Source organism: Ancylobacter oerskovii (assembly GCF_018390555.1).
Classification (GTDB): Bacteria; Pseudomonadota; Alphaproteobacteria; order Rhizobiales; family Xanthobacteraceae; genus Ancylobacter; species Ancylobacter oerskovii.
The window spans coordinates 55347-169488 of the sequence record NZ_JAHBGB010000031.1; the positions used below are offsets into that span (position 1 = coordinate 55347).

Consider the following 114142-nt stretch of genomic DNA (forward strand, 5'->3'; position numbering starts at 1 on the left):
TGCGCGACCTCGATCGCACGGGCCACGGAGGCGACGTCGAAGGTGGGGGACTGCGCCACATAGGCGCGGTCGCCGAAGATCACCAGCCCGATCCGGTCGCCGCGCCGCGCCGCGACGAAGCGGGCGGCCACGCGCTTGACCGCCTCCACCCGCGACAGCGGCCGGCCGTCGAGAACGAAGTCCTCCTTCACCATGCTGCCGGAAAGATCCAGCGCCAGCACGATCTCGCGCCCGGACGCGGTGACGATGTCCTGCCGCGCGGCAAGCTGCGGCCCGGCGAGCGCCACCACCAGCGCCACCCAGGCCGCGACCATCAGCGCGGTGCCCAGCGGGTCCTCACGGCTCTCGGCCGCGGCGGCGGCGGAGAAGATTCCCGGCGCGACGGACAGGGACACCGCCGCAGAGGGGCGCCCGGCGAGAAGGCGCCGCACCAGCAGCGGCAACGGCAGCAGCAGGAACGCCAGGGGAAAGGCGAAGCTCATCGGCGTGCGCGCCTCGCGGCGAGCGCGACCTTCTCGATCGCCGCGGCATCGAGCGGTGCCGCGGCGCCATAGGCGGTGGCCCGCAACGCCTCGGGCAGGTAGCCGAGAATATGGGCGATGGCGAGAGACCGTTCCTGCGGCGGCAGCCCGCGGGTAGCACGGATGCGGGCACGCCGGGAGGGCTTGCGCTCGAGGAACGGCATCGCCAGTCCCGACAGCAAGGCGACCAGCAGCAGTCCGGCCCCGAAGAGCAGCAGGAAGTCGGCGGCGTGCGCCTGCATCAGATCGGGCGGCAGGCGCCCCGCCGGCAGGGCGGCGATCAGCTCAGCCTGCGTCATCGGCCAGCATCTCCAGACCAACATTCAACACCCGCAGCCGCTGCGACAGCAGGGCGGGATCGAGAGGGCGTAGCCGCGCGAACCGGCTGAGCGGCCCGGCATGGATCGGCAGCGCCCGCGAGGGAGGCGCGCGGTCGACCGGATCCAGCGCCAGCGCCACCCGTACCCGGCGACGGCGCGCCAGCCGTGCCAGCGCCGGCTCGTCCACCGCCTCGATGCCGTCCGGCCCGGTCGCGACGAGCACCTCGCCGCCCGGCGGCGCCAGCCGGGTGGCGCGGATCAGCGCCTCCGCGAGGGTGGGCGCCTCGCCCTGCACCGCCTGGGCCCTGTCGTGCAGGGCCTGGTCGCGCAGGGCCTGGTCGTGCCGGCCGGCCAGCATCTGGCTGATCCGGCTCATCTGCATCGCCCCCGCACCGGACGGGACCAGCGCGAGGCCGGTGGCGTCGACGCTGATCGCCGCCAGCGATGCGCCCCGGGCCGCCGCCTGCCAGCCCCGCTTCGCCAGCAGGCGGGCCGCGTGGACCGAGCGCAGCGCCGTCCCGGTTCCCCAGAGCATGGAGGGCCGGAAATCGGCGATCAGCAGCAGCGTATCGTCGCGGTCCTCGTGGAAGCTGCGTATGTGCGGCGCACCGGTGCGGGCAGTGGCGGCCGGGTCGATCCGGCGCGCATCGTCACCTTCCGCGAAGGCGCGGATCTCCCGCAGGTCCATGCCGGCGCCCGCCGGGCGGGCCGGCAGGGCACCGGGCCGGCGCGTGGCAGGACGATGCCGGCTTCTGGCCGGAATATCCTCCCGCAGCGCCAGGAGTTCCGCCGCCCGCAGGCGGATTCCCGGCCCGTCGAGCGCCGGCCTCACCATGGCTCCACCGCACGCAGGATGTCGGCGACCAGCGAGCGGCCGGTGCGTCCCTCGCCGATGGCCGCCCAGCTCGGGATCAGCCGATGCGCGAGCGCGTCCGGGGCGAGCGCCGTCACGTCCTCGGGCAGCGCATAGTCGCGCCCCTTCAGCCAGGCCCGCGCCTGCGCCGCCGCCGCCAGCGCGAGCGTACCGCGCGGCGAGACGGCATGCTCGACCCATTCGGCCACGGCGCCGCCCGGCCGGGAGGCCATCACCAGCCGGACGATGAAATCCTTCAGCGCCGGAGCCAGATGCACCTGCGCGACCTGCGCCCTCGCCTCCTTCAGCGTGGCGGCGGATAGCGGCACCGGCACAAAGGCGGGCGGGGCCACGCGCTCGGCGGCGACCAGGTCGAGAATGGCCCGCTCCTGCTCCGCCGGCGGCAGCCCCAGCGACAGATGCAGCAGGAAGCGATCCATCTGCGCCTCGGGCAGCGGAAAGGTGCCCTCGTGCTCGATGGGGTTCTGGGTGGCGACCACCATGAAGGGATCGGGCAGCGCGCGGCTCACGCCGGCAGTGGTCACCTGCCCCTCGGCCATCGCCTCCAGCAGGGCCGACTGCACCTTGGGCGGCGCCCGGTTGATCTCGTCCACCAGCACCAGCGCGTGGAAGAGCGGACCGGGCACGAAATCGAAGCCGCCGGTCTCGGGACGGAACACCTGCGTGCCGGTGAGATCGGAGGGCAGCAGGTCGGGCGTGCACTGGATGCGGGCGTGGCTGCCCGGCAGATAGCTGGCGAGGCGCTTGACGGCGCGGGTCTTGGCGATGCCCGGTGGCCCCTCGATCAGCACATGCCCACCGGCGAGGAGCGCGATCAGCAGCCGCTCGACCATCTCCTCATGGCCGATCAGCCCGGCGGCGACCTCGACGCCGAGCCGCGCGATCGGATGGCTCATGTCGTTCATGCGGCAAGCCTCCCTTGTATGGGCGCAGGATGCGCCTGTGCGGAGAGGAGGGCCAAGAGAGCTATTCCCGGTCCGGCCGGGAAGATCACCCGGGTCAGCGCGGCAGCTGGGCCGTGGCGAGCATGCCGCCCTCGACGGGGTTGAGCGAGAAGCTGCCGCCGAGGGCATCGACCCTCTCGCGGATGCCGAGCAGGCCGTAACCGTCGTCGATCGGCCCCTCGTGCCGGGGCGAGCCGTCGTCCCGCGCTGTCAGAGTGATGGCGTCGGCGACCTCGATCTTCAGCGCGACGGTCCTCGGCGCCCCGTGCCGGATGGCATTGGTCACGCATTCCTGGGCGATGCGGTAGAGGCTGAGCGCCAGTTCGTCCGGCACCGCGTCGATGTCGCCGGCGAAGTCGAGGCCGAACCGGACCGCCGGCACGCGGTTGCGCCAATCGGCGACCAGCCGCTCCAGCGCGGGACGGAGCCCGAGATCGTCGAGGTCCGGCGGCCGCAGCCGGGAGAGCTCGGCGCGCAGCCCGTCCATCATCTGGCCGGAGATCTCGGCGATGCGCGCGCCGTCATGCGCCGTGGATTCGCCGGATTGGGAAATGGCGGCGGCCAGGGCGCGCGTCGCCGTCAGGCATTGCCCGAACTCGTCGTGCAGCTCGCGCGCCAGCGCCCGCCGCTCGCTCTCCTGCACGGTGAACAGGCGGCGGGTGAGCTCGGTACGCAGCGCCTGCGCCTCCTGCAGGGTCGCGGCGGTGTCGTTCAGCGCCGTGCTCAGGCGATCGAACTCGGCGACGCGCAGCCGCGGCAGGCGCGTGCCGAATTCGCCGCGCTGCAAGCGCTCGATTCCGCGCAGCAGGGTGCGGAACGGTGCCATGAGACGCGCCATCAGCAAGCCGGTCAGAAGGGCGCCGCCGATCGCCATGCCCACCGCGATCCGCATCAGGTCCCCGGTGCGGGCCCAGGCGCGGGTGATGATCACGCCGGGATCGGCGATGGCGGTCACATAGGCATCGGAAACATACCGCGTGCGCACCGGCACGGCGACCGGCTCCGGCACCAGGCCGACATGCTGAGCCAGCCACACGAACCAGGCCGGCGGGGCGGCCGCCGCCAGATAGGGGCCGCATCGCCGCTGCACCGGCTGGTCCCGGGGTCCCAGCTCGACGCAGATTCCCGGCGCGATCAGGCTCCAGGCGGGAAATTGCTGCCAGTCCCGGAACACCGGCGTCGGGGCCACGCCGCCGAAGGCCAGGCCCTCGAAGCTCGGCCGCGCGGCGATGGCGTCGGAAACCAGCGTGGCGGTGGTGTGTGCATCCCGGCGGGCGGCATCGGCGGTGTCCCACAGCACCCAGCCAGCCGCGACCAGCACGGTGAGGAGCCCGGCCGCCAGCACCCGCAGCACCAGTTGGGGCAACAGCCCGCGCATCACAGTGCCTGTACGAGGCCGGCGCGCTGCGCCTTGAGCACGAGGTCGGCGTCGCCGGAAGCGCCCAGCTTGGCCCGGATCTGCGACAGGTTGTTCTGCACCGTCTTCGAGGACAGGCCGAGCCGCTGGGCGATGGAGCGCCCGTTCATGCCGCGCACCAGCAGCAGCAGGATGTCGCGCTCGCGCGGGGTCAGCCCGGCGAAGTCGTCATCCTCGATGGCGGTGCGGGCGAATTGCTGGGCCATGTCGGCGGAAAGCACGCGCCGGCCGGCCACCACCGTGGTGATGGCCCGGACCAGTTCGTCCGGCGGGCTGCTCTTGGAGACGAAGCCCCGCGCCCCCGCGGCCATCGCCTTCTGCGCGAAGATCGCCCCCTGGTGCATCGACACGACGATGATGCGGGCGTCGGGGACCTGCGCGAGGATCGCCTCCACCGCGGAAAAGCCCCCGCCTCCGGGCATCGACAGGTCCATCAGCACGATGTCGGGGCGGTGCCGGGCGAAGGAGGCCAGCGCTTCCTCGCCATCGCCGGCTTCCGCCACGACCGAAAGGCCGGGCTGACGGCCCAGCAGCCGCCGATAGCCCTCGCGCACGATCGGATGGTCGTCGACCAGGAGGATGCGGATCGGATCCATGGCGGCAGGATATCGCGCGACGGCGTCGGCACAAATGGCGACATGGCCGCACCCGGCATCACCTCCTCCCGGCGGCCCGGCGGTGCCTCCCCGGGCCCAGCACCCGCCTCGACGGGAGGCCGGCGGATGCGGGCTTCGCGGTGCTCCGCCAGCCCACCGGACGGCGTTCGGAAAGCTGGCTAGCGCGCGCCGATCCGCTCCGCATCCGGCAACTTCCAACTGCCGTCGAAGAGCGGCTTTTGCGGGCCGTAGAGGCGAAACAGCAATTCGAACTTGCCGTTCGGATGTGTCGGCACCCAGTTCGCCTCCCTCCCCTTCGGCGCCTTGGGACCGAAGAAGACGTCGACCGAGCCGTCCGGGTTGGTGCCGAGGCCGGCAGTGATCGAGGCGATGCTGGCGCGGGGCATGTCCTTGATCAGCGCGTGCGTCGCGCGGTCATAGGCCGTGACCGACCAATATTGCCTCACCGGCACGTTTGCCGGCACGGTCAGGCGATAGGTCTCCGATCCCTCGAAAGGATCGCCGTCGCTATCCTTGCTCGTCATCAGATAGAACTGGGCGGTGCCGATCCGCTTGATGCCGGTGAAGCCCAGCGTATAGGTCACGCCGCGGGCATCGACGGGGTAGGCGTCGATATCGGCATAGCCGTCCTGCACCGCCTCGATCACCTCGGTCTGTGCGGCGGGAAACCAGTGGATGCCGGGATTCATCACCGGGAAGCCCTTGTCGTACTGCTCCGACAGCCAGGCCTGCGCTTCCTTCCCTGCCTGGTTCAGCACCGCCTGCGCCGCCGGGCTGGGATTGTAGGCCTGTCCCTTCTCGATCCCCAGCGAACGCAACTGGTCGATCATGACCCGGTCGCGCGGCAGCCATGGCTCGGTCTGCACGACACGGTCGAGATTGCGGAAGAAACTGGCGTCATACTTGATGGTGGCGTCGAACAGGGTGTCGGACGCGTCCACGAAAAGGGTCGGGGGCGGATTGCCCGCAGCGGCAAGGGGATAGACCTTGATCTGCTTGCCATAGGCGACCGATTTGGCGATCTCGGCCTCGCCGTGGCCCGCAAGGTTCGAGCGCAGCAGCGCGAAACCCGTGAACGTATCCGAGGGCAGGACGATATAACCTTCCGGCGGCGTGCCTTCATAGCCCGGCGGCAGGATCAGATATTTGCCACCTTTTCCCTGGTCGGCTCCCTCCGGGCCCGCGTCTTCCAGCGGCATCTGCCAGGCATCGACGATATTGCCGGCGATCGAGCCCCCCTCCGCCGGCGGCACCTCGATCACGATGGGGCCGCCCCTCACGTCCCAGAAGCTCATGAAGTAGATCGAATCGGGGTTGGGCGTCAGCGTCTGGTTCTTCCAGTCGGCCGGCTTCGACCAGAAGACGACGTCGTTCGGCTTCGCCGTCGTCCGGGCCAGCATTTCCTGGCGCATGAGATCGGCATTCACCGCCGGCATGCCCCAGATCATCGCCTCGATGCCGCGCCTGTGCACCAGGCGTCGCGTCGCGGGATCCATTCCCTGCGCCTGCGCCGGCAGCGACAGGAGGGAACCGACGATAATGAGCGATATGATCGCGAGATTTCTCATGTCGTCCTGCTCTCCGGTCGCCACGCCCACACCCGGCTGGTGCGGGCCTCGGCTCTTCCCGAGCTAATCTGTGATGACGGGACCGCATGGCAAGGGGCGACCGGCGATCGACGCGTCGGCCATCGGCGAATCCTTCATAGGCGATGTGTGGTCGCGACGCCGCAATTCATGATCGAGCGAGCATAAGCGCCGCCCACTCATCTTAATTATAATCGATAAAAACTATGATCGTTGAACCAGATCGTTCGCACAGGTAACGTGCGCGCCGTCTTCCGCTCGATCTTCCACGCCACCCGCCAGAGCTATGGCCACAGAATTTCTTGGAATATCGGATCTGTATCTCAATGAACGCGAGAAACTCATCTCTCGCGTTCGTCGGCTGCTGCAAAATCACACGACGGCGGAAGATATAGTCCAGCAAGCCTTCGTCAATCTTCTGGGACGGGAGACGGGCGAGACGCCGAGCCCGGCCTATGTGACGCAGGCCGCGCGCAATCTCGCCCTCAATCACCTGCGCGACGCGCGACGGCGGGCCCAGGTCGTCGTCGCCGGGGAAGACCTGGAGCGTATCGCCGACCCCGCCCCCTCGCCCGAGATGGCGACCCTCCATCGCGGCGAGCTGCGGCGCCTGCTGGTCGCTCTCGCGGCGCTGCCGCCCCGGCGCCGGGAGGCCTTCGTGCTGAGCCGCATCGAAGGGCTCACCCATGACGAGGTCGCCGCGCGGATGGGCGTATCGCGCAACACGGCGATCACCCACATCGTTGCCGCCATGGCCGAACTCGACCGGCGCCTGTAGATTGTCCCCATCGCGCGATTGCGCGAACCGATGCCGTCCTTCCCCGGCGTGCCCCTCCCCGATGTACCCCGCGACGCCGATGAGCGACCGTTCGACCGACCCCGTCACCATGGAAGCGCTGGATTGGTTCGTCCGCATGCGGGACGACAAGGTCGGCGCCCAGGAACGGCGTGCCTTCGCCACCTGGCTGGCTGCCGATCCGGCGCACCCCGCCGCCTTCGAACGGGCGCAGTCGCTCTGGGACCGCTTCGACATCGTCGAGCCGGAATATCGCCGGCTGCGCCGGGCGGGACGCCTCGGGCGCCGGGACGTGCTGCTCGGCGGGCTGGCGACGCTCGTCGCGGCGCCGGTGGCCTATGTCGCGCTCAATCGCGACCGGCTGTTCGCCACCTACCGCACCGGCACGGCGGAACGGCGCAGCTTCATGCTGGGCGACGGCAGCCGGGTCGAGCTCGGCAGTTCCTCGGCCTTGGCGGTGGATTTCTCCGCCGATCGGCGGCGCGTGGTGCTCGTCGAGGGAGAAGGCTTCTTCCAGGTGGCCCCGGATGCCGCACGCCCCTTCGTCGTGGAGGCGGAAAACGGAAGCACCCGCGCGCTCGGCACCGCCTTCGACGTGAAGCTCCTCGACGATTCCGTCGCCGTCACGGTCGTCGAGCATGCCGTTTCGGTGACGGTGGGAGACGCCCTGCCGGTGACGCTGGAGGCCGGCTGGCAGGTGAGCTACGGCCCCGCCGGCCTCGCCCGGCCGGTCGAGGTCGACACCGCGGTGGTGCAGGCGTGGCGGCAGGACCGCATCGTGTTCGAGGATGTGCCGCTCGACACCGTGCTGCGCGAGCTCGAGCGCTACCGGCACGGACGCATCGTGCTGATGGACCGGAGCGTCGGCGCCATGCCGGTGACGGCGGTGTTCGAGACCACCAATGTCGACGCCGCCCTCGCCACCATCGCGGCGACCCTGCCGGTGAGGGTGATCGATGGCGGCCTCATCGCCGTCGTCTATGGCCGCTGAGCCGCGAGAAAATTTTTGCCCGCCGCTCATCGGATCGCCCGCCTCGGGTGTCTGACCCTGTGAAGGACGTGCGACGCGCCCTTCGCGGACGGGCGAGAACAGGGGCACGGTCGATGCGGCGAGGCGACATGAGGAGAACGGCAGACGGTTCGGCGGGCGTCGTGCGGGCCGGACGGCGGGCAAGGTCCGCGCTGCTGGTGTCGCTGATGATGAGCAGCGCGCTGATCGCCGTTCCGCTGACGGTGACGCCGGCTCGCGCCCAGGGAGCGGCAGTCGCCGCGCGGACGAATTTCGACATTCCCGCCCAGCCGCTGTCGCGGGCGCTGATCGCCTTCTCGCACGCCGCCGGCCTGCAGCTTTTCTTCGATGCCGGCCTGGTGCGCGGCAAGAACTCGCCGGGCGTCCGCGGCTCCCTCACCCATGCCGAGGCGCTGAACCAGCTGCTGGCCGGCTCGGGGCTCGCCTACCGCATCAGCGGCAACACGCTCACCATCACCGCCCCGGCGGCCGCGACCGGGTCCTCGCCGGACGGCGCCATCGAGCTCGGCACCATCCAGGTGGAAGGCCAGCAGAACCCGTTCGGCCCGGTGGACGGCTATCTCGCCACCACCACCTCCTCCGCCACCGGCGTCGCCACGCCGATCCTCGAGACGCCGCAGTCGATCAGCGTGGTGACGGCCGACCAGATCAAGGACCAGAACGCCACCTCGCTGACCGACACGCTGCTCTACACACCCGGCGTCGTCGCCCAGTCCGGCGCCTTCTCCCGCATGGTCGACGACCTGATGCTGCGCGGCTTCAACATCGCCGACGGCGCGAGCGGCATGCTGCGCGACGGCATGCAGTTCCAGTCCAACGTCTATGGCGGCGGCCAGGAACCCTACGGGCTGGAGCGCGTCGAGGTGCTGCGCGGCCCGGCCTCGATCCTCTACGGCCAGATGACCCCGGGCGGCGTGGTCAACGCCATTTCCAAGCGCCCCACCGAGGAGACCCTGCGCGAGGTCAATCTCGAATACGGCACCTATGACACCACGCAGGTCTCGGCGGATTTCGGCGGCAAGCTCAACGAGGACGGCACGCTGACCTACCGCCTCACCGGCCTTTATCGCGACGGCGAGAACTGGGTCGAGGACACGCCGGACGACAAGGTCTACATCGCGCCGGCCCTCACCTGGAAGCCGGACGAGGACACCTCGCTGACGCTGCTGGCGAGCTACCAGCACGTCAACACCCGCTTCGCCACCCCGCTGCAATATGACGATGTCAGCACCGGCAACATCCCCCGCAACGCCTTTCTCGGCATAGAGGGGTTCGATACCTACCAGGGCGACGTCTACACCACGGCGGCGCTGTTCGAGCACCGCTTCGACAACGGCATCGTCTTCCGCAGCAACAACCGCTACTACGCCGCCGACGTGAACTGGGACTACATGATCGGCAACCTCGCGCCGCTGGCCGCGACCGGCGGTCTGCTGGCACGCCTCGCCCAGGCCCGCGACGACAGCTCCTACGGCGTGACCTCGGCGAATTCGCTGGAGTTCACTTTCGACGCGCTCGGCGCCGGGCACACCGTGCTCGCCGGCTTCGACTATTATCTGCGCTCCTACGACACCCACCGCTACCGCGCCAGCTCCTACAGCCTGCTCGACCTCGATACCGGGGTCTCCATCGGCGGACCGAACGTCAACTATGCGATAGATCGCGGTTCCGACACGCTGGCCAGCCAGTACGGCGTCTTCATCCAGGACCAGATCAAGTTCGGCGATCACTGGGTGCTGCTGGTCGGCGGCCGCAACGACTGGGCGGACAGCAGCACCACCAGCTACCAGACCGGCGTCGAGACCACCCAGGACGACAGCGCCTTCACCGGCCGCGCCGGCCTCGTCTATCTCTTCGACAGCGGCCTCGCGCCCTATGTCAGCGTCAGCCAGTCCTTCCAGCCGCAGGCCGGGCTCAACTACGCCACCGGCGATGCGCTCGAACCCAGCAAGGGCCTGCAATACGAGGCGGGGGTGCGCTACCAGCCGGCCGGGCAGAACCTGCTGCTCAGCGCCGCCGTCTACGACATCAAGCAGACCAATGTCGTGACCTATGACGCGCTGGGCTATTCCTACCAGCAGGGCGAGGTGCATTCGCGCGGCTTCGAGTTCGAGGCCCGCGGCGAGGTCGGCCGGCTGGAGCTGATCGCCGCCTACAGCTACACCGACGCCACCGTCACCGAGAGCGCCGATCCCACCGAGATCGGCCAGCAGGTGGCGCTGGTGCCGCGCAACGCCGCCTCCTTCTGGGCCAATTACGCGCTCGACGATCTCGGCCTGCGCGGGGTGAAGATCGGCGCCGGCGTACGCTATATCGGCACCACCTACCTCACCGACAGCGACTTCGACGTGCCGGCCTATACGCTGGTCGACGCCATGGCGAGCGTCGATCTCGGCGCCTACAACCCGAAGCTCGCCGGCACCACGCTGAAGGTGAACGCCAACAACCTCTTCGACAAGCAGTACTACACCTGCGTCTCCACGGATGGCTGCCGCTATGGCGAGCCGGCGACGGTGATCGCCACGCTCACCTATAAATGGTGAGGCGGATGCCGGTGGCGGACGGTGCCATTGGCCGGCGCGCGCTGCTCGCCGCGGCGCTCGCCTCGCCGCTGCTGCTTGCCGGCGCGCCGGCGCGAGCGGGCGCCGCGCCGCGGTTCGTCAGCATGGATCTGCTGATCACCGAGCTCATGCTCACGCTCGGCGTCGTGCCGCTGGCCACGCCGAATGTCGCGCTCTACCGGCGGCTCGTCGCCGATCCGGTGCTGCCGGCGGAGGTGAAGGACCTCGGCCCGCTCGCCGAACCCAACCTCGAATATCTGCGGACCCTCGCCCCCGACCGCATCGTCGTCGCCGACTGGCAGGCGGCGGGGCTGGAGAACCTCGCCCGCATCGCGCCGCTGGCGCCGGTCCCGGTGCTGGCCGGCGGAAAGCCCGCCGTCGCGCATGGCGAGGAACTGCTGCGCGTCGTGGCGGCGCTGGTGGCGGCGCCGTCGCGCGCCGATGCCGCCATCGAGGCGTGCGAGGCGGCGCTGGCGACGGGGCGCAGCGCCCTCGGCGGCTATCCGCGCCCGGTCTATGTCTGCCGGTTCAATCGCGACGGCCGCAACCTCGCCCTGTTCGGCGGCAACGGCATGATCGGCGACACGCTGGCCCGCCTCGGCCTCGCCAATGCCTATGCCGGCCGCGTCAACGCCTTTGGTGTGACCAACGCCCCGCTCATGCGGCTTGCCGAGCGCCCGGAGGCGGTGATCGTGCATTTCGACCGCGGCCCGGAAACCGACGCCGCGCTCGCCCGGCTGGCGCAGAGCCCGGTGTGGCAGGCGCTGCCGGCGGTTCGGGCGGGCCGCGTGGTGCGTACCCCGGTGGTCTACCCCAATGGCGGCCCGCGCTCGGCCACCCGGCTCGCACTTGCGCTCACATCCAGCCTCGCGCCCCTCGACCATGGCTGACGGCGCGATGGCGGGAAGAGCGAGCGCGGCGACTGGCGCGGGCGTGGCGCGGGCAGCCCCGCGCCGCCCCGGCCTGCCGCTGGCGCTGCTGCTTCTCGCCGCGGGAGCCGCCCTGTTCGCCGTCAATCTGTCCCGCATCGGCGTCGAGCACTGGCCGTCCATCTGGCACGAACCGGACCTCGACGATCTGGCGACCGTCCGCATTCACTACACCCTGCTTCCCCGGCTGGTGGCGGCGCTGTGCGCCGGCCTGCTGCTCGGCCTGAGCGCGGTGCTGCTGCGCCAGGCGCTCAACAATCCGCTGGCGGAAGCCGGGACGCTCGGCGTCTTCGCGGCCGCCCGCGCCAGCAGCGCCGCGACGCTGGTCTGGCTGCCGGGCTTTGCCGCCGGCTTCTTCCTGCCGGCCCTGGCGGGCGCCGGCCTTGCCATCGGCATCACGCTGCTGCTCTCCGCCCGCGCGGGGCTGGCGCCGCTGCGGCTGGTCCTCAACGGCCTCGTGCTGTCGCTCTGCCTCGATGCCTTCACCAGCCTCGTCATCCTCGTGCATTTCGAGGAAATCGGCGAATTGCTGGTCTGGCAGGCCGGCTCGCTCACACAGGACAATTGGGCGGGTGCGCGCCTGTTGGCGCTCGCCGTGCTCGCCGCCGGCGCCGGCGCGCTGCTGTTGCGCCGGCCGTTGGCCCTGCTCGAGCTCGGCGACGAGGCGATGCGGGCTCTCGGCCTGTCGCCGGCCTTGTTGCGGCTCGCGGTGATCGCGCTGGCGCTGTTGCCGGCGGCGCTGGTCTGCGCCGAGCTCGGCATTCTCGGCTTCGTCGGCCTCGCCGGCGCGGCGCTGGCCGACCTGTCGGGCGCCCGGCGTCCGGGCCAGTACCTGCTCGCCGCCCCGCTGCTCTCGGCCGGGCTGCTGCTCGTCACCGACCAGACGACGCTGCTGCTGTCCGGCGCCATCGACATTCCCGCCGGGACGGTGACCGCCCTGCTCGGGGCGCCGCTGCTCGTCGTGCTGCTCGGCCGCCTGCCGCGCGCCACGGCCTCGCGCACGGCGCTACCGCCGACGGCGCATCGCCGCCGCCATGGCGGCCGCGTGCTGGTGCTGGCCGCCGTCGCGCTGGCGCTGGCAACGCTGCTTGGCCTCTCGGTCGGCCGGCTGCCGGAAGGTTTCACCCTCGCCACGGGCGCCGACTGGTGGGAGCTGCTCCCCTGGCGCTGGCCCCGCCTCGCCGCGGCAGGCGCCGCCGGGGGCATGCTCGCCGTGGCCGGTTGCCTGATGCAGCGGCTCACCGGCAATCCGCTGGCCAGCCCGGAGCTCACCGGCGTCTCCTCCGGTGCCGCGCTCATCATGATCCCGGCGGTCCTTTTGCTGCCACCGATGGGGCGCAACGAGGCGATGCTGCTCGCCGGTCTCGGCGCGCTCGCCATGATGGCGCTGTGCCTGCGCCTCGCCGGCCGCTCCGGCCTGGCGCCCGAGCGGCTGCTGCTCACCGGCGTCGCCGTGAGCGCGCTGGCCGGCTCGGTGCTGTCGGTCGCCATGGTGTTCGGCGATCCCCGGCTGGCGCGGCTGCTCGGCTGGCTGTCCGGCTCGACCTATGCCGTGCGCCCCGCCGATGCGCTCCTCGCCCTCGCAATGCTGGCGCTCGCCGCCGCGGCGCTGCCGCTGCTGCATCGCTGGCTCATGCTGCTGCCGCTCGGCGCGGCCACGGCCGGCGCGGCGGGGCTCGGCGTGGGCCGCGCCCGCTTTGTGCTGGTGGTGCTGACCGCGGCGCTGACCGCCGGCGCGACGCTCATCGTCGGACCCGTCAGCTTCATCGGCCTGCTGGCGCCGCACCTCGCCCGCCGCGCCGGCCTCGCGACGCCCCTTGCCGAAACCCTCGGCGCCCTGCTCGGCGGCGCCACGCTGATGATGCTTGCCGATCTCCTGGCCCGCACGCTGGCCTTTCCCTGGGACGCGCCGGCCGGGCTGGTCGTCACCGTGCTCGGCGCGCTCGGCTACGGGCTGATGATGGGGCGGCGATGATCCCGGAGCTGGCGCCTCTGTTCCGCGGGCCGCTGGAGGAGATCGGCGCGACGCTGTTCGTCGATGACGGCACGGCACCGCGCGACAGCCTCGCCGCCCTCCTCGCCGCCGATCGCCTCGCCGCCGAACTCGCCCGCTTCGCCGCGCGCTATGCCGAGCCGGAGCCGCGGGCGGTGGCCTCGCAATGGTCGAAACTGTATTTCACCCGGCTCGCGGTGCCGGCGATGGTGGCGGCGATCGCCGCCGACTGGCGGCTGCCGCTGGCGCCGGAGCGGCTCGGCGTCGTGCTGGACGGGCAAGGCGGAATCGCCGCCTTCTCGCTGCCGCACGCCGGTGCGGCGCAGCCGGCGGCACAGGCGAGGCAGCGCTTCGGCTTTCTCGTCGACGCGCATCTGCCGCTCGTCGTCGACAGTCTCGCGCGGGCCAGCGGGCTGAGCCGCCGGGTGCTGTGGAGCAATGCCGGCAACCTGATCGAGACGGTGGTCGAGCGCTGCGCAGAGCTTCTCGGCGACGAACATCCCGGCGTCAGGCATGGGCGGGAGTTGCTGGCCGGCCGGCGCTTCGCCGAGGGCGACGCCAATCCGCTGTTCGAGCCAGTCCGCTACATGGCGGACGGCACCCGGCTGCGCCGCGTCTGCTGCATCCGCTACCTCATCCCGGCGCTCGCCTATTGCAAGACCTGCCCGCTCGAGCGGTAGCGCAGCCGGCCCGACAACGAGGCGGAACCGGGCATGGGCAGCTCAGACGCCCTGGATCCCGGCGCGCGGGTCGGCCGGGCGCAGCAACGGGCGCAGCGCCGCCTGAATCCGCCGCATCGTCGGAAGATAGAGCCCGGGCATCTCCGCCGCCGCGACCTGCGCGGCCGAGGCGCCGATATTGAGCGCCGCCACCACGCGCCCGCTTATGTCGGCGAGCGGCACGGCGATGGAGCAAAGCCCCAGTTCGAGCTCCTGGTCGACGACGGCGTAGCCTTGCTCGCGCACGCGCCGGCATTCGGCCATGACGGCCTCCTCGGTGGTCAGCGTGAACGGGGTGAAAGGCTGCAGCTGCGAGCGTTGCAGCAGCGCATGCGCCTCCGCCTCCGGCAGCGAGGCCAGCAGCACCCGGCCCATGGAGGCGCACCAGGCCGGAAGCCGCGAACCGGGCGTCAAATTGATCGACATCACCCGCTTCTGCGCCGCGCGGGCGATATAGAGAATCTCGGTTCCCTCCAGCACGCTGGCCGAGGCGCTCTGGCGCACCTCCTCGGAAAGCGCGTCGAGATGCGGCTGGATCAGCCGCGGCAGCGGCGTCGCCGCCAGATAGGCATGCCCGAGCCGCAGGATCTTCGGTGTCAGCTCGAAATGCTTGCCGTCATGGCGGGCATAGCCCAGCTCGACCAGCGTGAGCAGGCAGCGCCGCGTGGTCGCCCTGTCGAGCCCGGTGGCCTCGGAGAGGCGGGTGATCGTCATCTGGGGAGACGCGGCGTCGAAGGCCTCGATGACCTGCAGCCCCTTGGCGAAGCCACCGACGAAATCAGTCTGCTTCATCGCCATCTCCATTGTGCGGTATATGAACAAATATCAAATAACGCACAAATATCTTGCTGTCGATCCCCGCGGCTTCTATCCCTTGCAGCAGGCGCCCCGGAACAATGAGGGCGCCGGCTCCAGGGAGCGACGTCGTGGATAAGCGGGTGCGAAGCCTCGCGGAGGCGGTGTCCGGCATCGAAAGCGGTGCCAGCGTGATGATCGGCGGCTTCGGCGGCTCCGGCGCGCCGATCGAGCTGATCCACGCGCTGATCGACCGCCGGCCGCGGGATCTCACCGTCATCAGCAACAATGCCGGCACCGGGCGGATCGGCCTCGCGGCGCTGATCGATGCCGGGCTGGTCGCCAGGATGATCTGCTCCTTCCCGCGCTCTTCCGATCCGCGTGCCTTCACGCAGAAATTTCTGGCGGGCGAGATCGCGCTCGAACTGGTGCCGCAGGGCACGCTCGCCGAGCGCATTCGCGCCGGCGGGGCCGGCATTCCCGCCTTCTACACCCCCACCGCCTACGGAACCGAGCTCGCCGACGGCAAGGCGATCGCCGAGTTCGACGGCCGCCCCTATGTCCGGGAACGCTGGCTCAAGGCCGATTTCGCGCTGGTGAAGGCACATCGCGGCGACCCCCTGGGCAACCTCACCTATGACAAGGCGGCGCGCAATTTCGGCCCGCTCATGTGCATGGCGGCGACCACCACCATCGTCCAGGTGTCGCATCTCGTCCCGGCCGGTGGCATCGATCCCGAGGCCGTCGTCACTCCCGGCATCTTCGTGGACCGGGTGGTCGAGGTCGCCGCTCCCCGTCAGGAGGAAGAGCTGGTCAGGGCCGAGGCACGCTACGCATGAGCATCGAGACCCAGCCGGATCGCAGGCTTTCCAACGCCCAGATCGCCTGGCGGGCGGCGCAGGACATCGCCGACGGCGCCTATGTGAACCTCGGCATCGGCTTCCCGGAAATGGTGGCGCGCTATCAGCCGCCCGGCCGCGAGGCGATCTTCCACACCGAGAACGGCATCCTCAATTTCGGCGCCCCTCCCGCGCCGGGCGCGGAGGACTGGAACCTGATCAATGCCGGCAAGAAGGCGGTGACGCTGAAGCCGGGCGCCGCCTTCTTCCACCACGCCGACAGCTTCGCCATGGTGCGCGGCGGCCATCTCGACGTCGCGATCCTCGGCGCCTACCAGGTGTCCGAGAATGGCGACCTCGCCAATTGGCGGGTCGGCGACAGCGGCGTGCCGGCGGTGGGCGGCGCGATGGACCTGGTGCATGGCGCCCGGCAGGTCTTCGTCGTCACCGAGCACCTGACGAGGACCGGCGAGCCGAAGCTCGTGGAGCGTTGCAGCTTTCCGCTCACCGGCGTCGCCTGCGTCACCCGCATCTATACCAGCCATGCCGTGGTCGACATCGCCGGAGGGCGCTTCGTCCTGCGCGAGAAGCACCCGGGCCTGTCCTTCGACGCGCTGCAGGCGATCACCGGCGCCCGGCTGCATGTCGACGGCCCGGTGGGCGATCTCGTCGTACCCGAGCTGTGAGGTAGCCGCGCATGGCCGAGGCCTTCATCTGCGATTATCTGCGCACCCCCATCGGCCGCTTCGGCGGCGCGCTCGCCTGCGTCCGCGCCGATGATCTCGGCGTCGTTCCGCTCCGAGCGCTGATGGCGAAGCACGCCACTCTCGATTGGGAGGCGGTGGACGACGTGGTCTTCGGCTGCGCCAACCAGGCCGGGGAGGACAATCGCAACGTCGCGCGCATGTCCGCCCTGCTCGCCGGGTTCCCGGCGAGCGTGCCCGGCACCACCATCAACCGGCTGTGCGGCTCGGGCATGGACGCCGTGCTCACCGCGGCGCGCGCGATCAAGGCCGGCGAGGCGGAACTCGTCGTCGCCGGCGGCGTCGAGAGCATGAGCCGCGCGCCCTTCGTACTGCCCAAGGCGGAGAGCGCCTTCCCGCGCAGCGCGGAGATCCACGACACCACCATCGGCTGGCGCTTCGTCAACCCGCTGATGAAGGCGCAATACGGCGTCAATTCCATGCCGGAGACCGGCGACAACGTCGCCATCGATTATGGCATCTCGCGCGAGGACCAGGACGCCTTCGCGCTGCGCAGCCAGCAAAGGGCGGAGGCGGCGCAGGCGAGCGGCCGGCTGGCGCGGGAGATCGCCCCGGTGGTGCTGCCGCCGAAAAAGGGCACCCCCCTCACGGTCGAGCGCGACGAGCATCCGCGCGCCACCAGCCTCGAGGCGCTGGCGACGCTGAAGCCGATCAATGCCGGAGCGGGCGCCACCGTCACCGCCGGCAACGCCTCCGGCGTCAATGACGGGGCGGCAGCGCTCATCCTCGCCTCGGAAGCAGCGGCCAGGGCGCACGGGCTCACGCCGATCGCCCGCGTCCTCGGCGGAGCGACCGCCGGCGTCGCGCCGCGCGTGATGGGCATCGGCCCGGCGCCGGCGAGTCGCAGGCTGCTGGACCGGCTCGGCCTGACGCCCGACCAGTTCGACGTCGTCGAGCTCAACGAGGCCTTCGCCGCGCAGGCCCTCGCCACGCTGCGCCTCCTCGGCCTCGCCGACGACGATCCGCGCGTGAACCGCAATGGCGGCGCCATCGCGCTCGGCCATCCGCTCGGCATGTCGGGCGCGCGCCTCGCCGGCACCGCGGCGCTGGAGCTCGGCCTTGCGGGAGGGCGCCTGGCGCTCGCCGCCATGTGCATCGGCGTCGGCCAGGGCATCGCGATGGCGCTGGAACGGATCTAGCGACGCACCAAACAGGGGAGACCAGGATGGAACGCCGCATCTACGTGTTGAACGGCCCGAACCTCAACCTCCTCGGCCAGCGCGAGCCGGCCATCTACGGCACCACGACCCTGGCGCAGATCGCGGAGCGCTGCGCCGCCAAGGCCGGCGCGCTGGGCTTCGAGGTCGAGTTCCGCCAGACCAATTTCGAGGGCGAGCTGGTCGAAAGCGTGCAGCAGGCACGCGGGGAAGCCTGCGGCATCGTCATCAATCCGGCGGGCTACACCTTCACCTCGGTGGCGCTCATGGACGCGCTGAAGATGTTCGACGGCCCCAAGATAGAGCTGCACATCTCCAACGTGCATGCGCGCGAGAGCGTCTACCACAAATCGCTGATCTCGCCGGTGGTGACGGGCATCGTCATCGGCTTCGGCGCCAAAGGCTACGAGCTGGCCATCGAGGCGATGGCCGGCATGGCGGGTTGAGCGCGCGATCCGGCGGGAGCGAGGTCAATGACGCAGCATCCGCATCACCGTGTCGATCGCCGTCTGCCGGCGTTGCGGCAGGATGTCCGGCGCCCCCATGTCGTGGCCGAAGACCTGGCGGATGCTCGCGCGGTTCGACACGTTGTAGAAGCTGAGCGCGCTGATGGTCAGGTGGATGTCGAGCGCCTCGAGGCCCGGCCGGAACAGGCCGGCGGCGACGCCGCCCTCGTAGATCTCCCGGATCACGTCGATGATCGACAGGTTGAGCGTGGCGATCTTGGTCGATGTGGCGAGATGGCGGGCATGGTGGATGTTCTCGATCATCACCATGCGCACGAAATCGGGATTGTCGGCGTGGTAGTCGAAGGTGAAGCCGGCGAGCTTCGCCATCGCCTCGTCCGGCGGCAGCGCGCCGAGGTCGAGGCCGCGCTCGAAACGGCGGATGCGGTCGTACATCTCCTCGATGACGGCGCGGTACAGCCCCTCCTTGTCGCCGAAGTAATAATAGATCATCCGCTTGCTGGTCGCCGTCTTGGCGGCGATCTCGTCGACCCGTGCCCCGCTCAGCCCGTGCTCGACGAACTCGATGCGCGCGGCCTCGAGGATGCTGCGCCGGACGCCTTCGGGATCCTGCGTCCAGGAAGGCGATTTCCGGTCGGGCCGCGGCGCCGTGTCTGTCTTTTCCATCGCAACACCAAGAGGAACGCGGGCAAGCGCGGCGGCCGGTCGAAATGTACCGTCCGGTCCATTCCGCTTGACCAAATGAACCAACTGGTACAATTTACCACCCGCCGAAAACATCGTGCAAGTCGCGCCGCCCCGTCGCGCGGTCCTGCGCGGCTCCGTGCCTGCCGAGCCGCCCGCAGAGGCGCCGGGACGATGAAAGCGGACCGACCCGCAGAAGGTCGGCTGTCGAGGAAACGCCATGAACTACGTGCTCGATTTCACCCCCGTCCTTGACGGGCTGCCGGATCTGCTTGTCGGCTGCCTCGGCACCCTGCTGCTGGCACTGGGCGGGATGGCGATCGCCATCGTCATCGGCATTGGCGGGGTGGTGCTGCGCGATTCCCGCTACAAGGCGGTGCGCTGGGCGGTGAAAGGCTTCGTCGAGCTGATCCGCAACACGCCGTTCCTGGTGCAGATCTACTTCATCTATTTCGCGCTGCCGCTGGCCGGCATGCGGCTCGACCCGACCCCGACCGCCATCCTCGCCCTCGGCATCAATGGCGGCGCCTACGCCATCGAGATCATCCGCGGCGGGGTGCAGTCGATCAGCCGCGGCCAGGTCGAGGCGGGCCTGGCGCTGGGGCTGCACAAGGGCCTGGTGTTCCGGCTGATCGTGCTGAAACCGGCGCTGCGGGCGGTTTTCCCCTCGCTGGCCAGCCAGTTCATCCTGCTCACCCTCACCACCAGCGTCGCCTCGGCGATCTCAGCCTTCGAGCTGACCTCGGTGGCGCAGCGCATCGAATCCGAGAGCTTCCGCAGCTTCGAGGTCTTCGGGACCATCACCCTGCTCTATCTCGGCATTTCCTGGCTGATGATGAGCTTCTTCTCGACGATCTCCGCCCGCTTCTTCAGCTATCCGGTCAAGTGAGGAGAAAATGGGCGTCGGCGAGTTCCTGTTCCTCCTCACCGGCCTGAAATGGACGCTCGCCTTGTCGGCGATCGGCTTCCTGTGCGGCTCGGCCGGCGGGCTGGCCATCGCGCTCATGCGGACATCGGGCGTCCGCGCGCTGGAGCGCCTGACCGGGGGATACATCGCCCTGTTCCAGGGCACGCCGCTGCTGATGCAGCTCTTCGTCGTCTATTACGGGCTGGCGCTGGGCGGCCTGCACTTGAGCGCCTGGGTGGCGGTCTCCATCGGCTTCACGCTGCATGCCAGCGCCTATCTCGGCGAGATCTGGCGCGGCTCCATCGAGGCGGTGCCGCGCGGCCAGACCGAGGCCGCCAGCGCCCTCAACCTCGGCTATGCGGCCCGCATGAAGGACGTGGTGCTGCCGCAGGCGATCCGCATCTCGCTGCCGGCGACCATCGGCTTCCTGGTGCAGCTCATAAAGGGCACCTCGCTCGCCTCCATCGTCGGTTTCACCGAGCTCGCACGGGCCGGCAACATCGTGTCGAACCAGATCTTCCAGCCGCTCCTCGTCTTCGGGGTCGTCGGCATCCTCTACTTCCTGATGTGCTGGCCGCTGTCGCTCTACGGCTCGCATCTGGAGCGTCGTTTCGCCGTCGCCACGCGCTGACGGCGCAATCCCGGAAGAAACGAAGAACGCCACCGATCAAAGGGAGAGAAACATGATCCGCATCACGCCCACCCGCCGCCTCGCTCTGGCGGCCCTCGTCGCGGCGCTGGCGCTGCCCGCGCTCGCCGGCCGTCCCGCCGCCGCCATCACCCCGGAGGAGATCAAGGCGCGGGGCAAGATCATCGTCGGCATCCAGGGCGACAACCCGCCCTGGGGCTTCGTGACCAGCGACGGCAAGCAGGACGGCTTCGACGCCGACATCGCCCGGCTCTACGCCAAGCAGCTGGGCGTGGAGGTGGAATTCATGCCGCTGGAGGTGAACAACCGCATCCCGGCCCTGACTTCCGGCCGCGTCGACGTGCTGTTCGCCACCATGGCGATGCTGCCGGAGCGCGCCAAGGCGGTGCAGTTCAGCAAGCCCTATGTCGCCAATGCCATCGTGCTGATCGCGCCGAAGTCGGTCGAGGTGAAGACCAATGCCGACATGGCCAAGCTCTCGATCGGCGTCGCCAAGGGAGCCGCCCAGGATACGCAGGTGACGAAGAACGCCCCCGCCGGCACCGTCATCCGCCGCTATGACGGCGACGCGCCGAGCATCCAGGCGCTGGCGTCGGGCCAGGTGCAGGCGCTGGGCGGCAACATCTTCTACCTGCAGCGCGTCGAGCAGGCGCGCCCGGGCGAGTTCGAGAACAAGCTGGAGTTCCAGAAGCTCTACAACGGCGCCTGCACCCGCCTCGGCGAGAAGGAGCTCAACGCCTCGATCAACGCCTTCATCGACAGGATCAAGGCCGATGGCGAGCTGCAGAAGCTCTACGACAAGTGGATGAAGGTGCCGGTGCACCAGTTCCCCGACAGCCTCGACGGCGTGCCGTTCTCGGCAAGCTGACGCGAGCGGGAGCCCGGGCCATGACGAAGCATGCAGTCCTCGCCGGCGCGGCCACGACGGAGCCCATGATCGTCATGGCCGCGGTCGAGAAATGGTATGGCGGGTTCAGGGCGCTGGCCGACATCAACCTCACGGTCCGGCGGGGCGAAAGGATCGTCCTGTGCGGGCCGTCGGGGTCCGGCAAGTCGACGCTGATCCGCTGCATCAACCATCTGGAGGCCTACCAGAAGGGAGAGATCCGCGTCGGCGGCACCCGCCTCGGCGACGACGGCCGCAGCATCGAGGCGGTACGCCGCGAGGTCGGCATGGTGTTCCAGCACTTCAACCTGTTCCCGCACATGACCGTGCTGGAAAACTGCATGCTGGCGCCGATGCGGGCACTGAAGCTGGGGCGCCGCGAGGCCGAGGCGACCGCGCGCGGCCTGCTCGAGCGCGTGCGGATCCTCGAGCAGGCCGACAAATATCCCGCGCAGCTCTCCGGCGGCCAGCAGCAGCGCGTCGCCATCGCCCGGGCCCTGTGCATGCGGCCGAGCGTGATGCTGTTCGACGAGCCGACCTCCGCCCTGGATCCCGAAATGGTCAAGGAGGTGCTGGACACCATGATCGCGCTGGCCGGGGAAGGGATGACGATGATCTGCGTCACCCACGAGATGGGCTTCGCGCGGCAGGTCGCCGACCGGGTCATCTTCATGGCCGAGGGCAGCATCGTCGAGGAGGCGCCGCCCGACACCTTCTTCACGCAGCCGCGCCACGAGCGCACGCGCAAGTTCCTTGGCGAGATCCTGCGCCCGCACTGAGGGGCGAAAGCGGAGTGACGACCATGCAGCCGCTGCGCATAGCCGTGATGGGGGCGGGACTGATCGGCCAGCGCCATATCGCGCAGGTGCGCGCCGCGCCGGAGACCCGGCTGTCGGCGGTCATCGACCCGGCGCCGGCGGGCCGGGAGGCGGCGGCACGGGCCGGCGTGCCCGGTTATCCGGCCTTCGCCGCCCTGCCGGCGGCGGAGCGGCCGGACGGCGTCATCGTCGCCACGCCGAACCGCCTGCATGTCGAGAATGCGCTGGAGCTGGTGGCCGCCGGCATCCCTGTGCTGGTGGAGAAGCCGATCGCCGACAGCGTCGCCGGCGCGCGACAGCTGGTGGAGGCGGCGGAGGCGGCGCGTGTGCCGCTGCTGGTGGGTCATCACCGGCGCCACAATCCGATCATCCGCAAGGCGCGGGAGGTGATCGAGAGCGGCCGTCTCGGCCGGCTGGTGATGCTGTCCGGCCAGTGCTGGCTGATCAAGCCGGACGCGTATTTCGACGTGGCATGGCGCCGCCAGGAGGGCGCCGGTCCGATCCTCGTCAATCTCATCCACGACATCGACCTGTTCCGCCATCTCGGCGGGGAGATCCTCGACGTGCAGGCGCGGATGTCGAACGCGGTGCGCGGCCATGCGGTCGAGGACAGCGCGGCGGTGCTGCTGCGTTTTGCCAATGGCGCCCTCGGCACGCTCAGCGTCTCGGATACGGCCGCGGCGCCGTGGAGCTGGGAGATGACGAGCGGCGAGAACCCGGCCTATCCGCGACAGGACGACGAGAGCTGCTGCCAGATCGCCGGCACGCACGGGTCCCTCAGCGTGCCGCAGCTCGATGTCTGGAGTTATCCCTCCCTGCGCAGCTGGTGGGAGCCGCTGGACCGCCAGCGGCTTCCCGTGGTGGCGGAGGATCCGCTGCGGCGGCAGGTCCGGCACTTCGCAGCCGTCATCCGCGGGGAGGAGACACCGCTGGTGTCCGGCCGCGAAGGGCTGGCGACGCTCAGGGTGATCGAGGCGATCGGGCATGCGACGCGCGGCGGCGGCACCGTCGCGCTCGCGGCCTGACGGGGAATCGAGACGCGACATGATCACCGGCACCACCAAGCTCATCGGCCATCTCGGTTTTCCGACCGAGAGCTTCAAGTCGCCGATGATCTACAATCCCTATTTCGAGCGCGAGGGCATCGATGCCCTCGTGGTGCCCATGGGCTGCCGAAGCGAGCACTACCCCGCCTTCCTCAAGCTGTTCTTCCAGCTGTCCAACGCGCTCGGCACGCTCGTCACCATGCCGCACAAGGTGATCACGCTGGCGCTGGTGGACGAGGCCTCGCCCACCGCCGCCATCGCCGGCGCCTGCAACGCGGTCCGGCGGGAGCGGGACGGCCGGCTCGTCGGCGACCTGTTCGACGGCGAGGGCTTCGTGCGCGGTCTGCGGCGCAAGGGCCGCGAGGCCGCCGGCGCCCGCGGGCTCGTCATCGGCGCCGGCGGCGTCGGCTCGGCCATCGCCGCCTCGCTCGCCAGGGCCGGCCTTGCCGAGATCGGCCTGTTCGACAGCGACGCGCAGGCGGCGGAAGGCCTCGGCCGGCGGCTGGTGCAGCACTATCCCGCTCTGCGGGTCGCCACCGGATCGAACGATCCCGCCGGCTACGACCTCGTCGTCAACGCCACCCCGCTCGGCATGCGGCCGGGCGATCCGCTGCCGGTCGACGTCACCCGCCTCTCGCCGTCCGCCTATGTCGGCGAGGTGGTGCTGGCGCAGGAGATCACGCCGTTCCTGGCGGCGGCGCGCGAGCGCGGCTGCGGCTTCCAGATCGGCACCGACATGCTGTTCGAGCAGATCCCCGCCTATCTCGAATTCTTCGGCTTGCCATCCACCACGTCGGACGACCTGCGCGCCGTCGCGCGCCTTGGCTGAAAGGAGCGTGACATGATCCCGTCCATCGCCACCGTCTGCCTGTCGGGCACCCTCGTGGAGAAGCTGGAGGCCATCGCGGCGGCCGGCTTCACCGCGGTGGAGATCTTCGAGAACGACCTGATCGCCTTTCCCGGCTCGCCCGCCGAGGTACGCCGGATCTGCGGCGATCTCGGCCTCGCCATCGTCACCTGCCAGCCCTTCCGCGATTTCGAGGGCATGCCGGAGGCACGACGGCAGCGGACCTTCGACCGGGCGGAGCGCAAGTTCGACCTTTTGCAGGAACTCGGGAGCGACCTGCTCTTCGTCTGCTCCAACGTCTCGCCCGAAGCCCGGAGCGGCATCGACCGGCTGGTCGCCGACTTCGTCGAGCTCGGCGAGCGGGCCGGCCGGCGCGGCCTGCGCGTCGGCTACGAGGCGCTGGCCTGGGGCCGGCATGTCTATGACTACCGCGACGCCTGGGAGATCGTCCGCCGGGCGGGTCGCCCCGAGGTGGGCCTCGTGCTCGACAGCTTCCACATCCTGGCGCGCCGGCTCGAGCTCTCGACCATCGGCACCATCCCGCGCGACCGCATCGCCATGGTGCAGATGGCGGATGCGCCCCTGCTCCAGCTCGACCCGCTGTCCTGGAGCCGGCACTGGCGCTGCCTGCCGGGACAGGGCGACCTCGATCTCGCCGGCTTCATGGATGTGCTGGCCACCACCGGCTATGACGGCGTCCTGTCGCTGGAGATCTTCAACGACCGCTTCCGTGCCGGTTCGGCCCGCTCGGTGGCGCTCGACGGGCACCGCTCGCTGATCTGGCTGCTCGACGAGACCGTGCGCCGGCTGGGCCGGCCGGTGCCCGGCGCAGTGCCGATGCCCTTGCCGCGGCCGGTCGAGGCGGTGGAATTCATCGAGTTCGCCGTCTCCGAGGCAGAGCGCCCGGGACTGGAGACGCTGCTGCGCGCCTTCGGCTTCGGCCGCATCGGCCGGCACCGGTCGAAGGATGTCGATCTCTGGAGCCAGGGCGACATCCGCCTCGTGCTCAACAGCGATGCGGAGGGCTTCGCCCACAGCTACCAGATCACCCACGGCACCTCGGTCTGCGCGCTCGCCCTGCGCGTGCCGGATGCCCGCGAGGCAGTGCAGCGCGCCCGCGCCCTGCTCGACGTGCCGCATGCCGGGGCCATCGGTCCCGGCGAACTCGACATTCCCGCCGTGCGCGGCGTCGGCGGCAGCCTCGTCTATTTCCTCGACCGCGCCTCGGCGCTCGGCCGCTGGGCCGTGGTGGATTTCGAGCCGACGGGGGAAGACGTCCTCGGCGCCGGGCTGCTCGGGGTCGATCACGTCTCGCAAAGCATGCAGTACGAGGAGATGCTCACCTGGCTGCTGTTCTATTCCTCGCTGTTCGACACCCGTAAGTCGCCGAGCCAGGCGGTGATGGACCCCGGCGGCGTGGTGCAGAGCCAGGTCGTCGAGAGCGGGCCGGTCGACGATGCCGGCCACGGGCTGCGCCTCATCCTCAACGGCTCGCAGAGCCACCGCACCCTCTCCGCCCGCTTCGTCAACGAGCTGTTCGGCTCCGGCGTCCAGCACATCGCCTTCGTGACGCACGACATCGCCGCCACCGTGCGGCGGCTGGTGGCGAACGGGATGGCGATGCTGCCCATCCCCGAGAACTATTACGACGACCTGGAGGCCCGCTCCGATCTCGCGGCGGCCCAGCTGGACGAGCTCAGGGCGCTGAACATCCTCTACGACCGCGACGCCACCGGCGAGTTCCGCCACGCCTACACCGCGCCGCTCGGCGGCGGCTTCTTCTTCGAGATCGTCCAGCGCGATCTCTATGCCGGCTATGGCGCCGTCAATGCCGCCATCCGGCTGACCGCGCAGGCCAACCTGCAGGCGCTCGCCGCGCCGGCCTTCGCCGGTCAGTGAGCCGATCCGTCCCATCCGTGGCCGCTTGATGGAGGTGGTGCCATGAGCCAAGTGAGCAGCCGACTGATCCTTCCCTATCGCCGCGAGGATGCGGGAGCGCCGCCGTCGCGGCATGCGGGCTACCGCTCCACCGTGCTGCGCAGCCCGCGCCTTCCTCCGCTCGCCATCCCCGCGACGCTGACGGAAGTCACCGGCCCCGAACAGGCCTGGGACCGGCTGATGGGCCCCGCCATGGCGGACCTCACCGCCCAGCATCGCGGCGCTCCCCAGGGCCAGCGCATCGTCGTCACCGGCCGCGTCCTCGACGAGGACGGGCGCCCGGTGCCGCATACGGTGGTCGAGATCTGGCAGGCCAATGCCGCCGGCCGCTACATCCATGCCCGGGACGACTGGCCGGCGCCGCTCGACCCCAATTTCACCGGCGTCGGCCGGGTGATCACCGATGCGGAGGGACGCTACCGCTTCGTCACCATCCGGCCCGGCGCCTATCCGTGGGGCAACCACAGGAATGCGTGGCGCCCGGCGCATATCCATCTGTCGCTGCTGGGGCCGGCCTTCGCCACCAGGCTGGTGACGCAGATGTATTTTCCCGACGACCCGCTGATCGAGATCGACCCGATCGCCAACGCCGTGCCGATGCCCTACCGCCAGCGCCTGGTGGCCCGCTTCGACATCGGCGTCACCGAGCCGAACTGGGCGCTCGGCTATCGTTTCGACATCGTGCTCAAGGGCCGCGACCAGACACCGTTCGAGGAGGATCACCATGACCACTGACCTCGACACCACTGACCTCGACGCCCTCAACGCGGCTGCCCGCGCCGACAACCAGGATCCGGCGCTGTTCGGGCAGACGCCGTCGCAGACGGTGGGGCCGTTCTTTCATTATGGCCTGCCCTGGAAGGGCGGCGCCGATCTCGTCGAGCGCTCGGAGATGGGCGCGCGGGCCGACCTGATGCCGCCGGAACATTTCCAGCTCGCCTCCTCCGGCGTCTCGGGGCGGCCGCTGGGCGAGGTGATCGAGATCGCCGGCGGCGTCTATGACGGCAGCGGGGCCCCGCTGAACGACGTCATGATCGAGATCTGGCACGCCAACGCCGCCGGCCGCTACGCCAGCGCCGAGGACGGCCGCGCGGAGGTGCCGCTCGATCCGCATTTCATCGGCTTCGGCCGCGCCGCCACCAGCCGGGAGGGCATCTGGCGCTTCCGCACCATCCGCCCCGGCCGGGTGCCCGGCCCCGGCAACACCCTGCAGGCGCCGCACATCGCGCTGTCAGTGCTTGGGCGCGGCCTGCTCAAGCGGCTGGCGACGCGCCTGTATTTCGAGGACGGGGAAGGCAATGCCGACGACCCCATCCTCGCACTGGTGCCGTCGGAGCGCCGGCAGACGCTCGTCGCCCGCCGCCGGCCGGATGGCGTCTGGTGGCTCGACATCGTGTTGCAGGGCGAGAACGAAACGGTGTTCTTCGACCTATGAGCCAGTTGCTGCGCACCCGCCCCGCCACCACCGATGCCATGCTGGCGATCTTCGACGACGCCGCGACGCTGCGCCATGCGCTGGCCTTCGAGGCGGCGCTGGCCGCGGCCGAGGCGGCCGAAGGGCTGCTCGCATCAGAGGACGCCGCCGCCATTGCCGATTTGTGCGCGTCGATCGTCCTCGATCCGGCAGCGCTCGCCGCCGAAGCCGGGCACGCCGGCACTTTGGCCATCCCGCTGGTCGCGCGGCTGCGCGCAGCGCTGCCCCGCCAGGCGACGGCCGTGCACAAGGGTACCACCAGCCAGGACCTCGCCGACACCGTGCTGTCCTGCCAGATCCGCGACGCCGCGGCCCTGCTGCGGAGCGACGTCGACGCTCTCGCGGCCGACCTTGCCCGGCTGGCGGAACGCCATGCCGCCACGCCCGCCCTCGGCCGCACCCTGCTGCAGGATGCCCGCCCCATCGGCTTCGGCCTGCGCATCGCGCACTGGCACGCCGGCATCCGCGGGGCCGCGCGCCGGCTCGAAGCGGAGGTGGCCCGCCATGCCGTGCTGCAATTCGGTGGCGCCGCCGGCACGCGCGAGGGGCTGGACGGCAAGGGGGCCGCGGTCGCCGCCCGGCTGGGACGGGCGCTCGGCCTCGCGGACGCCCCGCCCTGGCATGCCCGCCGCGACGGCATGGCGGGAATAGCCGCGGCGGTCGCCATCCTGATCGGGGCGCTCGGCAAGATGGCGCGCGACGTCTCGCTCCTGTCGCAGAATGCCGTCGAGGAAGCGCGCGAGCCGTCCATTCCCGGTCGCGGCGGCTCCTCGGCCATGGCGCACAAGCGCAACCCGACGGGATGCCAGATCGCGCTGGCGGCCGGCCATCGTGCCCCCGGCCTGGTCGCCGGCGTGCTGTTCGGGCTGCCCGCCGAGGGCGAGCGCGGCCTCGGCGGCTGGCAGGCGGAAGGGCCGGTGCTGGCGGAATTGTTCCTCCTCGCGGCAGGCAGCGCGGCGGCGATGGCCGAGGTGGCGCAGGGGCTCGCGATCGATCCTGTCGCCATCGCCCGGAATCTCGATGCCGCCGGGCTCGGCGAGGATATCGGCGAGAGCGCGGCCCTGGTCTCGCAACTCCTGTCCGATGGCGGGGAAGGATAGGCGCCATGCCGTTCGTCGACAGCGCCGGGGCGCGCATCTTCTGGCGGCTGGACGGCGCCGAGGCCAGCCCGGCGCTGGTTCTGCTCAACTCCATCGGCACCGACCTGTCGCTCTGGGACGCGGTCGTCCCGCATCTCCTCCCCGCCTTCCGCCTGCTGCGCATCGACATGCGCGGGCATGGGGCCTCGGAGGCGCCCGAGGGCGATTGCAGCCTGGCGATGCTGGCCGCGGACGTCGTCGCGGCAATGGAGGCGGCACGGGTCGATCGTGCCGCCCTCGCCGGCGTCTCGCTGGGCGGCATGGTGGCGATGGAACTGGCCCTGGGCTGGCCGGAGCGGGTGGCGGCGCTGGCGCTGATCTGCACCTCGCCGGCCATGGACCGGGCGGCGTGGAGCGATCGCGTCGCCCGTGTCAGGGCGGACGGCATGGCGGCGATCGCCGATCTCGCCATGGAGCGTTTCCTGTCCCCGGCCTTCGCGGCGCAAAAGCCCCACCTGGCCGCGAGCCTGCGACGCGGCCTGCTCGGCATGCCCGCCCGGAGCTATGCCGGCGCCGCCGCGGCGATCCGCGACATGCATCTCGTCGACCGCCTGCCGGCGCTCGCCGTGCCGACGCTCGTCATCACCGGCGACCGCGATGTCTCGACGCCCTGGGCCGGCCATGGCGAGCGCCTGGTGGCCGGCATCCCCGGCGCCGTCCACCATCGCCTCGACTGCGCCCATCTCGCACCGCTCGAGGCCCCGGCGAGCCTCGCGACCGCCTTGCGGGACTTCCTCGTCCCGCCCGCCGATCTGCGGCAGGCGGAGCAGAGTCTCTACGAGGCGGGTCTCGTCAACCGTCGCCGCGTGCTCGGGGATGCGTGGGTCGAGCGTTCCCTCGCCGCCCGCACGCCGTTCAATGCGGAGTTCCAGGCGATGATCACCCGGACGGCCTGGCAGGAGATCTGGGGACGGCCGGGGCTCGACGAGCGCACCCGGCGGCTGCTGGTGGTGGCGATCACCGCCAGCCTCGGCCGCTGGGAGGAATTCGGCCTGCATGTGCGCAGCGGCCTCGCGCGCGGCGGCTTCACGCGCGACGAGCTGAAGGAAGTGCTGATGCAGACCGCCGTCTATGCCGGCGTGCCCGCCGCGAACACCGCATTCGCCGAGGCCGGGCGGATCATCGACGCGCTGGAAGCCCAGCCGCCCAGCTGAGGAAAGATCCCGGCACGGAAGCCCCTGCCCGCGCCTCGGCGCCATTGCGTCCGGGGGCGCAGCCGGCCGGCGCTTGCCTCATGCGCCGGAAACCGCTTGCGTTCAGGCCGGCTCGCCGCATCTTCCCGACAGCACGCAATTTCCCGGTAGCACGCGATTCCTTATTTGCATTTTATATAATTTATTTCAATTTGAGGGAACGCGCGATGGCCCCGGCTTCGCCCGGCCGAGCGGGCGGGCCTTCACGAGCAGGAGCAGGGCAATGCCGAGGACGAGCCTTTCGCCGCAGGTGACGCTGAGGATCATCGAGCATATCCGCACGCATAATCTCAAGCGCGGCCACCACCTCGCGGCCCAGGCGCTCGCCGACAGCTTTCGCATCTCGCGCGGGCCGGTGAACGCCGCGCTGCGCGCCCTGGAGACGATGCAGATCGTCCGCTCGGAGCCGAACCGCGGCTATTTCCTCGCCAGGGACGCGGAGGAGCTGGGCGAGGCGGCCCTCGCCGCCGATGCCGGGATCGCCGGCCTGGAGGAAGAGCCGGAAGAGAAGGTCTATTTCGCCATCGCCGAGGATCGGCTGTCGGGAAAGCTGCCCGACCGGATGAGCGAAAGCGAGCTGATGCGCCTCTACGATGTCCCGCGCAGCCAGCTGCTGCGCATCCTGCATCGCATCATCGAGGAGGGATGGATCGAGCGCCTGCCCGGCAATGGTTGGGAATTCCGCCCGCTTCTGGCTTCCCGCGAGAGCTACGAGCAGGGCTACCAGTTCCGCGCCGCCGTCGAATCCCAGGCCCTGCTGCTGCCGAGCTTCCGCATCGACGCCGCCGCCTTCGAGGCCGCGCGCCAGGAACAGCAATGGCTGCTCGACGGCGGCTACCGTACCGCCTCGCGGACCGAGCTTTTCCGGGCCAATACCGGCTTCCACGAAATGCTGGCCGGCTGCTCCCGCAACGCCTTCTTCATCGATGCCGTCCGCCGCGTGAACCGGCTGCGCCGGCTGCTCGAATACCGCATCAGCCTCGACCGCACCCGCCTGCCGCAGCAGTGCCGCGAGCACCTCACCCTTCTCACCCTGATCGAGAAGGATTTGCGGCACGAGGCCGCCGATTTCCTGCGCGTCCACATCGAAGGCGCCAGCGCGATCAAGAGCCCGCATATTGGCGGCTCGAGTTAGATTGCATTTTATCACATATAATGTAGATTAGTGCGTGGGAGCCGACCAAACGCCACGCCTGTGACCGCCTGGAGCCTTGGCCCTCCCCATCCGAGGAAGCCGGAGCGAGTTCCATGGCATCTGCGAGCGACAGCGTTCTCGAAACGGCGGCGATCCCGCTGGCGACGCTCGTCTCCGGCCACACCCGCTACCGGACGGTGGACCTGCCGGCGGTGGCGGGAGCGGCGCTTCCGCGCCTGCCCCACATCCATCGTCTCCTGCTGGAGAACGTCGCCCGCACCGCCGGGGACGAGGCGCCCGCCGCCATGGCGGCGATCCTGGACTGGCAGGCCAGCGGCCGCAGCGAGGAGGAAATCCCCTTCCTGCCCGGCCGGGTGCTGATGCACGACACCACCTGCGGCCCGGCGCTGGTCGACATCGCGGCCATGCGCTCCGCCCTCGCCGAGGCGGGCGGCGATCCCGACCGGCTGCATCCGGTCCTGCCGGTGGACGTATCCACGGACCACTCCATCGCCGTGGACGTCTTCGGGCGCCCGGACGCCCTGCAGGCCAACATGGAGCGGGAGCTGCGCCGCAACGGCGAGCGCTACCGCTTCGTTAAATGGGCGACCCATGCCCTGCGCGGCCTCACCGTGCACCCGCCGGGCACCGGCATCATGCACACGCTCAACCTCGAGCGCCTCGCCACCGTCGTGGCGCGATCCGGCGAGGCGCCGGACGCATGGGCGGTGCCGGACACGCTGATCGGCACCGACAGCCACACCCCGATGATCAACGGCCTCGGCGTCCTCGCCTGGGGCGTGGGCGGGCTGGAGGCGGAAAGCGTCATCTTCGGCATGCCGGTGATGATGCGGGTGCCCGATGTGGTGGGGGTGCGCCTGACGGGAGCCCTGCGCCCCGGCGTGCTGGCCACCGACCTCGCGCTCACCGTCACCGAAAGGCTGCGGCGTATCGACCTCGCCGACCGTTTCGTGGAGTTCTTCGGGCCTGGCGTCTCCACCCTGTCGGCGGGCGAGCGGGCGGTGGTCGCCAACATGGCCCCCGAATTCGGCGCGAATACCGGCTATTTCCCCATCGACGCGCAGACCCTGCGCTATCTCGACCAGACCGGCCGTCCGTCGGAGCAGATCAGGCTCGTGGAGGATTACGCCCGGGCCCAGGGCCTGTGGTTCGATCCGCACGCCACGCCCCGCTACACCGATGTCGTCGAGCTGGACCTGTCCACGGTCGAGGTCAGCGTCGCCGGCCCGCGCCGGCCGCAGGACCGGCATCCGGCCGGCGCGACGCGGCAGGCCCTTGCGCCGCTGGTGCCCCGCGAAGCCCGCCCGACCACCGACAAGCGGCCGGGCGACGGCGCGGTCGCCATCGCCGCCATCACCAGTTGCACCAACACGTCCGAGCCGCGCCTGCTGGTCGCCGCCGGCCTCGTCGCCCGCAAGGCCCGGCGGCTCGGGCTGAAGCCGCCGGCCTGGGTCAAGACCTCGCTCGCGCCGGGCTCGCCCACGACCGAGCTCTATCTGCGGCGCGCCGGCCTGCTGGAAGATCTCGAGGCGCTCGGCTTCGGCATTGTCGGCTATGGCTGCACCACCTGCATCGGCAATTCCGGCGCCCTGACCGCCGGCATCGAAACGGCGATGGCCGAGGACGGCATCGTGCCGGCGGCCGTGCTGTCGGGAAATCGCAACTTTCCCGGCCGCGTGCACCCGCAGCTGGAGGCGGGCTTCCTCGCCTCGCCGCCGCTGGTGGTGTGCTTCGCCCTGGCCGGGGACGTCCAGCGCGATATCCTGCGCGATCCGCTTGCCACCGCGAAGGACGGCCGGGCCGTCCGCCTCGCGGACCTCTGGCCGAGCGGCGCGGAAATCGACGCCGCGCTGGCGGCCGCCCTCGATGCCGGGGATTACGACACCGCCTATCGGGGCGCCGAGGCCAGCGAGGCCTGGGAGCGGCTGGAGGCTCCGCGTTCGCCGCTGTTTCCCTGGGACGAGGCGTCCACCTATATCCGCCGGCCTCCCTTCGCCGACATCAAGGGCGGCACCCGCCTCGGCGCCTACCGCGCCCTGCCGCTGCTCGTGCTCGGCGACGACATCACCACCGATCACATCTCGCCGGCGGGTCAGGTCCCCCGGCAGAGCGAGGCGGCCGAATATCTGGTGGAGCGGGGAGAGAACCGCAACGACCTCAACGTGTTCGCGTCCCGCCGCGGCAATTGGGAGGTGATGGTGCGCGGCCTCTTCACCAACAAGTCGGTGAAGAACCTGCTCGCGCCCGGCATTCCGCCCGGCAGCACCATCCAGCCGATGAGCGGGGAGATCCTGCCCGTGTGGCGCGCCGCCCGGCAATATGCCGCGCTGCGACGGTCGGTGGTGATCGTCGCCGGCGAGCGCTACGGCATGGGCTCCTCGCGCGACTGGGCGGCGAAAGGACCGGCGCTGCTCGGCGTGCGGGCGGTGCTGGCGCTCGGCTTCGAGCGCATCCATCGCTCCAATCTCATCGGCATGGGCATCCTGCCCCTGCGGCTGCCCCCGCATCTGGGGCCGCAGGACCTCGCCCTCGCCCCCGGCGACATGATCGAGGTCGATGCCGCCGCGGCGAACATCCGGCCGCGGGCGCAGGTCGACGTCGCGATCATTCGCGGGGATGGGAGCCGCCAGGACTTCAAGGCGGCGGCGGCGATCGAGACCTCGCTGGAAGTCTCGATCCTCAAGGCCGGGGGCATTCTGCCGCTGATCCTGCAACGCGCGCTGGACCGGCCCTGATGCCGCCGGGCGCCGGGCAGGTGTCCCGGCGACCTCACGACGCTCGACGGGTATCGGGAGCGGCCCCGCCGCATCCCGGCCCCGAGACGAACGCCTGCCGGAAGGTCGCCCGCGGGCGGCCTGCCACAAGAGACCAAGAAACACGGAGGAAACGATGATCATTCTCAAGGCAAGCCTTCGCGCCGCGGGCCTCGCGGCAGCCCTCGCGCTGGGTGCCGCCCCCGCGGCGGCCGCACCGCTCGAACTGAAGATCATGGCGCCGGCGGGTGCCGGCGGCGGCTGGGATTCCGCCGCCCGCGCCATGCAGCAGGTGCTGATGGAGACCGGCGCCGCCAAGAGTGTTCAGGTGGTCAATGTCACCGGCGCCGGCGGCACGGTCGGCCTTGCCCAGTTCGTCAACGAGGCGCGGGGCAGCGGCAGCCAGCTCATGGTCGGCGGCATCACCATGGTCGGCGCGATCATCTCCAACAAGGCGCCGGTCAACCTCACGCAGGTGACGCCCATCGCCCGCCTCACCGGCGACCCGCTGGTGATCGTGGTGCCGAAGAATTCCCCGATCAGGACGGTGGCGGATCTCGCCGGGACGGTGAAGCAGGACACCGCGCGCACCATCTGGGCCGGCGGCTCGGCCGGCGGCGCCGATCACATCCTCGCGGCATTGTTCGCACAGGCCGCCGGCGCCGACGCCGCCAAGATCAACTACGTCGCCTTCTCCGGCGGCGGCGAGGCCCTCGCCGCCATGCTGGGCGGCCGGGTGACGGCCGGCATCTCCGGCTATGGCGAGTTCGAAAGCCAGATCAAGACCGGCGAGCTGCGGGCGCTGGCGCTGTCGTCGGGCAAGCGCCTGGAAGGCGTCGACGTGCCGACGCTGAAGGAACAGGGCGTCGACATCGAGCTCATCAATTGGCGCGGCGTCTTCGCCGGCCCCGATCTCTCCGCCGAGCAGAAGGCCGCCTTCGCCGGTGCGGTCGACACCATGGTGGCCTCCGAGCCCTGGGCCAAGGTGCTCAAGACGCGCGGCTGGGACAACGCCTTCCTTCCCGCCGAGGCGTTCAGGAGCTTCATCGCCGCCGAGAATGAGCGCGTCGGCACGGTGCTGAAGTCCATCGGCCTCGCCAAGTGATCCCCCAAGTGATCCACCTCCGCCGGGGGCGGCCGCCCCGCCTCCGGCCCTCAACGTCCTTCGGGAGGCCAGGATGAACATCTCACCCCTTCGGCGGATCGACGTCCCCGCCTTCGCCATCGGCACGGGTCTGATCGCCCTTGCCGGCGTGGTCGTCTGGGACACCGGCCGCATGACCATCGGCGCCACCTATGGCATCGGGCCGGAGGCCATGCCCTATGTGCTCGGGGCCTTCCTCGCGCTGCTCGGCGTCGCCCATCTCGTGAGCGCGCTGCGCGAGGCCCGGCCCGAGCCCGAGGAAACCGACCTCGGCGCCATCGGCTGGATCGGCGCGGCGCTGTTCGGGCTGCTGGCGGCGATAGGGCTCGGCGGCGGCTTCGTGCTCGGCACGGCGATCCTGTTCGCGTTCACCGCCCGCGCCTTCGGCCGGCGGGCGCTGCTGCTCGATCTCGGCATCGGCCTGGTGCTCGGCGTGCTGATCTTCCTGGTGTTCAACGACCTGCTGACCCTGACCCTGCCCCAGGGGCCGGTCGAGCGGCTGCTGTAAGCCGGGGAGGTCCTCTTGGATTCGCTGCTCTCCCTCGGCCACGGCTTTCTCGTCGCCTTCGAGCCCACCAACCTGCTCTTCGCCTCGATCGGCGTGCTGCTCGGCACCATGGTGGGCGTGCTGCCGGGCATCGGCCCCGCCCTGACGGTGGCGCTGCTGCTGCCGGTCACGTTCAAGCTCGATCCCGGCGGCTCGCTCATCATGTTCGCCGGCATCTATTACGGCGGCATGTATGGCGGCTCCACCACCGCCATCCTCATCAACACGCCCGGCGAGAGCGCCTCGGTCGCCACCGCCATCGAGGGCAACAAGATGGCGAAGGCCGGCCGCGGCGGGCCGGCGCTGGCCACCGCGGCCATCGGCTCCTTCGTGGCCGGCATCATCGCCACCATCGGCCTCGCCTTCCTCGCCCCCGTGCTGGTGAAGCTGGCGGTCGGCTTCGGCCCGTGGGACTATTTCGCGCTGATGGTGCTCGCCTTCGTCACCGTGGCTGCCACCTTCGGCTCCTCGCCGCTGCGCGGGCTCACCAGCCTCGCCGTCGGCATCCTGCTCGGCCTGGTCGGCATCGATCAGCTCACCGGCCAGGCGCGGCTGACCTTCGGGGTTCCCGAGCTTCTGGACGGCGTGGAAGTCACCACCCTCGCGGTCGGGCTGTTCGCCATCGGCGAGGCGCTGCACATCGCGGCCCGCCACCGGGCCAATCCCGAGAAGCCGATCCCCATCAAGGGGTCGCTCTGGATGACCCGGGAGGACTGGAAGCGCTCCTGGAAACCCTGGCTGCGCGGCGTCGCCTTCGGCTTTCCCATCGGCGCGCTGCCGGCCGGCGGCGCCGAGGTGCCGACCTTCCTCTCCTACACCACCGAGAAGCGTCTCTCCCGGCACCCCGAGGAGTTCGGCAACGGCGCCATCGAAGGCGTCGCCGGTCCCGAGGCCGCCAACAACGCCTCGGCGGCCGGCACGCTGGTCCCCCTGCTCACCCTCGGCCTGCCGACCTCGGCCACCGCGGCGATCATGCTGGCCGGCTTCCAGCAATACGGCCTGCATCCCGGGCCGCTGCTCTTCGCCCAGGAGCCGGATCTCGTCTGGGGGCTGGTGGCCAGCCTGTTCATCGCCAATGCGATGCTGCTGGTGCTGAACCTCCCGCTGATCGGCCTGTGGGTCCGGCTCCTCGCGATCCCCATGCCGTGGCTCTATGGCGGCATCCTGGTCTTCGCGGCCATGGGCACCATCGCCGCCAACCCGTCGGTGGTCGAGCTCGGCATGCTGATCGGCTTCGGCTTCCTCGGCCTGCTGATGCGCCGCTACGACTATCCGGTCGCCCCGGCCGTCGTCGGCCTCATCCTCGGCCCCATGGCCGACAGCCAGCTGCGGCGCGCGCTGCAGATGAGCCTCGGCGATCCGATGATCCTGCTGGAGAATCCGGGCTCGGCGACCCTGCTCGCCCTCGCCGCGCTGGCGCTGCTCGCCCCCTTCGTCATGAAGGGGCTGTCGCGCTACCGGATCGAGGAGGACTGACGCGACGGCGGAGCCGGTTCCGGCCGGCACCGCCGCGTCACAGCGCCGCCACGGGCCGGCCCGGCACGCCGTCCGCGACCGCGTGCCGCCAGGCGGCGGCATAGGCGGCCAGCGCCCCGTCGGCCGCCGGCGGGGCGGAGACACGCGCGACCGGCTGCGCCGGCGAGCCCGTCACCAGCAGCGCCGCGCCCAGCGAGGTGCCGGTCGAACCGGCGGGACTGCACCCCACCGGCCGCCCGGTCGCCGCCGCGATCATCTCCAGATAGTCCGCATTGCCGGCAAAGGGTCCCTCGACGATGACCGGGCCGGCGGCGCCGATCATCGACAGGCACTGCGCCGTCATCAGCGCCAGATACCACGACAGGGCGAGCATCCGCTCGCCATCCGTCTCCGGCGCGGCCGTCCATGCCGCCCGGCGCTCGGCGAAGGGTCCCGACCCGGCTTCGACCGAGGGCAGCAGCCGCACGCCCCGGCGCAGCACGGCGGCCCGGTCGGCCGCGCTCGGCCGCGCCTCGCATCCCGCCCGCACGATCTCGTATTCGCGCCCGCCCATGAAGCGCGCGGACGGCACCGGCTCGCCGCGCGCATCCACATTGATCAGCGTGTCGCGCGCGGGATCCAGCGCGACGGCCCCGGCGCCGACCGCCATGCACACCACCCAGGTGCCGGTCGACACCACCGCGAAGGGCGAGCTCCGTGCCAGCAGGTGGGGATAGAGCGAGGCATTGCTGTCGTGGATGCCGTTGGCGACCGGCGTATCCGGCGGCAGCCCGGCAAGATCGGCAACCTCCGGCCGCACCACGCCGAGCCGGTCCGTCGCCGGGCGCACCGGCGGCATGCGGTCGATCCATCCCATCCGTTCGACCAGCGAGGAGAAGCGCCCCTCGCGCGGCCGCCAGAGATCGGTATGGCAGCCGAGCGAGGTCGGCTCGGCCGCCGCCACCCCGGTCAGGCGCCAGGCCCAGTATTGCGGATAGGGGAGGATGTGCCGCACCTGCGCCGTCTCGGGAAAACGCCGGAACAGCCAGTGGAGCTGCGCCCCGAGGTTGAGGCCGTTGCCAAGCCGGGGCGACCCGGTCTCGTGGAAGGCCGGCCGGATCGCGTCATAGGCGGCGCGCATCTCCTCCGGGCCCGGATCTTCATAGTCGAGGATCGGCAGGACGAGCGCACCGGCCTCGTCGATCAGCGCCGCTGTCGCGCCATGGGTGGTAATCGAGATGGCGGCGATGCCGTGCGCCGCATTGAGGTCGCGCAGCGAGGCGATCAGGAAGTCCCAGTGCCCCTGCGTGTCGTAATGCGCGAAGGGCGGGCCCGCGCGCACCGTATTGGGAATCCGGCGCGCCGCGATCTCCGTCAGGCTGCCGGGCTCGACCAGCACCACCTTCACATTCGTCTTGCCGAAGTCGATGACGGCGATGTGGCTCACGCGCTCACTCCAGGTGGAAGACGGTCTCGAGCGGCACCGACACCGGGGAGCTGTCGGGCCGGGTCTCCATGATGTCGGCCATATGGCTCCACCAGCGCCGCATCACCGGATGCTCCGGCAGCGCGTCCATGCCGTGGTCGGCGCTCCGCCAGAGCGTCGCGAACAGCAGGCCGGTCTCGCGGTCTAGATGGATGGAATAGTCGCGGATGCCGGCGTCCTTCAGCAAGGCGCGCAGCTCCGGCCACAAGGCGTCGTGGCGGCGGCGATATTCCTCCGCCTGCCCCGGCAGCAGCTTCATCTTGAAGGCGATCTTCTCCATCGGCTCCCTCCCAGGAAAAGCTTAGGCAGCGCGATGACGGCGATCAGCAGCCCGCCGACGAAGATCGACATCACGATCCCCGGCACGTTCAGCAGGCCGAGGCCGAAGGTGACGAGGCCCATGATGAGCGCCGCCAGCACCACGCCGAGAATGCTGCCGGAGCCGCCGGTGATGGCGACGCCGCCCAGCACCACCATGGTGATCGCCTCCAGCTCCATCCCGGTGCCGATCGACGGGCGCGTCGAGCCGAGGCGCGAGGTGAGGCAGATGGAGGCGATGCCCGACATGAGGCCGGTGAGCAGGAACAGCGCCATCCGGGTGCGCTCGACACGGATGCCCGAGAAGGCGGCCGCGGTCGGGTTGTTGCCGATGGCGTAGAGCCGGCGCCCGAAATTGGTCAGGTGCAGCACGATGGCGTAGAGCGCCGCCAGCCCGGCGAACAGCACCAGCTCGAAGCTGAACACCCAGGCGACATAGCCTTGGCCGAACCAGGCGAAGCTCTCGGGATAGCCGTTGAAGGCGGTATCGCCGAGCACGATGTAGGCGATGCCGCGGAACAGGCTCATCGTGCCGATCGTCACCACGATCGAGGGCAGGCCCATGCGCGTCACCAGCAGGCCGTTGACCGCCCCGCAGGTCAGCCCCACCCCCAGCCCGATCGCCACCAGCAGCGGCGTATCCGCGCCGAACTGCAGCGCATAGCCCATGGCGGTGGACGCCAGCGCCACGATGGCGCCGACCGACAGGTCGATCTCGCCGGCGATCACCAGAAGCGCCATGGCGAGCGCGATCATCGCCTTCTCGGTGAAGTTGAAGGTGGCGTCGGAGAGGTTCCAGGGATCGAGGAAATAGGGCGAGGCGAACGAGTTGAAGGTGAAGATCGCCACCGCCACGGCGACCAGCAGCGTCTCCCAGCTGCGCAGCACTCGCGCCGCGGGGCCGGTGAGCCGGTCCGGGATCACCCGGCCGGGGGAGGTCTCGGTGGCGCTCATGCCGATGCTCCTGTGGCGGGGGCCGGCGCGGCATGGGCCTGCTCGGCGGATTTCAGGATGATGCGACCCTTGCGCTGCTCGGAACGGGCGTTGAAGGCCACCGCCAGCAGAATGGCGATGCCGGAGATCGCCATCTGCCAGAAGGGCGAGACGCCCGCCACCGGCAGCGCGTTCTTGATGACGCCGAGGAACAGCGCCCCCAGCACCGCCCCGCCCACCGTGCCGATGCCGCCGGCGATGGAGATGCCGCCGATCACGCAGGCCGCGATCACGTCGAGTTCGAAGCCTTGGGCCACCTCGGTATAGGCCACCGCATAGCGGCTCACCCACAGATAGCCGCACAGCCCCGCCAGCGCGCCGTTCAGCGTGAAGGCGACGAAGCGCGTGCCGCCCACCGAGATGCCGGCATAGATCGCGGCATGCTCGTTGCCGCCGACCGCATAGAAGGCCCGCCCCAGCGTGGTGCGCCCGATCATCAGCACGAACAGCGCGATGACCAGGATCGCCATCCAGGACAGCACGGGCAGGTCGAGCACGAGGCTGCGCGGCAGCGCCTTGAACGCCTCGCTCATCTGGTGGGAGTTGACCCACTCGCCGCCCGACAGGAGGAAGATCGCGCCGCGATACATCGTCATCGTGCCGAGGGTGACGACGATCGGCGGCAGCGCGAACCTCCACACCAGCAGGCCGTTGACCGCTCCCATGGCCGTCCCCAGCCCCACCGCGATCAGCAGCACCGCCCCGATCGGCAGGCCCGGCGCGGCGGCGTTGACGAGAGCGGCGACCATGCCGGTGAAGGCCAGCGTCGCGGCGACCGACAGGTCGATGCAGCGCGTGAGAATCACCGCCATCTGCCCGAGGGCGAGGATGATCAGCACCGCGCTGTCGTTGAAGATGGCGGCGAGGTTGCCGGGCCGGGCGAAGCCGGCGAAGCGGGTCTGCACCAGCGCGATCAGGGCGAGGATCGCCAGCGCCAGCATCGTCTCGCGCCGTTTGAGGATGGTGGCGATCATTCCCTTGCCTCCCCGATGCCGGCGGCCGCGCGGACCAGCGTCTCGGCGGTCAGGCCCTCGCGTGCGAACTCGCCGGCCATCCGCCCTTCGCGCATCACGATCACCCGGTCCGACATGCCGAGGATCTCCGGGATCTCCGAGCTGACCATGATCACCGACAGCCCCTCGGCGGCGAGCTCCGCCATGAACTCGTGCACCGCCGCCTTGGAGCCGACGTCGATGCCCTTGGTCGGCTCGTCGAGGATGATCACCCGCGGCCGGGTGGCGAGCCACTTGCCGATGATCACCTTCTGCTGGTTGCCGCCCGAGAGCAGGCCGAGCGGCTGGTCGAGGCTCGCCGCGCGCAGGTCGAGCCGCGCGGCATAGCGCCTCGCCAGCGCGAATTCCTCGGCCGCCCGCAGGAAGCCGGCCCGCGAGGTGCGGTGCAGCGAGGGCAGCGTCATGTTCTGGAAGATCGGCATCGCCCGCACCGCACCCTGCAGCCCGCGATCCTCCGGCACGTAGACGATGCCGGCGGCGATGGCGTCGCTGGGGCTGCGGATCGCCCGCTCCTGCCCGTCGATGCGGCAGCGGCCGCCGGAGGGTCGCGTCGCGCCGAACAGCGCCTGCATGAATTCCGAGCGGCCGGCCCCGACCAGGCCGTAGAAGCCGAGGATCTCGCCTTCGCGCAGCGTGAAGCCGATCGCCTCGAACTCGGTGGGATGGCAATAGCCCTCGACCCGCAGCACCTCCTTGCCGATGCGCGGCGCGCGCTCGGGGAAGATGCTGTGCAGGGTGCGGCCGACCATCATCTCCACCAGCCGCTTCTCGGAGACGTCGGCGATCAGGCCGGCATCCACCATCTGGCCGTCGCGGAACACCGTGTAGCGGTCGGCGATGCGGAAGATCTCATCGAATTTGTGGCTGATGAAAAGGATCGCCTTCCCTTCCGCCTTGAGGCGCTCGACGAGATCGTAGAGTTCCTCGATCTCCTTCTGCGACAGGGCGGCGGTCGGCTCGTCCATGATGACGACCCGCGCCTCGATCGACAGCGCCCGCGCGATCGCCACCAGGTGCTTGCTGGCGATGCCGAGGTCGCGCAGCACCGTGTCCGGGTCGAACGGCGCGCCGACATGCGCCAGGATGGCCCGCGCCTCGCGCCGCATGCGGCCCCAGTCGATCAGGCCGAAGCGGCCGCGCGGCGCATGGCCGAGGAAGATGTTCTCGGCGACGGTGAGGTCGTCGAACAGCACCGTCTCCTGGTGGATCGCCGTCACCCCCGCCCGTGCCGCCTCCTGGGCGGTGGCGAACCGGAGCGGGCGCCCCTCCAGGCTGATCGTCCCGGCATCCGGCTGGTTCACCCCGGTCAGGATCTTGACGAGGGTGGACTTGCCGGCGCCGTTCTCGCCGATCAGGGCCGTGACCTGGCCGGGAAAGAGGTCGAGATCGACGCCCTGCAGCGCCTTCACGCCGGGAAAGGATTTGGCGATGCCGCGCAGCGACAGCACCGGGCGGACGTCATGCGGGACGGGAGCGGCGCGCAGCGCGGCGATCCCCGGATGAGTGGACAGCATGGATCTTCCCCATTGGGGGCGGCCGGCCCGCGGCGGGCGCCGGGCCGGCCGGACCAGGCTCAGAACACCGACTTGAACTCGGCGATGTTCGACTTGTCGTATTTGAACGGCTCGGCCATCGCCGCCTCGCGGTTCTGGTCCAGCGTCGCGGTGCCCATGCGGCCCATCGGGATCTTGCCGCCGGGCGTCGCCTGCGCCTTCTTGGCGGCCAGCTCATAGGCGAGATAGGCCGCGGAATAGCCGAGGTCGACCGGGTTCCAGATCGCGAAGCTCTTCGAGGCGCCGCTCTCCACCGCCCCGGCCATCTCCGAGGGCAGGCCGAGCCCGGTGACGTTCACCTTGCCGATCTTGCCGGCGTCCGACACCGCCTGCGCCGCGGCGACGATGCCGACCGAGGTGGGAGCGATGATCGCCTTCAGATCGGGGTAGGTCTGGAGCAGGCCCTGGGTCTCGCGGTAGGACTTGTCGGCGAGGTCGTCGCCATAGACGGTGGTCACTACCTTGATGTTGGGATAGTTGCCCTTGACCTTGTTCATCTCGCCGATCCAGACGTTCTGGTTCGTCGAGGTCGAGGTCGCCGACAGCACCGCCACCTCGCCGCCTTCCGGCAGCTCGTCGGCGGCGAGCTTGATGATCGTCTGGCCGATCAGCGCGTTGGACGAGGGCGACAAGTGCATCTGCCGGCCTTCCGGCGCCACGCCGGAATCCCAGGAGATGACGGTGATGCCCCGCTGCATCGCCTTCTTCAGCGCCGGCACCACCGCATTGGGGTCGTTGGCGGAGATGGCGATGGCGTCCACCTTCTGCGCGATCAGGGCGTTGATGATCTCGATCTGCCCTTCGGCGGTGGTGGATGTCGGGCCGGTATAGATGATCTCGACATTGCCGAGCTCCTTCGCCGCCTGCTGGGCGCCGCGATTGGCCGCCTCGAAGAAGCCGTTGCCGAGCGATTTCACCAGCAGCGCGATCCGCACCGGCTGGTCGGCCATCGCCGCCGAGCCGATGAGCGAGACCGCGAGGATGGTGCAGCTTGCAAGGAATTTTCTCATTTGTTGTTCCTCCCGTGTTTATGTCAGTCCCAGGCGTCAGGCCGGTGAGCTGGTCGCGTCCACCCCCTCCTCGGCGCCCGCGCGCACCGGCGCGACGACGAGCGTCACCCCGGCATCGGCCAGCATGTTGGCGTAGCGGTCCTCGAGGCCGTCGTCGGTGACGACCGTGTGCACGCGCGACAGCGGGCACAGGATCAGCGACGAGCGCCGGGCGAATTTCGAGCTGTCCACCAGCAGCACCACCTCGTCGGCCTGGCCGATCAGCTTCTCCTCGGCCTGGATGATCAGCGGGTCGCTCTCCATCACCCCGAGCGGGCCCACGCCCTGGGCGCCCATGAACATCCGCCGGGCGTAGAAATTGCGCGTCACGTCGTTGTCGAACGGCGACAGGACGATCTGCTGCTCGCGATAGATCGTGCCGCCGGACAGCATCACCGTGTTTTTCGAATGGTTGAGCAGGTGCCCGGCGATGGGAAAGGAGTTGGTGAACACCTGCAGGCGGCGCGTGGCCAGCGGATGCACCATCTGGAAGGTGGTGGTGCCGCCATTGATGATGATGGCGTCGCCATCCGCGCACAGGTCGACCGCCGCCTTGGCGATTGCGCGTTTCTGAGCGATGTTGATCGAAACGTTGAGGGCGAACGGGCGGCCATTGAGCACGGTGACATGGGTCGGCGCCAGCGCCTCGGCGCCGCCGCGCACCCGGCGCAGCTTCTTGGCGAGATGCAGCTGGGCGATGTCGCGCCGGATCGTCGCCTCGGAACTGTCCGTCAGTTCCACCAGTTCGGCCACCGAGGCGAAGGGCTTCGCCTGGATGGTCGACAGGATCACGCGATGGCGCTCGGTTTCGTGCATGGTGCCTCCCCTTGTCACCGGACGTTATCGGGATTTTCGTCGCAGTCAATCAAAAACAATCAAGATAAGCTCGATTATGATCGAATATGATCATTTCTGATTGACACCCCGCCGGGACGGCGCCATGACTGCCCGCCGAGATCCCCGCGCCGGGGCAAGGGAGGACTTTCCGATGCTGAAGCCACTGTCGGGCAACCGGATTGAGAACGCCTGGGACGAGGAGAAGGCCCGGGCCCTGTCCGAGCCCGAGAAGCTGCTCTACCGCTCCAACCTTCTCGGCTCCGACAAGCGCGTCACCAATTACGGCGGCGGCAACACCTCGGCGAAGGTGATGCAGGCCGATCCGCTGTCCGACACCCCGGTCGAGGTGCTGTGGGTCAAGGGCTCGGGCGGCGACATCGGCTCGATGAAGCTCGACGGCTTCTCGACCCTCTACATGGACAAGCTGCAGGCGCTGAAGGGCAAGTATCGCGGCGTCGCCTTCGAGGACGAGATGGTCGGCTACCTGCCGCATTGCACCTTCAACCTCAACCCGCGCGCCGCCTCGATCGACACGCCCCTGCACGCCTATGTGCCGAGGAAGCATGTCGACCATGTCCATTCCGACGCCATCATCGCCATCGCCGCCTCGGTCGGTTCGAAGGAGCTGACCGCCGAGATCTTCGGCAGCGAGATCGGCTGGCTGCCGTGGAAGAAGCCCGGCTACGAGCTCGGCCTGTGGCTGGAGCGCTTCTGCCTCGAAAACCCGCAGGCGAAGGGCTGCGTGCTGGAATCGCACGGCCTGTTCACCTGGGCGGACGATGCGCGCGAATGCTACGAGACCACCATCGGCATCATCAACCAGGCCGCGGCCTGGCTGGACGAGCGCACCGCGCATGTCGCCGCCTTCGGCGGGCAGAAGGTGCCGACGCTGGCGGAGCCGGAGCGCCGCCGCGTCGCCGCGGCGCTGATGCCGGCGATCCGCGGGCTGATCTCGAAGGACCGGCACAAGGTGGGCCATTTCGACGACCAGGACGCCGTGCTGGAATTCGTCGGCTCGCAGCGCCTCGAGGAGCTCGCGGCGCTCGGCACGTCCTGCCCCGATCACTTCCTGCGCACCAAGATCCGGCCGCTGGTGATCGACTTCGATCCCGCCCATCCCGATCTCGACAAGACCCTCGCCGGGCTGGAAGCGGCCGTCTCCGCCTATCGCGAGGACTATGCGGCCTATTATCAGCGCTGCAGGAAGCCGGACTCGCCCGCCCTGCGCGACCCCAACGCGGTGGTCTACCTGGTGCCCGGCGTCGGCATGATCACCTTCGCGCTCGACAAGGCCACCGCCCGCATCTCCGGCGAGTTCTACGTCAACGCCATCAACGTCATGCGCGGCGCGTCCTCGGTCGGCACCTATCAGGGGTTGCCGGAGCAGGAGGCGTTCGACATCGAGTACTGGCTGCTGGAAGAGGCGAAGCTGCAGCGCATGCCCAAGCCGAAGAGCCTCGCCGGCCGGGTCGCCGTCATCACCGGCGGCGCCGGCGGCATCGGCGCCGCGACCGCCGTGCGCTATCTCGCGGAAGGCGCCTGCGTGATGCTGGCCGATATCGATGCCGGCGCGGTCGAGGAGGTGCGCGCCGGGCTCGCGGCGCGCTTCGGCGCCGATGTGGTGCGCGCGGTCGCGATGAACGTCACCGACGAGGCGGCTGTGGCGGGCGCCTATGACGCGCTGGCGATCGAGTTCGGCGGCGTCGACATCGTGGTGTCGAATGCCGGCATCGCTTCCTCGGCCCCGGTGGAGGACACCTCTCTGGAGCTGTGGAACCGCAACATGTCGATCCTGTCGACGGGCTATTTCCTCGTCTCGCGCGAGGCGTTCAAGCTCCTGAAGAAACAGAAGATCGGCGGCTCGATCGTCTTCGTCGCCTCGAAGAACGGGCTGGCGGCCTCGCCCGGCGCCTCGGCCTATTGCACGGCGAAGGCGTCGGAAATCCACCTGGCCCGCTGCCTCGCCCTGGAAGGGGCGCCCGAGGGCATCAGGGTGAACGTCGTCAATCCCGACGCGGTGCTGCGCGGCTCGCGCATCTGGTCGGGCGACTGGCTCGCCGAGCGCGCCGCGACCTATGGCAAGGACAAGGAGGGGCTGGAGGAGCACTACCGCCAGCGCAGCCTGCTCAAGCGCTCGGTGCTGCCCGAGGACATCGCCGAGGCGAACTATTTCTTCGCCGCCGACATCAGCGCCAAGTCCACCGGCAACATCCTCAACGTGGATGCCGGCAACGTGCAGTCGTTCACGCGGTGAGGCGTCGGGCGCCGTCGGGCGCCCGTCCCGCGAAGAGCGGCCCCAGGGAGAGAAACATGATCGACGCATCCCTCATTGCGGATGAGAACGCCGCGCGGCGGCCCGAGCTCGACCGCGACTACGAGACGCTCGGCGAGCGGCTGGCCCGGCGCGGCCTCGACATCGACACGCTCACCGCCCGCGCCATGGCGTTCGGCGTGGCGGTGCCCAGCTGGGGCGTCGGCACCGGCGGCACCCGCTTCGCCCGCTTCCCCGGGCCGGGCGAGCCGCGCAACGTCTTCGACAAGCTCGACGATTGCGGCGTGATCCACCAGCTCACCGCCGCCACGCCGACGGTGTCCCTGCACATACCCTGGGACCGGGCAAGCCCCGCCGACCTGAGCGCCAAGGCGGACCAGCTCGGCCTCGGCTTCGACGCGATGAACTCCAACACCTTCCAGGACAGCCCCGGCCAGCCGCTCAGCTACAAGTTCGGCTCGCTCTCCCACACCGACAGGGCGGTGCGCGAGCAGGCGGTGGCGCACAATATCGACTGCATCGAGATCGGCCGCGCCATCGGCTCGAAGGCCCTGACGATCTGGATCGGCGACGGCTCGAACTTCCCCGGCCAGTCGCATTTCGTCCGCCAGTTCGACCGCTATCTCGACAGCGCCAGGGCGATCTACGCCGCCCTGCCGGACGACTGGAAGCTCTTCACCGAGCACAAGATGTACGAGCCGGCCTTCTACTCGACGGTGGTGCAGGACTGGGGCACCAACTACCTGATCGCGCGGGAGCTGGGGGACAAGGCCCATTGCCTCGTCGACCTCGGCCATCACGCGCCGAACGTGAACATCGAGATGATCGTCGCCCGGCTGATCCGCTTCGGAAAGCTGGCGGGCTTCCACTTCAACGATTCGAAATATGGCGACGACGACCTCGACGCCGGCTCCATCGACCCCTACCGGCTGTTCCTCGTGTTCAACGAGCTGGTCGATGCGGAAGGCACGCCCGGCTTCGCCCCCGCCTACATGATCGATCAGAGCCACAACGTCACCGATCCGATCGAAAGCCTCATCGCTTCGGCGACCGAGGTTCAGCGCGCCTTCGTCCAGGCCCTGCTGGTGGACCGCGCCGCCCTGTCGGCGCATCAGGAGGCGAACGACGCGCTGATGGCCACCACCACGCTCAAGGTGGGGTTCCGCACCGACGTCGAACCCATCCTCGCCATGGCCAGGTTGCGCAAAAGTGCCGCGGTCGATCCCATCGCCGCCTATCGCCGGTCGGGCTACCGCACCCGGATCGCCACCGAACGCCCTGCCATCACCGGCACCGGCGGCGGAATAGTCTGATCGTACACCTCATCGTACCGGCCGGGGGCCTCTTCCGAAGCGCCCGGCCGTCAGCCGACCTCGTGCCGCCACGGCGGATTGGCGCCGACCCGGGTGACGGAAATCGCCGCCGCCCGGGTGGCGAAGGCAAGCACCTCCGCCAGCCTCTCCGCCGGCAGAGTGGAGAGGGTCTGAGGATCGAGCGCCCCCTGCTCGGCGAGCGCCGTCAACACCCCGGCATTGAAGGTATCCCCGGCTCCCACCGTGTCGGCGACGCTCACCACCGGCGCCGGCACCTCGACGTCGAGCCCCGCGCCGATGGCCCGCGCTCCCCGCGAGCCCCGGGTGATCAGCACCAGCGACGGCCCCATCGCCCGCACGTCCTGCGCCCGCGCCGCGAGATCGCCCGGGCCGGTCAGCCAGAACAGGTCCTCGTCCGACAGTTTCACCACATGGCTGAGCGCCATGAGCCGGCCGATCCGGGCCCGGTAGCCCGCCTCGTCGCGGATGAAACCCGGCCGCACATTGGGATCCAGCATGATGAGCCGGCCCTGCCCGTCGCCCGCAACCTTTGCCGCGATCGCTTCCATGGCACTGCCAACCGGCTCGTTGACGAGGCTGATGCCGCCCAGGAACAGCGCCCGGAGGCTCGCGGGCAGCTCCGGCACGTCCGCCGGGGCCAGCAGGCGGCCGGCGGTATTCTCGTCGAGGAAGAGGTAGCGCGCCTGTCCCTCGACCAGGGTGACGAAGGCGAGCGTCGTGGGCCGGTCCACTGGTTGGCACAACCGGGCATCGACGCCGGCGGCGGCGAGCGCGGCCCGCAACTGCTCCCCGAACAGGTCGGTCGACAATCCGTACCAGAAGGCCGTCGGCGCCCCGAGCCGGGCGCAGGCGATGGCGGTGTTGAACACCGCGCCGCCGGGTAGCGGCAGGAAGGCCTGCCCTTCCGGGGTCTGGCGCGGCACCATGTCGATCAGGGCCTCGCCGGCGCAGAGGATCACCGGCGAAGGGATGGCGGGAGCGGGCATCGATCCAGTCCTTGAGGCGGAGAGCTTGCGGCGACATCATTTTCCTATCGATCCGGCGCTCTCGCGGGATCGAAAAGGCCATGGGTCAACCGCCGATATACTCGGTCAGCACCGCGCGCGCACCCCTGGCCCACACGGCCTCGAGCGCCGCCGCGAAGGCCCCCGCGACCTCGGCATCCTCCCCGAGATCGCCATAGACGTCCCGCATGGCGAGCCACGCCGCCGGATCGGCCTTGGCCGCCTGCGCCCTCGCGGTCAGTTCGTCCCAATTGGGGTCGTTCGGGGCAATCACGGCCCCGCTGTCGGTCACGCCGGCGCAATAGCGGCACCATAGGGCCGAGGCGAGGATCAGCCCCTTCGGCAACCGGCCGGCGGCGCGGTTGTCGCGGATCGAGGGCACGATGAATTTCGGCTGGCGATTGGAGCCGTCGAGGCAGAGCCGCCGCACCGTGTCCGCCACCTCCGGGTTGGCGAAGCGCTCGCGGATGATGGCGTAATAGGCCTGAAGATCGGTATCGGGCACCGGCGGCACGATGGGGATGATCTCCTCGCGCTCCACCTTGTCGAGGAAGGCCGTGATCAGCGGCTCCTCCATCGCCTCGTGCACGAGGTCGATGTCCATCAGCCCGCCGGGATAGGCGATGATGGCATGGCCGCCATTGAGGATGCGGATCTTCATCGTCTCATAGGCATGGACATGCTCGGTGAAGATCACGCCCACCTTCTCCAGCGCCGGCCGGCCGGCGGGGAAACGGTCCTCCAGCACCCATTGCCGGAACGGCTCGCACGTCACCGGCACGGGGTCGTCCAGCCCGAACGCCGCCGCCATGGCGCGCTCTCGCTCGCCGGTCGCCGGCGTGATGCGGTCCACCATGCCGTTCGGAAAGGCAACATTCGCGTTCACCCAGTCGGCGAACCCGGGATCGAACAACCGCGCCAGGCCGACCACCACGTCGCGGGTGACGTCGCCATTGCCCGGGAGGTTGTCGCAGGACATGACGGTGAAAGGGATGATGCCGGCATCACGGCGCGCCTTCAGCGCCGCGAGGATGGCGCCGAAGGCGGTCTCCGGCGCGCCGGGATTGGCCGCATCGGCCCGAATCTCCGCCGCACCGGCATCGAGCCGACCGACGGAATCCATGAAATAGCCGCCTTCGGTCACCGTCAGGCTGACGATGCGGATCTCCGGCTTCGACATCGCCGCGATCAGCGCCGCATTGCCCGGCTCGACGGGAAGAAAGTCGATCATCGCGCCGATGCGGCGGGCGCTCTTGCCCGCGGGATCGAGCTCGACAACGGTGGAGAGGCAATCCTGCGCCATCAGCGCCTCGCGCATCCGGCCATCGGCCGGGCGCACGCCGGCACCGATGATCGCCCAGTCGTGCCCTTCCCCCAGCGCGAACAGGTCGTCGAGATAGACCGCCTGATGCGCGCGGTGAAAATTGCCCAGCCCGATATGGACGATGCCCGGCGTCAGCGCCGAGCGGTCATAGGCCGGAAGCGATAGGGCGGGCGTCGTCATCTCTGATATCATCCAGTTTGCCGCCGCCCCGCCGAAGCCCGGGCGGCGAATGAAGCCGGCTCGCGCGGTCGCGAGAAGCCCGGGCCGCAGCCCGGGAGGATCAGGCTGAAAGGGTGTGTCCCGCGGCATCGAAACGGTGCAGCTTGCCGGGCTGGGCAGCCAGGCTCACGGCGTCGCCGTAATGCAGTTCGACCTCGCCGCCGGCGCGCACCGTCAGCGGCCCCATGCCGTCCACCTGCACCTTGAGGAACGTGTCGGAACCGAGATGCTCGGAAATGCCGACCACTCCCTTCCAGGGACCGTCGGCGGCGATCGCGATGTGCTCGGGGCGTACGCCAAGCGTATGCGCGCCGTGCTTCGCCGCCTCGGCTCCCTCGATGAAGTTCATCTTCGGCGAACCGATGAAGCCGGCGACGAAGAGATTGGCCGGCGTCTTGTAGAGCTCCAGCGGCGAGCCGACCTGCTCGATGCGCCCGGCATTCAGCACCACGATCTTGTCGGCCATGGTCATGGCTTCCACCTGATCATGGGTGACGTAGATCATCGTGGTCTTGAGCGACTGGTGCAGCTCGGAGATCTCCTGCCGCATCGAGACGCGCAGCGCCGCGTCGAGGTTCGACAGCGGCTCGTCGAAGAGGAAGGCCGAGGGCTCGCGCACGATGGCCCGGCCGATGGCGACGCGCTGGCGCTGGCCGCCGGAGAGCTGGCTCGGCCGACGGTCGAGATAGGGCGTGAGGTTCAGCACCTTCGCCGCCGCCTCCACCTTGCGGTCCTGCTCGGCGGCGGGCATGCCGGCCATGCGCAGCGGGAAGGCGATGTTCTTGCGCACGCTCATATGCGGGTAGAGCGCGTAGCTCTGGAACACCATGGCGAGCCCGCGCCGGGCCGGCGGCAGCCTGGTCGCATCGCGGCCGTCGATGGCGATGATGCCGTCCGTGGTGTCCTCCAGCCCGGCGATCAGCCGCAGCAGGGTGGACTTGCCGCAACCGGACGGGCCGACGAACACGACGAATTCGCCGTCCTTTATGGTGAGGTCGATCCCCTGAATGATGGAGACGCCGCCGAATGACTTCCTGACGTCGGAAAGGACGATCTCGCCCATCGGTATCTCCTATTTCACGGCGCCGAAGGTGAGGCCGCGCACGAGTTGCTTCTGGCTGAACCAGCCGAGGATCAGGATCGGCGCGATGGCCATGGTGCTGGCGGCGGAAAGCTTGGCGTAAAAGAGCCCCTCGGGGCTCGAATAGCTGGCGATGAAGGCGGTCAGCGGCGCCGAGTTGGCGGCGGTGAGGTTCAGCGTCCAGAAGCTCTCGTTCCAGGCGAGGATGACGTTGAGCAGCAGCGTCGAGGCGATGCCCGGCACCGCCATCGGGGTCAGCACATAGAGGATCTCCGAGCCGAGCGAGGCGCCGTCCATGCGCGCCGCCTCGAGGATTTCGCCGGGGATTTCCTTGAAATAGGTGTAGAGCATCCAGACGATGATCGGCAGGTTGACCAGCGTCAGCACGATGACGAGGCCGAGCTTGGTGTCGAGCAGGCCAGTGTCGCGGGCCAGCAGGTAGATGGGCACCAGCACGCCGACCGCCGGCATCATCTTGGTGGACAGCATCCACATCAGCAGGTCCTTGGTCCGCTTGCCCGGCACGAAGGCCATGGACCAGGCGGCGGGGATGGCGATGAGGAGGCCGACCAGCGTCGAGCCCACCGCGATGACCACCGAATTCCAGAAATGACCGAGGTAGTCGGAGCGCTCGTTGACGGTGTGGTAGTTCTCCAGCGTCCAATCGAAGAACAGGAAGGACGGGTGCGAGTTGATCGCCTCGCCCTCGGTCTTGAACGAGGTCAGGATCGTCCAGAGGATCGGGAAGAAGATCAGCAGCCCGATCCCCCAGGCCAGAGCGGTGACGACGGCTTTACGGCTGTTCGAGACATGACGCGCCATCTCACGCCTCCAGATTCTTGCCGATCATCCGCATCAGGAAGATCGCGACGATGTTGGCGAGGATGACGGCGACGATGCCGCCGGCGGAGCCGAGGCCGACGTCGAATTGCAGCATCGACTGCATGTAGACGAGGAAGGTCAGCGTCGTGGACGCGGTGCCGGGCCCGCCATTGGTGGTCACCAGGATCTCGGCGAACACCGACAGCAGGAAGATGGTCTGGATCAGTACCACGACGGTGATGGCGCGGGTCAGGTGCGGTACGGTCAGGTGTACGAAGCGTCTGATCGGACCGGCGCCGTCCATCTCGGCGGCGTCCATCTGCTCGCGGTCGAGGCTCTGCAGCGCGGTGAGCAGGATCAGCGTCGCGAAGGGCAGCCATTGCCAGGCGACGATCACGATGATCGAGGCGAGCGGTGCCTCGGCGAAGAAGTCGATGGGCTCGAGGCCCAGGCCGCGGGCGATGGCGGCGAACAGCCCGTTCACCGGGTTCATCAGCATGTTCTTCCACACCAGCGCCGAGACGCTGGGCATGACGAAGAACGGGGCGATGACCAGGATGCGGACGATGCCCTGCCCCCAGACCGGCTGGTCGAGCAGCACTGCCAGCGCCACCCCGCCGACCACCGTGATGACCAGCACGCCGAGCACCAGGGTCAGCGTGTTGACCAGCGCCGGCCAGAAGGCCGGGTCGGTGAAGAAATAGAAGTAGTTCTCGAAGCCGGTGAACTCCTCCGTTCCCGGCATCAGCAGGTTGAAGCGCAGGAGCGAGAAATAGATGGTCATGCCGAGCGGCACGATCATCCACAGGAACAGGAGGACGACCGCCGGGGAGAGCATGAGCCGGCTTGCGGTGCGTGAGGCTTGCGTCGCCATGGATCGGTTCCCGGCTGGAGCAGGCCGCGGCACCAGCGCCGCGACACCACGTCTGGAGTGAAGGAGGACGGCGGCCGTCAGGCGGGCGCCGCGTCCTCCCGCGGACCGGAGCGCACGCCCCGGGCCGCGTCAGGGACCTGCCGGCAAGGCCGGCGCGGCGCTACTTCGGATAGCCGGCGCGGGTCATCTCGCGGGAGGTCAGCGCCTGCGAGGCGCTGAGCGCCTGCTCGGCGCTCGCCTTGCCGGCCAGTGCCGCGGAGAATTGCTGCCCGACCGCGGTGCCGATCGCCTGGAATTCCGGGATCGCCACGAACTGGCCGCCGGTATAGGGCACCTGCTGCTCGGAGGGCTTCTGGGTGTTGGCGGCCTCGATGGCCTTCAGCGTCATCGGCGCGAAGGGCGCGGCCTTCAGATACGCCTCGTTCTTGTAGAGTGAGGAGCGCGTGCCGGGCGGCACATTGGCGATGCCCTCCTTCTCCGCCACCAGCTTGGTGTAGGCCGGCGACGTCGCCCAGGCGACGAAGGTCTTGGCGGCCTCGGCCTTGGTGGTGCTGGCGGGGATGGCGAGGTTCCACGACCACAGCCAGTTGCCGTGGTTGGAGCCGCCCGCGCGGGTCGGCGCCGGCGCGAAGCCGACCTTGTCGGCGACCTTGGATTCCTTTGGATCGGAGATGAAGGAGGCGGCCACGGTGGCGTCGATCCACATGCCGCATTTGCCGGTCTGGAACAGCGCGAGGTTCTCGTTGAAGCCGTTGGAGGACGAGCCGGGCGGGCCGTAGCTCGACATCAGCTTCAGATAGGTGTCGAGGGTCTTCTTCCATTCCGGCTTGTCGAATTGCGGCTTCCACTGCATGTCGAACCAGGCGCCGCCCATGGAATTGTTCATGGAGGTGAGGAACGCCATGTTCTCGCCCCAACCGGCCTTGCCGCGCAGGCAGATGCCGTACACGCCGGCGCCCTTGTCGGTCATCTTCTCAGCCGCCTGGGCGATGAAGTCCCAATCCGGGTTTTCCGGCATCTTCAGCCCGGCCTTCTCCAGAAGATCGGTGCGGTACATCAGCATCGAGCTCTCGGCATAGAAGGGCACGGCGAAGAGCTTGCCGTTGAGGGTGAGGCCCTGCGCCACCTGCGGCAGCAGATCGGCCTGGTCGTAGTCGGCGCCGAGATTGTCGAGCGGCACCAGCCAGCTCTGCTTGGCCCAGATCGGCACCTCGTAATTGCCGATGGTCAGCACGTCGTACTGGCCGCCCTTGGAGGCGATGTCGGTGGTGACGCGCTGGCGCAGCACGTTCTCTTCCAGCGTCACCCAGTTGACCTTGATGTCGGGATGCTTGGCGTTGAAGTCCGGCGTGAGGCGCTGCATGCGAATCATGTCGCCATTGTTGACCGTGGCGACGGTGATGGTGGTCTGCGCCGAGGCGGCGCCCGTGACGGCAAGCAGCAGCGACGCGCTCATGAGGGCGCGGACGGTAACGGTCATGGCTTTCCTCCCTGGCGAATTGAGCAATTCATCGCCTTGTGGGCAAATATTCATTTGGAACGACGTGACGTCAATCCCCCCGCCATGCTGCGGTGCGAGAGGCACATGGGCGACACCGGCGCGGCGGCACCTTCGCGCGATGAACAACGCGCGCTGCGGATGCCGGTTGCCGCAACCGGTCTACACGTCGCAGTGATGGGTCGTTTGCGAGGCGCCCGGCCGCATAGGCCCGCACCGTCCGGGAGGAAATTGCCGGGCGCGCTCCTGAAGGATCGAACCCGGCAACAGCCGGGCGCGTTCTTGAAGGATCGAACCCGGCAACAGCCGGGCGCGCCTTTGAAGGATCGAACCCGGCAACAGCCGGGTTCGAGGCGCGTTCAGAGCGCCAGCACCCCGCGCGCTGTCGCCTCGTCGGTGACGAGGCCGTTGAGAATGCCCGAGCGCAGGGCCGCGGCAATGGCCGGGATCTTCGAGGGGCCGGCGGCGATGCCGATCACCGGACGGTCGGGACGGGTCGGCGGGGCCTGCATGCCGCCGAGGCGCCGGTTGATGGCGAGGTCGAGATAGCGCCCCTCGGCGTCGAAGATGCGGCCGGCCACCTCCCCGACGGCCCCCGCCCCCTGAACCTCCCTGAGCTCCGCCGGCTTCAGGAAGCCGTCGGTGAGAAGCGGCGCGTCGTCGCTCATCTGGCCGACGCCGACAAAGGTCACGTTGGCCGCGCGCGCCAGTTCGCGCACCTTGCGGATGGGCCCCAGCGACTGGAAGGTGGCGTTCTCCTCGGCTGTATCGCTGATCACCGGCACCGGCATCGGGTAATGCGGCGCGTGGACCTTTTCCGCCAGCCGCATGATCACGTCGAAATAGGAGGCGGAACCGTCCGGCGCGATGTTGCCGATCAGCGAGACCAGGCAATGCTGGGGAGCTTCGATCGAGCCGACGGCCTCCACCATGCCGCGCATCGCCCGCCCGGTGCCGAGCGCGATGACCAGCGCCTCCGGCTCGCGCAGCACCCGCTCCAGCTCCGCCGCCGCCGCCGGGGCGATGGCCCGCACGGGATCGCGGTCCGGCCCGAGGCCGGGCATGACCCGGCAGCGCACCAGATGGAAGCGTGTGCGCAGCGCGGTCTCCAGCTCCTGGCAACTCGCCAGGTGATGGTTGAGCCGGACATGGATCAGGCCGGCGGCGACCGCGCGGCTCACCAGGCGCTGGGCGCGCTGGCGCGACACCCCCATCTCGGCGGCGATCTGGTCCTGCGTCAGCCCCCCGACATAATAGAGCCACGCGGCGCGGGCCGCCTGATCGTCGATGGAGGGATCGAGTTCGACAGGGATGTTCATGCGGGATCGGCCAGGTCGGCGGGAGGTTGAAGCACGGGTTGGGGCGAGATCTGGAGCAAGGACTGGACCAAAGGCGGGGGTGAGCGGAACAGCTCCGGCCGTGCCGCCTGCAATTCGGCGAAGCCGGCGAAGCGCGCCTGCGGGCGCAGCGCGTCCGGCAGGACGATGTTCATATGCCCGAAATGGCTGCCGCCGGTGAAATGCCAGGTCTCCATGCCGGCCGCCGCGCCGGCCTGCAATCCCGCGACGCTGTCCTCCACCACGACGCACGCCGCCGGATCGGCCCCCATGCGGGCGGCGGCATGAAGGAAGAGATCGGGCGCCGGCTTTCCTCGCGCCACCTCGCTGGCGGTGAAGGCGCGGCCGACGAAGAACTGTTCGAGGCCGGAGATCCGCAGCGAGGCGGCGAGCCGCGGCGGGCTCGACGACGTGGCGACGCAGCAGGGAACGTCCAGCCGTTCGAGCATCTCCACGGCCCCCGGCATCGGCGACAGCCCGCGCTCGAAGCCGGCGATCAGCCGCGCCCGGTAATCCGTCTCGAAGCTCGCCGGCAACACCACGCCGAAGCGCTCGCGCACCTCTGCGAGGATCACCGGATAGGCGCGGCCGATGAAATGGCGCGCGACGAAATCGACGTCGACGGCGATGCCGTGACAGGCCAGTTCGTCGATGAGCGCACGGGCGCTGAGCACCTCGCTGTCGATCAGCACGCCGTCGCAATCGAAAATGATGAGGCCGGGACGCATGATGAGCGGTCTAATCCCCAACCGGCCCGAGGTCCAGTGACGGCCGCCGTTTTGGCGTGGCGGGCGGCCCCGACGCCCGCGCGCCTCGCTCTCCGGCGGCTATCGGAGCGATGGCCGGAGCGCACCCGCCTGCCGCCAGCCGCCTGCCGCGAGCCATGCCGGCGCGATGGTATTAAGCCCAAGACGATCGCGTATTCGCCGACCCATCCCAATGACGGATACTTGTGTTCATCTCATTGATTATAATTATTATGATGTAAATATAGACGAGCCGGCCAAACTGCATTGACGCCGCCCGATACGTCATGAAAAGTTGACTGCGACGCATTCCCGCAAGGAGGCGTCGGAGACGCAGCCTATCCCTCGAGCGCGGACGGTTTCGGGCATTGAGCTATCGGCATTCCATGACCTGCTACACAGAAGGCATCCGGCCGACCATGCCGGTCAGGTGGCGCGGTCTCGACGGCCTGATGAGCGTCTTCTGGGATGTCGAAAGCGAGGCGGGAGCCAGGGGCTATTATCTGTCCCCCGATCCGCGCCTCATGATCTTCTTCGACGACATCTCGCCCTATATCCGCATGTCGAACCGCGACGGGGCGTTCACGCAGCATTATCGCCCAATGACGCGGGCCATGTACGTGCCCGCCGGCGTGCCCATGTGGACCAGCATCACCGCCACGCACCGCTTCTCCCATCTGGACCTGCATGTGCACAAGGACCGGCTGCTGCGCTTCCTGTCGCCGTCGGTGGGGACATCGGCGGCGCTGACCGCCCTGCGCCGGCCGGTCGAGATCCAGGATGCCGGCGCCATCGAGACGCTGGCCGGGCTGCTCGTCGAGGAGGTGGCGACCCCCTCCCGGCACGCGGTCTTCGCGGAGAGCCTGGTCGGCAGCATCGTCACCGGTCTGCTCGAGATTCCCGAGCCGGGCGGGACGGCGGCTGCCACCACCAGCCGGCTCACGCCGTCGCAGATCGACAGGCTGGCCTCGCGCCTCGACGCCAGCCGCGACGGCCGGCTGACCGTCGCCGAGATGGCGGAGACGGTCGGCCTGTCGGAAAGCTGGTTCGCCAACGTCTTCAAGCAGACCGTGGGCCAGACGCCGCTGCAGTGGCAGCTCGGCAAGCGCATCGACCTCGCCAAGCGGTTGCTGCTGGAGGACGAGATCCCCCTCGCGGGGATCGCCGCCCAGCTCGGCTTTTCCGACCAGGCGCACCTGACGAAGGCCTTCCGCCGGATCGTCGGGGAAACGCCCGCGGCCTGGCGGCGCCTGCAGCAGCCGGCCCGGCTATAGAGGGCCGGCACGCGCCGCCCCGCCCGGTTTGGCGGGGCCTGTGCCCCTCGACCGTCACCAGGTACGGCGCAGGCTGACCAGGATTTCGCGGCCGGGATTGTACCAGTTGGCGCCGTAGCCGCCGTAAGCGACATATTTCTTGTCGAACAGGTTGGTGACGTTCAGCTGAAACGTCGTCTTCTCGACGATCTCATAGGTGAAGGCGGCATCGAACACGGTATAGCCGCCCGCTTCCATGGTGTTGGCGTCGTCGAAATAATAGGGCCCGGAATAGCGCGCCCCGAAGCCGAACGTCATGTCGCCGCGCTTGCCGTGCGCCGGCAGTTTGTAGTCCAGCCACAGCGAGGCGACATGCTCGGGGACGAACGCCAGGCGATTGCCGACATTGCCGCCGATCCCGTCCTCGACGATGCGGGAATCGAGATAGGAATAGGCGGCGATCAGGTTGAGGTTGTTCGGCAGTTCCGCCTTCGCTTCCAGGTCGAGACCCCTGACCCGCGCCTCGCCGATGGTCGATTCCAGCTGGGTGACCGGATCGGTGACGGTGACGTTGGTCTTGGTCAGGTCGTAGACGGAGGCCGTGAACAGGCCGGGAAAATCGGCGGGGCGGTACTTCACCCCGGCCTCGTACTGCTTGCCGCGCTCGGGCTCGATGCTCACGGTGGACGAGGTCGGGGCCGCGGATTCCGCATAATTGGCGAAAGCGGTGAGGTCCTCGGTCAGCCGGTAGGCGAGGCCGACGCGGGTGGTGAACTCGCTGAACGTGCCCTCGGCGACGGTATCGGACAGAAGATTGTTCTGGGTCACGTCGATCCAGTCGTTCCGCAGTCCGACCGAGAGGATCAGCTTGTCGAAGAATGTCAGCCCCTGCTGGCCATAGATGGAGCTCACCTGCTGGTCGGTCTGGGTGCTGCTGTAGAGGTACAGCGATTCCGGCGCGCCCGAATAGACCGGGTTCGACCAGTCGATGCTCGGCGCCAGATCGTACCAGGAATCGTTCCGCTGGTTGGAACGGTTGTATTCCACGCCGACCAGCGAGCGGCTTTCGACATTCTCGAAATCGACCTCGTATTTCAGATAGGAATCGATGACGAAATTGTCGTTCGCATTCTCGTTGGCGAAGAAATAGCGGTTGGAGACGGTATTTTCCGGCGGCGCCAGATCGAAGATATAGGCATAGCCGAAGCCGCCCGTCGTCTTGCTGAAGCGGGCATTGGTGTTGAAGCTCAGCCCGCTGCCGAAATCATGCGCGAACAGGGCGGTGATCGTGTTGCGGTTCGTGTTCAGATAATTGTAGTCCGGCTCGCCGAAGAAGCGGCTGCGGGCGAAATCCGTGCCCAGCGGCTGGCCGCCGCTGCCGGGCGTGCCGTCGATATCCAGATGATCGAAGATGACGGTCAGGGTCGTCATGTCGGTGGGCCGCCAGGTCAGCCCTCCCATGATCAGGTTCTCGTCATCCTGCGAGAAGTCGTATTCCTTCTCGGAATCCTTGATCTTGGCGGTGATGCGGTAGGACAGGGTGTCGTCGCCGGTGATGTTGTCGCCGAAATCCAGCCCGGCTTCCTTGTGGTCGAACGAGCCGCCGGTGACATAGGCCTCGCCGAAGCGCTCGCTCCGGGGACGCTTGGAGACGAGGTTGACCGCCCCGCCGGGATCGGACGGCCCGAACACGGTGGAATTGGCGCCCTTCAGCACCTCCACCCGCTCATAGGCATAGGGGTCTTCCCGCACGCCGCCGAACGGCCGGTAGAGCGGCAGCCCGTCGCGATACATGTAGGCGTCGAAGCCGCGGATCTTGAAATAGTCGAAGCGGTCGTCGGATCCGTAGAAATCCGTGGTCACGCCGGCGGTGTATTGCAGCACCTGCTCGATGCTCTGCGCGTCGCGCTGCTGGATTTCCCGCGCCGTGATCACCGATATCGAGGCTGGCGTATCCAGTATGTCCGTCGCCATCTTGCTGCCGGCGGTGGTCTGCGTCGCCACGATCGACCGGGCATCGTTATCGGCCTTGTCGCCGGCGATCGTCACGGTATCGAGCACGATGGTGCTTTCCGTGCCATCGGCGGCGCGGGCCGCCTCCTGCGCCGACAGGCCGCCCGGCGCCAGCACCACCAGCGCGGTGCCTCCCAGCAGCGCCGCCTTCAGATAACGGCGCCGAACCCGTCCACTCCTGCCGCCGGCTGTTCTTCCATGCATAGTCGCGTTCCAGAAAGTTGCGTGGCTCTTGTGGTCGACGGGCAGCACCGGCTGGCGGACGGCCGATCGCGAGACGCGCCCTCCCCGGCGGGAAGGACACGACACGGGAAGTGGCGGGCATCCCGACACCTCCTGCATCGCTCCTAACGTGGAGACGCCCGGCCGGTATTGTATATTTCCGTGGTTTTGTAGAAATCCATCGATCATCTCATGTCTTTTACAGGGACATCGCCCGAAGGCTTGACGATGGAGAGCGAACCTGAAACTGAAAGCTCGCCATAGACGTGGCGGAGAAGCAACCGATGCTGCGAGTTTTTCATTTTTCTAAATCTTTGATCGCAGCCTTCCTGTCGATCATTGCATTTGGCTGCGCATGGGCCGGGAAAGACACCGCTTATCCTGTTGTCATCAAGCATGCCCTGGGCACGACGACTATCGCCAGGAAGCCCGAGCGGGTGGCGACGGTCGCCTGGGCCAACCATGAGGTGCCGCTGGCGCTGGGAATCGTGCCGGTCGGCTTCGCCGCCGCCAATTTCGGCGACGACGACGGCGACGGCGTGCTGCCCTGGGTGGCGGAGAGGCTGGCAAAGCTCCACGCCGCCAAGCCGGTGCTTTTCGACGAGGGCGACGGCATCGATTTCGAAGCGGTCGCCGCCACCCGACCCGACGTGATCCTCGCCGCCTATTCCGGCCTCAGCCGATCCGACTACGAGACGCTGAGCCGGATCGCCCCGGTCGTCGCCTACCCGGAAGCGCCCTGGTCGACCGACTGGCGAGAGATGATCCGCCTCAACAGCGCCGGGCTCGGCATGCGCGCCGAGGGCGACGCGCTGATCGCCGAGATCGAGGCGGAGATCGCCCGGACGGTCGCCGGATTTCCCGACCTGCGGGGCAAATCGGCCATGTTCATCACCCATCTCGACGCGAGCGATCTGAGCATCATCAACTTCTACTCCTCCAACGACACGCGGGTGAAATTCTTCGGGGACCTCGGCCTGGCCTCGCCAAAAAGCGTGATCGCCGCCTCGACGAAGGGCCGCTTCTCCGGCGCGGTCAGCGCCGAACGCATCGATGCCTTCGACGATGTCGACCTCGTCGTGACCTATGGCGACCAGAAGCTGCTCGACGCGCTGAAGGCCAATCCGCTCACCTCGCACATGCCGGCCGTCGTCCGCGGCGCGGTGGTCATGCTGGGGCGCGATCCGCTCGGCACCGCCGCCAACCCCACGCCGCTGTCGATCCCCTGGGTGCTGAAGGACTACGTGGCCCTGCTCGCCGAAGCCGCCAAGAAGCCGCGATGAGCGCCGCACAGGCCCCTCGCGCCGCGGCGCCGGATCCGGCACCCCTTCCCGGACGCCCGAACCGCCTCCGGCCCTTCTGGCTCGCGGCGCTGGCCGCCGCCCTCGCCGCGCTGTGCGCCCTTTCCGTGGCGATCGGCACGCGCGAGGTGGCCCTGGCCGATATGATCGCGGCGCTGACCGGCCAGGTCGACACCATCGGCCAGGCGGCGGTAGCCGCGCGGATTCCGCGCACGCTGCTCGCGCTGCTCGCCGGGGCGGCGCTCGGGCTCGCCGGAGCGGTCATGCAGGGAGTGACGCGCAATCCGCTCGCCGATCCCGGCATTCTCGGCGTCAATATGGGGGCCTCGCTCGCCGTCGTCGTCGGGGTGGCCTGGTTCCACGTCACCTCGGCCCAGGCCTATATCTGGACGGCCATCCTCGGCGCGGGGTGTGCCGCGACCTTCGTCTACGCCATCGGCTCGCTCGGCCGCGGCGGGGCGACGCCGCTCAAGCTGGCGCTGGCCGGCGCCGCGACGTCGGTCGCCTTCTCCTCGATGGTGATCGCCGTGGTGCTGCCCCGCAGCGACATAGCCGGCGGCATCCGTTCCTGGCAGATCGGCGGCGTGGGCGGGGCCAGCTTCGAGCGCCTGTCCCCCGTGCTGCCCTTCCTCCTCGCCGGCTTCGCCATCAGCCTGCTGTCGGCGCGGAAGCTGAACGCGCTGGCCCTCGGCGACGAGCTGGCCGCCGGGCTGGGCGAACGGGTCGCCGCCGCCCGCGCCGTCGCCGCACTCGGCGCGATCCTGCTGTGCGGCGCCACCACGGCGATCTGCGGGCCGATCGGCTTCGTGGGGCTTGTGGTGCCGCATCTGTGCCGCCTGCTGACCGGGGTCGATCATCGCTGGCTGCTGCCGTTCTCCGCGCTGGGCGGCGCCGGCCTGCTGCTGGCCGCCGACATCGCCGGGCGCATCGTCGCCCGCCCGGCCGAACTCGACGTCGGCATCGTCACCGCCTTCGTCGGCGCGCCGTTCTTCATCTGGATCGTCCGGCGCCAGCGGGTGCGCGAGCTGTGACGCTGCCCGCCCCCGCCCTCGACGCCCTCATCGGCAACCGCCGGCGGCGCCTGAGCCGGCGCCGGCTGGTGATCGCCCTGCTCCTGTCCATCGTCGCGGCGCTGTTCGCCCTGACGCTGGTACTGGGGCAATCCTACACGTCGCCGGGCGACGTCATCCGGGTGCTGCTCGGCGAGGACGTGCCGGGCGCCGGCTTCACCGTGGGGCAGCTGCGGCTGCCGCGGGCGGTGCTGTCGGTCCTCGCCGGGCTGAGCTTCGGGCTCGGCGGCGCGGCCTTCCAGATCATGCTGCGCAACCCGCTCGCCAGCCCGGACATCATCGGCATCAGCTCCGGGGCGAGCGCCGCGGCCGTCTTTGCCATCGTCGTGCTGTCGCTGGACGGGCCGGCGGTGTCGGTGTTCGCGGTGGCCGCCGGCCTCGGCGTGGCGCTGCTGGTCTATGCGCTGTCGTCCCGCAACGGCGTCGCCGGGACACGGCTCATCCTCGTCGGCATCGGCGTCTCCGCCATGCTGGAGAGCTTCATCCTCTACGTGCTGTCGGGCGCCCCCGCCTGGACGCTGCAGGAGGCCCTGCGCTGGCTGACCGGCAGCGTCAACGGCGCGCAACTCGACCAGATGCTCCCGCTGCTGGTGGCGCTCGCGGGGTTCGGCGGCCTGCTGCTGAGCCGCACGCGCGACCTCGAGGCGCTGAGGCTGGGAGAGGACACCGCCGCCGCGCTGGGCGTGAGGATCGCCCGGACCCGCATCGTCGTCATCGTCGCGGCGGTGGGCATGATCGCCTTCGCGACCGCCATGGCCGGCCCCATCGCCTTCGTCGCCTTCCTGTCCGGGCCGATCGCCGCCCGCCTCCCCGGCAGCAACGGATCGCTACTGGTGCCGGCGGCGCTGACCGGGGCGATACTGGTGCTGGCGGGCGATTATTGCGGCCAGTTCCTGCTGCCGAGCCGCTACCCCGTCGGCGTGGTCACCGGCGCCCTGGGAGCCCCCTACCTGATCTTCCTGATCGTGCGCATCAACCGGAGCGGAGGCTCGCCATGACCCTTCATGCGCTCACCACCAGCGGGCTTTCCGCCGGCTATGGCGACGCCGTCATACTGGACGGGCTCGACCTCGCGGTGCTCCCCGGCAGGATCACGGTGATCGTCGGCGCCAATGCCTGCGGCAAGTCCACGCTGCTGCGGGCGATGTCGCGCCTCATCGCGCCGCGGCGCGGACAGGTGCTGCTCGACGGCAAGTCGATCCACCACATCCCGTCCCGCGAGCTCGCCCGGACATTGGGGCTGCTGCCGCAATCGCCGATCGCGCCGGAAGGCATCACCGTCGCCGATCTCGTCAGCCGCGGCAGGCATCCCCACCAGGGCGCGTTCGCGCGCTGGACCCGCGGGGACGACGAGGCCGTGGCCGCCGCGCTCGCCGCCACCCGGACCATCGAGCTCGCCGAACGGCCGATGGACGAGCTGTCCGGCGGGCAGCGCCAGCGCGCCTGGATCGCCATGGCCCTGGCGCAGCAGACTGAGGTCCTGCTGCTGGACGAGCCGACGACCTTCCTCGACATCAGCCACCAGATCGAGGTGCTGGACCTGCTGACCGACCTCAACCAGACGCGCGGAACCACCATCGTCATGGTGCTGCACGACCTCAATCTCGCGGCGCGCTATGCCGACGAGCTCGTCGCCATGGCGGGGGGACGCCTCTATGCCTGCGGCCGGCCGGAAGAGGTGCTGACCGAGCACAACGTCCGGCACGTCTTCGGCCTGGAAAGCCGCATCATCATCGACCCGACTTCGGGACGCCCGATCATGCTTCCGATCGGCCGGCACCGCATGGCGACCGACAGCAGGCCCGCCCGGAGCGGCCACCCGGACTAGCGGCCCCTGCCCGCGCGGCGCGCGCGGGCGGATGATGCGGGCCAGCTCCAGCTTCCAAATGTAGGCGAACCGACAAGCGGCGAAACACCGGCGTCATCGGGCGGACAGCACATCACAAGCCGACGGATGAACGACACGAACCGACAGACAACAGGCTGAACAGCCGAAAGGCACCCGCACATGCTGCCGATAACAGGACGCCTCATCTCGGCCGCCGTCATCGCCATTCTCGTTCTGGATGCCGGGGTGAACCTGCTCGCGCCGCACCTGATCCGGCAGGAAATGGCCGCCGTGCAGTTTCCCGCGAATCTGGCGCCCGTTCTCGGGGCGATCATGCTTGCCTGCGCCGTGCTCTATGCCCTGCCGGCGACCTCCTTTGTCGGGGCGATACTGGTGACCGGCTTCCTGGGCGGGGCGATCTGCCTTCACCTTCGCGCCGGCGAGGAACTGTCTCCGCCGCAACTGATCTCCCTGGCACTGGGGATCGCCACCTGGGCAGGGCTCTATTTCAGGGAGCCTCGCCTCCGGGACCTCGTCCTGCGCCGCGGCACCTAGAGCCTTTCCGGTGAACTCCGGTTCACCGGGAAAGCTCCAGCTTCCTGTTCGGACGCGTTTTCTTCACGCGAACCGGATCCCGCTTCGCTCGAAAACGGTCTGGCGCCGTCGCTCGCCCGACATCCGCCGCCGCGAAAGGCGAAGCTCTTGCGGCCATGCGCGAACGGCTCGCACGAGTGGCTCGCACGAGCGACTCGCCCCTGCCGGCGGGCGCCGACGTGCGTTCCAAACAGGCAGCCGGCGCGTTGTATCGCACTGTGTCGCTCCATCGCGGCACCTACACCCGCTTGCAAATCCGGCGGGGTGCCACACAGCCCGGACACAGGACGCCCCGCAACTAGGCACCCGACGGCCAAACGGGAAAGGCTTCACGGACATCGCGCCGAACCGCGGCCGACCGCCGGCCGCCGCCCTCGCCCGGCGCCGGCGGTCGGCGCCCCTGGCGCACCTCCCGTCGCCGACGATCACCGATGCGCAGATCGGCTGCGCCCTTGTATGGAGACACCCATGCTTCCGACCGACCCGACCGCGACCCGGCGCGACCTCCTGAAATCGGCCGCCCTGCTGGCAGCTCTCGGCACCGTGACCGGCATCGCCCAGGCGCAGGCGGCGTCGGGCGGCCCGGCTCCAGGCGCCGCCGTCCCGGATGAAGCGCTTCCCGAAGGCGTGCACCCCTTCAGGATCGCCATTCCCGAGCAGGACCTCGCCGAACTCAGGCAGCGGCTGGGCGCGACGCGCTGGCCGGAGCCGGAGACCGTCCCGGACGCCTCGCAGGGCGTGCAGGAAGCCAAGCTGCGGCCGCTGATGCGCTATTGGGAAAGCTCCTATGACTGGCGCAAGATCGAGGCGCGGCTGAACGCCCTGCCGATGTACACCACCCGGATCGACGGGCTCGACATTCACTTCATCCACATCCGCTCGCCGCATGACGACGCCATGCCGATGATCATGACGCATGGCTGGCCGGGCTCGATCCTCGAATTCATGAAGGTGATGGATCCCCTGACCAACCCGACGCGCCATGGCGGCAAGGCCGCGGACGCGTTCCATCTGGTCGTGCCGTCGATTCCCGGCTTCGGTTTTTCCGGCAAGCCGGACAAGGCGGGATGGGGATCCGATCATATCGGCCGCGCCTGGGCAGTGCTGATGGCCCGGCTGGGCTATCCCCGCTTCGTCTCCCAGGGCGGGGACTGCGGTTCGGTGATCTCGCACCGGATGGCGCTGCAGAAGGTGCCCGGGCTCATCGGCATCCACGTCAACATGCCCGGCACGGTTCCGGCGGAGATCGCGACGATCCTGACCGCCGGAGGCCCGCCGCCGGCGGATCTCACGCCGGCGGAACGCGAAGCCTTCACCGCGCTCGACCGCTTCTACCGCGACAGTTCCGGCTACGCGACCATGATGGTGACCCGGCCGCAGACCATCGGCTATTCGCTGGTGGATTCGCCGGTTGGCCTCGCCGCGTGGATCTACGAGAAGTTCCAGACCTGGACCTATAGCGGCGGCGAACCCGAGCGCGTGCTGACCAAGGACGAGATGCTGGACGACATCTCGCTCTACTGGCTCACGCGAACCGGCGCCTCGGCGGCCCGGATCTATTGGGAAGACCACTCCAATAATTTCAACGCCGTCGATATTCCCGACCTGCCGGTGGCCGTCACGGTCTTCCCCGGCGAGATCTACAAGGCGCCGAAAAGCTGGGCCGAACGCTGCTACCACAACCTCGTCTATTTCAACGAGGCGCCGAATGGCGGGCATTTCGCCGCCTGGGAGCAGCCGGAGCTGTTCGTGGAAGAAGTGCGGGCCGCCTTCCGCCCGCTGCGCTAGCCCCGCGCCCGCATATGTGGATGCCGCGCCTGCCGATGGCGCCGCGGCATCCACGCTCCCCGCCGCCGGGGTTGTATCAGCCGGCCGGTGGAGCGGCCGTCCGCAGAAACTCCTGCAGCAGCGCATTGTAGCGCTCCGGCGCATCCCAGAACGGGGCGTGGCCGGCGCCCTCGAGACGGTAGCAGGTGCCGTTCCAGAGATTGCCATAGGGAACCGTCTCGAAATAATCGAGATTGACGATGCGGTCCTCGGCGCCGTTGACGATCGCCGTCGGCACCCCGGTATCGATCAGGGCTTGCCTCTGGTCGATGCCGGCGCCCTTGCGCAGGCTCGCAAACAGCGCGGTGCGGAAATCCGGGTCCGTGCCCCGCACGATCTCGTAGAAATGCGACGCCTCGGGGCCGGTGAAGATCCCGTCGACGAACGCCTCCGCCTCGAAAGGAGCGCGGGCCTCTCCGGGCGCGGATCCGCCTGAGGGCGGGCGCCGAAAGCCTGCCGAGACATCGCGCCCGACCGGCGGGGCGCCGCTGAGAAACAGGCCGGCGATTTTCTCGCTGCGGGCCAGCATCTCCATCGCCACATGCCCGCCGAGGGACCAGCCGACCAGCACCGCCTTGTCGATCCCGAGTGCTTCCATGAGTTCCAGCGCGGCATCCGCGAGCCCGGGACGCGAATAGGTCGTCGCGGGCGCCGCGGCAGGGGACGAGCCGCCATGGCCGGGCAGGTCGAAGGCCACCAGACGGTGCCACCCGGCGAACGGCGTATCCAGCTGCTTTCGGAAGACCTGGCGGCTGAAGGAATTGCCGTGGATGAAAAGGACGGGAATGCCCGTCCCCTCGGTTTCCTCCACCGCGACGATCCCGTGCGAGGTGAAGACGTCATAGCTGTAGCGGCGGCTCATCCCGAGGCTCCGGTTTCGAGAGGCGGGCGTACCCAGCTCACAGGAACGGCGTGTTCGAGGGCAGCCCGAACATCACGCGGCCGGCCACCTCGAAGGCGGTCGCGGAGGAGAGCCCGGCATGCAGCGTGGCGGTGCGCAGATCGTGCCAGCCGATGTTCATCGGCTCGCCGGTGCGGGCGAAGCCTCCGCCCGAGGCGTCGGCCAGCTGGCCGACCGCCTCCCAGGCGAGACGGGCGGCGAAGGTGGCGTCCCGCCAGATCCGAGCGCGCTGCTCCCGCGACAGGGGGGCCACTGTGGCGGCCGCCTCGATCTCATGGATGGCGCGGCGGATGACGGCTTCGGCGGCATCGATCTTCGCGGCCGCTTCCGCGACCTGCAGATGCGTCACCGCCAGAGTGCTGCGATCGGCGTGAATGGTGAGCGCGACCGGACGCCCCGGCACCCGCGCCACGAATTGACGAAGCGCCTCGCGGGCGATCGCCAGGCACGGAAAGGCGAGCTTGACGGCCAGCATGGGCACCAGCGGGACCCGGAAATGCGGGCGATCCGCCAGATGCGCGGACGCATATTCCTCGGCCAGGATCCTGCCGATGGAGGCGAGCCGGGAATCCGGCACGAAGACGTCGCGCGCCGTCACGCTGACGCTGCCCGTGCCGCGCAGGCCGATCGTGTCCCAGTCGTCGAGAAGCGTCAGCTCGCCGACCGGCACCAGCGCGGCGGCCATGTCCACGACATTGCGGCCCTCATCCATCACCGGCACGTTCACCACGTCCCACCGCGCGTGATGGACGCCGCTGTTGAAGCTCCATCGCCCTTCCTCGATGACGAGGCCGCCCGGCACGCGCCGCGTGAGCGCGGTGGCGGGCGACATCACCGAAGCGGTGCGGACATTGACACCGCCGGCGAAAACCTCCTCGCTGACCTCCTGCGGGTAGAGCGCCGCCGCCATCCAGGTGCCGCCGGCGAGAATCGCATAGGTCCAGCCGACCGAGCCGTCCGCGGCGCCGATTTCCAGCGTCACGTCCAGCAGCGTCGAGAGCGACGCCTCGGCGCCGCCATACATGGCGGGAACCGTGAGCCGGAACAGCCCGGCCTCGTCCATGGCCTCGATCGTGGAGGCCGGCAGCCGCCGCAGCCGCCTCGCCTCGGCCGCCTGCTCGCGCAGGAAGGGAGCCAGCGCGCGGGCGGCTTTTACGGCTCCGCCCTCTTCCCGCGCCGGTGCGGCGATGTTGATCGCGTCCATGACGCACCTCCATGATGTGGGCGCACGCGGCCGAAGCCTCGTGACAGGACCGCCAGGATGGAGAGCGCCGGCTTCGCGCGCGTTATCCTTTTGCCGGCTCCGCTTACAATCGCAACACCCCGCCGGCCCGGCACCCGGGGAGAGCCGGAAGGCGGCCGCGTTTCAATGCGAACCGGCGGGCATCGTTCTGAAATCAAGGCGGAATCCGTTGCCGCCAGCCTCCGGCCATCCTCGAAAAGGAGTGGCCGGACATGCCTGCCCGCATCATCATCGTCGGCAACGGTTCCATCGACCCGAGCCTCGCCGCCTTTATCGACACCCACGACCTCGTCATCCGCTTCAACGGCTGCCGTTCCTTCGACCAGGCGCCCTCGCGGACCGACGTGGTCGCGGTCTGCAATACCGGCCGCCCCGCCTGCGAGATGCTCGGCGCCCCCGGCTGGTCCCGCCATCCCGCGATACGGGCCGCGACGGAGATCTGGAGCGTGCGGCCGCCCCGTTTCTTCGCGGCGGAGCGGGCGCGGATCGTGCGGGAACATCCCCAGCTCGCCGACCTGTGCGACGATTTCACCGACGGCTTCATCGCCTTCTGCGAGCGGACCGCCAAGCGCCACCGCGTGATCTCCGAGGCGATCCATCGACGCACCGCCAGGGCCCTGCTGCCGCATGCGCCCGCCCCCTACGTGACCCCGAGCAGCGGGCTGATCGTCATCGAGCACGCGCTCGCCCACTGGCCGGAGGCGCGCATCGCCGTCGCCGGCTTCGACCACACGGGATGGTGGGGGCATCCGTTCGACGCGGAGGCCCGGCTGGTCGAGCACTATGTCCGGCAGGGGCTGCTGCAACGCGGCCTGCCGGCCCGGCACATGCAGGAGCTCTAGAATGGCCGCCGATGACCGGGACGGGCGGGAACCGTTCCCATCGCTGCGCGCCGGGTGGACCTATCTGGTCGATTCGATGGGAATCGCCGGCGCCTCGCTCCACGCGCATGAAGAGGCGCTGGACTTCCTCGATCACCGGCAATGCCGCCGCGCGCACGCCGGGACGTCCCGGCCCGCCGTGGCGAGCTTTCTCGCCCGGTGCAGGATCGGGTGGGATCGCCTGCTTCGCGAACTGGCGAGGCGGCACACGATCGCCATACTGAAGCGGCTGGACGACGCGACGCTGAGGGATATCGGCTTCGAGAGCCGGGACATGATCGACCCGGCCTTGCGCGTGCAGGCCGACCGCCGGTTCTGACGGCGGCTCCCCGTTCACTCCAGTGCGGCCAGCCATTCGCGCAGCATGGCGCGCGCTGCCGCGCGCAGCGGCGCACCGAAAGCGACCGCGTCCGTCCGCAGCGGACGAGGATCGATGCCCGCGGCGGAGAGTTCGGCGGCATGGCCGACGAGCCACGCCTCGATGCCGGCCGAGATGTCGAATTCGGGATGGAACTGCAGCCCGAGCACATTGGGGCCGAGGGAAAAGGCCTGCGTCGCGCAGGCCGGTGTCGTGGCGAGGCACGACGCCCCGTCGGGAATGGCGAAAGCATCGCCGTGCCAGTGAAGGACGGGTGTGCCGGCGAGGTGGCGAAGCGGGCCGGATTGCCCTTCCGGCGTCAGTTCAAGGGGAGCGAAGCCGATTTCCTTGAGGCCGGTCGGCCGAACCGCAGCGCCCAGCGCCGCCGCCATCAGCTGGGCGCCGAGGCAGATGCCGAGCGTCGGCAGCCGCCGGGCGAGCCGCCGGCTCAATAGCAGGCCCTCTTCCCGCAGGAAGGGATAGCGGTCCGCCTCGTACACGCCGACCGGCCCGCCCAGCACCACGACGAGATCCGGCGCCACCGGATCCATGGTGGCGAGGTCACGGCGCCCGACATCGGCATAGTCGATCGCGTAGCCGGCTTCGCGCAGAACCGTCTCGAATGAGCCAAGATCCTCGAAAGGCACATGGCGAAGGACGAGCGCCGTTTGGGGCATGTTCTTTCCTTTCAGGGGTCCACCGCCCGGCTGCGGGCCTCAGCCGAGGCGAAGCTCGGCGGCGAGGCCGCCTTCGGGCCGGTTGCGCAGGGCAAGCCCGCCGCCGATCGCCTGCGCCAATTGCTGGGCGATGGCGAGGCCGAGGCCGGTGCCGCCGGTGTCGCGGTTGCGCGATTGTTCGAGCCGGTAGAACGGCTGCAGCACCGCCTCGATCTGATCCGGGGGAATGCCGGGCCCCTCATCCGCCACCGTGATGACGACGATACCCTCGGGGTTCCGACGCACCTCGATCTGCGCGGTGCCGGCGAATTTCAGCGCATTGTCGACGAGATTGGTCAGGATGCGCCGCAGCGCATGCGGACGGGTGGTCACCACCACCCCGGCGATCCCCTCGCAGGACACCGGCTTGCCGGTGTCCTGATAGTCGAAGGCCAGACTCTCCACGAAGGAGCCGATATCGACCCGCGCCGGCCTCTCCTGGTGCCCATGCGCACTGCGCGCATAGGCCACCCCTTCCCGCACCAGCCGCTCGATCTCGGACAGGTCGGCGATCAGCTTGTCCTTCTCCAGCCCGTCCTCCGACATCTCCGCCCGCAGCTTCATGCGGGTGATCGGCGTCTGCAGGTCGTGCGAGATCGCCGCGAGGATCTGCACCCGTTCCTGGAGATAATGGGCGATGCGGTCGCGCATGGTGTTGAAGGCCCGCGCGGCATGGGCGACCTCGTTCGGGCCGCCCTCCTCCAGCCGCCCGGAATCGCGTGCCGGGTCCAGCGTCTCGGCGGCATCCGCAAAACGCCGCAGCGGCCGGATGGCCAGACGCACCGCGAACCATGCACAGAGCAGCAGCACGGCCAGCTGGACCGCCAGCACATAGGGCAGCCATTCCGCCATCGGCATCAGCTGCGGCAGCATGTCGATCGTCACCACCGAGCCGTCGCCGAGGGTGACATGGGCCTGAAGATGCTCGCGCCCGCCGCCGGGGATCGTATCCACCCGGACCGGGAAGCGGTTGCCCGCCGCGGCGTTGATGGTGTCGGCGATCTCGGTGGCCCGCGCGCTCAGCTCCGGCACCCCTTGCAGGCCCGGCCCGAGTTCGTAGCGATAGTTCTTCCGCGCCAGCAGCGGCAGCCATTGCGCGCGCTCCGCCGCCGGCAGGCGGTCCAGCAGCGCGATGGAGGTGGCGACGTCATATTCCAGCGAGGTCAGCATCGTCGCCTTGGCGCTCATGGAGCGCTCGGCGAACAGCACGGCGAAGGAAAGCACATGCGCCGCCGCGAGGCCGGCGAACAGGATGAGGAACAGCCGCCAGCGCAGCGTGCGCGGCAGGTGCAGGACGGCGCGCAGGCGAGCGAGCGCGCTCATTGCCGCGCCGTGGTGATCTCGACCGGCATGGCGAGCACATAGCCTTCGCTGCGCACCGTCTTGATGTAGGCCGGCTCGCGCGCATCGTCGCGCAGGCGCTGGCGCACCCGGCTGACCAGAAGATCGATCGAACGCTCGAACAGCTCGGCCTCCCGGCCCTGCGTCAGATTGAGCAGCTGGTCGCGGGTGAGCACGCGCTGCGGATGATCGAGAAACACCTTGAGCAGGCGATACTCCGCCCCGCTCAGCGCCACGGCGGTTCCTTCCCGGTCCAGCAAATGGCGGGCGATGGTATCGAGCTGCCACTCACCGAAGCTCACCAGCTGCCCCGCCTCTGTCACCTGGAGATTGGGGGGAAGCATGCGGGTGCGCCGGAGCACCGCCTTGATGCGCGCCAGCAGTTCGCGTGCCGCGAAGGGCTTGGCGAGATAATCGTCGGCGCCCATCTCCAGCCCGACGATGCGGTCGGTCTCGTCGGTGCGGGCGGTGAGCATCAGGATCGGCGTCGCCTTGTGCTTGCCCGCCCGCAGCTCGCGGCACAGAACCAGCCCGTCGTCCCCCGGCATCATGATGTCCAGCACGACGAGGTCGACGCGGTCCGCCTCGAGGAAGGCGCGCATCTGGCGCCCGTCCGCCGCCACCGTCACCCGGAGCCCGTTCTTCTTCAGATAGCCGGACACCAGATCGCGGATCTCGCGGTCGTCGTCGACGATCAGTATGTGGTCGATATGGTCCATGGAGCGCCCGGTCCGTTTCGTTCTCTTCTACCCGATCACCGTGGCGGCAGCCGGGGAAGTTTGTACCGGCCTGTATCCGCCGCCGTGCCCGATACAGGCCCCGACAACATCGGCCGATGCCATGGGCCGCCCCGCCCGATCGCCACGACATCCGGTCCCTATCGGCATGCTCTAGTCCAGCCGGCGGACGTTTTCATGCGCGTCCGCACGCTCTTCGCCGGGGCGTGGCGGGAAAGGGCCTCCGGGGCGTCAGGGCAAGGCATAGGCGATGACGTAGTCGCCCCGCTGGTCGGAATCGCGCGCGCCACCCGCGGAGATCACGATGTACTGCTTGCCGTTCTCGGGCGACACATAGCTGATCGGCGTGCCCTGGCTGCCGACCGGCAGGCGGGCCTTCCACAGCTCCTTGCCGGTCCTGCGGTCGAAGGCGCGCAGATAGAAGTCCTGCGTCGCGGCGAAGAAGACCAGATCGCCCCGGGTGGCGAGCGAGCCGCCGATGGTGGGCATGCCGATGGGGATCGGCAGGCTCATGCGGATGCCGAACAGCCTGGTGTCCTCGACGGTGCCCAGCGGCACCTGCCAGCCGATCTTCTGCGTCTTCATGTCGATGGCCGTCAACGACCCGAAGGGCGGCTTCTGGCAGGGAATGCCGAGCGGCGAGAAGAAGCGGTTCTTGACCACCGAATAGGGCGTGCCCTTCAGCGGCACCGCCCCCATGCCGGCATTGACGGATTCGTTGCCGTCGGAGGCCTGCGCCCCGGCCGGCTGCGGCACCATGTGCACCCAGAGCCCGAGGCGCATGTCGTTGGCGAACAGCGTCGAGGTGGTCGGGTCATAGGACAGGCCGCCCCAGTTCATGCCGCCGAGCGAGCCGGGGAAGCTGAGCGAATAGTCCTCGCCGGGCGAGGTGAAGAGCCCATCATAGCGCATGCCGCGGAAGATGACCCGGCAGGCGAGCTGATCGAGGGCGGTCATCCCCCACATGTCGCTCTCGCGCAGCACCTCGGCGCCGATCTGCGGCATGCCGGTCGAGAGCGGCTGGGTCTCGGGATAGCGCTCGCCCTGAATGGGACCGGCCTTGACCGGAAGCTCGGTCACTTCGGTGAGCGGCTTGCCCGTCAGCCGGTCGAGCACGAAGAGCTGGCCCATCTTGGTGCCGATGACGAGGGCCGGAACCGTGGCGCCGTCCGCCCTCGCGAAGTCGAACAGGGTCGGCTGCATCGGCACGTCATAGTCCCACAGATCGTGACGTACCGTCTGGAAGCGCCATTTCTCGTTGCCGGTGGTGGCATCGAGCGCCAGCACCGTGGCGCCGTATTCCTCGTCGAACCGGGTGCGCGGCACGCCCCACAGATCGATGGCGGCGCTGCCCACCGGCATGAAAACCGTGTTCGAGGCGACATCATAGGTCATCGGCGCCCAGACATTCGGCGTCGAGCGCGTGAAGGTGCGGCCCTCCGCCGGCGTCTGGCGATCGTCGGGATTGCCGGGGTCGAAGGCCCATTTCATCGCGCCGGAGACCACGTCGAAGCCGCGGACCACGCCCCCCGGCATGTCGAGCGCGACATTGTCGGCCACGCGGCCGCCGACGACGACCGTCGTCCCCGCCAGGGTCGGGGCCGAGGTCATCTCGTAGAGCGGGCTCGGGGCGGCGCCGAGGCCGGCCTTCAGGTCGACCTGGCCCCTGGTGCCGAAATCTTCGCAGAGCTTGCCGGTGTCGGCATCGAGCGCCACCAGGACCGCATCGATCGTGTTCATGAAGAGACGACGCTGGCAGGCACCGCCGGCCGGCACGGAAACCGGCGTCACCGGCGTGCTGCCGGGCGCCGTGGGCTGGACCGGCGGCCGCGTCGCGTCGAAATAGGCGAGCCCCCGGCAGCGCACCCAGGTGGTGGTTTTGGTCGGGAAATCGTGCCGCCAGTTTTCCTTGCCCGTCGCCGCATTCACCGAAATGACCGTGTTGTGCGGCGTGCAGAGGAAGAGCGTGTTGCCGATCTGCAGCGGGGTCTGCTGGTCCTCGGCGCCGCCGCCGCCGGGGCTGAGCGGAACGTCGCCGGTGCGGAAGGTCCAGGCGACCTTGAGGTCCCGGACATTGGAGGCGTTGATCTGGTCCTGCGCCCCGAAACGTTGCGCGAGGCTGTTGCCGGCATAATCCGCCCAGTCCTCGCTCGCCGGCGCCGCCGGCCGGTCGGGGCGGGCTGCCGCCTCTACGCCGGAAAGGCCATGTGGGACGAACATGCCCCAGAGCCAGCCGAGATTGACGAGGAGGAGCGCCAGGAAAAGGCCGGCCGCGCGTCGTCCGCCGCCCGGCCGGCCCTCGGCCCGGCGCAGCAGCGGAATGAAGAGCGCCAGCACCATGGCCGCCATGGTGAAGATGAAGATGCGGGCCTCGAGCGCCCAGAAATCCAGCCCGACCTCCCACAGCGCCCAGAGGGCGGTGGCCGCGACGGCGAGGCCGTAGATCCAGAAGGCCCGGCTGCGGCCGCGCACGATCTCGACGCCGGACCACACCACCGCGAGCCCCATGAGCAGATAGTACCAGCTGCCGCCGCGGGCGATCAGCATGCCGCCGCCGCCGACGAAGACGAGCCCCACCAGCACGAACAGGAGGCCGAGCACGCCGAGCACCGCTCGCGCGCTTCGGGAAATGCCATCCGGCTTATCGGTCATCGCGCTTCCTCATGCGTTCAGTGGTACTGCGGGGCAGGAATCTAGCATCTCCCTCCGAAGCGAGCATGGGGCCGCGGATGCGCGCCGCTCGATCGGGAATTTCCGGGCAGGGCCGGTGGATGCCCCTCGCTCCGCGCCGGTGGCAGGCCGCGTCAAATCTCGCGGCCTCGCGCACGCAGCGCCTCGCTCGGCGCGATGCCGAACTGCCGCCGGAAGGCGGTGGCGAAATTGGCGGGGTTGGTGTAGCCGGCGATCAGGCTGGCCTCGTTGACGCTCGAGGCGCCGCGACGCAGGGCGGCATGCGCCTGCTCCAGCCGCAGCTTGCGCACATGCTCGAAAATGCTCACGCCCTCCGCCTGGCGGAACAGGCGCTGCAGGCCGCTGGCATTTATGCCGGCCTCGCGCGCGATCGTCTCCACCGTGAGCGCCGAGGCGATGTTGGCCGCGATGAACTCCTTGGCCCGCTGGAGGCGGGCCAGATCGCGGCCGGCCAGCACGGCGACGGCATCGGGACGCTCGCCCTGTGTCATGGCGGCAAGCGATTCCCCCATCAGCTCGACCGCGCGCCCCTCCAGATAGAGGTCGCGCAGCTCCGGCACGAGCACGGTGGGGTTGAAGAGCTGATGCACGATCTCGGTGAGCCGTGGCGTCAGCGTCCAGCGGAACGCCTTGAGCTGGTTCTCGAACAGACGCGAAACGCGCCCGGTGCCGCCGGCCGCTTGAAAGCCGTCGACATTGAGCCATTCCGGCGTGGCGGAAACCACGAGGTGCCGCAGCAGCTGCGGCGTCGGAGAGGTCCGCTCGAAGCTCTCGGGTCGCCCGGTCACGATCGCGGTGCCTGCCGCCAGCCCGCGCCGGCCGGGGCGGAAATCGAATTGGCGGTCGCCGATCCTGATGTCGACCTGGCCGGCGAGGAAGAAGATGCAGGAAATGCCCTCGCGTATCCGCGAGGTCGCCGTGAAGGCATGTTTCTCGCGCGCATTGCTGACATGCAGCAGCAGGCCGGGCCGCAGTTCCTTGTGGAGGAACTCGCCCTCGATCAGCGTGTCCTCCATGGAGAGCCGGTCGTCCGGGCTGTCGAGGCTCACCTCATCGCGCTCCAGGAAGTCCCGCACGCGCAGGCGCGTCCAGGCTTGCCGGTGTCCGGGCGTGGCATCACGCGGTGGCATGACCTGCCCTCCGACGCCACACCCGCCCCTGACGAGAAAGGCCGGCGCCCCGCAATTGCGCGCCGACATCCTGCGGTTTCACCGGATCGCAAAGACCTTTCATCGTCCCGCAAACGCCCTGCCGTTGCAATAAGACCGCCCCGACCGATAGTCGTATCACGAAATAGATGAATGCCTCAAATTTAGAGGCACACCAAATTGAACGGTACTGCCGATGTCGGAAACTATTCTGTCTTCCCGCAAGAGACATCATTTTGAATTCTTCGAAACTGGCGCTCGCCCTATCGATAAACACTCTATCGGCTACCGTTCCGGGCTCGCAGCTCTGCTGTGGGGCTCCACGTTCCTGTGCGGGCTCTGCCTCGCCGGCCTCTCTACCGCCTCGGCGCAGGAGGCGACGCCGGACGTGGTGCTGGACACCATCACCGTCGAAGGGGATTCGTCGAAGGGGCCCGACGACAGCCTCGTCGCCAGGCGCAGCGAGGCCGGCTCCAAGACCGATACCCCGCTGATCGAGATCCCGCAGGCGGTCAGCGTCGTCACCCGCAGGCAAATGGACGAGCAGGCCGCCAACACCATCTCCGAAGCGCTGCGCTACACGCCCGGGGTGCTGGCGGAATCCAACGGCTTCGACATTCGCTATGACTGGATCTGGATCCGCGGCTTCAATACCTACGGCACGATCTGGCTGGACGGGCTCACCTTGCCGGGGGATCCGAGCAACTACGCCACGCCGAGCATCAATCCCTACGCGCTCGAACGCATCGAGGTGATCAAGGGGCCGGCCTCGGTCCTGTATGGGCGCGCGGTGCCGGGCGGCCTGATCAACTATGTCAGCAAGCGGCCGCAGCCGACCGCCCACAATGAAATCGAGTTCACCACCACGTCCTGGGGCGGCATCCAGACCTCGGTCGACTTCACCGGGCCGCTCACCAAGGACGGAGAGTGGCTGTACCGCCTCGTCGGACAGGGACGCAATTTCGGCACGCAGATCGATTCCGAGCGGGACCGGCAGATCATGCTGGCGCCGAGCTTCACCTGGTCGCCGACCGACCAGACCTCGCTGACGCTCTATGGCTACTACCAGCGCGACGACCCCAAGAACTTCAATCCCCGCTTCTATCCGGCGGTCGGCACGCTGCTGCCGAACCCCTGGGGCCAGATCCCGCGCGACCTCAATCTCGGCGATCCGGCGGCCAGCCAGTTCAACCGCGAATTCTACGCGCTCGGCTATGAGTTCGAGCACGAGTTCAGCGAGACCTGGACCTTCCGGCAGAACCTGCGCTATGCGGAATCGAGCCAGGACATGTTCCTGGTGCTGGTGAACCCCGCCTTCGCCTACCGGCCCGACGGGCACACGCTCAACCGCGTCTCCGGGGCCTCCGACGACCAATTGTCGAGCTTCAACGTCGACAACCAGCTCGAGGCGCGGTTCGGGACCGGCGCCTTCGACCACACGGTGCTGATGGGCTTCGACTATATCCGCGCGACATCCGACCGCAATTTCGGCAATTCGGCGAACGGCGTGCCGACGCTCGACTATCTCGACCCGGTCTACGGCACCGCGACGATTCCCTATCCCGCCTACACCACCTCGGTGCTGCAGGAACAGGAGCAGGCCGGGTTCTACGTCCAGGACCAGATCCGCTACGACCGCTGGATGGGAACCTTCGGCCTGCGCTACGACATGTCCCGGATCGACACCACCAACCGCATCACCAACGCCGCCACCGTGTCGAACGAGGACAACAGGGTCACCGGCCGCGCCGGCCTCACCTATCTGTTCGACAACGGCCTGGCGCCCTATGCGAGCTACTCGACCTCCTTCCTTCCGCTGCTGGGCACGGACATCAACGGCCAGCCCTATCAGGCGCAGACGGCCGAGCAGTACGAGATCGGCGTGAAGTACGAGCCGCCCGGCATCCGCGGGCTGCTCACCTTCTCGCTGTTCAACATCAACATGGAGAACGCCCTCACCCCCGCCTATGTCTCCGGCACCCAGATCGGCTATGTGCAGACTGGGGAGCAGCGCGTGCGCGGCTTCGAGGTGGAAGGCAAGTTCGAGCTGACCCCCGAGATCGACCTCATGGCGGCCTATGCCTACACGCATTCGGAGGTCGTGAAGTCGAACAACCCGGTCGAGCTGGGCCAGGGGATGCTCCGCCTGCCCGAGCATCAGGCCAGCCTGTGGGTGAACTACGAGCCCACCGCCCTTCCCGGCCTCTCGCTCGGCGCCGGCGTGCGCGGCATCTCCTCCTACCAGACCGACGCCACCTATCTCGAGCAGTTGCGCATCCCCGGGCGTACGCTGGTGGATGTCGGCGTGGCCTATGATTTCGGCAAATGGCGCAAGGAGTTCGAGGGCACCACCGCGCGGCTCAACGTGTCCAACCTGTTTGACGAAGAATATGTCTCCCACTGCCTCAACCTGACCGGCGCGAGCTGCAATTACGGGGCGGGACGGGTCTTCACGGCGAGCCTGAAATATTCATGGTAGGCCTCATGACCACGGCCCGCGCCTGGTGGGGAGGCCTCGCCCTCCGTCTCCTCGCGACGCTTCTGCTCGCCGCGGCGCTCCCTGTGCCGACGCACGCGACGGACGCGTCCGGGGCCGGGGCCGGCATCGTCCTCGTCGATGCCGCCGGCCGCACCGTCCGGCTCGCCGCCCCGGCGCGGCGCATCGTCCTGAACGACAGCCTGCTGCTGCTGTCGCTGGCGCTCATCGACCCGGACCCGGTGGCGAGGATCGCCGGCTGGGCCGGGCCGCAGCGGCTCGATCCGGGGATGCGCGACGCGTTCCGCCGGCGCTTTCCCGCCATCGACGCCATTCCCGCGATCGGCGGGGTGTCGCCCGCCAATGCCTCGGCCGAAGGCATACTCGGCGTCCGGCCGGACCTCGTCGTCATCAAGTCCTGGCAGCCCGACTGGGACAGGCTGGCCGAGATTATGGAAGCGGCAGGCGTGCCGGTCCTCTTCCTCGAGGGCCCCGCCAGCGCGGCGCTGCCGCCCGCCGAGGCGACGGCGCTTTCCATGGACATCCTCGGCAAGGCGCTCGGCCGGCAGGCGCAGGCCGACGCCTTCAACGCTTTCGTCCGATCCCGCTACCGGACGGTGATCGACCGCCTGCCGGCGACCGTCCGGCGCCCGAGCGTCCTGGTCGACGCCTTCGCCGGCACCGACTGCTGCTCGACGCCGGGAGCCGACAATCGCCTGACGCAGCTGGTGGATCTCGCCGGGGGACGGAGCATCGGCGCGCATGTGCCGGGCTATGACGGGCGCCTCAGCCAGGAATATGTGCTCGCCGCCAATCCCGACGTCTATATCGGCACGGGAGGCGCGCATCTCGTCGCGCAGGGCGGGCTGATGCTGGGTGGGGGCATCGACAGGGAGCGCGCACAGGCCTCGCTCCGGGCGGTGCTGTCGCAGCCCATCCGCCGCGACCTCGCCGCCGTGAAGCAGGGGCGCGCCTACGGGGTGTCGCACCAGCTCTCCACCTCGGCGCTGAGCCTCCTCGTCTTCGAGTGCTTCGCCAAATGGCTGCATCCCGCGCGCCTCGCCGATCTCGACCCGGAAGCGACGCTGGCCGAGATCAACCGGCGCTTCCTCGCGGTTCCCTTCGAGGGAACCTTCTGGACCGCCGCCGACGCCGGCGCGGACGGCGGACGGCCCTGAGCCATGCCCTCCACCGACATCCCGGGCGCCGTGACGCACGCCCGTCTCCTCATCATCCTCGCGGAGCCGGCCGGCGAGCGCGGCAGGCGGAAGGGTCCGCCGACCGTGTGCCGGCCACCCGGAAACTCCGAAGAACAGGGACGCCCATCGCCATGAACGCCTTCGCCGCGCAGGCGCGCCTCACACTTTGCGAGCCGGAGAAGATCATCGCCCGGCTGTGCGAGCACATGATCGAGCACGATGCCCGGGTCGAATCCTCCGCGGAAGCCACCGTCCTGCATTATGCCGGATCGAGCGCCCGCTTCTCGCGCGAGGGGAGCGCCACCCTGGTCGACGTGTCGGCGCCGAACCTCGAGAGCCTGCATTTCGTCCGCATGGCCGTCGCCTCCCATGTGCTGGAGTTCGCCGGGTCGCCGGCGCCGGTCATCCGCTGGAGCGGCGACGGGACCGGGCTCGATCATCCGCCGAATTTCCGCATCCTGCAGGTGATCGGGGCGAGGAACCTGACGCCGCATATGCGGCGCCTCACCTTTTCCGGCGCCGATGTCGGCCGGTTCGCCCCGCTGGACGCCTTGCATGTCAACCTGCTCATGCAGCATCCCGATCTCGCGGAGCCGCAATGGCCACGCCTGGGAGCGGACGGGCTCATCGCATGGGCGGATCCCCAGCGACGCCCGGTCAATCGCAAATATACGGTGCGATCGGTGGACGTGGCCGCCGGCACGCTGGACATCGACTTCGTGCTGCACGAAGCGGCGGGACCGGGCTCCGCCTTTGCGCGCGACGCCAGGATCGGCGACCGGATCGGCGTCATCGGTCCCGGCGGCGGCGGGCTTTCCCCGGCGGACTGGTATCTGTTCGCCGGCGACGAGACCGCGCTGCCGGCGATCGCACGCATGCTGGAGCACCTGCCGGCGCAGGCCCGGGGCCGCGCCCTCATCGAGGTCGCCGACGCATCGGAGGTCCAGCCGCTCGCCTGCGCCGCCGCGATCGAGGTGGAATGGCTGTGCCGCGACGGCGTGCCCGCGGGCACGAGCCGACGCCTCGTCGACGCGGTGCAGGGAACCCCCATCCCCCAGGATGGTTCGCGGATCCATGTGTGGGCCGGCTGCGAATTTGCCGCGTTCACCGCGATCCGCGGCCATCTGCGTCGCGAGCGCAACCTCGGCAAGCACGAGCACCTCGTGGTGTCCTACTGGCGTCGCGGCCGCCGGGACGGGGAATGATCCCGGCCGCCGCCTCACCCGGCCGCACGCCCCGGACCGTGGCCGGCCCACACATCCTCGCCGATGCGCCAGAGCGGCGGCATGCGCTCGAAAGGCGGGATGGTATAGGCGATCACCGCTATGGCGAGGCGCCCATCGGCCCCGAGCTTGGCGTGGATGGCCTTGACGTGGGCCTTCACCGTGTCGACGCCGACGCCGAGAATGGTGGCAATGTCTTCGTTCGACTTGCCGTTGGCGATCCAGGAAGCGACTTCCAGCTGGCGCGGGGTCAGTTCCGGGAAGGCGATGCGCAGCCGGTCGGTCGGCGTCAGGGCCGCGAGCGTCCGCTGGCGCGCCTGCCGGTAGCTGCGAAGCACATGCGGGCGGTAGGCCTCCAGCCGGTCGCGCTGCGCGTCGCTGAACGGCTCCCGGCCGACGACGCGATGGCCGCCGACCGTCAGCACATAGTCCTCATGCTGCATGACGATCGACATCATGTGCCGCGAGCCGGAAGGCAGGAAGACCTCCCGCGCGATCGGCAGGGCGACATATTCCTCCTCGCTGAAGAAATCCGATTCGCGCAGCGCCCGGTCGCCGAAGAAGGCGGGATCGCCGAGCCAGAACGGATGGCTGTGCATGTGGCGGCCGAAGGCGGCCAGCGCCTGGTTGCGCCGCGAGGGATCGTCCTCCACCGACAGGACGGAGCGGAACTCGCCGCTCGAATGATGGAACTCCGAATAGGTGACGACGTCCGCATCGATCAGGCGGCCCACCCCGGCAAAGAGCGCCCTGGGCAGGGCGAGAAGATCGGGCTCGGCTTCATAGAGCCTGACGATCTCCTGCGCGAGCTCGCCCTCCCGCCCGCTACCCTTCGGGGTAATGGCGCGTGCCGCCGCCGGCATTGCATCATCATTCATCGATACGCACCATGCACAAGGGCGAAGTGGCAGGCCGGCGCGGGCGCGGCGACCTTGCTGCCGAGTTGTGCATGCATTGTGCGGCGGGAGCAATGTGGCCGCGGGTCGCCTTGAGCGCGAAAGACGCTCCGGGACGGCGGCGGTCGCTCAGCCGGCCGCCGGCAGGGCGACGATGCCGCTCCAGCCGTGCCAGCCGACATAGAGGCCGACCGCGATCAGCAGGAGCCCGGAAAGATAGGGCGCCCGGCGCGCGGCGGTGGAGAACCAGCTCCAGCGTCTGGTGGCGTGCTGCACGCTGAGCGCCGCCGCCGCGCCGACCGCCACCAGCGTGATGGCCAGGCCGATCGAGAAGCACAGCACGAGGCCGAAACCGAGGGTGAACTCCTTCAGCTGCAGACACAGCAACAGCACGGTGATCGCCGCCGGGCACGGGATGAGGCCGCCGGTCAGCCCGAACAGCACGATCTGCCAGGTGGTGACGTTCCGGTCGGCGAAGCGCCGGCGGATGTCGTTGGCATGGGCGAGTTCATGGGCGTCCTGATAGCCGTCGGTGCCGACCTCCAGCCCGCGCAGTTCCTCGTGCAGATGGTCGTGTCCCTCCGTGCCGCGCAGGAACGACACGTCGAAATCATGCGAATGGTTTCCATGGCCGAGCGCCAGCCGCACCATGAAGTCGAACGGTTCGGGAATGGCTTCGACGCTTTCGATATAGCCGTCGCGCTCGGCGAAGGCGAAGATCTGGACGCGCCCATCCGGCCGCTCGGTGGTCAGCTTCACCTCGCCGGCGGTCCAGGGCTTGCCGCGCTCGGGGCGAAAGCGCCAATGCGCGTCGCCATGCCCGTGATCGTGCAGCTCCAGCCTGTGCAGGCCGTGCCCGGTGTCGATCATCCGAATATCGGAGACGGGATGCACATGGTCGTCATGGCCGTGGTCGTGGGCGTGCCCATGGTGGCCGTGCCCATGGTGGCCATGGCCGTGCCCGGCTGCGGCCTTGGCCCGCCGCTGGTCCTCACAGGTGCGCCACAGCATCCACGCCGCCATGGCGACGATGATGACCGCCGAGACGAGCTGAAGATAAGGCTCGAAGGTCTCCGGCGCGACGCCCTGCCAGAGATACATGCCGCCAATGGCGATGGCCCAGACCACCAGCGTGTGCGACAGGGTCGCCGCCAGCCCGAGCAGCACGGCCTGGGTGACGGTTCCCCTCACCGCGACGATGAAGGCGGCCATCATCGTCTTGGAATGGCCCGGCTCCAATCCGTGGAGGGCGCCGAGCAGGATCGCGCTCGGAATGAACAGCCAGGCATGGGCGGCACTTTGCTGGATCAGCTCGGCGAAAGCGGGCATGGGGCTCGAACAACTGATGTGGTTATTGGATTTCGTCTCCCCCGCCCCTGCGCACACGCGGCCGGACGAGGGTCCTTCCGGTCAATCGACCAGGCCACACCATATCCCCCCATAGGGGATATATCAATCCCCTAGGGGAGGATCCGAAAGTCTCAGCTGGCACCGGCAATCACGACCGGCGAGCCGGATGCGAGCGTCATCGACGCAGCGGGCCGCCGAGCAAGCCCGGAAGTGCCGAAGCTCGGCGGGCCGGAAATATCAGGGTGGCGCGATGCAACGCCGCCGGACGGGGGCGGGGGCGGGGGCCGCCCGATCACCCCGCTGACGGGCTTGTCCTTGTGGGAGATCCCGCCGCGGTGCGTGCGGATGCGCGGTTCGCTCAGCCCTGCCGGGCCCGGACCGGTTCGAGAAGGGCGAGCGCCGGCGCCACCACGCCCGCCAGCAGCGCCGGTTCGGGACGGGTGCGCGCCAGCACGCGCACCCCCATGAGCACGCCCAGCAGGTGCCGGGCGAGATCCTCGGCGGCGAAGGCCGATGTGATCGTGCCGCTCGCCTGACCTTCCCTCAGGCTTTCGAGAAAGAACGTCTCCAGCCGCAGCAGCGCGCCGGTGACGGCGGCCCGGGAGGCCTCATCATCCGGCGCCGCCTCCAGAGCGGCGTTCACCAGCATGCACCCCTTGCGCTCGCCATCGTCCAGCGACCGCCGCAGGATCTCGTCAAAGAACGCCCTGATGGCCTGCAAAGGCTCCATCGCCTCGCAACGGCGGATCCGGTCGGCGGTTCCCGCCTCGACATAGTGATCGAGCGCCCGCCGATAGAGAGCCCGCTTGTCCCCGAACGCATTGTAGAGGCTGGCGCCGGTCAGGCCGGTCCTTTCGATCAGGTCGCGAACGGACGTGGCCTCGTAGCCCCGGCTCCAGAAACAATGGACGAGGGCGTCCAGCACGACTTGTTCGTCGAATTCCCGCGGCCTTGCCATCCGATTGCCCGTCAATATCGGCGCCGGCGGCATCTTGCCATCGGTGGTGCCTCGCGTCATTCTAGAACGATCGAACTAAAACTCAACGCGCGAATGCCGCAGCGGCACGCGTCGTCCCCGCACCTTTCCGCACCGATCCGCCGTGAGCCGAGGGAGCTTCGATGATCCGCTTCTATTTCCATCCGACACCGAACCCGGCGAAGGTCGCCCTGCTGCTGGAAGAGACCGGCCTGCCCTACGAACTCGTTCCCGTCGACACCAGCAAGGGCGAGCAGCACGCGCCGTCCTTCCGGGCGATCAACCCGAACGGCAAGGTGCCGGCCATCATCGACACCGAGGGTCCGGGCGGCCGTGAGGTGCGCCTTTTCGATTCGACGGCGATCCTGATCCATCTGGCGGAAAAGACGGGACAATTCCTCGGCTCGCCGGAGGATCGGCCGGAGCTACTCTCCTGGCTGCTCTTCCTCGCCTCCGGCCTCGGGCCGTTTTCGGGCCAGGCCGTGCATTTCCAATATGCCGCGCCCGAGGGCCTCGACTATGCGGTGAACCGCTATCGTCGTGAAGCGGAGCGCCACTACCAGGTGCTGAACGATCATCTGGCAGGCCGCACCTATATCGTCGGCGACGGCTACACCATCGCCGACATTTCCGCCTGGGGCTGGCTCGACCGGGCATCGCGGGTGCTGAAAGGTTCGGACGACCCGCTCGCGCCCTTCCCGCATCTGAAGCGGCTGTTCGAGACCGTCGATGCCCGGCCCGCCGTCGCCCGCGCCCGGCAGGTGGGCAAGGAGCATTCCTTCAAGCGGGTGAACGACGAGGAAACCAGGCGCGCGCTGTTCCCCTCCAACTACCCGCCGGCGGCGTGAAGCAACCCGGAGAACCTCCCGTGACCGACAGCACCGACTATATCCCGCCCAAGGTATGGACCTGGGACAAGGCCAGCGGCGGGCAATTCGCCAACATCAACCGGCCGATCGCCGGACCGACGCATGAAAAGGCCCTGCCGGTCGGCCGGCATCCGCTCCAGCTCTACTCGCTGGGCACGCCGAACGGCCAGAAGGTGACCGTCCTGCTCGAGGAATTGCTGGCCCTCGGCCATGCCGGTGCCGAATATGATGCGTGGCTGATCAGGATCGGTGACGGCGACCAGTTCGGCTCCGGCTTCGTCGAGATCAATCCCAACTCGAAGATCCCGGCGCTGCTGGACCGCAGCGGCCCGACGCCGATCCGCGTCTTCGAATCCGGCGCCATTCTCACCTATCTCGCCGAGAAGTTCGGCGCCTTCCTGCCGGTCACGCAGCCCGCCCGCGCCGAGACGCTGTCCTGGCTCTTCTGGCAGATGGGCTCGGCGCCCTTTCTCGGCGGCGGCTTCGGCCACTTCTATGCCTATGCGCCCGCCAAGCTCGACTATCCGATCAACCGCTACGCCATGGAGGTGAAGCGCCAGCTCGACGTGCTCGACCGGCACCTCGCCGACAATGAATATGTAGCCGGGCAGGACTATACCATCGCCGACATGGCGATCTGGCCCTGGTATGGCGGGCTGGTGAAGGGCTGGCTGTACGGGGCGGGCGAATTCCTCTCGGTGCAGGAATACGCCCATGTCCTGCGCTGGGCGGACCAGCTCTTTGCCCGCCCCGCCGTGCAGCGCGGCCGCATGGTCAACCGCATGAGCGGCAACCCCTCCGAACAGCTGCGCGAACGCCACGACGCCGGCGATTTCGATACCCGGACCGAGGACAAGCTCACGGCGGAGAAGCCGTGAGGGCACGCGAATCGTGAAATTCGCCAGCTAAGCTTCAGCACGGTTTACACGCACACTCCCCAGGACAGGCTTCACAGCCTGTCCTGGGGCAGAGCGCTTGCGGATTCATTGCCTGCCGATGATCGGCGCCACGCCGCCTGCAACCGGGCCGCGATCCACGCAGATGCATCGCTGGAAAAAAGCGGTGTCATATTACGGACATCCCGGGCACGCGCGTACCCTACTGGCGCCCGGCCCGCCTTGCATGGCCGCCCCTAGAATACCGTACGGACGCAGGTGATGGACGCCCCCTATCCGAGCAATGGCGGAGGGACATCCCGGGCCGTCGGAGGCCGCGTCCCATCTCTCCCGCCAAATTACTTAGCTCGGGAAACCGAAGCCCCTTCAATCGTCACCGATCTATTGCTACTTTTTTATGACAGCGACAGCCCCTATCGCTGGTCCGTGACGATGACCGGGACCTGTCCATCCACCGCAAAAGCGGGCGAAGGGCAGGCATGAGAAGGGACCGACGACATGCCGGAAGGCAGTGAAACCATGCCGCCCGACGCGCACGGGAAGGTGCCGCACGACAAGGTGCAGCACGTCAGGGTGCAGGAGCCCGACCATCGCGAGATCGAGCTCAAGCTGCTGACCGATCCCGCCACGCTCGCGCGGCTCGTCGACGCCCCGGTCATCGCGCGAAACGCCTCGTCCCGCGGCGTCGTGCGGCGGCTGGAAGCGACCTATTACGACACGCCGGATGCCGCCATCGCCCGGCAGGGCGCCTCGTTCCGCGTCCGGCGCAGCGGCAGGCAGCACATCCAGACATTGAAGCTGGCACCGCAGACCAATGTCCTGCAACGGCAGGAGCTGGAAGCGCCCGTGTCGGACATGGCTCCCCAGCCGGACGCCCTGCCCCTCACCGATCTCGGCCCGCCCTTCGAGGCGCTGCACGCGGCCGACCTCGTCGCGATCTTCACCACGAAGATCCGGCGCCACACCCGGACGATCCCGTTCGGCGGCGCCGTGATCGAGATCGCCTTCGACGAGGGGGAACTGATCGCCGGCGAGCGCACGGCCCCGGTGTGCGAAATCGAGATGGAGCTGAAATCGGGCGAGGCCGGCGCCCTCTACGAGCTCGCCTTGTCCCTGATGGAGCAGGGATCGTTCCGCATCGGGGTCCAGAGCAAGGCGGAGCGCGGCTATGCGCTCGCCCTCGGCGGGCATCCCCGCGCCGGGAAGGCCCCCTCTGCCGGCATCGAGGCCGCCGACACCTCCGACGAGGTCATCGCCAGGACCCTTGCGGCCTGCCAGCGGCATGTGGCGGCGAACCTGGTGGCCGCCCAGCACGGGCAGGACCCGGAGGGCGTTCACCAGTTGCGGGTGGCGCTGCGCCGCCTGCGGACGGCCATCTCGATGTTCGGCCGGGAGATTCCCGCCTCCGCGTTTCAGCCGCTGATGGCGGGGGCCAGGACGCTCGCCTCCGCCCTGGGGCCGGCCCGCAACTGGGACGTCTTCCTCACCGGCACGATCGGCGAGATCGAGAACGTAAAGCTGCCGGGCGTCGAGTTCGCCGGCATCAGGACCGCGGCCGCCCCGCTGCGTGATCACGGCTACGAAACCGCGCGCGCCGCCCTCGTCGATACCGAATGCACCCGCTTCCTGCTCGGCCTCGGCAAGATGATCGAGCGCCGCAGCTGGCGTAACGACATCGGCATCGAGGCGCTGGCCGTGCTGACGCAACCCGGCCGCGACTTTGCCGAGCGGACGCTGGCCCGCCTGCATCGCAAGGCGATGAAGCAGGGTCGCCATCTGCGCCGGCTCCAGCCGGAGGCCCGGCACGAGCTGCGGCTGACGCTCAAGAAGCTACGCTATGTCTGCGAGTTCTTCCTGCCGCTCTTCGATCAGGAAGCCACCGCCCGGAAATACCTGAAGAAGATGGCGACGCTGCAGGACATCCTCGGCGCCGACAACGATGCCACGACGACGCAAGCGCTGCTGCGGGAGATCGAGGCCAGCACGGCGAGCCCGCAGGCCCACCGCGCCATCGGGGCGATCACCGGATGGCAGGCCCGCGACCGTATCGAGGTCGCCAAGGCGCTGGGTCACAGCTGGCAGCTCTTCGCCGACGCGAAGCCGTTCTGGCACTGACGGCGCAACTGCAATTGGTTCGCAGTTGCGCTTCGGGTCGAAAACTGCCTAGGATGCTCTTGCAACTCATTCGCAGGAGAAGAGGGCATGCGCGACGCGACGAGGCGTACCGTTCTGGCCGGCATGATCGCCGTCGGCATCGCCGGCATGGCGGGCGTGTCCGACGCCGCGGCACAGGCGGCCGGCGGTTCCAGGTTCAAGGCGGTGACGACGTTCACCGTCATCGCCGACATGGCGCGCAACGTGGCGGGCGAGGCGGCGGTCGTGGAATCGATCACCCGGCCGGGTGCCGAGATCCACAATTACGCGCCCACCCCCGGCGACATACAGCGGGCGCAGGGCGCCCAGCTCATCCTGTGGAACGGCCTCAATCTCGAGCTGTGGTTCGAGAAGTTCTTCCAGAACCTCAAGGATGTGCCGAGCGCGGTGGTGTCGCAGGGCGTCGAGCCGATCGGCATCACGGAAGGCCCCTATAGCGGCAAGCCCAACCCGCATGCCTGGATGTCGCCGGCCAATGCGCTGATCTATGTCGACAACATCCGCGACGCCTTCGCGGCGCACGACCCGGCGAACGCCGCGACCTACCGCGCCAATGCCGAGGCCTACAAGGCGAAGATCCAGGCCGCGGTGGCACCGATCCGCGCGAAGCTCGACGCCATCCCCGCCGACAAGCGCTGGCTGGTATCGAGCGAGGGCGCCTTCTCCTATCTCGCCCGCGATTTCGGCCTGAAGGAGCTCTATCTCTGGCCGATCAACGCCGACCAGCAGGGAACGCCGCAGCAGGTCCGCAAGGTGATCGACGCGGTGCGCAAGAACGACATTCCCGCCGTGTTCAGCGAGAGCACCGTCTCCGACAAGCCGGCGCGGCAGGTGGCGCGCGAGACCGGCGCGCATTATGGCGGCGTGCTCTATGTCGACTCGCTCAGCGAAGCCGACGGCCCGGTGCCGACCTATGTCGACCTGCTCAGCGTGACCACCGGCACGCTGGCCAAGGGCCTCGCCGACGGGCTGTCGCAATGAGCCAGGGCCCTGCCACGGACGCTACCGGCCTCGCCGTCCGCGGCGTGACCGTCACCTATCGCAACGGGCATACTGCCCTGCGCGATGCCAGCTTCGCGATCCCGACCGGCACCATCACCGCGCTGGTCGGCGTCAACGGCTCCGGCAAGTCGACCTTGTTCAAGGCGCTGATGGGCTTCGTGCGCATCGCCGCCGGCAGCATCTCCATCCTCGGGCGCAATGTGGAGGAGGCGCTGCGGCGCAATCTCGTCGCCTATGTGCCGCAGAGCGAGGAGGTCGACTGGAGCTTTCCCGTGCTGGTCGAGGACGTGGTGATGATGGGCCGCTACGGCCATATGGGCATGATGCGCATTCCCCGCGCCGCCGACCGGCAGGCGGTGAGCGAGGCGCTGGCCCGTGTCGGCATGGGCGAGTTCCGCACCCGCCAGATCGGCGAATTGTCCGGCGGGCAGAAGAAGCGGGTCTTCCTCGCCCGCGCATTGGCGCAGGATGCGCGGGTGATCCTGCTCGACGAGCCGTTCACCGGAGTCGACGTCAAGACCGAGGACGCCATCATCGCCCTGCTCAAGGCGCTGCGCGAGGAGGGACGGGTGATGCTGGTCTCCACCCACAATCTCGGCAGCGTGCCGGAATTCTGCGACCGCACCGTGCTGGTGAAGGGCACCGTCCTCGCCCATGGCCCCACCGCCGAGATCTTCACCGAGGCCAATCTGGAGAAGACCTTCGGCGGCGTGCTCAGGCACTTCGTGCTGGGCGGCGCCGGCCTGCATGCCGATGACGATCGCCGCCAGCTCGCCTTGCTCACCGACGACGAACGCCCGCTGGTGCTCTATGGCGAGAAGGGCGCGATGCACGCCAAGACCACCGACGACGCGGCCCCCGCCGCCGATGCCGCGCCGGCCGGGGAGGTCGCCCTCGCGAAGCGTTCCTCCGGGGAGAAGGCGCCGTGATCGCCCTGCTGGCCGAGCCGTTCGGCTACGAATATATGCGCAACGCCATCTGGGTTTCGGCGCTGGTGGGAGCGGTCTGCGCCTTCCTGTCCTGCTACCTGATGCTCAAGGGCTGGTCGCTGATCGGCGACGCCCTCTCCCATGCCATCGTGCCCGGCGTCGCCGGCGCCTACATGCTCGGCCTGCCCTTCGCGGTCGGCGCCTTCTTCTCCGGCGGGCTGGCCGCTGCCGCCATGCTGTTCCTCAACCAGCGCACCCGGCTGAAGGAGGACGCCATCATCGGGCTGATCTTCTCCTCCTTCTTCGGGCTCGGCCTGTTCATGGTGTCGCTGTCGCCGACCTCGGTGAACATCCAGACCATCGTGCTCGGCAACATCCTCGCCATCACGCCCGAGGACACGCTGCAGCTCGCGGTGATAGGCGTGGTGTCGCTGGGGCTGCTGCTGGCGAAGTGGAAGGACCTGATGGCGGTGTTCTTCGACGAGGCGCATGCGCGCTCGATCGGGCTGCGGCCGACCGCCCTCAAGATCATGTTCTTCACGCTGCTGTCCGCCTCCACCGTCGCGGCGCTGCAGACGGTGGGCGCCTTCCTGGTGATCTGCCTGGTGGTGACGCCGGGCGCCACCGCCTATCTGCTCGCCGACCGCTTTCCGCGCCTGCTGACCATCGCCGTCGCCATCGGTGCGCTCACCAGCGCGCTGGGCGCCTATGCGAGCTATTTCCTCGACGGCGCCACCGGCGGCATCATCGTGGTGCTGCAGACGCTGATCTTCCTCGCCGCCTTCGTCTTCGCCCCCAAGCACGGCATGCTGGCGGCGCGGCGGCGGGCGGCGCAGGCCGTGACAAGCGAGTCGTGACCATGGCCGCCACCCTGCTCGCGCCGTTCCAGTTCGACTTCATGGTCAACGCCCTCGTCATCTCCGCCCTGGTGGCGGTGCCGATGGCGCTGCTCTCCTGCTTCCTGGTGCTGAAAGGCTGGTCGCTGATGGGCGACGCCATTTCCCACGCCGTGTTCCCCGGCGTGGTGCTGTCCTACATCCTCGGCCTGCCCTATGCGCTCGGCGCCTTCGCCGCCGGCATGTTCTGCGCGGTGGCGACGGGCTATCTGAAGGACAACAGCCGCATCAAGCAGGACACGGTGATGGGCATCGTGTTCTCCGGCATGTTCGGCGCCGGGCTGGTGCTCTACGTCAAGATCCAGTCGGAAGTGCATCTCGACCATATCCTGTTCGGCGACATGCTCGGGGTGAGCTGGCGGGACATCGCCGAGACCGCCCTCATCGCCCTCGTGGTCGCCGCCATCGTCGCGGTGAAATGGAAGGACCTGCTGCTGCACGCCTTCGATCCCGCCCAGGCGCGGGCGGTCGGGCTGCGCGTCGGCGTGCTGCATTACGGGCTGCTCTGCCTGATCTCGCTGGCCATCGTCGGCGCGCTGAAGGCGGTGGGGCTGATCCTCGCCATCGCCATGCTGATCGCCCCCGGCGCCATCGCCTTCCTCCTCACCCGGAGCTTCGGCGCCATGCTGCTGGCGGCGCTGGCGATCGCAGTCGGCGCGTCGCTGCTCGGCGTCTACCTGTCCTTCTTCCTCGACAGCGCCCCCGCCCCTACCATCGTGCTCGTCATGAGCCTCGTCTTCGTGGCAACCTTCATCCGCTCCTCGTTCGCCACGGCGAGGGTGACCTCCGGGGAAAACTGACGGCCCGGCGGAACGGTAATCCAGTTGTGGCTTTTCCGCGCTAAAGCCGTAAGTCCGAAGCGCCTTAAGGGATCGACAGGACCTTCTGGGTTCGAATGGGCGCGGCCGGGGACACGCGGTTCGATGGACATCACGGAGGAGAATATGCAGCTCGGCGTCGTCGGCCTCGGCCGGATGGGAGGCAATATCGCGCGGCGTCTCGCCCGCGCCGGTCATTCCTGCATCGTGTGGGACCGCAACGCCCCGGCGGTGGGTGCACTGGCGAGCGAGGGCATGACTGCCGCCGCCGACCTCGCCGATCTCGTCGCCAAGCTCGAGGCACCGCGCGCCGTGTGGGTGATGCTGCCCGCCGGCGCTCCCACCGAGGAAACGGTGCAGGCGCTCGCCGACCTGATGTCGCCGGGCGACATCGTCATCGACGGCGGCAACACCTTCTACAAGGACGACATCCGCCGCGCCGAGGCGCTGGAGCCGCGCGGCATCCACTATGTCGATGTCGGCACCTCCGGCGGCGTCTGGGGTCTGGAGCGCGGCTACTGCATGATGATCGGCGGCACCAGGGAAGCGGTCGACCACCTCGACCCCATCCTCGCCGCACTGGCGCCCGGCAAGGGCTCCATCCCGGAGACGCCCGGCCGCGAGGGCCGCGATCACCGCGCCGAGCAGGGCTATCTCCATACCGGGCCGGCCGGCTCCGGGCATTTCGTCAAGATGATCCACAACGGCATCGAATACGGCCTGATGCAGGCCTATGCCGAGGGCTTCGAGATCCTCAAGAACAAGAGCTCGCCCGCGCTACCGGAGAATGAGCGCTACACGCTGAACATGCCGGATATCGCCGAGGTGTGGCGGCGCGGCAGCGTGGTTTCCTCCTGGCTGCTGGACCTCACCGCCATCGCCCTCGCCAAGGACGAGCAGCTCGCCGAATTCCCCGGCGAGGTCGCCGATTCCGGCGAAGGCCGCTGGACGGTGATGGCGGCGGTGGAGGAGGCCGTGTCGGCCGAGGTGCTGACCGCCGCGCTCTATACCCGCTTCCGCTCGCGCCAGGACCACACCTTCGGCGAGAAGATGCTCTCGGCCATGCGCTTCCAGTTCGGCGGCCACACCGAATTCAAGGCGAAGTGACGCTGGAAGACGTGACGCTGGAAGACGTGGCCCTTCAGGACAGGTAATCGATCATGGCTGGCGAGACCGTCGTTCTCGGACAGAAGGTGCTGGCGCCGGATACGGCACCGGCACCCGCCTCCACCTTCTTCATCTTCGGCGCCTCGGGCGATCTCACCAAGCGCCTGCTGCTGCCCTCGCTCTACAACCTCGCGCATGAAGGCGTGCTGGCGGCCGACTTCGCCGTCATCGGCGTCGATCATGTCGAGCGCAGCGAGGAGGATTACCGCGCCTACCTCACCGATGCGACCAAGGAACTCCCCGGGGTCTGCGATGTCGGCGGCGAGACCTGGAACTGGCTGATGAGCCGCATCGGCTACGTCGCCGGCGATTTCGAGGACCCGGCCACCTATGGCCGCATCCGCGAGAAGCTGGAGGCACGGGCCGGCCAGACCGGCAATGCGGTGTTCTACCTCGCCGTGGCGCCGCGCTTCTTCGCGCCGATCTCCGAGCAGCTCGGCGCCGCCGGGCTGCTGAAGGAAACCGAGGGCAGCTTCCGCCATATCGTGGTGGAGAAGCCCTTCGGCACCGACCTGCCCTCCGCCCGCGCGCTCAACAAGCGGCTGCTGGCGGTGGCCGACGAGCGGCAGATCTACCGGATCGACCATTTCCTCGGCAAGGAAACCGTGCAGAACATGATGGCCCTGCGCTTCGGCAACGGCATCTTCGAGCCGATCTGGAGCAAGGAATATATCGACCATGTGCAGATCACCGCCGCCGAGACGGTGACGGTGGAGCAGCGCGGGCGCTTCTACGACGCCACCGGCGCGCTGCGCGACATGGTGCCGAACCACATGTTCCAGCTGCTCGCCATGACCGCCATGGAGCCGCCCAACTCCTTCGACGCCGACGCGGTGCGCACCGAGAAGACCAAGGTGATCGAGGCGATCCGCCACATGAAGCCGAGCGACGCCATCGGCGCGGCGGTGCGCGGCCAGTACCGCGCCGGCATCGTCAATGGCCAGCCGGTGAAGGATTACCGCGCCGAGAAGGACGTGGCCCCCGACAGCCGCACCGAGACCTATGTGGCGCTGAAGTGCTTCGTCGATTCGTGGCGCTGGAGCGGCGTGCCCTTCTATGTCCGCACCGGCAAGGCGCTCTCCGTGCGGCGCACCGAGATCGTCATCCAGTTCAAGCGGGCGCCGGGCGTGCTGTTCCGGCATTTGCCGACCGCGTTGAAGCCGAATGTGATGGTGATCCACGTGCAGCCGGACGAGGGCGTGTCGCTGCGCTTCGCCGCCAAGGTGCCCGGCCGCAAGGTGAAGCTGTCCGAGGTCGAGATGGACTTCAAATATGCCGATTACTTCAAGGCGGCGCCGTCCACCGGCTACGAGACGCTGATCTATGACTGCCTGTGCGGCGACCCGACGCTGTTCCAGCGCGCCGACACCATCGAGGCGGGCTGGGAAGCGGTGGAGCCGATCCTCGATGCCGTCGCCGGCGGCGACGACGAGGTGCAGTTCTATTCCGCCGGCTCCAGCGGCCCGGCCATGGCCGACGTCATGCTGGCGCAGGACGGCTTCCAGTGGCTGTCCTTCGACAAGGGACGCGCACCATGACCGCACCGCGCACGCCCTCCGGGCGCATCTCGCTCATGGTGTCCGACGTCGACGGCACGCTGGTCGACAAGCAGAAGGCGGTGACGCCCGGCACGGTCGCCGCCGTCAGGCGGCTACGCGACGCGGGGGTGCATTTCTGCGCCGTCTCCGCCCGCCCGCCGCGCGGCATGAAGATCCTGGTCGAGGCGCTCGGCCTCGACCTGTTCGGCGGCTTCAACGGCGGTTCGATCCTGCGCGGCGACTTTTCGGTGGTCGAGCAGCATTTCGTCGCCCGCGAGGCGGCCGAGACCGGCATCGCGATGATGGCCGGGCGCGGCGCCGGCATCTGGGTGTTCGCCGATAATGAGTGGTTCCTCACCGACCCCGACAACCAGTATGTCGCCGGCGAGATCCGCACCGTCGCCTTCCAGCCGACGGTGGTCAGCGCGTTCGGCGACCATGTCGCACGGGCCGGCAAGATCGTCGGCGCCTCCAGCGATTTCGCCATGCTGGAGCAATGCGAGGCCGAGCTGGCACCGCTCCTCGGCGAGGGCGCCACGGTGAAGCGCTCGCAGGCGAAATATCTCGACCTCACCCCGCCCGGCACCGACAAGGGCTTCGCGGTGCGCGAGTTCGCCCGGCATTTCGGCGTGCCGCTCGACGAGGTGGCCGTCATCGGCGACATGCACAACGACCTGCCGATGTTCGCCAATGCCGGCCTGCGCTTCGCCATGGGCAATGCCGCCGACGAGGTGAAGGCGCAGGCGGATGTCGTCACCACCGCCAATGATGCCGACGGCGTCGCCCAAGCCATCGAGCACTACGTCTTACCGCGCGCCGCCCGTGGGGGCTGAGCACGGCCCGCGTCAGGAGAGGCGCCCGGTCATGCCGCCCATCGGAGCGGCGCGGCCGGGCGCGTCGAGGCCTTACTGCCCCTTCGCCTTGGCGAGGAACGAGCCGTCGAAGGTCTTGGAGAGATCGATGGCCGCGGGGTCGATCGAGGGATCGGTCGTGGTGATCAGGCTCAGCGCGCTCTTCATGCTCGCCTCGTCGATGTTGCCGTCGGTCGAATAGGACTGCCGCGACGCCTCGACCGCCTTCATGTAGAGGGTCTTGTCGCCCAGCCAGTACTCTTCCGGCACATTGGCGGCGATCTGCTCGGGCGTCGCCTTCTCCAGCCACTTCAGCGTCTTGTAGAAGGCGTTGGTCAGCGCCTGCACCGTCTTCGGGTTGTCCTTGATGAAGCTCTCCTTGAAGTAGAGCACGGCGGCGGGATTCTGGCCGCCGAACACCTTCTCGGTGCCCTCGGTGGTGCGGGTGTCGACCAGCACGTTGATCAGGCCGAGATCCTCCAGCTTGGAGATCACCGGATCGAGATGCGAGATGGCGTCGATCTCGCCCTTCTGCATCGCCGCCACCGCCGAGGCGCCGCCGCCGACACCGATGAACGAGGCGTCGTCCTGCTTCAGCCCGGCCTTGGTCAGCAGGTACTGCACCATGATGTGGGTGGAGGAGCCCGGCGCGGTGACGCCGATGTTCTTGCCCTTGAGGTCGGCGACGGTCTTGATCTTGTCGGCCTCGGCCTTGCGCACCGCGATGACGATGCCGGGATAGCGGCCGAGATCGATGACGGCGCGGATGTCCTGCTTCTTCGGCTGCATGCGGATGGTGTGCTCATAGGCGCCGGTGACAGCGTCCACCGAGCCGCCGATCAGCGCCTGCAGCGACTTGGCGCCGCCGCCGAAATCGTTGATCTCGACGGTGAGGCCCTCATCCTTGAAGTAGCCGAGCTTCTCCGCCAGCGTCAGCGGCAGGTAGTAGAGCAGCGGCTTGCCGCCGACGCCGAGGGTGAGGCTCGGCTTCTCGACATCGGCCGCCTGCGCCGCGCCGAGCGCGGGGAACAGCAGGCTCGCGGCCATCAGCAGAGTACGCATCTTCATTGGGGTTTCCTCCTTTTGTCGTTGAGTAGCGGTCAGGCGATCACGGTCAGGCCTGCTCGCCGGCCGATTGCGGCCGCCACACCAGCAGCCGGTTCTCGACCCGGGTGACGCCCCAGTCGATGACCAGCACGAAGGCGGCGAGGATGAACATGCCGGCGAACACGCCGGTGACGTCGAACACCCCTTCGGCCTGATGGATGAGATAGCCGAGCCCGGCGGACGAGCCGAGATACTCGCCCACCACCGCGCCGACCAGCGCGAAGCCGACCGAGGTGTGCAGCGAGGAGAACATCCAGGACAGCGCCGAGGGCCAGTAGACGTTGCGGAACAGCTGGTGCTCGCTCATCCCCATCATGCGCGCATTGGCGAGCACGACCGGGCTCACTTCCTTCACGCCCTGATAGACATTGAAGAACACGATGAAGAACACCAGCGAGACGCCGAGCGCCACTTTCGACCAGATGCCGAGACCCAGCCACAGCATGAAGATCGGCGCCAGAACCACGCGCGGCAGGGCGTTGACCATCTTCACATAGGGGTCGAACACCGCCGCCAGGATCGGCTTGCGCGCGAACCAGAAGCCGATGGCGACGCCGCCGGCCGAGCCGATGACGAAGGCCAGCACCGTCTCGGTCAGGGTGATCCACAGATGCTTCCAGATGGTGCCGGAGACGAACAGCTGCACCACCCGCTTCGCCACGTCGAGCGGCGTCGAGAAGAAGAACTCCGGCAGCAGGTAGGTGCCGCCGATCGGCACGGTGGCGCCGAGCTGCCAGGCGCCGATGGCCACGACGGCGACCAGCACTTGCAGGAACAGGAGCTTGCCGGGATGGAATTTCACGGTGCGTCCTCCCCATAGGTCTTCACGACTTCGGCCTTCAGCTGGTTCCAGATCTCGCGATAGAGCTCGTGGAAGCGCGGGTCGAGGCGGATGTCGGCGGTGTCGCGCGGGCGGGCGAGGTCGATCGGGAAATCGCCGATGATCCGCGCCTCCGGGCCGGCCGACATGATCACCACCCGGTCGGACAGCGCGATGGCTTCCTCGAGGTCGTGGGTGACGAACAGTACCGCCTTGCGGTCCTGCGCCCACAGGTTGAGCAGCAGCGTACCCATGATCTGCCGGGTCTGGGCGTCGAGCGGGCCGAAGGGCTCGTCCATCAAGAGGATCTTCGGCCCCCGCACCAGCACCTGGGCGAGGCCGACGCGCTTCCTCTGGCCGCCGGACAGCTCGTGCGGGTAGCGATCGACGAAGCGCGCGAGGCCGACGCGTCTCAGCCAGTCCTGCGCCTGGGCCAGCGCGTCGGCGCGGCGGACGCCGCCGATCTCCAGCGCGATCGCCACATTGTCGAGCGCGGTCTTCCAGGGCATCAGCGCGTCCTGCTGGAAGAGATAGCCGGCCTTGGCATTGAGGCCGGCCAGCGGCTCGCCGAAGATCGTCACCCGCCCGCCCGCCGGCTTCAAAAGGCCGGCGGTGGCGTTGAGCAGGGTCGACTTGCCGCAGCCGGTGGGGCCGACAATGGCGACGAACTCGCCTTCCTTCACATGCAGCGAGGTCGGCGCCACCGCCTTGAACACCGGGCGGCCGGGAATGGCGAAGCTGATGGCGATGTCGTCGAGGGCCACCGCCAGCGGTGCGACGGTGGCCGGCGCCTCCCCGGCGGGCGGCCGCAACGTGGCGGTTTGCATGTCCTGTCCTCCCATGGCGGTGGTTCTCATAGCGCGGGCTGGCGCACGCCCGGCGGTACGGGATGCAGGTCGCCGCTGCGGCCGGCCTTCGCCACCTGCCCGGGTATGTCGTGGCCGAGCAGAACCGGCAAGCCGCGCGCAAGTTCCAGCAGGCGCGGCAGGTCGACGCCGGTGGGCACGCCCATCTCCTCCAGCATGTGGACGAGGTCCTCGGTCACGACGTTGCCGGTGGCGCCGGGCGCGAAGGGGCAGCCGCCGAGACCGCCCAGCGAGGCGTCGAAGCGGTCGGCGCCTTGCTCCAGCGCCGCGAGCGCATTGGCGAGCCCCATGCCGCGGGTATTGTGGAAATGCAGCGTCAGCGGCACCTCGCCGAAGCGGGCGCGAAAGCCGGCCACGAGACGCCCCACCTGACGCGGATTGGCCATGCCAGTGGTGTCGGCGAGCGTGATGGAATGCAGCCCGGCTTCCAGATAGCGCTCCGCCAGCGCCAGCACCTTGTCCTGCGGCTGCGCGCCCTCGAAGGGGCAGCCAAAGGCCGTGGCGATCGAGCCGTTCAGCCGCGCCGGGTTGCCCTTCGCCGCCTCGACGATGGCGCGGAAGCCGTCCAGCGACTGCTCGGGCGTCATGCGCATATTGGCGAGGTTGTGGGTCTCGCTCACGGACATGACAAGGTTGAGCTCATCCATCCCGGCGTCCAGCGCCGCCTGCGCGCCGCGCAGGTTCGGCACCAGCGCCACATAGGTTACCGCCGGGTTGCGGCGGATCCCCCGCGCGACCTCGGCGGCATCGGCGAGGTTCGGCACCGCCTTGGGCGAGACGAAGGACGTCACCTCGATCTTGGACACGCCGGTGTCGGACAGGGCGTCGATCAGCGCGATCTTCTGCCCGGTCGGCAGGAAGCGCGGCTCGATCTGCAGGCCGTCGCGCGTCACCACTTCCTGGATGTGGACGTACGCGGGAAATTCCGCCCGGCTCATGCCGCGTCCCCCGAGGCGGCATCTGCCTTGGCCACCGCGCCGCCGGCGACCAGCGCCTCGATCTCCTCGGCGGAATAGCCGAGCGAGGCCAGCACCGGCGCGGTGTGCTCGCCGAGCTTCGGCCCGAGCCAGCTCACGCCGCCCGGCGTATCGGAGAGCTTCGGCACGATACCCGGCATCTTCACCTGCGTGCCGTCGGGCAGCGTCGAGGGCAGGATCATGTCGCGGGAAAGGAACTGCGGATCGGCGACGATATCGGCCACCGAATAGATGCGCCCGTTCGGCACCTCCGCGGCATCGAGCGCGGCGGTCACCTCGTCGAGCGAGTGACGGCTCGTCCAGCCGGCGATGACGCCGTCGATCTCCTCCACATGCCGCACCCGCCCGTCATTGGAGGCGAGGCGCGGATCGTTGGCGAGGTCCTCGCGGCCGATCGCCGTCATCAGCCGCTTGAAGATGCCGTCGCCATTGCCGGCGACGATGACATAGCTGCCCTCGGCAGTGGGATAGGAATTGGACGGCGCGATGCCGGGCAGCGATCCGCCCGAGCGGGCGCGCACGAAATCGAACAGGTCGTATTCCGGGACCAGGCTCTCCATCATGTTGAACACGCTCTCATAGAGCGAGACGTCGACCACCTGCCCGGCGCCGCGCCCGGACTTGATGGCGAGCAGCGCCATCAGCGCCCCCATCACCGCATGCAGGGCGGCAAGCGAATCGCCGATGGAGATGCCGGTGCGCGCCGGCGGCCGATCCGGCTCGCCGGTGGTGAAGCGCATGCCGCCCATCGCCTCGCCCACCGCGCCGAAGCCGGGGCGCTCGCGATAGGGCCCGTCCTGGCCGAAGCCGGAGATGCGCACCATGACGAGGTTAGGATTGATCGCCTTCAGCGCCTCCCAGCCCAGCCCCCAGCGCTCCAGCGTGCCCGGTCGGAAATTCTCGATCAGCACGTCGGCATCGCGCACCAGGCGGCGCACCACCTCCTGCCCCTCGGGCAGGCGCATATTGACGGCGACCGACTTCTTGTTGCGCGACTGCAGGTACCACCACAGCGAGGTGCCCTCATGCAGCTTGCGCCATTTGCGCAGCGGGTCGCCCTCGCCGGGCGCCTCGACCTTGATCACCTCGGCGCCGAACTCCGCCATCAGCCGCGCGGCAAAGGGCGCGGCGATCAGATTGCCGAGCTCGATGACGCGGATTCCGGCCAGCGGACCCGCTGCGGGATGTTCCATGGGCGAGGCTCCTTCCCGATCGTTTTGCGTCTCTATGGGTCGAAAGTCGCCTTCCGTCCAATAGTCTTTGGCAGGGCCCTTTCACCGGCAAGGGGCGCTGCGACGCGCTCAATCCTCCCCGTCGACCGAGGCGAGGCAGGGATCGAGCATGACATGGTGGTCATCCACGCGGCTATAACCGCCGCCGAACACCACGACATCGCCGGGCACGCGCCCATTGGTGCCGTAGGTGACGCACATCACCTGCACCCCGGCAGGGTCGCACATCAGGAGATAGGCCATCACGCCGTCGAAATGCACGCCGGTGAGCGCGCCGTGGATGCCGAGGGTGATGCGGTCGTCGGTCTGCGGCGCACGGTCCGCCCAGTGCCGCAGCGTCTCGCAGGTGGCGAGCGTGTCGGGATAGGCCTCGCCGGGACGGAACGGGCTGGCGGGATCGCAGCAGGCCTCGTCGGTCATCGCGGCGGGCGGGGCCTCGAACAGCAGGGCCGCGGCGAGCGAAAGCGCGCGAGGCGCCGTCGAATATCCCCTGCCCTTCGCCACCTTGTTCCCCCTGCGCCGCCCGACGACGGGAAGGCGTAGACATGCCGGGCGGCGAAACTGCGGCCGGGGGATCCTGCCGGTCGGCGGCCTATCCCGCGGGCCGGCGAAGATCCGCGGCCCGCACTTCCGACGGGGTCAGGCCGTAGCGCGCCTTGAAGCGGCGATAGAAGGTCGAGGGTTCCACCAGCCCCAGCCCGAAGGCGATGTCGGCGATCGGCTGGCCCGCGAAGCGCGGATCGCCGAGGCGGCCATGGATCAGCGCCAGCCGCCGGTCGGTGACATAGTCGGACAGGCTGCCGCCGGTCTCGGCGAACAGGCGGCGGACATAGCGGGGGCTCATGCCCAGGTGCCGCCCGACCATCTCCGCCGACAGGCGGGCATTGGCCACGTTCTCCTCGATATATTGCTTGATCGCCCGCAAGCGGGCGGCCCGCACGCCGCGCCCGGCGACGATCTCCTCCACCTCCCGCGTGGTGCCCAGCGCTGCCGCCAGCAGGTCGGCGATATGCTGCGAGACCAGCGGCGCCAGCCGCGGCGTCAGCGGCGTGCGGCTGACCGCCTGGAGATAGTCGAACAGCAGTCGCGTCTCCGGTGCGTCGGGCCGAAGGGCATCGGGCGCGACATCCTCGACATGCCGGACCAGCGGCTCCAGCAGCCGCCGCGAGAGCTGGACGCACACCGTCCATTCGCCCTGGCGCGCCTCGGCACGCCAGGCCCGGTCGAGCGGCATGATGCACGGGGCGCCGGGCACGGTCTCGAGAGCGTGCGCCCGCCGGCTCTCGAAACGCCAGCCCCCGGCGATCCAGGAAACCGCCAGGTCGTCGTTTCCGTCGGCCATCAGCGCTTGCGTGCGCTCCCACGCCATCGGCGCCACCGCTCCTCGCGTCACGCTCATGCCCGGCAGCAGCGTGGTGACGGAATTGAAGCGCATCTCGTTGCCGTCGACCGGCACAAGATCCAGCCGCATGCAGATACGACCATAGTAATCGCGGATCAATTCTTCCCGATCTCGTCCGCCCAGCGCATCCGTCGACAATTCGACACGCTCGCCACTGGCCGTCATGGCCGACATCCCGCAAAACCGCCGCCCTCACCGGTTATCGCATGGAAATGGTTGCTTGATAAGCGGGCCTGTGCCGTCCACGCGACATGATTGTTCCGCCTGCATGACACGCGGGAACGGACATCGAGGCATTCTCGCCGCCGCGAATAGCCTTAATTTTCAACGCATCATTACAAAATTCGGAGGAAAAAATGCATAAAATTCGCACATTGACGCTGGTGACTGCGGGCCTGTGCCTGTCGATACTTGTACCGACCCAGTCATTCGCCGCCTATACCTGCATGAATCCCGCCATCTGCCGGGCGGTCTGCGGCGCACCCACCTGCGGCCAGATCACCGCGCGGGATGCCGACATTCGTGCCCTCGACGCGCCGGCGGCCAAGCTCGCCGCGACACCGGGCCAGCCGGCGGCCGGCAAGACATACACCTGCATGAACCCGGCGATCTGCCGCGCGGTCTGCGGCAGCCCCACCTGCGGCAAGCCCTGAGCCTCAAGGCGTGTAGAACCGCCCGCCGCACGCCGGCGGGCGGCTTCCGGCTTGAACGACCGCCACGACCGGGCAAAGCCTCTCGCACCCACCGCCTCTTGCCGCTGCCGGATCCGGTCGCTCATCGAGGTGGGCGGCAGGCCAACCCGCTGCGCCAGCTCGTTATGGGTGATGCGCCCCTCGACCTGCAGGATGGACAGAACCTTGCGGTCGATCGCATCGAGCGCGTGGTGCGTCAACGGCTTTCTGGCCATGTCGGAATCCCGGAGGCGCGACGTCCTCCCCATGCAGGCCGGACTTAGCCCCCCCGCCGGGAGAGATCAACTCCTTGTGCCCATTGCGCACGCGGTTTCGCGACATGCCCGCGCGATGCGCCGCCCCCCTTGCGCGGCGACGCGGCGTGCTTTAGCAAGCCCGCCCTTTCCGCGTTCCGCATCATGCAAGGAGGTGTCATGACCGCCTGCGGCCTCGATTTCGGCACCTCGAACACCACGCTCGGCCTCGATGGCGGCGGCGAACCCCGGCTCGCCGCGCTGGAAGGGACGGCCGACACGCTGCCGAGCGCCATCTTCTTCCCGCGCTCGGGGTCCGCGCTGGTGGGCCGTGCCGCCATGGCCGCCTATGTGGAGGGCCAGCAGGGGCGGCTGATGCGCTCGCTGAAATCGGTGCTCGGCACCTCGCTGGTCGACGAGACCACGCCGGTGGGCCGCCAGCGGCTCGGCTTCAAGGCGGTGATCGGCGCCTTCCTCGCCGAGGTGAAGGCGCGCGGCGAGGCGGCGGCCGGCGGGACGCTGCGCGAGGTGGTGCTCGGCCGGCCGGTGCATTTCGTCGATGGCGACGCGGCGGGGGACGCGCGGGCGCAGGACGTGCTCGGCAGCATCGCCCGCGACATCGGCTTTGCCGAAATCTCGTTCCAGTTCGAGCCCATCGCGGCGAGCCTCGATTATGAGCGCCGGGTAACGGGCGAGGAATTGGCGCTGATCGCCGATATCGGCGGCGGCACCTCGGACTTCTCCATCGTGCGGATCGCCCGCAGCCATGCCGGCCGCGCGGACCGGGCCACCGATATCCTGGCCAATGAAGGCGTGCGCGTCGGCGGCACCGATTTCGACCGCCAGCTGTCGCTGTCCATGGTCATGCCGGCGCTCGGCCATGGCAGCGCCCTGAAGCGCAAGGGCCTGTCGATGCCGGTGGGGATCTATCAGGACCTCGCCACCTGGTCCTCGATCAACCGCCTCTATGACGGCCGTACCGCCCGCACCATCCGCGAGTTGGAGCGCGAGGCGGCCCGGCCGGACCTCGTGGCCCGCCTCGCGCGGGCGGTGGAGGACGAGCGCGGCCACGGCCTCGCCCTCGACGTCGAGGCCGCCAAGATCCGCGTGGCGGAGACGGGCGAGACGGTGCTCGACCTCGCGGTGCTGGAGGCCGGTCTGTCGGTCGGCATCGCCCATGCGGACCTCGTGCGGCACACCGGCCTGCTGGCGGAGCGCATCGCCGGCAAGATCGCCGCCTGCCTCGCCGCCGCCGGCCTTGTGGCCGACGAGATCGACGCACTGTTCCTGACCGGCGGCTCGACCCGGCTGGCGCATGTGCGCAACGCGATCCGCGCCTGCGTGCCGGCGGCACGGGTGATCGAGGGCGACACGTTCGGCTCGGTCGGCACCGGCCTCGCCATCGAGGCCGGCCGCCGCTACGGCTAGACCGATCTTCGACAGGCCCGGCGACTTCCCGGCCGGCGCGATGGCCGCCGGAACGTGGCGTTTGCCGGCGCGGCTGACTATGGTCGCGCCTCCCGAAGCGATTCCGTGAGCCGCATGACAGCCGACATCACCTCCCTCGCCGCCCGCATCGCCACCGAGATCGGCGCGCGCCCGCAGCAGGCGGCCGCGGCGATCGCGCTGCTCGACGAGGGCGCGACCGTTCCCTTCATCGCGCGCTACCGCAAGGAGGTCACCGGCGGGCTCGACGACACCCAGCTGCGCCGGCTCGACGAGCGCCTCGCCTATCTGCGCGAGCTGGAAGCCCGCCGCACCGCCATCACCGAGTCCATCCGCCAGCAGGAGAAGCTCACCCCGGAGCTGCAGGCCGCTCTCGCCGGCGCCGCCACCAAGGCGGAGCTGGAGGACATCTACCTCCCCTACAAGCCCAAGCGCCGCAACCGCGCCGACATCGCCCGCGAGCGCGGCCTCGGCCCGCTCGCCGATGCCATCCTCGTTGACCGCGCCGCCGTGCCGGCCGAGCTCGCCACGGCCTATGTCGCCGGCGAGGTGGCGGATGTGAAGGGCGCGCTGGAAGGCGCGCGCGACATCCTCTCGGAAGCCTTCGCGCAGAATGCCGAGATCGTCGGCCGCCTTCGCGCCTATCTCAAGGGCAAGGCCGACCTGCGGGCCAAGGTGATCGACGGCAAGCAGGAGGCCGGCGCCAAGTTCTCCGACTATTTCGACCATGTCGAACGCTGGGCGAATGTGCCGAGCCACCGGGCGCTCGCCATGCTGCGCGGGCGCAACGAGGAGGTGCTCGATCTCGCCATCGAGGTCGATGCGGAGGATCCCCGCCCGGTGAAGCCGGTGGTGGCGATGATCGCGGAAGGCTATTCCATCGGCGACCGGCTGCCCGGCGACGCCTGGCTGATGGAGGTCGCCGGCTGGACCTGGCGGGTCAAGCTGTCGCTGCATCTCTCGCTCGACCTGATGACCGAGCTGCGGGCCCGGGCGGAGACCGAGGCCATCGAGGTGTTCGCCCGCAACCTGAAGGACCTGCTGCTGGCCGCCCCCGCGGGCACCCGCGCCACCATGGGCCTCGATCCCGGCATCCGCACCGGCGTCAAGGTGGCGGTGGTGGACGCCACCGGCAAGCTCACCGCCACCAGCACCGTCTATCCCTTCCCGCCGAAGAACGACGTGCGCGGCACCCAGGCCGAGCTCGCCGCCCTCATCCGCAAGCACGGCGTCGAACTGATCGCCATCGGCAACGGCACCGGCAGCCGCGAAACCGAGAAGCTGGTCGCCGACATGCTGGCCGATCTGCCGGCGCCCAAGCCGCTCAAGGTGGTGGTGTCGGAAGCCGGCGCCTCCGTCTATTCCGCCTCGGAACTCGCCGCCGCCGAGTTCCCGGCCCTCGACGTGTCGCTGCGCGGCGCCGTCTCCATCGCCCGGCGGCTGCAGGACCCGCTGGCCGAATTGGTGAAGATCGAGCCGAAGTCGATCGGCGTCGGCCAGTACCAGCACGATGTCGACCAGTACCATCTCGCCCGCGCCCTCGACGCGGTAGTGGAGGACGCGGTGAACGCGGTCGGCGTCGACCTCAACACCGCCTCCGCCTCGCTGTTGGCGCGGGTGTCCGGCCTCGGCACCTCGCTCGCCGAGGCGGTGGTCGCCCATCGCGACGCCAACGGCGCCTTCGCCAGCCGCCGGCAGCTACTGGACGTGGCGCGCCTCGGCCCCCGCACCTTCGAGCAATGCGCCGGCTTCCTGCGCATCCGCGACGGCAAGGAACCGCTCGACGCCTCCGCCGTCCACCCGGAGGCCTATGGCGTCGCCCGCAAGATCGTCGCCGCCTGCGGGCGCGACCTGCGCACGCTGATGGGCGACAGCGCGGCGCTGTCCGCCCTCGATCCCCGCAGCTTCGTCGACGAGCGCTTCGGCCTGCCGACGGTGCGCGACATCATCGCCGAGCTCGACAAGCCCGGCCGCGACCCGCGACCCGCCTTCCGCACCGCGACCTTTGCGGAGGGCGTCGACGAGATGAAGGATCTCCGGCCCGGCATGGAGCTGGAGGGAACGGTGACGAACGTCGCCGCCTTCGGCGCCTTCGTCGACATCGGCGTCCACCAGGACGGGCTGGTGCACGTCTCGCAGCTTGCCGACCGCTTCGTGAAGGACGCGCATGAGGTGGCGAAGGTCGGCGACGTGGTGAAGGTGCGGGTGCTGGAGATCGACCTCAAGCGCAAGCGCATCTCGCTGTCGATGCGCAAGGACGTTGCCGGGGCGGGCAAGCCGGCGGACAAGGCGCAGCCGGAGCGCGGCCTGCGCGACAACCGGGACCAGCGCGACAAGGGCGGCGCCAATCGCGGAGCGTCGGCGAAGCCCTCCCGCCCGGAACCCACCGGCGCGCTGGGCGCCGCGCTGCTGGACGCGCTGAAGCGGAAGTGAGGCCCAGCCGGGCAGCTGTCGCGACCACCTGAACCCCGGTGGGGTTCACCCTCGCGGGTCCGGCGGCCGATGTCCAATGACGGGTGGATCGGCGGCAGGGGCGGAAAGTCGAAGCGCGCCCTGCTCCCTCTCCCCGTCGGGGAGAGGGTTGGGGTAAGGGGTCTTCGACGGTGAGAGGCCTTCAGCGGGCGAGCGGCTTTGGCGCGTCCCGAGCTCCCCCCGCCCCCCGTCACACCCTGTATTCGTAGAGCAGCCGCGCCCGGATGGTGCCTTCCAGCGCGCGGATGTCGGCGAGCACCGCCTGGCTGTCGACGCCGGAAGCGTCGGCATCCAGCACCACATAGCCGACATCGGCGCTGGTCTCGTAATATTGCGCGGCGATGTTGACGTGGTGGCGCGCCAGCACCTCGTTGAGCCGGCCGAGCATGCCCGGCAGGTTGCGCTGCACCTGGATGAAGCGGGTGCCCAGCGGGCGCGCCGGCAGCTGCACCTGCGGGAAATTCACCGCGCCCATGGTGGAGCCGGTGTCGCTGTACTCGACCAGCTTGCGCGCCACCTCGGCGCCGATGCGCTCCTGCGCCTCCTCGGTCGAGCCGCCGACATGCGGGGTCAGGATGACGTTGTCGAGCCCCTGCAGCGGCGAGACGAACCGCTCATTGTTGGAGCCCGGCTCGACCGGGAACACGTCGACCGCCGCACCGCGCAGCTTGCCGCCGCGCAGCGCATCGGCCAGCGCGCCGAGATCGACCACCGTGCCGCGGCTGTTGTTGATGAGGTAGGCGCCGGTCTTCATGGCCGCGATCTCGTCGCGGCCGATCATGCCGTGGGTCGCCGGCGTCTCCGGCACGTGCAGGCTGACGACGTCGCTCTGCGAGAGCAGCTCGTGCAGGCTGCCCACCGGCTCGGTGTTGCCATGGCGCAGCTTGTCGGTGTGGTCGAAATAGATCACCCGCATGCCCATCGCCTCGGCGAGGTTGGACAGCTGCGAGCCGATATTGCCGTAGCCGACGATACCCAGCGTCTTGCCGCGCACCTCGTGGCTGTTGCTGGCCGACTTGTCCCACTTGCCCTCATGGGCGGCGCGCGAGCGCTCGGGAATGCGCCGCAGCAGCATGACGATCTCGCCGATCACCAGTTCGGCAACGCTGCGGGTGTTGGAGAAGGGCGCGTTGAACACCGGGATGCCCTGCAGCCGGGTGGCGTCGAGATCGACCTGGTTGGTACCGACGCTGAAGCAGCCGATGCCGATCAGCCGGTCCGCCGCCTCCAGCACCTCGGCGGTGATGTTGGTGCGCGAGCGGATGCCGAGCAGGTGCACGCCCTTCAGCGCCTCCCGCAGCGCCTCGCCATCCAGCGCCTTGGTCAGCCGCGTGAGGTTGGAATAGCCCGCGGACTTCATGATCTGCACGGCGCTGTCGTTCACGCCCTCGAGCAGCAGCACCCGGATCTTGTCCTTGGAGAGCGACAGATGCGGCGAGTGGGAGAGATGATCGGGCACGATCTCGGTCCTTCGGCGATGAATGGGCAGGAGAAGGAGAGCCGCGCCGGAATCCCGCGCCGCCGTCCTTCGCCGCGGAGCGGACGATCCGCGGGCGCGGGAACTTACCGCTTTTGCCGCCGCCGTCTAGGCGGCCAGGCGCGCGGGGCAGCCCTGCACCCTCGGCAGGTCTCGCCTGGCCGCCGCCGGTGCAGCCTTCACGGCCGGCGCAAATCGCGCTAGCAGCGTGTAGCGGGAGGCGACAGACGACATGACCTTCGAGACGGCGGCAACTCCCGAGGCGGCGATAGACCGGCTCGAAATTCTCTACGGTGCCGCGCGCGAGGCGCTCCGGCACGACCTGCACCGCTTCTTCGAGACCGGCCGCGCGCCGGATGCCGAGGAGCGCGCCCGCTACCGCTACCCGCTGCTGCGCGTGACCTACGAGCCCTCGCGCACCCTGCGGGCCCGCACCCAGCGCGGCTATGCGAAATTCGCCGTGCCCGGCGTCCACCAGACCACCGTGACGCAGCCGGGCGAGTTCCGCGCCTATCTCGTCGACCAGTTGACGCCGCTGGTGGAGGAGTTCGGCGCCACCATCGAGACCGGCGTCAGCCACCAGGAGATCCCCTACCCCTACGCTCTGGAGGGGGGCGACGAGCTCGGGCGGGGCAAGGTCACCGCCTCCGAGCTGGCGCGGTATTTCCCCACGCCGCTGCTGTCGCTGGTCGGCGACGAGATCGCCGACGGCACCTTCGATCTGGTGGAGGGCGAGCCGCGCCCGCTGGCGCTGTTCGACGCCGTGCGCACCGATTATTCGCTGCGCCGGCTCGTCCACTACACCGGCACCGACTGGCGGGCCTTCCAGCCCTGGATCCTGCTGACCAACTATCACCGCTATGTCGACCAGTTCGTCCGCCTCGGCCTCGCCGAGATCGAGGCCGGCACCGCCGAGGCGCTGGTGACGCCGGGCGGCATCCGCATCGACGCCGAGAATTTCGACGTCGCCGCGGTGGAGCGGGTGATGGCGGCGCCGTGGCACCGCTTCCAGATGCCGGCCTATCATTTGATCCGGCGCGGCGGCGCCGGCGTCACGCTGGTGAATATCGGCGTCGGCCCCTCCAACGCCAAGACCATCACCGACCATCTGGCGGTGCTGCGGCCGCATTGCTGGCTGATGGTCGGCCATTGCGGCGGGCTGCGGCTCACCCAGATCATCGGCGACTACGTGCTCGCCCATGCCTATCTGCGCCAGGACGGCATTCTCGACGAGCTGGTGCCGCCGGACATCCCGATCCCGGCGCTGGCCGAGGTGCAGGTGGCGCTGCAGCAGGCGGCGGCGGAGGTCACCGGCGAGCAGGGCGACCAGCTCAAGCGGCGGCTGCGCACCGGCACCGTCGTCACCCAGGACGACCGCAACTGGGAACTGCGCTGGGCCAAGGAGCGCCGACGTATCAACCTGTCGCGCGCCATCGCCGTCGACATGGAATCCGGCACCGTCGCCGCGCAGGGCTACCGGCTGCGGGTACCCTACGGCACGCTGCTCTGCGTCTCCGACAAGCCGCTGCATGGCGAGATCAAGCTGCCGGGCGCCGCCAACGCCTTCTACGAGCGCGCGGTGAGCGAGCATTTGAAGATCGGCCTCGCGGCGCTGGACAAGCTCCGGCAGGCCGGCGCCAGCATCCATTCGCGCAAGCTGCGCTCCTTCGACGAGCCGGCCTTCCGCTGACGCGCGCGGGTGCGGGCGCGTCTACCCCGCCTCCGGCACCTTCTCGATCACCGCCTCGTCGGGACCGATGGCGCGCCCGTCCTCGGCCGTTATGTCGAGCCGGAGCGGCCGGCCGGCGGCGCGATCGACGAGGCGCGAGCGCGGCTCCTGCGGCGCGAAGAGGTGGCGCTCGCCGAACTGCCGCAGCGCCACCATCACCGGGAACAGGTCCTTGCCCATGGCGGTGAGCCGATATTCCATCCGCGCACGCCCCTCCGCGGTCGGCACCGCGACCAGGATTCCGCGCTCCACCAGCGTGCGCAGGCGCTCGGCGAGGATGTTGCGGGCGATGCCGAGGCTCTTCTGGAATTCGCTGAAGCGCGTCATGCCGTCAAAGGCGTCGCGCACGATCATCAGCGACCACCAGTCGCCGATCACGTCCAGCGCGCGGGCGCTCGGGCAATAGTCCCCCTTCAGGCTCTTGCGCGCCACCATCCGTTCAGCTCCGGGCCCTGGTCAGCCAGTGGCCGATATTAGGTTGCATTATTAAACCTAACTCATTATCCCTGACATTGGTTTCATCATAGAACCAAAAACACGCGGAGCCGACAAATGGATAGGGGTGGAGACGTGGCGCCGGCCGGTGCCGCGAACGGCCTCGCGCCGCCGAGGGGCGCGCCGATGCCGTCCGCCGACGACAGGGCGACGCCTGCGCACGCCGCCCCGCTCGGCCGGCCGGCACTTTTCCTGTTTGCCCTCGCCGGCGGCCTCGCGGTCGCCAATGCCTATTTCGCCCATCCGCTGCTCGACGTGATGGCCGACGACCTCGGCCTCTCCCGCGCCGCCGCCGGCCTCGTGGTGGCGGCGACGCAGATCGGCTACGGGCTCGGCCTCGTGCTGCTGGTACCGCTCGGCGATCTCCTCGACCGCCGGCGGCTGATCATCGGCCAGTTTCTCCTCTCGGCCCTCGCGCTTGTCGCGGTGGCGTTCTCGAACTCGGCGGCGATGCTGCTCGCCTCCATGGCGGCGGTCGGGCTGATGGCGGTGGTGACGCAGGCGCTGGTCGCCCATGCCGCCGGGCTGGCGCGCCCCACCGAGCGCGGCCATGTCGTCGGCGTGGTCACCGGCGGCATCGTGCTCGGCATCCTCCTGGCGCGCAGCGTCGCCGGCGCGCTCACCGACCTGTCCGGCTGGCGCACGGTCTATCTCGTCTCGGCCCTGACGACCCTGCTCATGGCCGGCCTGCTGTGGCGCGCCCTGCCGCCGCAGCCGCGCCGCCACGCGCCGCCGCCCTCCTATCCGCGCCTCATCGTCTCGCTGGTCACGCTGTTCCTCGAGGAGCCGGCGCTGCGCATCCGCGCCATCCTCGCCATGCTGATCTTCGCCGACATCACCACGCTGCTGGCGCCGCTGGTGCTGCCGCTCGGCGCCCCGCCCTTCTCGCTGTCGCACACGCAGGTCGGGCTGTTCGGCCTCGCCGGCGCCGCCGGCGCGCTGGGCGCCATCCGGGCCGGGCGCTGGACCGATCGCGGCCACGGCCAGCGCGTCACCGGCATCGCCCTCGGGCTGATGCTGCTGGCCTGGCTGCCGATTGCCCTGCTGCCCCACTCCATCCTGTGGCTGGTGCTGGGCGTGATCGTCATCGACTTCGGGCTGCAGGCGACGCATGTCGCCAATCAGGGCCTGATCTACCGCGTGCGGCCGGAGGCGCAGAGCCGGCTGACCGCCGCCTATATGGTGTTCTATTCCATCGGCAGCGCGCTCGGCTCGTCGCTGTCGACGCTGGTCTATGCCCAGGCCGGCTGGCCCGGCGTCTCGCTCATGGGCGCCGGCATCGCCCTCGCCGCGCTCGTCTTCTGGGCCCGGACCCTGCGCGCCATGCCCGCCTGACCGGCAAGAAAAATCCCGGGCCGGCAGCGCCGACCCGGGATCCATCTCCGTACGACGAACGGCGCCGGCCGCTCAGAAGCTCGCTTCCGTCACCTGGTCCGGGGTGGCCATCTCCGTACCGAACCACTTCTTCTGGAGGGCGGCGAGGCGCCCGTCATGCTTCATCTTGACCAGCACGGCGTCGACCGCGTCCATCAGCGACTTGGCATCCTCGCCCTTCGAGCCGATGAAGCCGAAATAGACCGGCTTGCCGAAGGGCGGCTCCACCACCTCGAACACGTTCGGCTTGGTCTTGGCGAGATAGGCGATGTTCGGCAGCGAATTGGCCACCGCCACGATGCGCCCGGCGCCGAGATCGGCATAGGACTGGCTGAAGTCGACATATTCCTGCACCACCGGCGGCGTCGGCAGCGTCTTGCCGAATTCCTGAAGCTGCGCCAGCTGGGCGGTCGCCTTGGCGCTGCCCACCTTCTTGCCGGCGATGTCCTCCGGCTTGGTGATCGAGGCGTCGCCCTTCTTCTTCAGGATCGCCACCGTCGCGTTGGCGATCGGCGAGGTGAAGCGGTAGCGCTCCATGCGGGCCTTGGTGATGGTGGCGGGGCCGGCCACCATGTCGAACTTGCCGGCCTCGAGGCCCGGCAGCACGCTCGGCCAAGGCAGATCGAGGAAGGACACCTTGACGCCGAGCTCCTTGCCGATCTCGGCGAAGATCTCCTTGTTCATGCCGCTCTGCTTGCCGTCCTCGACGAAGTCGAACGGCGCGAACTGAAATTCGGTGCCGACCGTGAGCTCGCCCTTGGCCTTGACCTTGGCGAGCAGGTCCTCGGCCCGCGCAAGGCCCGTGAAGGCCAGCGAGGCGACGGCGCCGAGCGCCGCGAGGCGCAGGGCGCGGCTGACGGCGGAACGCCGGGTGAGATGGGTCATCGGTTTCTCCTGTTCCCCCGGAAGCTGCGGACGGCCGCGTGCCGCCGGTCTTCCTTATGGATAAAGTATAGACATGTCGCTTTGCGCCCCGCAACGCGCCGGTTGGCCGGGCGTCACGACGCGGCGTCCTCGCCGCCTTGCCAGAACACGTTACGCTCGAAGTAGTTCTGCAGGAACTGCCGCAGCCGCGGGTTCTCGTCCTTGCGGAACACCTGCTGCGGCGAGCCGGAGGCGGCGATCACCCCGTGGTCGATGAACACCACCGTGTCGGCCACCTGGGCGGCGAAGCCCATTTCGTGCGTCACCACCGCCATGGTCATGCCCTCGGCCGCGAGGTCGCGCATCACCTGCAAAACCTCGCCGACCAGCTCAGGGTCGAGCGCCGAGGTCGGCTCGTCGAACAGCATGATGTGCGGTTCCATGGCGAGGGCGCGGGCGATGCCGACGCGCTGCTGCTGGCCGCCGGAGAGCTGGCTGGGATAGGCCCCGGCGCGGTGGCCGAGCCCCACCTTCTCCAGCATGCGCCGGGCACGTTTTTCCGCGTCTTCCCGCGCGATCCCCCGCGCCAGCTTCAGGGGCATGGCGACGTTTTCCAGCGCCGTCATGTGCGGCCACAGATTGAACTGCTGGAACACGAAGCCGACATTGCGCCGCACCCGCGCCACCTCGGCGTCGGAGACCCGCCGCCGCTTGCCGCCTTCCAGCGCGAAGCCGAGCAGTTCGCCCTCGATATAGATCTCGCCCTCGCTGTATTCCTCCAGGAAGGCGATGCAGCGCAGCAGCGTCGACTTGCCGGAGCCGGACGGCCCGATGATGCAGGTCACTTCCGATTTGCGGATGGCGAGG

The 114142-nt window shown here is 69.2% G+C and carries 101 protein-coding genes (2 of these 101 only partly in view); 54 read left to right on the forward strand and 47 right to left on the reverse strand.

What is annotated here, in order from left to right; genetic code table 11:
* From KHC19_RS13540 to KHC19_RS13570, 7 genes are all read right to left on the reverse strand, one after another.
* Positions 1-482, reverse strand: the 5' portion of a protein-coding gene (locus tag KHC19_RS13540) for a VWA domain-containing protein (RefSeq protein WP_213352902.1). 460 nt of this gene lie to the left of the window's left edge; 482 of the gene's 942 nt are visible here — the first part of the coding sequence; it begins with the start codon at positions 480-482; the stop codon falls past the left edge of the window.
* A complete protein-coding gene (locus KHC19_RS13545) occupies positions 479-820 on the reverse strand; it encodes a hypothetical protein (RefSeq protein ID WP_213352903.1) in 342 nt (113 codons plus the stop codon). Before KHC19_RS13545 ends, KHC19_RS13540 begins: the two co-directional genes overlap by 4 nt.
* Positions 807-1676 carry a DUF58 domain-containing protein gene (locus KHC19_RS13550; RefSeq protein WP_213352904.1) on the reverse strand — a complete coding sequence of 290 codons (870 nt, stop codon included), beginning with the start codon at positions 1674-1676 and terminating at the stop codon, positions 807-809. Before KHC19_RS13550 ends, KHC19_RS13545 begins: the two co-directional genes overlap by 14 nt.
* A complete protein-coding gene (locus tag KHC19_RS13555) occupies positions 1670-2620 on the reverse strand; it encodes an AAA family ATPase (RefSeq protein ID WP_213352905.1) in 951 nt (316 codons plus the stop codon). The genes KHC19_RS13550 and KHC19_RS13555 overlap by 7 nt, the downstream gene beginning before the upstream one ends.
* A 94-nt stretch (positions 2621-2714) precedes the next feature.
* Complete coding sequence (locus KHC19_RS13560) at positions 2715-4037, reverse strand: histidine kinase (RefSeq protein ID WP_213352906.1); 1323 nt, start codon at positions 4035-4037, stop codon at positions 2715-2717.
* Positions 4037-4672 carry a response regulator gene (locus KHC19_RS13565; protein WP_213352907.1) on the reverse strand — a complete coding sequence of 212 codons (636 nt, stop codon included), beginning with the start codon at positions 4670-4672 and terminating at the stop codon, positions 4037-4039. Before KHC19_RS13565 ends, KHC19_RS13560 begins: the two co-directional genes overlap by 1 nt.
* A 179-nt stretch (positions 4673-4851) precedes the next feature.
* The gene (locus KHC19_RS13570) at positions 4852-6261 is read right to left on the reverse strand and encodes a DUF1254 domain-containing protein (RefSeq protein ID WP_213352908.1); all 1410 of its coding nucleotides are present in this window, start codon (positions 6259-6261) and stop codon (positions 4852-4854) included.
* Between the two features lie 304 nt (positions 6262-6565).
* Between KHC19_RS13570 and KHC19_RS13575 the strand changes: the two genes are divergently transcribed.
* The 6 genes from KHC19_RS13575 to fhuF all read left to right on the forward strand — a co-directional run bounded on the left by KHC19_RS13575 (position 6566) and on the right by fhuF (position 14268).
* On the forward strand, positions 6566-7057 hold the full coding sequence (locus KHC19_RS13575; RefSeq protein WP_213352909.1) for an RNA polymerase sigma factor: 492 nt from the start codon (positions 6566-6568) through the stop codon (positions 7055-7057).
* A gap of 79 nt (positions 7058-7136) precedes the next feature.
* Complete coding sequence (locus tag KHC19_RS13580; protein ID WP_213352910.1) at positions 7137-8066, forward strand: FecR family protein; 930 nt, start codon at positions 7137-7139, stop codon at positions 8064-8066.
* Positions 8067-8194: 128 nt separating this feature from the next.
* Positions 8195-10648: a TonB-dependent siderophore receptor gene (locus tag KHC19_RS13585; RefSeq protein WP_213352911.1), complete on the forward strand. Its 2454-nt coding sequence runs from the start codon at positions 8195-8197 to the stop codon at positions 10646-10648.
* 5 nt (positions 10649-10653) lie between these two features.
* Positions 10654-11556: an ABC transporter substrate-binding protein gene (locus KHC19_RS13590; protein WP_213352912.1), complete on the forward strand. Its 903-nt coding sequence runs from the start codon at positions 10654-10656 to the stop codon at positions 11554-11556.
* A gap of 43 nt (positions 11557-11599) precedes the next feature.
* Positions 11600-13570 (forward strand): Fe(3+)-hydroxamate ABC transporter permease FhuB, encoded by a 1971-nt coding sequence (gene fhuB / locus KHC19_RS13595; protein ID WP_213352913.1) that lies wholly within the window; start codon positions 11600-11602, stop codon positions 13568-13570.
* Positions 13567-14268 (forward strand): siderophore-iron reductase FhuF, encoded by a 702-nt coding sequence (gene fhuF, locus KHC19_RS13600; protein WP_213352914.1) that lies wholly within the window; start codon positions 13567-13569, stop codon positions 14266-14268. The genes fhuB and fhuF overlap by 4 nt, the downstream gene beginning before the upstream one ends.
* 42 nt (positions 14269-14310) lie before the next feature.
* Here fhuF and KHC19_RS13605 read toward each other — a convergent pair whose 3' ends face one another.
* The gene (locus KHC19_RS13605) at positions 14311-15099 is read right to left on the reverse strand and encodes an IclR family transcriptional regulator domain-containing protein (protein WP_213352915.1); all 789 of its coding nucleotides are present in this window, start codon (positions 15097-15099) and stop codon (positions 14311-14313) included.
* A 134-nt stretch (positions 15100-15233) separates the two neighbouring features.
* Between KHC19_RS13605 and KHC19_RS13610 the strand changes: the two genes are divergently transcribed.
* Genes KHC19_RS13610 through aroQ form a run of 4 tightly spaced genes read left to right on the forward strand, consistent with a single transcriptional unit; the run spans position 15234 to position 18308 of the window.
* Positions 15234-15941, forward strand: coding sequence for a 3-oxoacid CoA-transferase subunit A (locus tag KHC19_RS13610; protein ID WP_213352916.1), 708 nt, complete (start codon positions 15234-15236; stop codon positions 15939-15941).
* Positions 15938-16627 (forward strand): 3-oxoacid CoA-transferase subunit B, encoded by a 690-nt coding sequence (locus KHC19_RS13615; protein ID WP_213352918.1) that lies wholly within the window; start codon positions 15938-15940, stop codon positions 16625-16627. The genes KHC19_RS13610 and KHC19_RS13615 overlap by 4 nt, the downstream gene beginning before the upstream one ends.
* 11 nt (positions 16628-16638) lie before the next feature.
* Positions 16639-17844 (forward strand): 3-oxoadipyl-CoA thiolase, encoded by a 1206-nt coding sequence (gene pcaF / locus KHC19_RS13620; protein WP_213352919.1) that lies wholly within the window; start codon positions 16639-16641, stop codon positions 17842-17844.
* A 26-nt stretch (positions 17845-17870) separates the two neighbouring features.
* A complete protein-coding gene (gene aroQ / locus KHC19_RS13625; RefSeq protein WP_213352920.1) occupies positions 17871-18308 on the forward strand; it encodes a type II 3-dehydroquinate dehydratase in 438 nt (145 codons plus the stop codon).
* A gap of 24 nt (positions 18309-18332) precedes the next feature.
* Here aroQ and KHC19_RS13630 read toward each other — a convergent pair whose 3' ends face one another.
* Complete coding sequence (locus KHC19_RS13630; protein WP_213352921.1) at positions 18333-18995, reverse strand: TetR/AcrR family transcriptional regulator; 663 nt, start codon at positions 18993-18995, stop codon at positions 18333-18335.
* A 238-nt stretch (positions 18996-19233) separates the two neighbouring features.
* On the opposite strand from KHC19_RS13630, the gene KHC19_RS13635 reads away from it, so the two are divergent.
* The 16 genes from KHC19_RS13635 (at position 19234) to KHC19_RS13710 (ending at position 36986) form a co-directional block, all read left to right on the forward strand.
* Complete coding sequence (locus KHC19_RS13635; protein WP_213352922.1) at positions 19234-19902, forward strand: amino acid ABC transporter permease; 669 nt, start codon at positions 19234-19236, stop codon at positions 19900-19902.
* A gap of 7 nt (positions 19903-19909) precedes the next feature.
* Positions 19910-20551: an amino acid ABC transporter permease gene (locus KHC19_RS13640; RefSeq protein WP_213352923.1), complete on the forward strand. Its 642-nt coding sequence runs from the start codon at positions 19910-19912 to the stop codon at positions 20549-20551.
* A 52-nt stretch (positions 20552-20603) separates the two neighbouring features.
* Positions 20604-21437, forward strand: coding sequence for a transporter substrate-binding domain-containing protein (locus tag KHC19_RS13645; RefSeq protein WP_213352924.1), 834 nt, complete (start codon positions 20604-20606; stop codon positions 21435-21437).
* A gap of 65 nt (positions 21438-21502) precedes the next feature.
* Entirely contained in the window at positions 21503-22234 is a 732-nt protein-coding gene (locus KHC19_RS13650) for an amino acid ABC transporter ATP-binding protein (protein WP_213353071.1), read from the forward strand.
* A gap of 23 nt (positions 22235-22257) precedes the next feature.
* Positions 22258-23298, forward strand: a complete 1041-nt coding sequence (locus KHC19_RS13655) for a Gfo/Idh/MocA family protein (protein ID WP_213352925.1) — start codon at positions 22258-22260, stop codon at positions 23296-23298.
* A gap of 19 nt (positions 23299-23317) precedes the next feature.
* Positions 23318-24148 carry a shikimate dehydrogenase family protein gene (locus KHC19_RS13660; RefSeq protein ID WP_213352927.1) on the forward strand — a complete coding sequence of 277 codons (831 nt, stop codon included), beginning with the start codon at positions 23318-23320 and terminating at the stop codon, positions 24146-24148.
* Positions 24149-24160: 12 nt separating this feature from the next.
* Positions 24161-26065 (forward strand): bifunctional sugar phosphate isomerase/epimerase/4-hydroxyphenylpyruvate dioxygenase family protein, encoded by a 1905-nt coding sequence (locus KHC19_RS13665; protein ID WP_213352928.1) that lies wholly within the window; start codon positions 24161-24163, stop codon positions 26063-26065.
* A 42-nt stretch (positions 26066-26107) separates the two neighbouring features.
* Positions 26108-26839 carry a protocatechuate 3,4-dioxygenase subunit beta gene (gene pcaH, locus KHC19_RS13670; protein ID WP_213352929.1) on the forward strand — a complete coding sequence of 244 codons (732 nt, stop codon included), beginning with the start codon at positions 26108-26110 and terminating at the stop codon, positions 26837-26839.
* Entirely contained in the window at positions 26829-27539 is a 711-nt protein-coding gene (pcaG, locus tag KHC19_RS13675) for a protocatechuate 3,4-dioxygenase subunit alpha (RefSeq protein ID WP_213352930.1), read from the forward strand. The genes pcaH and pcaG overlap by 11 nt, the downstream gene beginning before the upstream one ends.
* Positions 27536-28678: a lyase family protein gene (locus KHC19_RS13680; RefSeq protein WP_213352931.1), complete on the forward strand. Its 1143-nt coding sequence runs from the start codon at positions 27536-27538 to the stop codon at positions 28676-28678. Before pcaG ends, KHC19_RS13680 begins: the two co-directional genes overlap by 4 nt.
* Before the next feature lie 5 nt (positions 28679-28683).
* A complete protein-coding gene (gene pcaDC / locus KHC19_RS26355; RefSeq protein ID WP_213352932.1) occupies positions 28684-29871 on the forward strand; it encodes a bifunctional 3-oxoadipate enol-lactonase/4-carboxymuconolactone decarboxylase PcaDC in 1188 nt (395 codons plus the stop codon).
* A gap of 262 nt (positions 29872-30133) precedes the next feature.
* Positions 30134-31045: a GntR family transcriptional regulator gene (locus tag KHC19_RS13690; protein ID WP_213352933.1), complete on the forward strand. Its 912-nt coding sequence runs from the start codon at positions 30134-30136 to the stop codon at positions 31043-31045.
* Between the two features lie 113 nt (positions 31046-31158).
* Positions 31159-33801 (forward strand): aconitate hydratase AcnA, encoded by a 2643-nt coding sequence (gene acnA / locus KHC19_RS13695; RefSeq protein WP_213352934.1) that lies wholly within the window; start codon positions 31159-31161, stop codon positions 33799-33801.
* Positions 33802-33955: 154 nt separating this feature from the next.
* A complete protein-coding gene (locus tag KHC19_RS13700) occupies positions 33956-34924 on the forward strand; it encodes a Bug family tripartite tricarboxylate transporter substrate binding protein (protein WP_213352935.1) in 969 nt (322 codons plus the stop codon).
* Between the two features lie 73 nt (positions 34925-34997).
* The gene (locus KHC19_RS13705; RefSeq protein WP_213352936.1) at positions 34998-35471 is read left to right on the forward strand and encodes a tripartite tricarboxylate transporter TctB family protein; all 474 of its coding nucleotides are present in this window, start codon (positions 34998-35000) and stop codon (positions 35469-35471) included.
* Between the two features lie 15 nt (positions 35472-35486).
* On the forward strand, positions 35487-36986 hold the full coding sequence (locus KHC19_RS13710) for a tripartite tricarboxylate transporter permease (RefSeq protein WP_213352937.1): 1500 nt from the start codon (positions 35487-35489) through the stop codon (positions 36984-36986).
* Positions 36987-37023: 37 nt separating this feature from the next.
* Here the strand turns inward: KHC19_RS13710 and KHC19_RS13715 are convergent, their stop codons facing one another.
* Genes KHC19_RS13715 through KHC19_RS13745 form a run of 7 tightly spaced genes read right to left on the reverse strand, consistent with a single transcriptional unit; the run spans position 37024 to position 44193 of the window.
* Positions 37024-38412, reverse strand: a complete 1389-nt coding sequence (locus KHC19_RS13715) for an FGGY-family carbohydrate kinase (RefSeq protein WP_213352938.1) — start codon at positions 38410-38412, stop codon at positions 37024-37026.
* Positions 38413-38416: 4 nt separating this feature from the next.
* On the reverse strand, positions 38417-38731 hold the full coding sequence (rhaM, locus tag KHC19_RS13720; protein WP_213352939.1) for an L-rhamnose mutarotase: 315 nt from the start codon (positions 38729-38731) through the stop codon (positions 38417-38419).
* The gene (locus tag KHC19_RS13725; RefSeq protein ID WP_213352940.1) at positions 38707-39723 is read right to left on the reverse strand and encodes an ABC transporter permease; all 1017 of its coding nucleotides are present in this window, start codon (positions 39721-39723) and stop codon (positions 38707-38709) included. Before KHC19_RS13725 ends, rhaM begins: the two co-directional genes overlap by 25 nt.
* The gene (locus KHC19_RS13730; protein WP_213352941.1) at positions 39720-40736 is read right to left on the reverse strand and encodes an ABC transporter permease; all 1017 of its coding nucleotides are present in this window, start codon (positions 40734-40736) and stop codon (positions 39720-39722) included. The genes KHC19_RS13725 and KHC19_RS13730 overlap by 4 nt, the downstream gene beginning before the upstream one ends.
* Positions 40733-42289 carry a sugar ABC transporter ATP-binding protein gene (locus tag KHC19_RS13735; protein WP_213352942.1) on the reverse strand — a complete coding sequence of 519 codons (1557 nt, stop codon included), beginning with the start codon at positions 42287-42289 and terminating at the stop codon, positions 40733-40735. Before KHC19_RS13735 ends, KHC19_RS13730 begins: the two co-directional genes overlap by 4 nt.
* Before the next feature lie 59 nt (positions 42290-42348).
* Positions 42349-43338 (reverse strand): rhamnose ABC transporter substrate-binding protein, encoded by a 990-nt coding sequence (gene rhaS / locus KHC19_RS13740; protein ID WP_213352943.1) that lies wholly within the window; start codon positions 43336-43338, stop codon positions 42349-42351.
* A gap of 36 nt (positions 43339-43374) precedes the next feature.
* Positions 43375-44193 carry a DeoR/GlpR family DNA-binding transcription regulator gene (locus KHC19_RS13745; RefSeq protein ID WP_213352944.1) on the reverse strand — a complete coding sequence of 273 codons (819 nt, stop codon included), beginning with the start codon at positions 44191-44193 and terminating at the stop codon, positions 43375-43377.
* A gap of 172 nt (positions 44194-44365) precedes the next feature.
* Here KHC19_RS13745 and KHC19_RS13750 point away from each other — a divergent pair, with 172 nt between their 5' ends.
* Positions 44366-46468, forward strand: a complete 2103-nt coding sequence (locus tag KHC19_RS13750; protein ID WP_213352945.1) for a bifunctional rhamnulose-1-phosphate aldolase/short-chain dehydrogenase — start codon at positions 44366-44368, stop codon at positions 46466-46468.
* Positions 46469-46524: 56 nt separating this feature from the next.
* A complete protein-coding gene (gene rhaI / locus KHC19_RS13755) occupies positions 46525-47799 on the forward strand; it encodes an L-rhamnose catabolism isomerase (protein ID WP_213352946.1) in 1275 nt (424 codons plus the stop codon).
* Between the two features lie 50 nt (positions 47800-47849).
* On the opposite strand, the gene KHC19_RS13760 is transcribed toward rhaI, so the two are convergent.
* The 8 genes from KHC19_RS13760 to KHC19_RS13795 all read right to left on the reverse strand — a co-directional run bounded on the left by KHC19_RS13760 (position 47850) and on the right by KHC19_RS13795 (position 56707).
* Positions 47850-48806, reverse strand: coding sequence for a carbohydrate kinase family protein (locus KHC19_RS13760; RefSeq protein ID WP_246548858.1), 957 nt, complete (start codon positions 48804-48806; stop codon positions 47850-47852).
* 85 nt (positions 48807-48891) lie between these two features.
* Positions 48892-50328, reverse strand: coding sequence for a mannitol dehydrogenase family protein (locus KHC19_RS13765; RefSeq protein ID WP_378296021.1), 1437 nt, complete (start codon positions 50326-50328; stop codon positions 48892-48894).
* Positions 50329-50428: 100 nt separating this feature from the next.
* Positions 50429-51430, reverse strand: a complete 1002-nt coding sequence (locus KHC19_RS13770) for an ABC transporter ATP-binding protein (RefSeq protein ID WP_213352948.1) — start codon at positions 51428-51430, stop codon at positions 50429-50431.
* A 9-nt stretch (positions 51431-51439) separates the two neighbouring features.
* On the reverse strand, positions 51440-52270 hold the full coding sequence (locus KHC19_RS13775; protein ID WP_213352949.1) for a carbohydrate ABC transporter permease: 831 nt from the start codon (positions 52268-52270) through the stop codon (positions 51440-51442).
* Position 52271: 1 nt separating this feature from the next.
* The gene (locus KHC19_RS13780) at positions 52272-53144 is read right to left on the reverse strand and encodes a carbohydrate ABC transporter permease (protein WP_213352950.1); all 873 of its coding nucleotides are present in this window, start codon (positions 53142-53144) and stop codon (positions 52272-52274) included.
* Positions 53145-53304: 160 nt separating this feature from the next.
* Positions 53305-54624 carry an ABC transporter substrate-binding protein gene (locus KHC19_RS13785; RefSeq protein ID WP_213352951.1) on the reverse strand — a complete coding sequence of 440 codons (1320 nt, stop codon included), beginning with the start codon at positions 54622-54624 and terminating at the stop codon, positions 53305-53307.
* Positions 54625-55001: 377 nt separating this feature from the next.
* Positions 55002-55961, reverse strand: coding sequence for a sugar-binding transcriptional regulator (locus KHC19_RS13790; RefSeq protein WP_213352952.1), 960 nt, complete (start codon positions 55959-55961; stop codon positions 55002-55004).
* A complete protein-coding gene (locus KHC19_RS13795) occupies positions 55958-56707 on the reverse strand; it encodes an HAD family hydrolase (protein WP_213352953.1) in 750 nt (249 codons plus the stop codon). The genes KHC19_RS13790 and KHC19_RS13795 overlap by 4 nt, the downstream gene beginning before the upstream one ends.
* Before the next feature lie 386 nt (positions 56708-57093).
* Between KHC19_RS13795 and KHC19_RS13800 the strand changes: the two genes are divergently transcribed.
* Entirely contained in the window at positions 57094-57999 is a 906-nt protein-coding gene (locus KHC19_RS13800) for a helix-turn-helix domain-containing protein (protein WP_213352954.1), read from the forward strand.
* A 54-nt stretch (positions 58000-58053) separates the two neighbouring features.
* Here KHC19_RS13800 and KHC19_RS13805 read toward each other — a convergent pair whose 3' ends face one another.
* The gene (locus KHC19_RS13805; protein WP_213352955.1) at positions 58054-60195 is read right to left on the reverse strand and encodes a TonB-dependent siderophore receptor; all 2142 of its coding nucleotides are present in this window, start codon (positions 60193-60195) and stop codon (positions 58054-58056) included.
* A 302-nt stretch (positions 60196-60497) separates the two neighbouring features.
* Here KHC19_RS13805 and KHC19_RS13810 point away from each other — a divergent pair, with 302 nt between their 5' ends.
* The 6 genes from KHC19_RS13810 (at position 60498) to KHC19_RS13835 (ending at position 66794) form a co-directional block, all read left to right on the forward strand.
* Positions 60498-61496 (forward strand): iron-siderophore ABC transporter substrate-binding protein, encoded by a 999-nt coding sequence (locus tag KHC19_RS13810; protein ID WP_213352956.1) that lies wholly within the window; start codon positions 60498-60500, stop codon positions 61494-61496.
* Positions 61493-62545 (forward strand): FecCD family ABC transporter permease, encoded by a 1053-nt coding sequence (locus tag KHC19_RS13815; RefSeq protein WP_213352957.1) that lies wholly within the window; start codon positions 61493-61495, stop codon positions 62543-62545. The genes KHC19_RS13810 and KHC19_RS13815 overlap by 4 nt, the downstream gene beginning before the upstream one ends.
* Positions 62546-62547: 2 nt before the next feature.
* On the forward strand, positions 62548-63582 hold the full coding sequence (locus KHC19_RS13820; protein ID WP_213353073.1) for a FecCD family ABC transporter permease: 1035 nt from the start codon (positions 62548-62550) through the stop codon (positions 63580-63582).
* Positions 63579-64412: an ABC transporter ATP-binding protein gene (locus KHC19_RS13825; protein WP_213352958.1), complete on the forward strand. Its 834-nt coding sequence runs from the start codon at positions 63579-63581 to the stop codon at positions 64410-64412. Before KHC19_RS13820 ends, KHC19_RS13825 begins: the two co-directional genes overlap by 4 nt.
* A 180-nt stretch (positions 64413-64592) precedes the next feature.
* Positions 64593-64967 (forward strand): DoxX family protein, encoded by a 375-nt coding sequence (locus tag KHC19_RS13830; protein WP_213352959.1) that lies wholly within the window; start codon positions 64593-64595, stop codon positions 64965-64967.
* A 507-nt stretch (positions 64968-65474) separates the two neighbouring features.
* Positions 65475-66794, forward strand: a complete 1320-nt coding sequence (locus tag KHC19_RS13835; RefSeq protein WP_213352960.1) for an epoxide hydrolase family protein — start codon at positions 65475-65477, stop codon at positions 66792-66794.
* A 76-nt stretch (positions 66795-66870) separates the two neighbouring features.
* Here KHC19_RS13835 and KHC19_RS13840 read toward each other — a convergent pair whose 3' ends face one another.
* Both KHC19_RS13840 and KHC19_RS13845 read right to left on the reverse strand, forming a co-directional pair.
* Complete coding sequence (locus tag KHC19_RS13840) at positions 66871-67695, reverse strand: alpha/beta fold hydrolase (RefSeq protein WP_213352961.1); 825 nt, start codon at positions 67693-67695, stop codon at positions 66871-66873.
* 37 nt (positions 67696-67732) lie between these two features.
* Positions 67733-68938, reverse strand: a complete 1206-nt coding sequence (locus KHC19_RS13845; protein WP_213352962.1) for an acyl-CoA dehydrogenase family protein — start codon at positions 68936-68938, stop codon at positions 67733-67735.
* A gap of 251 nt (positions 68939-69189) precedes the next feature.
* Here KHC19_RS13845 and KHC19_RS13850 point away from each other — a divergent pair, with 251 nt between their 5' ends.
* Positions 69190-69819 (forward strand): glycosyltransferase family 29 protein, encoded by a 630-nt coding sequence (locus KHC19_RS13850; protein WP_213352963.1) that lies wholly within the window; start codon positions 69190-69192, stop codon positions 69817-69819.
* Position 69820: 1 nt separating this feature from the next.
* Positions 69821-70177 (forward strand): YjiS-like domain-containing protein, encoded by a 357-nt coding sequence (locus KHC19_RS13855; RefSeq protein WP_213352964.1) that lies wholly within the window; start codon positions 69821-69823, stop codon positions 70175-70177.
* Between the two features lie 14 nt (positions 70178-70191).
* Here KHC19_RS13855 and KHC19_RS13860 read toward each other — a convergent pair whose 3' ends face one another.
* The 5 genes from KHC19_RS13860 to KHC19_RS13880 form a co-directional block, all read right to left on the reverse strand.
* The gene (locus KHC19_RS13860) at positions 70192-70893 is read right to left on the reverse strand and encodes a glutamine amidotransferase (protein ID WP_213352965.1); all 702 of its coding nucleotides are present in this window, start codon (positions 70891-70893) and stop codon (positions 70192-70194) included.
* Between the two features lie 39 nt (positions 70894-70932).
* On the reverse strand, positions 70933-72255 hold the full coding sequence (locus KHC19_RS13865) for an ATP-binding protein (RefSeq protein ID WP_213352966.1): 1323 nt from the start codon (positions 72253-72255) through the stop codon (positions 70933-70935).
* Positions 72252-72992: a response regulator gene (locus KHC19_RS13870; RefSeq protein ID WP_213352967.1), complete on the reverse strand. Its 741-nt coding sequence runs from the start codon at positions 72990-72992 to the stop codon at positions 72252-72254. Before KHC19_RS13870 ends, KHC19_RS13865 begins: the two co-directional genes overlap by 4 nt.
* A gap of 249 nt (positions 72993-73241) precedes the next feature.
* Positions 73242-75662 (reverse strand): membrane-bound PQQ-dependent dehydrogenase, glucose/quinate/shikimate family, encoded by a 2421-nt coding sequence (locus KHC19_RS13875; protein WP_213352968.1) that lies wholly within the window; start codon positions 75660-75662, stop codon positions 73242-73244.
* A 152-nt stretch (positions 75663-75814) separates the two neighbouring features.
* Positions 75815-76831 (reverse strand): helix-turn-helix transcriptional regulator, encoded by a 1017-nt coding sequence (locus KHC19_RS13880; RefSeq protein ID WP_213352969.1) that lies wholly within the window; start codon positions 76829-76831, stop codon positions 75815-75817.
* A 406-nt stretch (positions 76832-77237) separates the two neighbouring features.
* Between KHC19_RS13880 and KHC19_RS13885 the strand changes: the two genes are divergently transcribed.
* From KHC19_RS13885 to KHC19_RS13895, 3 genes are all read left to right on the forward strand, one after another.
* Entirely contained in the window at positions 77238-79328 is a 2091-nt protein-coding gene (locus KHC19_RS13885) for a TonB-dependent siderophore receptor (RefSeq protein ID WP_343207716.1), read from the forward strand.
* Entirely contained in the window at positions 79322-80503 is a 1182-nt protein-coding gene (locus KHC19_RS13890; RefSeq protein ID WP_246548865.1) for an ABC transporter substrate-binding protein, read from the forward strand. Before KHC19_RS13885 ends, KHC19_RS13890 begins: the two co-directional genes overlap by 7 nt.
* A 152-nt stretch (positions 80504-80655) precedes the next feature.
* The gene (locus tag KHC19_RS13895; protein WP_213352971.1) at positions 80656-81729 is read left to right on the forward strand and encodes a siderophore-interacting protein; all 1074 of its coding nucleotides are present in this window, start codon (positions 80656-80658) and stop codon (positions 81727-81729) included.
* A gap of 14 nt (positions 81730-81743) precedes the next feature.
* Here KHC19_RS13895 and KHC19_RS13900 read toward each other — a convergent pair whose 3' ends face one another.
* From KHC19_RS13900 to KHC19_RS13910, 3 genes are all read right to left on the reverse strand, one after another.
* The gene (locus KHC19_RS13900; RefSeq protein WP_246548873.1) at positions 81744-82625 is read right to left on the reverse strand and encodes a helix-turn-helix transcriptional regulator; all 882 of its coding nucleotides are present in this window, start codon (positions 82623-82625) and stop codon (positions 81744-81746) included.
* A 147-nt stretch (positions 82626-82772) separates the two neighbouring features.
* A complete protein-coding gene (locus KHC19_RS13905; RefSeq protein WP_213352972.1) occupies positions 82773-83972 on the reverse strand; it encodes a nickel/cobalt efflux transporter in 1200 nt (399 codons plus the stop codon).
* Between the two features lie 379 nt (positions 83973-84351).
* A complete protein-coding gene (locus KHC19_RS13910) occupies positions 84352-84984 on the reverse strand; it encodes a TetR/AcrR family transcriptional regulator (RefSeq protein WP_343207717.1) in 633 nt (210 codons plus the stop codon).
* Positions 84985-85112: 128 nt separating this feature from the next.
* Here KHC19_RS13910 and KHC19_RS13915 point away from each other — a divergent pair, with 128 nt between their 5' ends.
* From KHC19_RS13915 to KHC19_RS13960, 10 genes are all read left to right on the forward strand, one after another.
* On the forward strand, positions 85113-85817 hold the full coding sequence (locus tag KHC19_RS13915) for a glutathione S-transferase family protein (protein WP_213352973.1): 705 nt from the start codon (positions 85113-85115) through the stop codon (positions 85815-85817).
* 20 nt (positions 85818-85837) lie between these two features.
* Positions 85838-86716 carry a glutathione-dependent disulfide-bond oxidoreductase gene (yghU, locus tag KHC19_RS13920; protein WP_213352975.1) on the forward strand — a complete coding sequence of 293 codons (879 nt, stop codon included), beginning with the start codon at positions 85838-85840 and terminating at the stop codon, positions 86714-86716.
* Positions 86717-87232: 516 nt separating this feature from the next.
* Positions 87233-88849, forward strand: a complete 1617-nt coding sequence (locus tag KHC19_RS13925) for a CYTH and CHAD domain-containing protein (protein ID WP_246548880.1) — start codon at positions 87233-87235, stop codon at positions 88847-88849.
* Positions 88850-88936: 87 nt separating this feature from the next.
* The gene (locus KHC19_RS13930; protein WP_213352976.1) at positions 88937-89869 is read left to right on the forward strand and encodes a metal ABC transporter substrate-binding protein; all 933 of its coding nucleotides are present in this window, start codon (positions 88937-88939) and stop codon (positions 89867-89869) included.
* Positions 89866-90819: a manganese/iron ABC transporter ATP-binding protein gene (locus KHC19_RS13935; RefSeq protein ID WP_246548881.1), complete on the forward strand. Its 954-nt coding sequence runs from the start codon at positions 89866-89868 to the stop codon at positions 90817-90819. The genes KHC19_RS13930 and KHC19_RS13935 overlap by 4 nt, the downstream gene beginning before the upstream one ends.
* Positions 90816-91676, forward strand: a complete 861-nt coding sequence (locus tag KHC19_RS13940) for a metal ABC transporter permease (protein ID WP_343207718.1) — start codon at positions 90816-90818, stop codon at positions 91674-91676. The genes KHC19_RS13935 and KHC19_RS13940 overlap by 4 nt, the downstream gene beginning before the upstream one ends.
* The gene (locus KHC19_RS13945) at positions 91673-92515 is read left to right on the forward strand and encodes a metal ABC transporter permease (RefSeq protein ID WP_343207719.1); all 843 of its coding nucleotides are present in this window, start codon (positions 91673-91675) and stop codon (positions 92513-92515) included. The genes KHC19_RS13940 and KHC19_RS13945 overlap by 4 nt, the downstream gene beginning before the upstream one ends.
* A 144-nt stretch (positions 92516-92659) precedes the next feature.
* Positions 92660-93640, forward strand: a complete 981-nt coding sequence (gnd, locus tag KHC19_RS13950) for a phosphogluconate dehydrogenase (NAD(+)-dependent, decarboxylating) (RefSeq protein ID WP_213353079.1) — start codon at positions 92660-92662, stop codon at positions 93638-93640.
* A gap of 53 nt (positions 93641-93693) precedes the next feature.
* A complete protein-coding gene (zwf, locus tag KHC19_RS13955; protein WP_213352979.1) occupies positions 93694-95238 on the forward strand; it encodes a glucose-6-phosphate dehydrogenase in 1545 nt (514 codons plus the stop codon).
* A complete protein-coding gene (locus tag KHC19_RS13960; protein ID WP_213352980.1) occupies positions 95235-96071 on the forward strand; it encodes a Cof-type HAD-IIB family hydrolase in 837 nt (278 codons plus the stop codon). Before zwf ends, KHC19_RS13960 begins: the two co-directional genes overlap by 4 nt.
* 72 nt (positions 96072-96143) lie before the next feature.
* Here the strand turns inward: KHC19_RS13960 and KHC19_RS13965 are convergent, their stop codons facing one another.
* The 8 genes from KHC19_RS13965 to KHC19_RS14000 form a co-directional block, all read right to left on the reverse strand.
* Complete coding sequence (locus KHC19_RS13965) at positions 96144-97157, reverse strand: ABC transporter substrate-binding protein (RefSeq protein ID WP_213352981.1); 1014 nt, start codon at positions 97155-97157, stop codon at positions 96144-96146.
* 46 nt (positions 97158-97203) lie between these two features.
* Positions 97204-97998, reverse strand: a complete 795-nt coding sequence (locus KHC19_RS13970; RefSeq protein WP_213352982.1) for an ABC transporter permease — start codon at positions 97996-97998, stop codon at positions 97204-97206.
* Positions 97995-98843: an ABC transporter ATP-binding protein gene (locus KHC19_RS13975; protein ID WP_213352983.1), complete on the reverse strand. Its 849-nt coding sequence runs from the start codon at positions 98841-98843 to the stop codon at positions 97995-97997. The genes KHC19_RS13970 and KHC19_RS13975 overlap by 4 nt, the downstream gene beginning before the upstream one ends.
* A 26-nt stretch (positions 98844-98869) precedes the next feature.
* On the reverse strand, positions 98870-99820 hold the full coding sequence (locus tag KHC19_RS13980) for a hydroxymethylglutaryl-CoA lyase (RefSeq protein ID WP_213352984.1): 951 nt from the start codon (positions 99818-99820) through the stop codon (positions 98870-98872).
* On the reverse strand, positions 99817-101052 hold the full coding sequence (locus KHC19_RS13985) for a CaiB/BaiF CoA transferase family protein (protein WP_213352985.1): 1236 nt from the start codon (positions 101050-101052) through the stop codon (positions 99817-99819). The genes KHC19_RS13980 and KHC19_RS13985 overlap by 4 nt, the downstream gene beginning before the upstream one ends.
* A 108-nt stretch (positions 101053-101160) precedes the next feature.
* Positions 101161-101595, reverse strand: a complete 435-nt coding sequence (locus KHC19_RS13990; RefSeq protein ID WP_343207721.1) for a hypothetical protein — start codon at positions 101593-101595, stop codon at positions 101161-101163.
* 88 nt (positions 101596-101683) lie between these two features.
* Positions 101684-102658: an AraC family transcriptional regulator gene (locus KHC19_RS13995; RefSeq protein WP_213352986.1), complete on the reverse strand. Its 975-nt coding sequence runs from the start codon at positions 102656-102658 to the stop codon at positions 101684-101686.
* A 271-nt stretch (positions 102659-102929) separates the two neighbouring features.
* Positions 102930-103400, reverse strand: coding sequence for an Lrp/AsnC family transcriptional regulator (locus KHC19_RS14000; RefSeq protein WP_213352987.1), 471 nt, complete (start codon positions 103398-103400; stop codon positions 102930-102932).
* A gap of 198 nt (positions 103401-103598) precedes the next feature.
* On the opposite strand from KHC19_RS14000, the gene KHC19_RS14005 reads away from it, so the two are divergent.
* Together KHC19_RS14005 and KHC19_RS14010 are read left to right on the forward strand one after the other, a co-directional pair.
* Entirely contained in the window at positions 103599-104846 is a 1248-nt protein-coding gene (locus KHC19_RS14005; RefSeq protein ID WP_213352989.1) for an Hsp70 family protein, read from the forward strand.
* Positions 104847-104960: 114 nt separating this feature from the next.
* Complete coding sequence (locus KHC19_RS14010; RefSeq protein ID WP_213353081.1) at positions 104961-107297, forward strand: Tex family protein; 2337 nt, start codon at positions 104961-104963, stop codon at positions 107295-107297.
* Positions 107298-107526: 229 nt separating this feature from the next.
* Here the strand turns inward: KHC19_RS14010 and serA are convergent, their stop codons facing one another.
* Entirely contained in the window at positions 107527-108795 is a 1269-nt protein-coding gene (gene serA / locus KHC19_RS14015; protein WP_343207723.1) for a phosphoglycerate dehydrogenase, read from the reverse strand.
* Between the two features lie 250 nt (positions 108796-109045).
* On the opposite strand from serA, the gene KHC19_RS14020 reads away from it, so the two are divergent.
* Entirely contained in the window at positions 109046-110503 is a 1458-nt protein-coding gene (locus tag KHC19_RS14020; protein ID WP_213352990.1) for an AMP nucleosidase, read from the forward strand.
* 21 nt (positions 110504-110524) lie between these two features.
* On the opposite strand, the gene KHC19_RS14025 is transcribed toward KHC19_RS14020, so the two are convergent.
* Entirely contained in the window at positions 110525-110977 is a 453-nt protein-coding gene (locus tag KHC19_RS14025; RefSeq protein ID WP_213352992.1) for a winged helix-turn-helix transcriptional regulator, read from the reverse strand.
* 186 nt (positions 110978-111163) lie between these two features.
* On the opposite strand from KHC19_RS14025, the gene KHC19_RS14030 reads away from it, so the two are divergent.
* Positions 111164-112372: an MFS transporter gene (locus tag KHC19_RS14030; RefSeq protein ID WP_213353083.1), complete on the forward strand. Its 1209-nt coding sequence runs from the start codon at positions 111164-111166 to the stop codon at positions 112370-112372.
* A 72-nt stretch (positions 112373-112444) separates the two neighbouring features.
* On the opposite strand, the gene KHC19_RS14035 is transcribed toward KHC19_RS14030, so the two are convergent.
* The gene (locus KHC19_RS14035) at positions 112445-113296 is read right to left on the reverse strand and encodes a transporter substrate-binding domain-containing protein (protein WP_213352994.1); all 852 of its coding nucleotides are present in this window, start codon (positions 113294-113296) and stop codon (positions 112445-112447) included.
* Between the two features lie 113 nt (positions 113297-113409).
* A protein-coding gene (locus KHC19_RS14040; protein ID WP_246548882.1) for an amino acid ABC transporter ATP-binding protein crosses the window boundary here: on the reverse strand, positions 113410-114142 show its 3' portion. Its footprint extends 95 nt past the window's final position; 733 of the gene's 828 nt are visible here — the last part of the coding sequence; its start codon lies off the right edge, out of view — the gene reads right to left on this strand; the stop codon is at positions 113410-113412.

Coding starts and splice junctions, on each gene's coding strand:
- KHC19_RS13580 (WP_213352910.1), top strand. CDS start 7,137: ATGAGCGACCGTTCGACCGACCCCGTCACCATGGAAGCGCTGGATTGG.
- fhuF (WP_213352914.1), top strand. CDS start 13,567: ATGATCCCGGAGCTGGCGCCTCTGTTCCGCGGGCCGCTGGAGGAGATC.
- pcaH (WP_213352929.1), top strand. CDS start 26,108: ATGAGCCAAGTGAGCAGCCGACTGATCCTTCCCTATCGCCGCGAGGAT.
- KHC19_RS13630 (WP_213352921.1), bottom strand. CDS start 18,995: ATGGAAAAGACAGACACGGCGCCGCGGCCCGACCGGAAATCGCCTTCC.
- KHC19_RS14035 (WP_213352994.1), bottom strand. CDS start 113,296: ATGACCCATCTCACCCGGCGTTCCGCCGTCAGCCGCGCCCTGCGCCTC.
- KHC19_RS13555 (WP_213352905.1), bottom strand. CDS start 2,620: ATGAACGACATGAGCCATCCGATCGCGCGGCTCGGCGTCGAGGTCGCC.
- KHC19_RS13825 (WP_213352958.1), top strand. CDS start 63,579: ATGACCCTTCATGCGCTCACCACCAGCGGGCTTTCCGCCGGCTATGGC.
- KHC19_RS13640 (WP_213352923.1), top strand. CDS start 19,910: ATGGGCGTCGGCGAGTTCCTGTTCCTCCTCACCGGCCTGAAATGGACG.
- KHC19_RS13615 (WP_213352918.1), top strand. CDS start 15,938: ATGAGCATCGAGACCCAGCCGGATCGCAGGCTTTCCAACGCCCAGATC.
- KHC19_RS13575 (WP_213352909.1), top strand. CDS start 6,566: ATGGCCACAGAATTTCTTGGAATATCGGATCTGTATCTCAATGAACGC.
- KHC19_RS13900 (WP_246548873.1), bottom strand. CDS start 82,625: ATGAATGATGATGCAATGCCGGCGGCGGCACGCGCCATTACCCCGAAG.
- KHC19_RS13915 (WP_213352973.1), top strand. CDS start 85,113: ATGATCCGCTTCTATTTCCATCCGACACCGAACCCGGCGAAGGTCGCC.
- KHC19_RS14030 (WP_213353083.1), top strand. CDS start 111,164: ATGCCGTCCGCCGACGACAGGGCGACGCCTGCGCACGCCGCCCCGCTC.
- KHC19_RS13655 (WP_213352925.1), top strand. CDS start 22,258: ATGCAGCCGCTGCGCATAGCCGTGATGGGGGCGGGACTGATCGGCCAG.
- KHC19_RS13585 (WP_213352911.1), top strand. CDS start 8,195: ATGAGGAGAACGGCAGACGGTTCGGCGGGCGTCGTGCGGGCCGGACGG.
- KHC19_RS13870 (WP_213352967.1), bottom strand. CDS start 72,992: ATGGACCATATCGACCACATACTGATCGTCGACGACGACCGCGAGATC.
- KHC19_RS13565 (WP_213352907.1), bottom strand. CDS start 4,672: ATGGATCCGATCCGCATCCTCCTGGTCGACGACCATCCGATCGTGCGC.
- KHC19_RS13985 (WP_213352985.1), bottom strand. CDS start 101,052: ATGGAACATCCCGCAGCGGGTCCGCTGGCCGGAATCCGCGTCATCGAG.
- KHC19_RS13890 (WP_246548865.1), top strand. CDS start 79,322: ATGGTAGGCCTCATGACCACGGCCCGCGCCTGGTGGGGAGGCCTCGCC.
- KHC19_RS13815 (WP_213352957.1), top strand. CDS start 61,493: ATGAGCGCCGCACAGGCCCCTCGCGCCGCGGCGCCGGATCCGGCACCC.
- KHC19_RS13995 (WP_213352986.1), bottom strand. CDS start 102,658: ATGACGGCCAGTGGCGAGCGTGTCGAATTGTCGACGGATGCGCTGGGC.
- KHC19_RS13930 (WP_213352976.1), top strand. CDS start 88,937: ATGCGCGACGCGACGAGGCGTACCGTTCTGGCCGGCATGATCGCCGTC.
- KHC19_RS13590 (WP_213352912.1), top strand. CDS start 10,654: ATGCCGGTGGCGGACGGTGCCATTGGCCGGCGCGCGCTGCTCGCCGCG.
- KHC19_RS13665 (WP_213352928.1), top strand. CDS start 24,161: ATGATCCCGTCCATCGCCACCGTCTGCCTGTCGGGCACCCTCGTGGAG.
- KHC19_RS13960 (WP_213352980.1), top strand. CDS start 95,235: ATGACCGCACCGCGCACGCCCTCCGGGCGCATCTCGCTCATGGTGTCC.
- KHC19_RS13635 (WP_213352922.1), top strand. CDS start 19,234: ATGAACTACGTGCTCGATTTCACCCCCGTCCTTGACGGGCTGCCGGAT.
- KHC19_RS14025 (WP_213352992.1), bottom strand. CDS start 110,977: ATGGTGGCGCGCAAGAGCCTGAAGGGGGACTATTGCCCGAGCGCCCGC.
- KHC19_RS13690 (WP_213352933.1), top strand. CDS start 30,134: ATGCCGAGGACGAGCCTTTCGCCGCAGGTGACGCTGAGGATCATCGAG.
- KHC19_RS13785 (WP_213352951.1), bottom strand. CDS start 54,624: ATGACCGTTACCGTCCGCGCCCTCATGAGCGCGTCGCTGCTGCTTGCC.
- KHC19_RS13895 (WP_213352971.1), top strand. CDS start 80,656: ATGAACGCCTTCGCCGCGCAGGCGCGCCTCACACTTTGCGAGCCGGAG.
- KHC19_RS13875 (WP_213352968.1), bottom strand. CDS start 75,662: ATGACCGATAAGCCGGATGGCATTTCCCGAAGCGCGCGAGCGGTGCTC.
- KHC19_RS13810 (WP_213352956.1), top strand. CDS start 60,498: ATGCTGCGAGTTTTTCATTTTTCTAAATCTTTGATCGCAGCCTTCCTG.
- KHC19_RS13880 (WP_213352969.1), bottom strand. CDS start 76,831: ATGCCACCGCGTGATGCCACGCCCGGACACCGGCAAGCCTGGACGCGC.
- KHC19_RS13725 (WP_213352940.1), bottom strand. CDS start 39,723: ATGAGCGCCACCGAGACCTCCCCCGGCCGGGTGATCCCGGACCGGCTC.
- KHC19_RS13760 (WP_246548858.1), bottom strand. CDS start 48,806: ATGCCCGCTCCCGCCATCCCTTCGCCGGTGATCCTCTGCGCCGGCGAG.
- KHC19_RS13795 (WP_213352953.1), bottom strand. CDS start 56,707: ATGCGTCCCGGCCTCATCATTTTCGATTGCGACGGCGTGCTGATCGAC.
- KHC19_RS13550 (WP_213352904.1), bottom strand. CDS start 1,676: ATGGTGAGGCCGGCGCTCGACGGGCCGGGAATCCGCCTGCGGGCGGCG.
- acnA (WP_213352934.1), top strand. CDS start 31,159: ATGGCATCTGCGAGCGACAGCGTTCTCGAAACGGCGGCGATCCCGCTG.
- aroQ (WP_213352920.1), top strand. CDS start 17,871: ATGGAACGCCGCATCTACGTGTTGAACGGCCCGAACCTCAACCTCCTC.
- KHC19_RS13790 (WP_213352952.1), bottom strand. CDS start 55,961: ATGAACATCCCTGTCGAACTCGATCCCTCCATCGACGATCAGGCGGCC.
- pcaG (WP_213352930.1), top strand. CDS start 26,829: ATGACCACTGACCTCGACACCACTGACCTCGACGCCCTCAACGCGGCT.
- KHC19_RS13865 (WP_213352966.1), bottom strand. CDS start 72,255: ATGAGCGCGCTCGCTCGCCTGCGCGCCGTCCTGCACCTGCCGCGCACG.
- KHC19_RS13560 (WP_213352906.1), bottom strand. CDS start 4,037: ATGCGCGGGCTGTTGCCCCAACTGGTGCTGCGGGTGCTGGCGGCCGGG.
- KHC19_RS13705 (WP_213352936.1), top strand. CDS start 34,998: ATGAACATCTCACCCCTTCGGCGGATCGACGTCCCCGCCTTCGCCATC.
- KHC19_RS13605 (WP_213352915.1), bottom strand. CDS start 15,099: ATGAAGCAGACTGATTTCGTCGGTGGCTTCGCCAAGGGGCTGCAGGTC.
- KHC19_RS13965 (WP_213352981.1), bottom strand. CDS start 97,157: ATGAAGATGCGTACTCTGCTGATGGCCGCGAGCCTGCTGTTCCCCGCG.
- gnd (WP_213353079.1), top strand. CDS start 92,660: ATGCAGCTCGGCGTCGTCGGCCTCGGCCGGATGGGAGGCAATATCGCG.
- KHC19_RS14005 (WP_213352989.1), top strand. CDS start 103,599: ATGACCGCCTGCGGCCTCGATTTCGGCACCTCGAACACCACGCTCGGC.
- KHC19_RS13840 (WP_213352961.1), bottom strand. CDS start 67,695: ATGAGCCGCCGCTACAGCTATGACGTCTTCACCTCGCACGGGATCGTC.
- KHC19_RS13835 (WP_213352960.1), top strand. CDS start 65,475: ATGCTTCCGACCGACCCGACCGCGACCCGGCGCGACCTCCTGAAATCG.
- KHC19_RS13805 (WP_213352955.1), bottom strand. CDS start 60,195: ATGCATGGAAGAACAGCCGGCGGCAGGAGTGGACGGGTTCGGCGCCGT.
- KHC19_RS13680 (WP_213352931.1), top strand. CDS start 27,536: ATGAGCCAGTTGCTGCGCACCCGCCCCGCCACCACCGATGCCATGCTG.
- KHC19_RS13750 (WP_213352945.1), top strand. CDS start 44,366: ATGCTGAAGCCACTGTCGGGCAACCGGATTGAGAACGCCTGGGACGAG.
- KHC19_RS14010 (WP_213353081.1), top strand. CDS start 104,961: ATGACAGCCGACATCACCTCCCTCGCCGCCCGCATCGCCACCGAGATC.
- zwf (WP_213352979.1), top strand. CDS start 93,694: ATGGCTGGCGAGACCGTCGTTCTCGGACAGAAGGTGCTGGCGCCGGAT.
- pcaDC (WP_213352932.1), top strand. CDS start 28,684: ATGCCGTTCGTCGACAGCGCCGGGGCGCGCATCTTCTGGCGGCTGGAC.
- KHC19_RS13905 (WP_213352972.1), bottom strand. CDS start 83,972: ATGCCCGCTTTCGCCGAGCTGATCCAGCAAAGTGCCGCCCATGCCTGG.
- KHC19_RS13845 (WP_213352962.1), bottom strand. CDS start 68,938: ATGGACGCGATCAACATCGCCGCACCGGCGCGGGAAGAGGGCGGAGCC.
- KHC19_RS13730 (WP_213352941.1), bottom strand. CDS start 40,736: ATGATCGCCACCATCCTCAAACGGCGCGAGACGATGCTGGCGCTGGCG.
- KHC19_RS13570 (WP_213352908.1), bottom strand. CDS start 6,261: ATGAGAAATCTCGCGATCATATCGCTCATTATCGTCGGTTCCCTCCTG.
- KHC19_RS13830 (WP_213352959.1), top strand. CDS start 64,593: ATGCTGCCGATAACAGGACGCCTCATCTCGGCCGCCGTCATCGCCATT.
- KHC19_RS13770 (WP_213352948.1), bottom strand. CDS start 51,430: ATGGGCGAGATCGTCCTTTCCGACGTCAGGAAGTCATTCGGCGGCGTC.
- KHC19_RS13700 (WP_213352935.1), top strand. CDS start 33,956: ATGATCATTCTCAAGGCAAGCCTTCGCGCCGCGGGCCTCGCGGCAGCC.
- KHC19_RS13980 (WP_213352984.1), bottom strand. CDS start 99,820: ATGAGCCGGGCGGAATTTCCCGCGTACGTCCACATCCAGGAAGTGGTG.
- KHC19_RS13735 (WP_213352942.1), bottom strand. CDS start 42,289: ATGCTGTCCACTCATCCGGGGATCGCCGCGCTGCGCGCCGCTCCCGTC.
- KHC19_RS13975 (WP_213352983.1), bottom strand. CDS start 98,843: ATGCAAACCGCCACGTTGCGGCCGCCCGCCGGGGAGGCGCCGGCCACC.
- KHC19_RS13650 (WP_213353071.1), top strand. CDS start 21,503: ATGATCGTCATGGCCGCGGTCGAGAAATGGTATGGCGGGTTCAGGGCG.
- KHC19_RS13660 (WP_213352927.1), top strand. CDS start 23,318: ATGATCACCGGCACCACCAAGCTCATCGGCCATCTCGGTTTTCCGACC.
- KHC19_RS13645 (WP_213352924.1), top strand. CDS start 20,604: ATGATCCGCATCACGCCCACCCGCCGCCTCGCTCTGGCGGCCCTCGTC.
- KHC19_RS13775 (WP_213352949.1), bottom strand. CDS start 52,270: ATGGCGCGTCATGTCTCGAACAGCCGTAAAGCCGTCGTCACCGCTCTG.
- KHC19_RS13860 (WP_213352965.1), bottom strand. CDS start 70,893: ATGCCCCAAACGGCGCTCGTCCTTCGCCATGTGCCTTTCGAGGATCTT.
- KHC19_RS13545 (WP_213352903.1), bottom strand. CDS start 820: ATGACGCAGGCTGAGCTGATCGCCGCCCTGCCGGCGGGGCGCCTGCCG.
- KHC19_RS13850 (WP_213352963.1), top strand. CDS start 69,190: ATGCCTGCCCGCATCATCATCGTCGGCAACGGTTCCATCGACCCGAGC.
- rhaI (WP_213352946.1), top strand. CDS start 46,525: ATGATCGACGCATCCCTCATTGCGGATGAGAACGCCGCGCGGCGGCCC.
- KHC19_RS14020 (WP_213352990.1), top strand. CDS start 109,046: ATGACCTTCGAGACGGCGGCAACTCCCGAGGCGGCGATAGACCGGCTC.
- rhaS (WP_213352943.1), bottom strand. CDS start 43,338: ATGAGAAAATTCCTTGCAAGCTGCACCATCCTCGCGGTCTCGCTCATC.
- KHC19_RS14000 (WP_213352987.1), bottom strand. CDS start 103,400: ATGGCCAGAAAGCCGTTGACGCACCACGCGCTCGATGCGATCGACCGC.
- KHC19_RS13925 (WP_246548880.1), top strand. CDS start 87,233: ATGCCGGAAGGCAGTGAAACCATGCCGCCCGACGCGCACGGGAAGGTG.
- KHC19_RS13855 (WP_213352964.1), top strand. CDS start 69,821: ATGGCCGCCGATGACCGGGACGGGCGGGAACCGTTCCCATCGCTGCGC.
- KHC19_RS13910 (WP_343207717.1), bottom strand. CDS start 84,984: ATGCCGCCGGCGCCGATATTGACGGGCAATCGGATGGCAAGGCCGCGG.
- pcaF (WP_213352919.1), top strand. CDS start 16,639: ATGGCCGAGGCCTTCATCTGCGATTATCTGCGCACCCCCATCGGCCGC.
- KHC19_RS13780 (WP_213352950.1), bottom strand. CDS start 53,144: ATGGCGACGCAAGCCTCACGCACCGCAAGCCGGCTCATGCTCTCCCCG.
- KHC19_RS13765 (WP_378296021.1), bottom strand. CDS start 50,328: ATGACGACGCCCGCCCTATCGCTTCCGGCCTATGACCGCTCGGCGCTG.
- rhaM (WP_213352939.1), bottom strand. CDS start 38,731: ATGGAGAAGATCGCCTTCAAGATGAAGCTGCTGCCGGGGCAGGCGGAG.
- KHC19_RS13935 (WP_246548881.1), top strand. CDS start 89,866: ATGAGCCAGGGCCCTGCCACGGACGCTACCGGCCTCGCCGTCCGCGGC.
- KHC19_RS13745 (WP_213352944.1), bottom strand. CDS start 44,193: ATGCACGAAACCGAGCGCCATCGCGTGATCCTGTCGACCATCCAGGCG.